This is a genomic window from Bacillus sp. FDAARGOS_1420, from assembly GCF_019344915.1.
GTDB classification, from domain to species: domain Bacteria; phylum Bacillota; class Bacilli; order Bacillales; family Bacillaceae_G; genus Bacillus_A; species Bacillus_A mycoides.
Map to the genome: position 1 here is coordinate 170,698 of NZ_JAHWJB010000001.1, position 115,343 is coordinate 286,040.

Here is a 115,343-nt window from a genome sequence, read left to right on the forward strand (position 1 = left end):
TGGATATAGACGCGGTGCTTGGGATAATCCAGCAAAAGGAATGTCAAACGAGGAAGCAAATTCACAAGCTATGCAAGGAGTCGAAAGCTCTGATTGGCTATCCAATAATTTCGGTATTCGCTTCCGCTATAACGCACTTGGTGATGTTTCAGCTAAAAATATTGTTTCACCTGAACAATCATTCGGAATTACAGAAGGTGTATCATCTGTAGCCATGCATGCCGGCTCTACTCTTGCGATTACAAATCCAAAACTAGCGAAAGGCCTTGTATATCTTCCAGAAAATCCATCAAAATGGAATAACGCTGTTGATAGCGGCGTTTATAACGGTGGTGGCGTTGCAGAGGGTCCTTATGCTGCTATCGCAAAAGTAGGACTTGGAAAAGCTGCCTTTATCGGTGACTCTTCTCCAGTTGAAGATGCGACGCCAAAATATGTTCGTGAAGATTCTGGCCAAACAAAGAAAACTTACGATGGTTATAAAGAAGAAAACGATGCTGTTCTATTAGAAAACATCGTGAATTGGCTAGCGAAGCAAGAAACATTTACAAGCTTAGATCAAGTAAGTGGTTTACAACTTGATGCACCTACAGCTCTACAAACATTTGAACAACCAAGTTTATCAACAGAACCACAACCAGAACCTTGGAGTGCACCAAGTCAAGGTTACCAGTGGTTCAATACAAATACTTTCAAACCAGGTTCATACGGCTATAACGGTGCAGTGACAACGAGTGATTACGTAATTACTCACCCTAGCATTCTACCAAACAATGAAGTGTTCCAAATGACGATTCAAGTAAATAACTTATTACCAAATACAACGTACAATAATTATTCTTTAGGTATTTTCACAACTGGCGGAACACAAGTAGCAAAAGTTCAAAATACAAATGGTACTTGGCCGTCTTCTTTCGGATATAGCAGTACATTCTCTTTCATAACAAATAACCAAGGATCTGCTGAAAAAATTGTGAACGTACAACTTGCCCCAAATACAACTGGACAAGCAACACTTCGCCTAAGACAAAACACAACAGCTAAATATAATGAGGCTGTAACGATTGGTAAGAAGTAAAGGAAAAGAAAAGGCAATCCGTAAAGGGATTGCCTTCTTCTCACTTCTCTTCTTTTGAGAAAAACATTCTTGAAATAACGATACCTATACTACCTACGATTAAGAATAACACCGCCCTAATCATCATCGACACCTCTGGTAGGTCGAGAAGGAATAACTTCCCTACTGTTACTACTAATACGACTAATCCAGCATATAATATTTCGTTCATCTGTCTATAACGGCCAAACCAAACTGCAAATAAAGCATATACCATCCATAATAATGATACAGATACGCTAATTATACTTCCATCTGTAGAAAGAACTTCACCGATCCTAGTAATTGTAATAAATACAATAACCATTAACGAGTAGAGCGCTATAGAATAAACATATTTACCTAAACTCGCTAACACTTCTTTTGCTTGTATCATGCAATAATAGAACGTTCCTATTAAAATAATATGAGCGACAAACCCTGCTGAAATGAACTCATCAAACGGGCTAAAAATCGTCTGTACCATTCCAATCGCATAAATCGTTGCACCTACATACAACTTAATATTTTGCTTTACTTTAATAGCAGTAACCATACCGAGGAAACCTTGTAACAATAATACGATCGCTGCATTCACCAAACTGTACTCGTATAAAATCGCTAAACTAAATGATCCCATTGCAAAGCCAAATATTAGATTTGAAAATACAGAATGTTTATTCTTCCTATATTCAAGTACAAACATAACAGCATGCACAAATGCACTTATAACTAATCCCCACGTTGTAAATTCAGGAATTTGAGAAATGGCTAAAATAAAGAAAACTGCATTCGCACTAAATATCGCCAATCGTGCTTCTTGTATAAAACTTCTCTCCGAAAACATATGCCAAAATAATAGTAAATGAATTGCACCGTATACAACTGTTAACTGTACTTGCACATTCTCTACTAATATTGACATAACAACAAAGAAGACAAATAGGACAATTGCCGCAACAACATAAGAAATCATATACAAGTACTTATAACGGTTTCTCAATGCATACCATAATAGGCTAATTGTTAATATCGTCTCATAACTAAAGAAAATATACGTATTAGGAGTCGTACTATTTAACAAGAAAGGAACAAAAAATGCTCCCACCGCCACGAAAATAGCGAGATATTCCGATCTATATCTTTTCGCTAAATAAATCCCTAAAATAACCCATACAATATTACAGATAAACGCAATACTTGCAGGAATAAACTCATATAAATAATGTGCCGCAAACGTTGTTAAAACAATTCCCGTAATACTTCCTCCAGCTAATACTAACCCTAACGCTTGCCGCTCTCTTTTAATTTGTATATCTCCTACGTAATACAAACCGGCAGATAGTACTATACCAAACAAAACTCGTATCGCTGGTGTCAATAATCCGGCATCTACCCCTGCTTTGAATAACCAAATAACGCCAAGTAGCATAATACCGACAAATATGCGTGGTAACCACGTTTGACAAAACTTTATAATATTAAATGGTTCTGGTTTAAATGCAGATATATCTACTTGTTTCACCTCTGGCTCTTGCATGGACTTCCTCGTCTTAACTACATCTTCTTGTAACTTTTCATTACTTACCGCTTCAATATATTCTTTCTTTTCCTTATTAACATTTTGTTGAACTTTATCTACTTCTATTTTTCTTTGTTTCGCTTTCAATTCATAAAGTGTCTCTTGCATCGTTTCAATTGCCGTTTCGAGTGCTTCTATTTTCTTGTTTAAATCCTTCTTCATATGCTCCCCCCTCATCACTCATGTAAAAGCTATATATTACCAATTACCTTTATCATACTATTAGTCTATTCATTTTCAATACTATTTTTCCAAAAAAAGAAAGGTGTTTTCCGAAATAGGAAAACACCTCTTACTTATTTCTTCTTATTTAAAACAATACTCACGATGACACCAATACAAGCACCTATAATAGCTGGAACAATCCATCCTACACCTTCTGTATAAAACGGAATGTATTTCAATACTAGTGTCCACTGATTCATCATCACATTTTTATTGAAAATATCGATTGCACTAAATACCGCTACAATCCCAACTGTTACTGCATATACGTATGCATACTTTCCAATATACTTATGAAATAACCCTAAAATAATAAGCGTTAGTGCAACTGGATAAATAAATCCAAGAATCGGTACCGATACTTTTAAAATTTGCGTTAATCCTAAATTAGCTAAAACCATACTAACAAAACTTAATATAAATGCCCAAACTTTATAAGATACTTTCGGAAATACACTTGTGAAAAATTGACTACAAGACGTAACAAGTCCGATTGAAACACATAGACAAGCGACAGTAAAAATAAGACCTAATAAAACTAACCCACCTTGTCCAAATAATGTCGTCATAACTTGTGCTAACACTTTCGCACCGTTATCAAATGTACCCAATGAACCACTAATTGAACCAACATATCCAAGAATGACATAAATAATAGTTAGTAATAGTCCTGCTCCAATACCAGCAATACTCATATATTTCGCTAAACCTTTATCATCCGCTACACCTTTTGCACGCAGAGCATTTGCAATAACAATCCCAAATATTAAAGCTGCTAACGCATCCATCGTTAAATATCCATCTAAAAATCCTTGGAACATAGGAGCTTGTCCATAATTTCCTGCAGGCTCTTTCACACTGCCTACTGATGTAAACATACTTTTTATAAATATAATAGCAATCATACATAATAATAAAGGCGTTAACACCTTTCCAAACAAGCCCATTAATTTAGACGGTGATAAACTTAACCAGTAAACAATACTAAAGAAAATAGCCGTGTACAATAACAAAACTACGCTACCCGCTTCTGGGAACAACTGGCCTGGCCCCATTTCAAAAGCTAAACTCCCTGCACGTGGTATACCAAGACCTGGTCCAATAAATAAGTACACAATACACGGAAAAATAATTGCAAATGAAGAATGAACCCTGCCTGCTAACGTTTGAAAACTCCCTGCTTTCGCAATAGCGATAACACCTAATATAGGAAGCCCTGTTGCTGATATAATAAAACCTAACAATGCAATCCATACATGTTCTCCTGCTTCATATCCAAGGAAAGGTGGAAATATAAGATTTCCGGCCCCAAAGAACATAGAGAATAACATAAGACTAATAAGCAAAATTTCTTTTTTCTGTAACAATTTCATTTCTTTCTCCTTCTTCAATTTCACCTTACATGAAATCAATTCCACAAATAAAAAAATGCGGTAATCCGCTTCCTTACAAAGAAAACATAGTCCATAGTCTATCACAAAAGAAACACCCATTCTATAGCTATTTCCCTTTTCAAATTTCTTCTGAAAAATCAACCTTTATTGACTTATAATAGTTAATAAGGTAAAATATTAACCATACAATACTATTAACTTTGTTTTTTGCTTGTGTCAGGAGGAAAATATTATGGAATCAGCGATACAACTAGAAAGAGAACAACAAAGAAAAAAGAAACATCCTCCAGGTTTATACTTACTCTTCTTTACAGAAATGTGGGAAAGGTTTAGTTACTATGGATTACGAGGATTATTAACATTATATTTAACAACAGCTTTAGTAAGTGGTGGTCTTGGGTTTAGTCCCGCTTGGGCACTCTCTATTTACGGATTTTATACTGGTGCTTGTTATTTCACACCATTGATCGGTGGATACTTAACGGACCGTTTTCTAGGCAAACGAAAAGCCATCACAATTGGTGGTATAACAATGGCAATCGGTAACCTTACACTATTTGCCTTGCAAAACCAAGTCGGTCTATACCTCGGATTAGCGCTTATTATTATCGGTAATGGATTCTTCAAACCGAATATCTCTACACTTGTTGGAGAATTATACGAAGAAAATGATCCAAAACGTGATAGTGCATTTACAATTTTCTATATGGGTATTAACGTCGGTTCATTTTTAGCTCCACTCGTTTGCGGGTTTTTATCAGAAAATTTATTCAAAACAACAATAGATGGCGTTGCTCATTTCGGATTCCGTTACGGTTTCTTAGCCGCTTCAATCGGAATGATCATTGGACAAATTTTATTTACAACACTATCAAATCGCTTCCTTGGTGATATCGGTAAAAAACCAACTCGCGATTTGCAAACGGCTGCTGGACAACAAACAATAGGAAATACACCGTTAACAAAAAAAGAAAAACAACGTACAACAGTTATCGTCATTTTAACATGCTTTGTTGTCTTCTTCTGGGCTGGATTTGAACAAGCTGGTAGTTCGTTAACATTATATACAAACAAATTTGTAGACCGCTCTGTGTTCGGATGGGAAGTTCCAACATCTTGGTTCCAATCGGTCAATCCGTTATTTATTATTTTACTTGCACCAGCTATTTCAGCATTATGGGCGAAACTGGCAACTAGAAAAAATGGTGACATGAAAATCCCAACAAAAATGGGACTTGGTATGATCTTACTCGGTATCGGTTATATTGTTCTTGTTATCGCTACGTTAAAAACAGGCAGTGACGAACATAACATTACAGAAAAAGCAAACTTACTATTTATCGTCTTTACGTATCTTTTCCATACGTTAGGTGAGCTATTCTTATCACCTGTCGGGCTATCAATGGTTAGTGCTCTCGCTCCAGTAAAACTTGCTTCTTTATTAATGGGAGTATGGTTAGCAAGCTCAGGTATTGCTAATATTTTAGGCGGACAGCTTGCAAGCTTCACAACTTCACTTGGATATGCTGAAGTATTCACAGTTATTGGCGCTGTGGCGATCGTTTTAGGTTGTGTTTTATTATCAATTTCTAAGAAATTAGTGAAATGGATGGATTAAAAAAGAAGGTTCACTCTTTAAAGAGTGAACCTTCTTTTTTCTTTATTTCTTAGCCTTTGTTCCTACTAAATCACCAGCAACAACGTAACGCTTAGAATTATCCTTAACGGATACACATGTAATAAGCGTTATTTCATCTTTCCCATGATCCTCGACAACTTCCCATTTATCAGGAGTTACTTCAGATACACCAGTAACCGCATATTCATATTCGTTTTCATTATCATACAAATACATTTTATCGCCTTTTTTTAAAGAGGCTACATCACTAAATAAAACACCTTTTTTAGACATGTTATGTCCTGCTAATGCATAATTCCCTTTTCCCATTACTTGATTTTCTTTTACTGTTGCTGCACCTGATAATAGGTTTTTCTCAGTAGAAGATTTTAAAACAGGAAGTTCTAATGAAACACTCGGAATCGAAATACGACCAATTACTTGTTTCTTATCTAATGATGCACTCGCTACTTCTGCCAAGTCTGGTTGATCAATTTTCGAAGCATCTACAAATTCCGTCTCATGTTTTTCATAATCCATTTTTTGAACAGCTTGCACATTCGCTGTCTGCTTCTTTTCAGCCTGATATCCATCATAAAATGGCTTTCCGATTAACACACCACCTACAACAAATAGAAGGATTGCTACTATACTATAAATTCTTTGCTTATTCATATACAATTCCTTTCCGTTACAAAATCTTACTCTATATAAAATGATAAGATAATATTGCTGTATGTACAAGTGTAAGCTGAAAAGAAACCTTCTTGCCGATGCAAGAAGGTTTCTTTTTAAGCGATTTTATTTCGATATAAGGATACGTGAAAAATCGTCATTTGAATAAAGAAAATACTAAATGCAATATATATTGGATATGCAGGAACATATAGATTAGCAATTGGAGAAAGAGTTAAAAAACCAACCGCACAAGGCAACACGTACCATAGTGACATAAATGTAGTACGACAAGCCTTTTCTGTAATTGCCTTTTCTCTCTCATCCTCTTGAGGAAATAATAGTGGAAACATCCAATACGAGAGCTCTTTATATTTTTTCTTTTGAATTTTATAAAGAACAGTCGATATAATACCAAATATTAAAAGTAATCCTAGCGGCATTAAACTCAGTGAAATTTCAGATGGTACTCTCTCCGTTTGAATAAAATTAGCGACTTCAATAGTAAAATAATACAACTCAATAAACGCCCAACCTGCTAATACCATTAAAAGTACATTTAGCATATAAGAAAATACGAGTCTATTCATCCTCTTCCCCCTCCTTATTTAAAACAAACACATCTTCCATCTTTAACTCGAATACATCACAAATCGTCAATGCTAGTAACAATGAAGGAACGTAATCCCCCTTTTCAATTGCTGCAATTGTTTGTCTCGTCACTCCGACTTTTTCTGCTAATACACTTTGTGTAAAATTAAAACGCGCTCTTAATTCCTTCACTCTATTTAAAATGGTCAAATTTACCACCTCTCACTATTATTGTATGATACTCTTAACAAAATGTAAACTCAACTTAACATTGTTTTTACAAAAAAATCCAACTTCACGTTTTGTAAAGTTGGATTTCGTTTTAGTTTAAAATTGTAACTTTAACATTTTTTCTGCCCCAATTACTAGACGAAGCTTTATCCGGCATTAAAACATCGATTTTGTGACCTTTAATCGCGCCACCAGTATCTGCTGCAATTGCAATTCCATAGCCTTCAACATTTACAGTAGATCCTAATGGAATAACAGATGGATCCACCGCAATTAATTTCATTCCTGGGTTTGCAGTTAAGTTATAAGGCTTACCACCCGGTCCCCATGCAGAATATACTTGCTGACCTGCTGCATAACCATTTTCAGATGGATCTGCTGTATAAGCTGTTGCGTGTACATACATTTCTTTTCCGCCTGCAGTTACTTTAGGCTGTTCAGGCTCTACTTTCGAACTATTATTAGCAACTGGTTCAGCTGGTTTATTAGCTTTTTCTTGCTTTTGCTTTTCAGCAACTTCCGCTTGCGCTTTCGCTAAAGCTTCTTGCTCAGCCTTTGCAGCTGCTTCCGCTTTTGCACGCTCTTCCGCTGCAATTCTTGCCGCTTCTTGTTCACGAGCGATTGTTTCTTGTACTGCCTTCATATTTGATTCAATTTTAGCCTTTTCTTCTGCTGCTAAATTAAGTTGGCTTGCAACCTGATTATATTTAGCTTGAACTGTTTGTAAGTTATCTTGACGTTTTTTCAAGTTATCTTGCAAATCAGCTTGTGCTTTTGCTAATTTTTGTTTATCTACTACTAAAGATGCTTCTTTTTCATCAATCTCTTTTTTATCTTCTTCAATTTGACGAAGATCTTGTTCTTGTAGACGTAAAATTTCTTTATCTGCTTCTAGAATAGTCGTAACTGCGTTCATACGTTGTATGAAATCTGCAAAGTTTTTTGATTCTACAACAACTTCTACTACTAAACTCGTATTTGAGCTATTTTGAACAGAAACCATACGTTTTTTCATAATATCCTTACGAGCAAGGACTTTATCTTCTAAAACGACAATTTCGTTCTTTTTTTGTTCAATCTGCTTATGTGTTTCATCGATTTTCCGTTGAATAGCAGCTTGATCCTCTTTATTTTTTGCAATTGTATTATTTAAATTATGTAGTTCATTTTCGATACCTTGAATTTCTTTACTAACAGCTTGCTTCTCTTGCTCTTTCTTCTGCATATCTGCATCGTTTTGCTGCAATTGCTGTTGCATGTTGTTAAGTTTCTCGTCGTTTGACTCTGCTTTTACAGCGACTGTACTAGAAAGAACGATAATTCCTGCTAATACTAGACTACTGATTCGCTTAAAATAGTTCATAATCCGACTCCCTTCTTATACAGTTATACATGATTTATTTTACAGTTTGTTTACAGGACCATTAAATACAGTTTATTTTTCATGACAAAAAAAGAGAATTGTGAACAAAATGTAATAGATTCTTAAATATTTAACAATTCCTATATTTAAAAATTATAAAAGATGCTAAAATCCAAATATAGAGAAATTAAAAATCCCAAAGGCGGTTGAATTAAATAAAATGTTTACTCAAAAGAAATCACTCCAACATAAAATTGATCAACTAGAAACTCATATACATGAACTAGAAGCAGAATTAAAACAAAAAGATGTGGAAAAACAAGAAATTATATCTTCTATCCATAATCGTGTAAAAAGCGTTATGCAAGAGCACGAACTTGTAAATAGCCAACATCATACACTCCAAAACTTAATTCAACAATTGAACGCATGCTTTGAAAATGTTTCTATGCGCACTACACATTCCAACGAATTAAATAACGAAATGCTACAAAAAGAGCAAAGCTTAATTCAATCTATTGAAGAAATTATCGATTGCTCTAATGAAGGAAAAGAATCCGTTCATCGCTTACTCATTGTAATTAATAGATTAGGTGAACAATCTCAACGTACTTCTAATAGTATGAATCATTTAAGCGAACGCTCTAAAGAAATTGAACAAATTGTAGAAGTGATTCAAAACATTGCAGCACAAACAAATTTACTAGCGTTGAATGCAAGTATTGAAGCTGCACGTGCTGGAGAACACGGTAAAGGATTTGCTGTTGTTGCTAATGAAGTAAGAAAACTAGCTGAAAGTACAGCTGAAAGTACAAAAAACATCGGTAACTTAACGAAAAAAATTCAAGAAGAAATTGAAAAAGCATATGAAAATACAAAAGATAATTTACATTTAGTTGATGAAGGTGTTGAAATGAGCGCTGATACTAACGCTAGAATTGAAAATATTTTAATGATGATTCAAACATTACAAAGTGGCGCTACAAATGTTATTAAAGCTATCGAAAACCAAAAATCTTGTAACGATGATATATTACGAGAATTTGCAAACACACAACAAATGTTCCAAAAATTAAACACTACTATTATGAATCATATTAATGATGCTGAAAAAGTCGATGTTCAATTATCAAAAAGTATTCAAAAAATAGTAGGTTTTCAGTAATGTAAAAAACCCCCTATGACGTCATAGGGGATTTTTATTATATTTCGAATATTATTTTCTTCTCAATATTCACTCTCTCTTTTGTTATAATAGAAAAGTTATTTCTTTCGACTAATACACAAGGAGGATGTTATGGAACAATTTTATTACATTTTAAAATATTTAATTCTTGGTCTATTCCAAGGACTAACAGAACCAATTCCGATTTCTTCAAGCGGTCACCTCGTTTTAGCACAGCATTTGCTAGGACTAAAAATAGAAGGGTTTAGCTTTGAGCTACTTGTTAATTCAGCTTCATTATTAGCTGTATTACTTATTTATAGAAATGACTTAATTCGTCTAACAAAGAATGGTCTATCTTATATATTCACAAGAGCAGAAGATGCAAAATCAGATTTCTTCTTTATTATTTACCTTGTTATTGCAACCATTCCAGCAGGTGTAATTGGAGTTTTATTTAAAGATTATATCGACCACTATTTAAAAGGTGTTAAAATGGTTGGGATTTCCCTTCTTATTACTGCTATCGGCCTTTGGATTATTCGAAACTTGCGTGGACGTAAAAATGATGGCGACCTTTCTATGAAAGATGCAATCATTATTGGTCTAGCACAAGCTTGCGCACTAATTCCTGGTATAAGCAGATCAGGTGCTACAATCGTGGCAGCAATGTTACTTGGTATGAAGCAAGAAACAGCTCTTCGCTTCTCATTCTTACTATACATTCCTGTTAGCTTAGGTGGTTTATTGTTAAGTATTACAGACATTGCAAACGATCCAAATTTAGATACATTATTTGTACCTTATATTGTTGCTTTCATCGCAACATTTGTCATGACATATATTTCATTAAAATGGTTTATGAACATTATGGCAAAAGGAAATTTAAAATACTTCTCTTTCTACTGTATTATCGTAGGTGTGCTAACTATCATTTTCTTATAAAATGAAACTTTAATCAGTGTGGGTTTTGTTCATCCCCCCTGCTGCCTAACTTCTTTGCTCCACCTGAATTTTGAGGTGGGAGTTTTACTGCCCACAAATAGCGCGATAAAAAACCACTTACTGCCCTCATACAGTAAGTGGTTTTTCCTTATGCATAAACTTTCTTTTCCTGACAATACAAGCGAATAACATGTGTATTTTTTTGAAATAAATCATGTGTTAAGCGAATAATAATAAAATTTCGTTTTGTATTATCATCATGAACAAAAATCTGTTCCCCCTCTTGAAAACGCCATGTGCTTTCAAAAGTTGTAATATGATCCCCGCTTACCGAAAAAAGCTCATATTGCATATCATGTACCCTCTTTCAACTTGTATAATCATAATATCTTTATATTAAACTTATTATAGCTTAATCTATTTTAAATTTGTAATTTTTTCTATTTCGAGCTATTTCCACTTTGTTTTACATTCTTTTAAGCGCTATAATGATAAACGAAATTTCATTGAAAGGAGCTTCATTTTGACTGCATATTTATTTCCAGTAAAAACAGCTTTTATTTTATTTCCTATTTTAGCAATGTTTCTATTAATTCCTTTTTTAATATTTAATTATCGAAAATACGGTTATTTAAATAAATGGCGCTCATTTATTTTATACTCATTATTACTTTACTTATTAAATGCCTATTTTCTTGTTATTTTGCCGTTACCACAAACGTATGATACTTGTAGCCTACAACCCGCTAATACACAGCATATGCAACTCTCACCATTTTATTTCATACAAGAGATTAGTAATCACACATCGGCAATTTTAACGAAACCTACTACTTATTTCTTGTTATTAAAAGAATCTGCATTTTTACAAGTTGCTTTTAACGTTCTATTAACCGTTCCATTCGGTATTTACTTACGTTATTATTTCCAACGTAGTTTCTTCCAAACAGTGTGCATTTCTTTTTGCCTTTCACTGTTCTTTGAATTAACACAAGTAACTGGATTATATGGTATTTATAATTGTGCATATCGCTTATTCGATATCGACGATCTGTTTTTAAACACACTAGGCGGCGTAATCGGTTTTATCATTGCGCCAATATTTACGTACTTCCTGCCAAAAACAAGCGAATTAGATAGTCATATTGATTTGGAAACGAAACCAGTCGGATTCGTTCGTCGTCTCATCGCTATGCAAATTGATTGGATCTTCTTATCTATCGTTGTACCTTTCATTAAAAACAAAGGAAACTCACTATTTATTTCTAACATCCAATCTTATACAAATGTATACGAACTCCTTTTCATCGCATGTTCAATCTTAATTTACTTTATTATCATCCCATACTTTACAAATGGAAGAACAATAGGGAAAGCGTTGCTTCGTATTTACATTAAAGGACAAGCAGAGCGTATTACACTAAAAGAATTATTCATTCGTTACGGTATATTCTATTTCATTTTAGGTGGAATCAATTACATTCTTTCTAGTAGCTCTATTTTAAATCATACAGAGTCTTTAGTATTACTAGTTATACTGTTATTCCAATTTGTAATTAACGGGCTATTTATTATTCATGTTTTATTACATGTATTTAGTAGTGATAAATTACTATTTTACGAGCGTATTAGTCATACAAGAAATGCAATTACACTTAAAAAAGCTGACAAATACTAATTTGTCAGCTTTTTTTCATAATCGTAAATAACTTTTCTGTATAAGGGCTTAAAAATATTCCTGTTTCATCTAGTGACTTCCTCACTTTTAGAAACGAATGCAATTCTGGATATATATTTTGCAATTTTTCGTACGTTAACGTATGCATTTTCCCCCAATGTGGGCGCCCTTCATACTTTAGAAAAATTTTCTCCACTTCACCAAAATAAGCGGCATACTTCATACCTTTATACATATGAACAGCTATATACGCTGAATCTCTTCCATATGCTGGACTGAGCCATATATCATCACCTCTCACGTAGCGGCATTCAATCGGGAAGTGCACCTTATACTTTTTCTTTTCAATAAGATTTGAAATTTCTTCTACAACAGCTCTCATATACTTTGAAGGGACACTGTACTCCATTTCATAAAATGGAACTGTACGTGATGTAGCGAACACTTCATAGCTTGGTCCAATTATTTTCGTGTTCGGTACAGCCTTAGCTGATAATCGGCTTACTCCTTTACTTATAGAAGGAAACCATTTACACCCTTTAGATAATAAAGAGAACATCCTATTTTCAAGTAACTCCACCTTTAGTTTATGCCATTTCAAATCACTTTCTTTACTCGTTGTTTCGTTTGTAAATTTCACTTGTACTTCATCTGAATAAGGAAAAACGAAAAATTCAAAATGACGATTCTTCTTATATTCTTCTAGTTTGTTCATTACAGTAGACAATGATTGTTTTTCACTTTCATAAACAAGCGAGTACGCTGGGATAACCTTCAATTTTATCTTTACAATGATACCTAGCATTCCAAGCGACAACTGAAATGCTTTCCAATATTCAGCGTTCTCGGCTTCTGAACAAACTATACTCTCACCTGTTGATAAAACTGCCGTGATCTCTATAACTTGTGTTGATAAACTCCCAAATGTAACACCCGTCCCATGAGTCCCCGTACTAATCGCTCCTGCAATAGATTGTGAATCAATATCCCCTAAATTTTCTTGCGCATAACCTTTTTCCTGAAGTAACTTCCCTAAATCATGTAGCTTTGTTCCCGCCCATACTTCGGCAACCTTCTTCTCTGCATCAATATTCACAATGCCCTTCAATTCATCTAAAGAAACTAAAATTTCTTCCGTTTGCACAAGAGGTGTAAACGAATGACCTGAACCGACAACACGAATTTTCTTTCCTTTTTTTCGTGCAAGCCCCACAACTTCTACTACATCTTGTATACTTTTTGGATACATCGTATAATGCGGCGTTCCTTCTACATTCCCTGTCCAATTTCTCCATTTTTGTCCCTTTATAGAAAGCATTGTCCATCCCCCCGATATGTTGAATACTTTCCAACAATTTCCCCTTGTTTAATGCGATACAAAATAGGAAAACGCTCACATAACTCCCCAGCTTTACTATGACGAAACAAGATAGAATCTCCTATATCCACTCGTTCCTCGCCGTTATAAAAAATTGGCGTTTGCACTTCACCAGCACCTTCTAAAGCTAATAGTTTTGCACCATGCGGCATCCAAACCTCAGGCTCTTTATCTTTACCAACTGCACCTGAGGCAATATATCCGCCACCTAGGCAAGTATAAATAAAAGGAGCCGGTTTGCGTACAACTGGTAAAGCAAATCCGGCAGCTGGCTGAAATTTTACTTCTTTATAATAGTCAAACAGTTTAGGAGAGTAAAAGGCGGATCCTACAGTAATCTCTGAAACTGAGTTATCTTGCTCAGTTGTTTTTATACTTCCTGTTCCTCCCCCATTTACAAATCTTAGTTCAATACCAAGGTTTTGTATTTCTTTTACGATACGTTCTCTTCTTTCTTTAACCTCTAACACTGATTTCTTCTTTAAATACGAAACAGCTTTACTTTTCATCCATTGATTCGGTATATGATCCCCCACCCCGGCAATTTGAGCTTCATATCCCATTACACCATCTAGTATTAAATATGATGAGCCCTTCACCTTTTCTACTATTTTCAAAGCGCTCTGCACATCTTTTACCGGGGATCTTTTTACACCAAAATGAAATTTCAAAAAACGACTACTCATATCAATATCCAAACAAACGCGAAAACACCCTTTAGACTTCTCAGCAATCTTTTCTAAATAAGTAATATGGTCTTCACAATCCACCATACAAGTTATAATGTGCCCTTGCTTTGTTAGCAAACTAATTTCATGTAAAGCTCTTTCATCATAAACAGGATATCCGAGCAATAAATCATTAAATCCTTGTTCAATTAAAAACAAAGCTTCTCTAGGAGAAAAACACATAATACCTTGAAACCGATTATTTGCAGCTAAAATCTTTTTCATAACTGGAACAGAGCGTAATGATTTACTCGCTATACGAATTTTCTTATCTCCACTTAACTCTATAATCGATTGAATATTCCTCTCTAAAGCCACTTCATCTAAAAATGCACACGGTAATGGAACTTCCTTAAAAATTCCTCTATCCACATTTTTCTCTCCTCTTCTATATATGTCTTATACATATTGGAAAGAAAAAATGATTTTCCTGTTTTCAAATAAAAAAAGTTTCTTCTTCACGAAGAAACTTTTTTAAGACTACTCTACTTCATAGAAATAGTCGCCTCTACTGGATAATGATCAGAATAACCATTAATATATAAAACTTTAATTTCCAAAAAGCGCACAAAACATCTATATTAAGCAGTTTTACACTATATCGAAAAATATAAATGGCAACACTTTTCTGGTTGTTTGTGACCATATTCGTTACCGGAAAAATCGAAATAAAACTAATAAAAAAAATAAAAGAGCACAGCGTGTTAATAAAGTGGTGGAACACTTTATTAACCGTCGCCTAATCACACTAGGCAAACACTTGCTGTAACTCTTTATGTACCTCATTTTATCGTACATAAGGGTCTCCTAGCAACAGTTTGCTTACATTTTGTGGAATTCTGTTGCTTTTTTATTTTCGGAGGAGACGAGCCCTTATGAAAAAATTGACTGCCTATAATGCAGATATTCAAAAATATATGCAACAAAACCAATTAAGTACTCAAAAGAAAAATGAGATTATTGATGATATTAGAAACCGTATCAACGATACGAATCAAAGTTTTGAAAGTTTATTTCCTTCTCGATCCAAACGAAAAGATGTAATGGATTATATAATTTATATGCTTTCAGGAAATGGTATATGTAAAATTGCTGCGGAAACATTAGCTGGTAAAGCTAATTGTTCTGTAAGAACTGTAACCGCTACTGTTCGTGCATTAAAACAAACAGGTAAAATTCTGATCGCTGGATTAGCTGATGGTAAAAATAAATATGTATTTGTATTAAAAACACACCCTAATTTCACAACAATCATGAAAGAGGTATTTTACATAGATGCCGAACTAAATGCCAATCAGGTTGCCGAACAGAAAAATGATGAGCCTCTTGAGACTGTAAGGCCAGAGAACGAAAAAACGAGTTCTAACTCTATTAACTCTTTAAATAATTTAAAACAAGAAAAAAATAATGATAAAGTATCCTTAATGGAATCCATTGAAAATGAATTAAAAGAAACGCAAAATGATGTCAAAAAAGAATTCGAAAGAGTTCATACTTATTTTGTGAATGAATATCAAGAAATGATGTACCACACAATCAAAGCTGGAACGTATCATCCTATTCTAAAAGCTAATGCCTCGATTATTGGTCTGCGTGTAGGTAGCAATTATGATAAAGGACTATTTCTTCTTGCATTCAATGCGCTAGGAAAAATTGATAGATTCTTGAAAAACAATGGAATTCTTACAGACAGTGTACAAGCTTTATTTACGAAAGTTTATAGTGATAATATTAGATTGTTTAAATCACCCGAAAAAAGTAGTACAAGTAATTCTGATGTATCCAAACCACACACTAAAGTACTTTGGTATAATTGGTTAGAAGAGGATAGGTCGAAAGAGCCATACACAAATACTTATATAACCACAACAAAATACTCTTTCATGCCTGAAAATGAACTTAAAATATCTAAAGGAGAAGCTGATGAAATGGGGTTGTATTAAATATCTACGTAAAGAGAGCGTTATTCAATCTTTTCAACACGATCCATGCGTATGTAATTAAACCATGCCCTTGATTCAAAAGTGATTAATGAGGCTTTTAAATATGCCAGAAACCTTGCTAAAAAGGCTGAAAAAAATGTAGTTTACTGGCGGATACAAATGTATTTAATAACATTCTTGCGAATGCTTCTTCTGTCTTGTTCTCTAAAACGCATGAGTATGAGCATAATGGCACTTTGATGAGAAATCCGATTGGTTATTTTACAAACACATTCAAAAATATGATGTATCATTATATTGACAGCTTTAAAGAAATTCATAATGTTGCAACGCGGAAAGAACATGCACATACTGGTAATTTAGCCGTGTTTAAACAAATAATAGCAGGGTAACATGGTAAACAGCTGCTTCCCGTATAAAACAACAAAGCATCAAGGATCCCTACTGTCATCATCTGAATCATCTCTGTATATTTTCGCAATGTTGTTCCTTTTTTCATCATAAAAATACCGCACAAGTATAATGTAACATTCAGCATTAAAAATGTAGTACACTGTCTACTTCGAAGGGATAATACCAAAAATCCATAGGTGTACTTCCGTAAAAAAATACACCACCACTTATGGATTTCCCTGTTATATTTGTTATATCAGGGAGCTGGAATTCTAATGATTTCAGAAAACATGTGTACCTTTTTAAGTACAAATATACGATTATCAAGTAAACATATTATCTGTGAAAAAAGGACATTCCATTCATTTTACATAAAAATTTTTCTATTCCCTTTAAGACAAATCCAATTTTAATATAAAAATACCACATTTCATTTTTTTTCATACTATAAACAAGAAGGTATAATTACCGAAGTTAATGGCCATTCAACAAAATATAAATACTACTTTAAAAAACATAGAACTTAAAGCCTTTTTCGAGATAGTGTCTACCCGCGTTTCAACCACTGAAAAATAGCAGCTGAGGTAACGACGCCTCTAAAAACAGATGTGGTTTTTGCATAGCGTGTGGCAATGCCACGAAACCTTTTCAATTTCAAAAAGGCATTTTCAACAAGATGTCGCAGTTTATAAAGATGTTTATCATACTTACGTTGTTTTTTTCTATTTTTTCTAGGTGGAATCACAGGATTCATTCCTTGTTTTTTGGTAAAGCGAACGATTTCATCAGAATCATAGCCTTTATCAGCTATCAGATGTTCTGCCTTTTACGCCCGTAATCAAATCGACAGCTTCTGTAAAATCGGACACTTCACCACCAGTAATCGTGAATTTCAGAGGGTTTCCATTGGCATCTACAACCAGATGGACTTTCGTGTTTAGCCCCCTCCCTTTTATGTGTCCCATGTCTTGATTTCCACCAACGGCTCCTGCCGCGTGTGGATGGACTTTACAATGAGACGCATCCATCATTACCCATTCATAATCTGATTCGTCTATTAGCTTTGTCAGGAGTTTATCCCAAATTCCTTTATCGCACCACCGCTTATAGCGGCGGTGTACAGCGTCAAATTTTCCATACGCACTCGGCAGATCATGCCATGGAGAACCAGTGCGAATTATCCATAAACAGACATTCTCAAAAGGAAGGGCTCTAACTTATTCCAATTTTCATCTGTTACATCATGTCTGTTATATGGATTACTCATAGCGATTCATCTCCAATATGTTTTTTGTTCTATTTTAACAGGTGTTACATTTTTGTGTGGACACTATCTAGATATTTTTTATTTATATATATCGGATAAAAATTCATCCAGTGTAAATATTCCAACATATGTACACGAATGCACCCCTACTAACTGAAAGTACTTTTTTAAACATACGGTACGAAAATGAAATTGCTAAAAATAAATTTTTATAGTTTTAAGAAAAGCGAAAACAGGATGCTGAAATTTTGTATGTAACAAATTTTTATGACTACAAAATATAAAATCCACTCAAAATTTTTCTATTACTGGCGATAAAAAATATACAAATTATCTATCTTCGCCGCCCTTCTCCATATATTTGTTATTTTCAACAAATACTAGAATTGAAATTTTTGAAAACACATAAATAAACTACAGAAAGCACCTTAATTTATACAATTTTTCACCCCATAACGCTCAAAAACGCTTGGATTTTGCTGTTTTTCCCCACTAATGGATGACAACACGTACTCATCTTCATTGTTCTTGAACACTAACAAATCAACTAGCACCACAAGTACAATATAAACATTCCAACCCCACAATCCACAAAAATATGAAAATTATTCTTTCGAAGGAGTTGCATATAATGCAAAATTATACACATGGGATACTATATGGAAAATTAATAACATGGACACAATATCAGGATATTATCGTATTAGAAATATCCTATAATAATACAACTACAGAGATTTGTATTTATAGGCATAGAATCTTTAATTTCGAACAAATACATGGAGGTAATTATATATTATTTGATATGTTAGCAAGAGAAATTTTTATTATATAAATACCTATATATTAAATATACCCATAACTCATACACACTTCCCTATAGATAAACATATATTAAAATATGGACAACCTTTATCTGGACATAATCATACCCTTCTCCAACAAAAACTACAAAAAGGTTCGAATTTTTCATTTTTTAGATGTAGCATCATCTTAAAATATTTTATAATCCAAAGTAATAATTTCAAGACGACAAATAAGCTTAAACATAGATTATTAATATAATAACCAGGAGGAATTCCTTTGAAAATATTATTAGCAACCTACTGGTCTATCCCACATTTGGGAGGCGTGTGGAATTATATGGATCAACTTAGAACAGCACTAGAGTCTCTGGGACATGAAGTCGACATACTAGGGTACGGAGATGAAAATACAACAATTCATATTATAAATCAGACCTTTAAAATTGCATATGCCACTCTTCTACCCTCTCTTCAAGTTAAATTAAACCCACAAGATTTCCCTCACATATACCAGCATCCTATTATCCAGTATACCGAATTTCGACGTGCTGCATATGAGTGGTTTCTAACACAATTAAATCTAGAACAATACGACATTATTCATGCGCAAGATGTTGTTTCAGCAGCTTCTTTTGCCAAAAATCTTTCCAATAGATCCACCCTTATTGCCACAATTCATGGAAGCGTCGCGCATGAAATAAAACGACAACTAAGGACTATTCACCTTTCTCCCACTGCTCCTATAGCTGACATTTATTTTGAGCAACTCGAACACACGGGGGCAACATCAACTGCTGTAACAATTACTGCAAATAATTGGTTGAAGAATATCTTATCCGGTGACTTTAATGTCCCATCAAATCATATTAAAATTCTTCAATATGGCTTTGATACGATAGGCTTTCTAAACAAATTAGAAACATCCACATATATACCGCGCCCAGAAAATAAAAAAGTTATCTTTTTTTCAGGTAGACTCGTGGAAATAAAAGGAATCCAATATCTACTCCCTGCATTAGCTCAATTAAAAACGATCAGAAATGATTTTGTCTGTTGGATAGCTGGTACGGGTGATGAAGAAGAAGCACTTAAAATGACGAGTCAACAGTTAGGTTTAACTAACGATGTTTTCTTTCTTGGTAGAAGAGATGATATTCCTTCTTTATTATCCAATGCTGACATTTTTGTGCAGCCAAGTCTACTAGATAATCAACCACTGTCCCTCATTGAAGCACAACTTGCCGGTGTTCCCTCCATTGTAAGTGATGCAGGAGGCTTACCTGAAATGGTTCAACATGGTATAAATGGGTTTATTATTCCCAAAGAAAATAGCGAAGAGATGTGTCGATATCTAAATATTCTTTTAACAAATGAGCAATATAGATTGCAATTAGGCGCCAATGCAAAAACGTTTGCTTTAGCCCATTGGGATATGAATACAGGAATCGAAAAATTATTGACTATTTACACTGAAGTTATCAAAAATAGAAGGTGATATAATGAGCTTAGAAAAAATTAAAGGTTCGTATGATGCTATATTTAGTCTCGGGCATCTCTGCTTAGCTAGCCAACAATTAGAAAAAAATCAATTAAGACCCTTTTCAGGCGTTCTTGATTGGATGAGTTCCCCATCCTTACCAGCGATTAGTCGTCTATTGACGAACCGATTTTCAAATTTTATGAACTTATCTCACTTAATTATTAGAGGTTATGCTACTGAACACAACCTTTTAGTGGAAGAAACAGTCTATCAAATATTTTCTAACCATGACTTTGCAACCGACAAAAATACTCTTACTCACTTAACTGCATATCATGACGTAAAAGCAAAATTCGATCGGCGTATTCAACGTTTTCTAGAAAAACTAGATTCAAGTCAACGTATTTTATTTGTAAGAACAGAAGGTACATGTACAGAAATATTAGAGTTAGAAGCCGTTCTATCTAATCTAGTAAAACATGATTTTAGAATTCTCGTAGTAAATCATTCTCCTGTACAGGATATGATTGAAATTGAATGGCCACTTGAAAAAGTTTCTGTAGTACAACTGCCAGATCATGAAATATGGCTGGCAAATGATCATTATTGGAGAACAATTTTTAAAGATATTCATCTTCAAAATTAAGAGTGATTATTCGATTATATTTTAATCCAAAACCTATAAATATATAGCGTTAACTACTTTAAGAATATATAGAGCGCTCCTCTTTCAAAAGGAATGCTCTTATTTTTATGTCTATTTATTTAGCATATACAAAGGTTTCACTTGCTGCGACATAGTATGTTTTGCCTTTACTATTGTGCACTTTAAATTGTGGAAAGCCATCCACAACAATCTTCTCATCAATTATAAATCCTTCCCCTACATCTACTGTACCAGCCACATCTTTATCTTCCCATGATGGAGAATGATAGAAACGTAGAGTGTCCACTTTAGAAACAACATATTTCCCTGCAATTGGACTTACCGACTCTTTTTTCTCAAATTTAATATAAGAAGGATTATGATATACCCACTGATCTCCACCAAGATTTAACCAACCATCCTTTTCAGCCCATACCATATAAGCTTCTGGTTTATTTAACTGACGGATCTTAGAATAACTTGTACCTGATCCTTTACGTAAATTCACGTTGTACCCTTCAATATAAGCAATTCCATCTGTTACAGCTGTTGGAACTTCTGCGGGTTTAGAAGACTTCTCAGGCGCAGAGGCTTCCACACTAGAGTTATTATATGCTCGTTGTACATCTGCTCTAAATTGAACTTCTGAAACGCCATGAGACTTTAAGTAGTCCAGTGGATCTTCATGATCTGTACCACCCAAATACTTTCTCACATCGTTATGTGTCCACAATCCTTTCTCTACAGGTAGTTTGTTATCTTTTAAGATTTTCGCAAGTAATCTCACGTACTTCTCATAACTACGTTTAAACTTGGCATAATCGGCTGTTTCACACAACTCCACATGTACAAATCGTTTATTCGCTGCAGGTCCAGCTCCATACGCAATATACTTTGTATCGGCGATTTGGATTGTTTCATTCCAATCAACCGCATAGTGAACAAATGCATTTCTCCAGGTACGAGTTTCATAACGTTGAATGTTAATGGCTGGCGCTTCCGGTGTTGCCGTACTGTGGGCAACCACTCCTTCATACGCCCCTACACCGCCCCTGTATGGCATTTTAGGTACATCAGGTATCAGAAGTATTCTATCGGCAAAAACGCTTGTAGACAGCGAAAATACCATACATAACGTTGCAATGATCCCCAATAATCGTTTCATTTTTGTTTCTCCTCCCATAGAAAAACGCACCACCAATTGGCGATGCGTTCTCTTTGTTTTTTATTTGTCTGTTTGTACTGTACCTTCATGGTCACTCCAGATTCCTAAGGCGACACCAAGTGTGAAAATATATGGTAACACTTCATCAATAAAACTCTTCGTCTCCAGTAACCCAGCCTTCGCACAAATGAATCCCAAAAGGGATGTGACTGCCACCCATGTTTTCCAGTTACGTAACCTTTTTTGAATATTCTCTTTGCTCATATGTTAGAGTCCCCCTTTTAATAAAAACGCGAGTAGGGCTGCAATCATCCCGCCTACAATGCTTTTCACTAACCAATTGGTATTACTTAAGATTTTCTCGATATTCTCTTCAATCTTCGCAACCTTGCTTTCCACGACTGCGAGACGTACTTGAATATCCTGTACGTCTTGTTTTGTTTCCTCACATTCTCTGCACGGTTCCATTGGTGTCCACTCCTCTTCTTTTTAGCAATAGAAAAAAGCCCTTGTTAAGAGCTCTTTGCTACTAGTCGTTTTTTGTTCAAATTCACATAAGTAATTGCGCCGCAAGTGGTAACTCCCCAACAAGGTATGTTGCGCTAAATGGATGAGTTTCTCCTGCTTTTACTACACAATTTTTATACACTTGTGGATATAGCTTCTGCAAAGTGGCATCTCGATGCTGTAACCAGACGAGCGGATTACGTATTCCGGTTTGCCCTTTACGTAAACTTGCATGAATATTATTTATTTTCATGGCTACTACATAATCTCTTTCTTTGCTTAGCATGGCATAGCTTGCCATTTTCTCGCCATTTACAATATCTTTACTACTGTTATCAGCTACAAGCGTTTCAAAGGATTTCCCTGTCGCATCTACCAATTTCTCTACAAATGGACGGCTCCCCGGAAGCATGGCTATATAACCATCTTCTATGAAAGTATCTTGTAACCATTTTATTTTTATATCAAACGTCACACCTTGATTTGTAACAGTATGAACAGAATAAATTTCACATAAAGCGTTTGTAAGATCAGAAGGATGGAATCCTTTCATAGATTGAACCGCTCTTACAATTTCCGCTTCTTTTATTGTCGTTTCTGGTCCCCATGATGTTATTTCTTTATCATCCACATACATCTTTTGGCTTGTTTTGAACACAGTTGCTGCACGATGTTCTGGTATCCATTCGGCTACTACAGATGAACCATTTGGTTTCATACAAAATGCGAATTCTTTATTAGAAAACGGGACCAGTAAGTCTACCTCTTTAACTGGATTTAGTAGGTCATCGTATACTAACGCAGTCTTATGTGCTTCTGCTGCTTGTACATAACCAGTATCATTTTTCACCCATCCACGGGATGTATTTGCTCCACCCACTGGTGGATTTGCTGGATCGTCACCTTTGAAAGTTGCTACGACCGTATGTGTTCCTTTACTTACTCCTCTAACTACTGGCCTCGTTCCATAATTTACCTTCAACTCATTTATAGGAACAGCACTTATATGTGTACTGATTGTTTTAACAACTGTACCGTCCACCTTGAACTCCCATAATCCTCCCCGATTATCGGCAAAGTGTTGGAAATCAAATCCCGTTCCTTCAAATGTGAATGTAAAAGAGTCTCCCACTGTACTTGTATAAAAGTTTGGTGGATTCGCCTTTTGTATCGCTCCAGCATCGTTTTTATAGTTGATCGCATTCACTTTCTGAGAAACAACAGAGAGATTAGAAATTGCACAGTCTTCTAATTTCACATAATCATCTTTCCTATCTTTTCTTAATGTGTAATGAGCTACTTTATTCCCTCTGAGTGGAACAAGTATATCTAGCGTACGATCACCTACAATACGTGTGTACATTTTTTGAGAAGTAGTATGATTACGAAGTAATTCAATAAAATCCCGTTGATTCGGAAGGAAGTCTGTAATGGTAGTTACATCCACTCCTTCTAATGTCTTCCCAGCTTGAATAATCTTTTCAAAAAGCTGAAATTCATTTTTAGATTCAATCGTTTCATCTGCCAATAACGAATCTCTCACCTTGAAATAGAAAGGGTAGGTACTGACTCGCTTTTTTATACCAGATTCTTCCCGTTCAATCGATATTTCCCCCTGTACCGTACCTACTTTGACAAGAGTTTGCGTGGTCAATACAACACTTATTTTTCCATTTGTTTTACCTAGCATCTTTACATTTTCGCTTTGAAACACCAATGTCTGATCTGGCTTCTTGAATGCTACGATAATTGTATCTGTATCTTGTAAAATAAAAGGTTCTTCATCTTCCTTAATGTTTATTATTAATTCTGAAGTGTTCAAGTTATTTTGAGAAAATTCTATATCATACATACAGTTTTCTTTTCGCATATCCACAGTAATTTCATAGGAACGATTCATCCTCTTTCCTCCTCATCTATATAAAAAAGGGGACAGTTATTCGTCCCTCTTTTGTTATACAACCCGTATTTTATACAAATTAAAAAAGACCAGCTTATGCTTATGGTTGCTCTGGTTTCTTATCAATTAATTTTTGAACTAACTCTTCTAATGTTGCTATTTTTCTGTTCATTGATGTAATTTCTGCCTTATGCTTCCTCTCGTTTTCTTGTATTTTCTCATTTTGAACTTCTTCAAGTTCTTGTAAAGCTTTTATAGTAAGTGATGCGTATGAATACAAGTGAATCCCTTTCCCACTTTCATCCACAAATGCTTCATCAGATTCATCTACAATTGCTCCATAATACTTTTTTATATCTTGCGTTGTTACTGGTGGATCATTGGGATCTTTCTCTTCTCTCATTTTGTAAAGCTCATTTACCGCGTTCTTATAGTTAAATTCTCTTACTCTAACATTTCTAATTTTTTCTAAAGCAGAAAAGGATACATCTCGGATGTTAGATTTGTACTCACGTAGCGAAGGACTCATAAAGTTACCTTGAACAGCTCCCCATCCATTTTGAGTAACAGGCGACTTAACTTGGAGAACTCCGGTATATCCTGCTACACGGCTATTACGTAATGTGATAGTAGGTAATCTTACATCTGCATCTGAGCTATTATCTTCGATTGCTAATGTAGATTGATATAGACCACTTTTTCCTCGTCTGAAATGCCAGTTTCCATTTCCGGCATAAAGAGCATGATAGTCGTTTGCGTGTAGAACACTAATTCCGTTTCTGTTAAGCTCCCAAAACACAGATTTTCTTATCTCACTATCAACTATGTCATCAGTAATACCAATGTTCGCACTAGCTTGAGGCCATCCGGTCCCCATTTGGGATATAAATAAAGCACCTTCAGGAGCGCTAGTTTTTTCATCTGTTCCTAAGATGAAAGTTGGTTGTACTGCACCGTCTCGTCTTCGATAATATCCAAGAAACGCTCTAGGGACACCACTTTCATATAGACGTAAAAACTGGTCATCTAAGCTTACATAGTTATTGGTATTTGATGTTCTAATTTTGCAACCACTTAACAAACCTGCCATTAACCACTCTGCTTTCACTTTTCCGACTAAATCTATTCTTGCCGCATTTAGCTTAATATTTTCTTTACTCATATTAAAGGCTGCAATTACATCATTTTCTTTTACAGATATGCTAACGCCTTTTTCTGTTAGCTGAAGTCGTGACTCCATATCTCTTACATAGGAATCTTTTGCAAATTGCCCATCTGCTTGCGTCTTCGTATATACTTCCGTTGTTTTTGCTGCGGCATCAATACCTTTTTCAGTAATCATAAAGCGATTATCAATGTGAGTCATTTGTTGATTAAATTGCGCGGTTGCAAGTTTATTAGCTAATTCGCCCAATAAATCTTGTTTATTTGTATCAACTGTTTGTTTCAATTCAGGTATCTGAAATCCAGCAACATAGTCTTCTACTTGTTTCAGCTCAACTTTTGCTCCGATTACGGTTGCCTGTTGTTCCACTTTAGAATTTGCTTCCGTAAGTTTTTTACCTTGCGCATCTACTATATTGTTTAAATTACCCACTGTGGTAGATAATCCGCTTGCTGTTTGTTCGATTGCTGTAACTTTTTTATCAATCGTACCCTGATCGTGTTTTAAATCAACCATATTACGCGAAAAGCCTTGCAGCGTTTCTTTCACTTCGTTATATTGACCAGCAACCTCTTTTTTTACTGATTCGATATCAGGTACAACAGGATCCCAAATACCATCTTTCCAAAGTTTTAACATACCAGGCTTACCGTTAGAAATATCTAACCATACTGTTTTTCTGTCTATAAGCCCTGTTTTCGGTGGATTCTTGGATTCTATAATTTCAACCGTATTGTTTTTTATATTCTCTTGTACTTTTTCAGCTAGTGTTTTTGCTGCTTCTGACTCCTTCTTTGCATGACTAGCGGTTGCATTCGCATCTTTCACTAATGTATCTAACTGATCGATCATTTCTTGTTTATTACCTAATGAACTAAGGATACGATGGTACATTTTCCGTAGTTCTTCATTTTGATTCACTATCTCTCGGTAATCCCCGAATTCATATTTATCCTGCGTTGGGTCTGTAAAAGATTCGTCTCCAGCTATTACTCGCGCTTCAAGATATAATTTTGGCGTGAATCCTGCATCTTTAATTTTTATCGTGTCGCCTTCATAAATGAATTCATGTTCTAAACCGAAAATTCGACCAATTGATTGTGCTTCCACTTCATAAGAGATGGAGGAATTGACACGCTTTTGTAATTCTATTTCCATAAGCGTCAGTAAACGTTTTGGAGTCATATCTAATTCTTCTGTTTCTGGTGTATAAAAACCGAATTTATGTTGTCCGTGTTCATTCCATCTTTGAAACGCATCTGCATCTACGATATAAGGTAGCCCCTTATTCATGCTTTCAATAGTGATTACTTTATCGCCTTCACCTTTTACAAATCCAACTAAAGCAGTACAAATATTACGGCTGTGCTCAACACGAGTTACACCGATTAAATCTTTTCCTAATTCTATTTCTTTGCCTGTATCATGCCCACGCTTTTTAACCATATCTACATACCAACCGGTAATTTGAGAGCCTATTACTTCTACACGATATTGAATTTCTAAATCAAATAAAGAAGCGATTTTCTTTAAAAACGTAAGCGGATCGATAAACTCATCAATGGTCATGGTATGGAATCCAGCGTATTCAGTATTTCCACGTTTCCACTTCATTCCCAAGAGTGCCATATCAATGAATTCATTAACCGTTTTGCTCTCTATCCGTTGTGGATTTATAATTCCGGACTTAGCGATTTGAACCCAAGCGCCTGAAGCATATGTGGTAATGAAGCGTTTATCAGAATCCTTCTCGGCCTCTGTAATAACATATGGAACGACACGTCCATCACGGACTTCTTTTAAAACTAAGTTTTGTTGCTGCAATGTAATTGCGTGTTTTGTTCCGTCAAAAGTTGTGAAATCTAGCATATCAATATTGTTTTTGATTTCCCAATGGCGCTTATCGTCCCAATAGTCCTGTGGTTGAATAGCCGAGACAATTTGATCCGTTTTGAAATCCACAACATGCAATATTCCGCTTGGTGTTCTCATCTGTATCTCTCCCTATAACTAACTGTTGCGTTTACATCTGGTGGCATGATATCTATACGATTATCGCCACTTATTACTTTAGGGAAATTACTGAATATATCTTTTATATTGATTGTATTCTTCCCATTGATTGTGACGAGACTTCGTTCTGTATCAATAACAATTTTGTCTCCGGTATCGAAAATATAAGGCTTTGTATTGGAAGGTACTTTGTTTACTTTCCAAATCTTTAAATCATCAATTTGCATGACATCAACGGGTTTATTTACATCCCAACTCATGATTGAAATCATTACTTGTGCAATTTTTCGTTCTGTCATTGGATTTCCGGTTTCATCAATCCAACGTTCAACAAGCGAAGCGTCATCTATTTCTGTACCATCTCTAAAACGTGCTACATAAACAGACCACTCTTTTCCACGCCTTGCAATACGTAACCTACCGTAAAATTGATTCCATGTATTAGGATGTGCCCCACTTGTATCTACTAATTTCCGTATACTGTTAGGCGTTCCTGCATGTCCAATACGCATGTATGCTTTCGGCATTTCAGCATCCCAATATAAATCATTCATGTTAATTCGTGTAACGATATTACTTGTGTCATCTAAAAGAAGTACCTCTACACGGCCCATTTCCCCAATACTTTTGGACTTCAAACGCACCCAAGTCTCCATTTCAAAATCTTGTAACGGTCCTCCTGGAATATTTTTCTTAGCAATTGCACCGTGGAATCCTTTCTCTTGTCCGTAATCTTGACAATACAATGCGTAGCCATCCCTTGATTTAAAACTACCTGTACCTTTCATGTCATCAAAAACTCCAGTAACAGGAGTCCATCCTACAGCTGTAGTCATTTCATCCCACATGACTCTTTCTCGTTCTTGTACTGTTGTTTCTTCCACAGTGAGAGGATAGCCAATTCTAAAATAATCACGATTATGTGGATATTCTCCAAACCATACATCTAAAAAAGTGCTTGGCTTTTTTGCAATCATTTCAATTAACGCTGGGGCTTCTACACTACCTTTATTCGTGAAATGAGACGTGATTTCTGTGGACCAATTTTGTGTGAATGTTTGAGTCTGTACTTTTCCTAATTTATAAGGCATAGGGCAAACGAAAGTAATAACACCTTTCCCCCTATTAACTAGTTCATCCAAATCTAGTGAACCATCAATAAAAGCAAGATATGTTCGATCTAACTCATCATCAAAAATAAGTTCAGCTGGTTGCTCTGTGTATAACCAATTCGCCATATCTTCCTTTATCTTTTGCAAGTCTGCCATATCTTTTCTAGCCTTAAGAACAAGAGGAACGTCAATACGACGCTCCTCCGTTTCTGTATGAATAAAAAAAGCCCCTGGACGATGAGGAACTCTGACAAGATTTCTTTTAATTGGAGCCCATGAAGGACGTTTCCTCCCTACAAGCATTTGAATATAATCTTTGCGAATAGTATTAAATGTAAAGCTTAATTTCCCCAAAAATATCACCGTCCTTAAAATTGCTCTATCCGTTTTCGTTCACGATCTTGAAGTTCTGTGGTATACCTATAAGTTCCACCTGCTAATTCTTTCCCATCTAACATATTCGTCATATTCACAGTAACATTGAGTTCTTTTTCTTTAGATTGGTTATTTGGGAATACCTTTTTACTAGTAGCCGAATTATTAGGAATATTAGGCTGCCTATAATTTGTCAAACCACTTACCGCATCATTTGGAACACTACGATGAGAAGTTTGGAATCCGAAATCAAAAACAGATGGCATGTTCCCCATTTGTTTCTTAACAGTTCCAACTACATTTTTGGCTGCATCGACAACAAGCCGTTTCCCTTTATCCATACCGACGCCAACACCTTCTGGAACCGCGCTACCAACTGGAATCATCACTTTAGATGGACTGTTAATCTCTAGCGCTCCGGAAATAGTCTTTTTAATCTCTCCTGCAATTTCTTTCGCTTTACTATACAAGCCTCCCGTTGCCCTATCTAATCCTGTTTCAAGCCCTTCTATAATTGATTTACCGATGGAACTTAAATTTATAGTACTGAAAAACTTTTCAACTGTATTCCATTTTTCTTCAATACCGTTCTTTATTTCTTGCATTTTATCTGTAACTGCTTTTTTCTTTTCTTCGAATTTCCTTGAAACCGTATTTTTTATGTCATCTACGGTATTACTTGCTGAAGTTTTTGTTTCTTCCCACCATTTTGTTATACCTGACCAGGTTTCTTTCATCTTCTGAACTACATTATCTTTCATTACTTGGTATTTTGACTTTATCTGACCTGTTTCCCAATCCACTTCATTTGCATGTTCAGCTGCTTGCGCTTTAGCTTCACTTATAATTTCAGTGTGCTTATCTTTTGCTGTGGAAACAGTGCTTTCATATTGACGTTTGGCCTCTGCAATAGCTGCATCTGCTTCTTCTTTATTAAGTGTTCCTGACTCATCTCGCAGACGTATCGCATATGCAATTTTATCATCACGAGTTTTCTTTGCATCTTCAATAACTTTGTCTCTTTGTTTGGCGCTATTCTCTACAACTTCCGCGGCCTGTCTAGCTGTAATTTCACTAGCCTGCACACGCATATTTTCAAGAATAACCTTTTGCTCCATTTGATTTTTAGACATATGCTCAACTGCAATCCTGTCCATTTCATCTTGTAAAGCTTGTAAAGAAATTCTTTCAGATGTAGTAAGATCGCGTTTTTCATTTGCTGCTGTTTGAATAATTTCTTTCATTTTATTTTCTTTCTCTTGCGTTTTTAGCTGTTCTTGTTCGTAATGTTGATTCATTTGTTCCATCCGCTTATTTTCTTCTTCCGCGGTTAATACATAAGAATCCGCAAAAAACTTTTTCAGTCCTTCCACTTCTTTTTGTTGTCTTGCGTTTGTTTTTTCTATAATCGTGTTAGCTAATTTGTCATACTGTCCAATGAGCTTTTGCGACTGTTCTTCTGTTATTACTTCATGGTTTAGTCTAATGTCAGTTAACTTTTGTCTAATACCATCAGATAACTTGAAATACTCACCAAGAACTTTCTTTGTAGATGAGCTTACTTTCCCTTCTGTATTCGTAACAAAACGATCTACCGAAGCAATACTGTCTTCAGTTGCTTTTTGATATGCTTTATATGCGACAACTCCAGTTCCGATAAGAGCTGCCGCTATTAATCCAACTGGACCGAGTAATAGCCCTATTGCACTTCCTAAAAATCCAACTGCTCCAGCTGCCGCTCCAGCAATTCCACCAATTGGCGCTAAGGCTAAAGATAAAGCTCCAATTCCTGAAACAACCATCCCCACTACTCCAAGAAATACTCCTATCGCTGTTACGATAGCGGTTATTGCAAGAACAATACCACCTGTAATTGCGATTGCCTTCTGTATAGGTCCTGGAAGTGCATTAAATCCATCCACAAGTTTTTGTAAGCCACCCACAAAAGCACTAATCACAGGGGCGAGTGCATCACCAATTGTCTTTTTCATTGTGTCAAATGCTCCACTTAATTGTTCGATGCGGCCTTTCAACGTGTTCATTTTCGTGTTCGCTGTCTCCAAAGCGGTTACTTTAGACATCTCGGTATACATTTTATTTACACCTTGTGAACCTTCGTTAAATAAAATCGTTGCGCCACGAACTGCGTCTGAACCAAATAACGTCTCTAAAGCCATACTTCGTTGTTGGTCTGTTAAACCTTTCATGGATTCATGAAGAATTCCAGATATATTTTCTAGACTTTGTATATGCCCTTGTTGATCGTAGAATTTTGATGATAAGAAAGCCGAACTTGTTGCTAACTCACGGAATGTCGTATCACATTTATCATTCCATTTCGTAACGCCTTCAGATTTCATTACATATTTCTCTAATGCAACTTCAATATCTCCTACACTTCTAGATGCTGGTGTGATCCCGTTTTTAACCAAGAAATCAAATCCCGCCTGCGCATTATAAGTGATAAGACCCAAATCTGCCATCTTGTTATACGCTTCTTTAGTTGAAGGATTCAAGCGCATAAGCATCGTCTTTAAAGACGTACCTGCATCAGAACCTTTTAAACCATTTTGAGCAAATACAGCTAAAGCTGTTGCTGTATCTCTAAATGTCATACCAGCTCCTGCTGCAACCGCCGCAGAAGCTGATAGACCATATTTTAATTCATGTACATCAGTAGCTGACGCGTTAGCTGCACCTGCAAGTAAGTTAGCTGCATCTGTCACACTTAAACCATCCCTTTTAAATGCATTTAAAGCGGTTGAAGCAATTTCGGCTGCTTCTCCTAGTTCTAATTCACCAGCGGCCGCTAAGCTTAGGGCTCCTTCTAATCCGCCATCAATGATATCCGTTAAGCCAACACCAGCTTTTATTAATTCTTCAATCCCTTTTCCGGCTTCTACAGAAGAATATTTCGTATCTTCCCCATATTTAACAGCTAATTCGGAGAGCTTACTCATTTCTTGTCCTGTCGCACCAGATACCGCTTTTATGTTAGCCATCTGTTGCTCAAAGTTCATAGATTCTTCCACAGCTGATTTTAAACCTCGACCAATTGCATACGTCATACCACCAAATACCATGCCGATCTGCATACCGGCATTTTGCAAATGATTACCTAATGTCTCCATGCGATTACCGAAGTTCAATAGACGATTGCCTTGTTGTTCTAGTTCACGATTTGACTGCTGTAATCCAGTTTCAAATCGATTCAGTTCAGCTGTTGCCCGATGAATTTGTTCAGCGTATCTTTGTGCTGATTGACTCGCTTCGCCTTCTTCTGTTTTAGCGCGATGATAGGCTTGTTGAAGTTCCCTCATTTTTTCTTTTTGTTTATCTACCGTACGAGATAAAACATCAACTTTAGCTCTTGTTTGTTCAGTCGCATGAAAAAAACCGCCCATGCCTGTTGTAATAGACTGAAATTCAGCCTGTAGGGATTGTAAAGAATGATTTAATGTATCCATCCCTTTTTGTTCAGCTTGCTTATTTACTTGCTTTAATTCATTTTCAAATCTATTTAAATCAGCAACTGCTTTATTCACTTGTGAAGCGTATCGCTGGGTTGCTGCATCATTCTCACCTAATTTAGCCTTATTTTGATCATAGGCTTGTCGTAATGCTTTCACTTTTTCTTTTTGTGCATCAATAAGTCTACTGAGTGTGTTCATTTTCGCTTGTGTTTGTTGACTAGCACTAGCGAAACCACCCATACCTGTACTTACAGACTTCAATTCATTCTGTAATATCTTTACCGCACGTCCTGAATTTGCAATGCCTTGTCGGAAATTTACGTTATCGAGGGAAAGCCTAACGACCAAATTATTCATTTCATTTGCCATCGTCTCACCCTCTCATTAAATAATATTTTCAGCTGGAACTTCTATTTCATTTGCATGCTGATTTTCACGATTTGAATTCTCTTGTTCACGATATTTCTGATTTAACCGTAAATAATGCCAAATATCCATTTCGTTATCAATATGATGATGTTTATATCCTTGACGTAATAAAGAGAGGTAGAGCTCATCCATAAATTCACGGAACGTTAGCTCTCCTCCCTCTACGCGTTTGGGCTTGCTTCTGCCCCTGTACCACCAGCCGCTTCCACAGTTTCATGAATAATCGCATTAATGACTTCTGTCGTTGTCGATAAAAACTTACGAACGTCAATACCATCCCAATATTGATCTAGTGTAAATTGTTCACCATACACCTTTACTACATATTGAACCATTTTATCCATATCTTCTGGACCTGGATTGTTTGGAATATCCGCAAGCTCAGGAGCTTGGCGTATAAGACGTGCCGGTATAAATTTCGGCATATTAAAAATTTGGTTTTCTCCATCGATTAGTAAAGATAATTTCATCGCTTCTTCCTCCTGTAAAAAAAAATAGAGAGAGCCTCCCTCTATTTCGTTTATTTTGGTGATGGTGTTACTGCCTTTTCATATACTTTCTTAAACCAGTTATCTCCGATAACTTTTGTGAATGTAGGTTCATCTGCATCCGCTGTGAATTTTGGTCTATCATCAAAGTCACGCTCAATAAATGACCCTTTTAGTTTCGTTGTTTGGAAGTTTGCTTTATCTTTCTTCGTTTCGCCTTCTTCTTCCTCTTGCGAAAGTTTCCCTTTTAATAGCCACACATATCGATATTTTCCGTTCACCTTTAAAAAACGCCATCCAATTGCTAGATACGGCTTTTCACCCTCACGCTTTTCGTCTAATACGCCATCTTTCACTTCTGGATATCCTTCAATATCTGCTTTTGTGGATAACGAAATGCTACGAAGTTCGATTTCTACTTCTATTTCCCCATCAGATTCCGCTATTTCAGACTTTTTATTATCACTCCACATAATTTCGGAAGATACCTTTTTTGACGTTTTAACCTTTACAGCGCCTTCCATTTCCTTTACTGCACTGTATTGAACACCTGTCGTATCATCTTTCAATATTTTTGCGTAAACAAGGTTATCTACCCCGACAGTCGAACTAATTTTAATCACTTCTCCAGCCATCTATAACTCCACTCCTTTTGCAAATCGCATCGCATAATGAAAAATTTGTGTATCCTCTTCATATAAATCAGCTACCGCATAACGTGAGAAACCAATCCTTTTCATGATTTCATTCACTTTTTGATGGATCGCTGTTGTACTACCCTTTGACCAAATATCGATTTGGAATGTGATTTCACTTTCACTTTCCTCATTATCTGCAAATCCATCTGGCCTATTGTCTAATTCAAAAAACGTTATACGTGGAAACTCTTCAGCGTTTTTGGCTTTACGATAATACACACGTTTTCCACCTAATAAAGAAACAAGCTCCTGATTCTTTTCAAGAGCTTGTACAATTTCAGGGCGTAAATTCATCATACATGTAGCCTCATTTCGTTCTTCAAGATGTCTGTCATAGCACGAATTGCTGCTTCTTTTGAAGAATTAAAACCTGGTTCTATAAATGGCTCTGCTGGCATTTTAGACGTTCCCCATTCTAAGAACTTTCCGTAGAAATAGGGGGAACGATCCGCTTTATCTATACCAATTTTAATCGTTTTTATGCCGCCCTCCATTTTTGCTTTTGTAACCCGTATATGATCAGCCAAATGTTGTCCTGTACGCCACGGTTCACTTTTCGTTGATTTTTTAGGGCTATCACTCCTTGGAGCTATTTTTGAAATAGCTTTTCGAATCGGTTCCCCACCCGCTGCAAGAGCTTTATCTTCAATCTTTTCTCCACGTAGACCCATTTGCTCTAATTCAGAAATGAGACGGTCAAATCCTAAAAAATCAACACCATCACCCATTCATACCACCACGCTTCCACATAATTGATAACATGTGTCTTTCAGTTGGAATCACTGAAACAATGTCATACGTCATATTCTTATACTTGATTTTCATGTCAGCATTCACATCAGCGCGAAATCGGATTTCTGTTTCACCCTGCACTTCACTGTTGGCTGCGGCTGCTTCCAAGTATTTTCTTCCCTTTAAAAAAATAAAAGAGCCCCATACCGTAAAAGAATCTTTATACCCATCTATTGGATCACCGTCTGGGCTCTTTGCATCCTCATCTTTTACTTGAAATGTAAGACGTTTATCTAATTTACCTGGGTTCATGTAGAATCACACTCGCAATATTGCAACTGAACGAGTATTGATTGCAAACTAAATGCCAATTGTTCAGCTTTTCCAACCGCTTCACGGTTTTCATGCCAATGAGCAATTAAAATACGAGCTGCTAATTTAGCTAGCTCGCTCTTCAAATCTACAGTTTTACTTGTGGCATTCTTGATATATATTTCAGCTGCTATTACGAAAGATGTAATAAGATCGTCCTCCTCATCACCATCCACACGAAGATACTTTTTCGCTTCCTCCACTGTTAGTATCAAGAAGGACACCTCCTACCTGATTAAGCACCTGTTTTAGGCGTAACCGTAATTTGCCCATACACAACTGCTTCTGCATCCCATAATGTAACGTCTTCACGCTCAATTGCTCGAAATTCAGACGTGTTTGTTCTCCAAGCATTTCCGCCTTCTTTCGTCATATCGATAGATAATTGTTTTCTATCCCAAAGAATAACTGCTTCTTTTAAGTCACCAACAATGAAAGGTGCTTTTCCATCTTTATCTGTAGCAATTGTTTTATTAGACAACACAATAACGGGCTTACCAGCGAACAGCTTACGAGTTGGGTTTGTTGGATCTGGTTGAAGTAGTGGGCGTCCATTTTTATCTTCCAACTGATCTAAGTAATTCAACCCATCTTGGTTTGTAAAGATATTTGCTGCTGATGCAAAAGCTTGATCTAACGTTACGTTTAATGTCGTTTTAAGGCCGTTATAATCTTTTAAATCGACCTTTGCCAGCTTATTCACTTCTTGTAAAATTAAATAATTTCGAGTCGCAATCGATTTCTTCGCAATCCACTGACGTAAGTAAGCTTCTAAAGCTTGATCTGTATCGCTTAATAAATCATTGGGAACAGGTAAGAACCCCGCATAATCTTCAATTGCATACGGTAAACGCTCAAATTGTGGAGAAGTAATTTCTTGCATTGCATTTGGTTTTCCGTATTCTGATAATGGCGCAAATGGTGTAGACATTGCACGTTTTTCTAATGTACACGCACCTTTATTTGTTGAAACCGCCTGTACATTTACATATTGTTCTAAGCTATCCACCGTTTGTTTGAGCTGATTAATTGTAGTCGTGATATCTTCCGGAACAATGTAACCGCCATCTTCTCCTTTATTTTCAGATAATGATGCTTTGTATTCCTGCATAACGCTTGCTTCTTCATGACTTAAATTTTGACCACGTATAGCTTTCATAAATACTTCTTTATACGATGTATCTTCATTTTGAACTGATGCTGGAGGTAATACTCCTGTTTGTGAATTGACAGGGTCTGAAACTTGGATTTGATTCATCGCAAGATAATTATCTAATTCATTTTTCGCGTTTTTCGCTTCCACAATTTTTACCTTTGCCTCTTCATATTTACCGCTGTTATTACATTCTTCCGCTTTCGCTTTTAAGTCAGCAACTTTTTGACGTAATTCTTGTTCACGTTTATCCATTCCGTATTTCCTCCTCATATTGGCACAAAAAAACAGACCTATAGTTCTAACAGGTCTAGTGCATTTTGAATTTTTAATTGTTCATTATTGTTCTTCTTTGGAATAGAAGGCGTTTTTGCTACAATCTTATTTGGTGTTTTTTGATATTTATCAAAGTAATTACTGGTACATGCTGCAACGTCTTTTGCTTCCACAACCTCAATATTGAAGTATTTTTCAGCTTCTTCCCCACTTAACCAAGTCTCCGCATCTACTAACTGCTGAATCTCTTCTATTCCAATACCATCTTTCAGATTTTCTTTGTAGACATTCAAAATGCCAGATTCAATGTGATCCAAATCCTCTGCCATCTTTCGAAAATCATTGGCATTCCCTGCCGTGTATGCCCACGGTTTATGAATCATTAGAAAAGCATTCGAAGGAATCACAACACGGTCACCCGCTAAAGCAATAACAGAAGCAATAGAAGCTGCGACTCCATCTACATAAACAGTTTTTTGTGCCTTATTTCGCTTTAGCATATTATAAATAGCTAAACCAGCAAATACAGAACCACCACCACTATTTACATAGATATTCAGGTTACTTTTATCATCCAGTTGTCCTAACATGTTTTTCACATCATCCGGCATCACATCCGAATCGTCCCATTTCCAAGCTGTATTATTGATAATATCACCGTAAATATACAAATCTGCCGAAGAATCTGTTTGATTTTTGACGGTAAACACATTATGCATCCTCTTCACCTCCCCCCATAGGCGCTCCCGCTTTCGCTAACTGATATTCATCTGCAATTTCAATGGATACATGGTTTAAATCCACGCGATTCTTATCTCCGTGTTCCCCAATCCCGTCCATATCCTCTAGTTCTAATACCTTATTAATCGAGAACACACCACGGTCTAACATAATGTTATAGAACTCCGCTCTAGATTTCTGGTCCGCTCGTAAAAGACTGGTTAAGTTAAACTTGAGATAATATCGTTTTTGTTCACCAAAAGAAAAGACTTTATAAGAAAATTCCTCTTCATACTGAATGAGAATCGGGCTGAGTGTATTTTGAATAAAATCCAGTGCTTGTTGTTCAATATTGGAGAATGTCGCACGATCTAATTCATTAATCATGTGCAAGGGAATGTTAAAAATATTTGCGATTTCACCTTTATCAAACTTCATTCCTTCAATAAACTGGGCATCTTTTAACGGCATACCCACTTTTTCAAATTCGAGACCTGCATCTAATATCGCAATACGCTGCGCATTACTCAGACCTGTATTGGCTTCTTCCCATGCCTCACGAAGCTTGTCTTTTGCCTCTTTATTCAGGGGTTGCGCTGTTTTTAGCAACCCACTATGGGTCGCACCTTTCCTATAGAATTTCCCCTTGAACTTTTGCGCTGCCTGTGAGCTTCCAATCGATTCTCTTGCGACTTGAATCGGTGGTTTCCCCTTCAGACCATCAGTCGATAATGTCGTGAGATGAATGACATCATCAGCTGCTAGTTTCACAGGTGTCCCATCTGGTAAACTCGTGAAATACCACAGTTGATTTGTTTTCACATCGATAACGGGGTTTGTGACAGCTGGATTCAACACCCACAATTCTTTTGGTCTTCCATCCACTCCCCAGTGGATGTTGATATACGCATTGCCCCACGTGTTCCGATGCGTTTCAATTAAATGTTTAAATTTAAACGGACTTTGGTACGGATTCGGACGCCTTTCCAGCACAAATGAGACTTGATGCGCCTTATCCCGTTCTCTTCCCTTCGCTGTCTTTTTAAACGTTTGAAACGGAAGCATCGCAACACTATTCGCTAAAATGTTCACGCACCGGTATACCGTTGGTACACCTAACGAAGATTCTACGGTAACCCGTTCTCCGCTCGTTGCTTCATAACTAAATAAACTCCGAAACCAAGGTGCTGGATTTCTTAGATCGGTCGTATCCTGATTGCGAAACAAATTCCGGAATATCATATTTTCACCTCCCCTCTATTTCCTCGCGATCACCACCCCGATCAGTATAAGAATGATTCCCAGCAGATACCATCCATACAAAGGAGCCATGCAAAAAGTCGTCCCAATGATCACGGACAACCCCGAAATGATAAAAATATCTTCTAAAATAGTAAGAAAAACGTATAAAAATCTCATAAAATGCCTCCTAAAATGAGAAATCTGAACTTAAAATATACGCATTTAAATCCATTTCTCCAGAATTCAGCATACAGCGAACGTGTGAGTTGATGACAGCCGCAATTGGATCAATCCTTTCGGTTGCCTTTGACTTGTCCAACATGATGTTTTCGTTCGCATCCTGTTTTGTTATAGCGTTACTAGTGGCCCAATTTAATACAGGATTGTTATTGTGGATGACTTTCTTTAGATACACTTGTTCTCTAAAATCTTTTGTAGGACCTGATAGAGTTGCCATCCCTTGGCGTATTTCTATCATCGTATACCCTTCCGCTTCCATGTCTTGCATGAATTGCGTTGCATTCCAAGGATCCGCACATATTTCTTTAATCTTAAACTTATGATTTTTTTCCATATTTCTAATATGTGTTTTGATAAATTCATAATCAACTACCGCACCAGGTGTTGTCGTAATCCATTTTTGTTGCACCCACAGATCATAAGGAACTTTATCCGTTTGTCTCTTTTCAGCTAACGTATCTTCCGGCATAAAGCTATGACTTAAAACAATATACTTATCATCCTTCTTGAACTCAAATGAAATGCTCGTTAAGTCAATTTTGGCTGATAAGTCGACTCCTACTGTACATTCCAAACCTTTTAATTCAGATAATTCAACAGTTCCATCACAATCTTTCCACTTTTTCATATCCATGTAGCCATTTTCCTTCATATCAACCCATCGATTCATATTTTTAGTAAGGAAATTCCGCATTTTCTCTGGCACATCTAATGCTGATTGTAACTCTCCTTTTAAAAAAGAGCACCCTTCTTCATAACTACATAAAATAGGATTTGCCTTCTCCCATACATTTGGGTTTGTAATTTCATCATCTTTATCTAATTCATTGACCATTACAAAGTATTCTTCATTTTCAATATCAATATTTGGATCTAGAATTTTAGAAACATATTGATATTCCACACGATAGCAAGGGTTACTCAAATTAAATCCTGCTGTCGTAATAATCATCATTAATGGATTAGGACGAGCTCCCGAACCAGATACAAGAACATCATATATTTCAGAAGTAGGATGTGCATGGTATTCATCGATAATACCGCACTGAACATTCAATCCATCACCAGATTTACCAGCATCTTTTGAAAGTGCGGAAATAAAAGAATTTGTCTTTAAGTGTTCAATTTTCCCATAAGCAATATTAAATTTATCTTTTAGATCGTCACACCCATTCATTTGGGCCTTAATCTCATTCCAAACAATTTTACTTTGCTCTGTTTTTGTGGCACCAACATATACTTCAGACATATTCTCACCAAGGGCCATTGCTTCATATGAGCCCACGCACGCTAAAGATTGTGACTTTGCATTTTTACGTCCTACTTGCCAATACGCTTTTTTGAATCTTCTTAAGCCTGTATTTCGGTGAACCCATCCATAAATATTACTAAAAACAAAGATTTGTATAGAATGCGGTTCAATTCTTTGTCCAGCCAGTTTCCCTTTTGTATGTTTAAATAAAGACATCCATTTTAAAAAACGAAGTGTCTTTTCTTCATTGAAAACATAAGGGAAGTCTTCAGAACCTTCACGCTCAATATCTCTTAAAAATCGTTTGCAAGCTTGTTTATGTTTCTGACAGGCAATGACCTCACCACTTCGTACATCATCACAATAGTCCAACATCCATTGTCTAATCATGTTATATGTCAAACTCCTTTTCTACGTTAGTTTTCGGACCTTGTTTTATATTTGGAATTACAATTTTTGCTCTTGCACTTGGTGTAAGACCAAACTCAACAGCCAAAGCCTTCATTTGCTCATGTAATTGCTTCTTCTTTGTAAGTAATGGATGTGGCACTTTATTGGTTTCAGCCGCTTTATTGGTATACTCAACAAGTAGTCCTTCTTCTCGAATAATCTTGGTGCATTCAACATAGTCAGAAAAAGCATCACAATAAGTTGCTAGTGCATTTACATCTATGTTTGTAATGACATCCAACTCTAATAATTCACCTGCAATCCGTTTGAACTCTCTCTTAGCAACTGAATCTAACCATGTGGGTGGTTTTACTTTATCCTTTTTTGCTTGTAACTTTTTTTCAGCCGCTAACCTTTGATTGATTTCTTCTTTTGTTAGTCGACTTGTATTTCCTTCTAATAAATGTAGATGAATCGGTTTCGCTTTTCTTCCAATGAGAACCACCTCCTTCAGCCGAACCCCCTTTTATGGAATAAAACGAAATTTTTGCACAGAAAGCTAAGCGGCGGTCTCCAGGAAGTCGCCTTTTGCTTTTTCAAGGTGGGGGGTGTTTATGAACCTTTTCTTTCGCATCATTTTCTGTTTTTCTTCTCGTCTTCTTTTGTTTTCTTATTGTGACAAGCATGGCAAAGTGTTTGTAAATTAGTTGGTTCTAATCGTTTTAACCAGTCCACACGAATAGGAATGATGTGATCGACTACATCACCTATCTTAATGATGCCCTTGCTTCTACATTGAACACATAGACCATGATCTCTACGATAAACAAGCCCACGCATATCCTTCCACAGTCGTGAGTTGTAGAAGGAACGTGAGCTTTTGTTTCGGATATGTTTGTCGTAATATCTTACGGTTTCTTTTTCATTTTCTAAATGTTTAGCGCAATACTTATCCCTTGTTAGTTCGTTGCAACCTAACGACTTACAAGGTTTGAATGGTTTACTTGGCATCGGAATCGCTATCCTTATTCAACTCTTCAATAACCCAAGTTCGTTTTGGATAAGTGACTGGTGGTAAAGGAACATGTTTAGTGGTTTTAATTATCGTATAATCCTTCCCAAGTTCATCTAACGCACCCATAACACGTAACAATTCTTCTTTATCTTCAATACGTTTCTTATACATTACCGTCGCACTCCTTTACTTAGTTACTCCCATCCTCTTCCTTACCCGTTTCATTTCATCCTCAATAGCAAGATTCTTTTTATTAATCCGTTCATGACACTTCGCTATATCAGTTTGATGCTTACGAATCTTATCATTCACATATGCAGCAACATGTTCATGGCCACAATGAGGGCATATAAAGTAACATTTCTCAATACGATTAGGAAGTTGTGCCACTTGTGGTTGCATGTCGTATTCTTTATTGCAGTTAGAACAGTAGACTTCCATCTATCCTCACTCCTTACCTGTTTTTTTAGAGAATAACTTTATAACTCTGAACGTCAGGAACACAGGCCATAATGGAGTAAACAAGCAAATTATAATAAGCGTGACTGCAATTGCTTCTCCTTCCTCATCGCCCTCCTCTTCTTTCAGCGTCTTATGCAAAATAGGTCGCATATGAACGGATACATACACCATACCTACAATAAGATAAGCTAATAACCATAGCATTCTACTTTCACTCCCTTCGAAAGAATATTCCGATTATCTATTTACAAATAAATACAAGTTGTTATAATGAAAGTACATTGCCATCGGATGAGACTTGAAAGCCAACAAGTTTCGTCCGTTTTTTATGTCTAAACCTTCAGAAATTCATCCATTGTTTTATCGAGCAGACTAACCATCGCTTCTCTTCTTTGCTTTGGTGTTGTGTTATCATGTAGCTCGTTATGGATTAAACTTGCTTGTTCTAACTTGTTAGGTTCGATATGTGCATTCACTACTTGCTCGCCCAATATAGAAATGAATGTGCCAATCAGAACTGATTGTTCTTGTTTATTTAGTTTCATTTATCTCACTCCCTTTAACTACGCGACCTTGGATTGAATCAGCTGTACGTTCGACAATAGTTTCCGCTACAACTCTTCCATCTAATGAAACCCCAACTTTACAATCCATCCCTACCGATTTACTATCGTTAATCTTCTTAATTATTTCAGATTGTTTATTTATTAGTTGAACATGAGTTATATCTGCTTTCGTTGCTAACGTTTCTTCTAACATATTGACCTTTCTATTTAATGCTTCTACATTCGTTGAAACATCAAGTAATGCTTGTTTCAGACCATCTTTATTTCTTTGTAAATCACTAACGTTTTTTTCCAATTCATTAATTTTAATTTCAAAATATTGATTATCCATCTTTTATCCTCCTCAAAATTAAAAAACAACATGTTTACGCTTATCTCCTCTTTGCGATAAATCAGATATATCAATGTTCGTTTTATATAATTCGTTCTAACCAAATCTTTCCTTCTAAATAATAGATTAAGTTCAATAACAATAACGCTTCTCCACTCTCCACACCTAGCTTGTACTCAACTTCTTTTATCGTATTGTTGCATCCATTCTTGATTGCCTCTTCTCTTTTTACCACGGCTTCATATAGTTCCTTATTGTTCTTCTTAAGAATCTCATGTAGTACTTCCACAGTTAACACTCGTTTTTTAGCCATTTCATTTATCCTCCTTAAAATACGAAAAGCATCCGTTATGGATGCTTTCTCTTTAATCTTTCATTACTTGTTTCCATTCTAAATACGGAAGGGACATTTGGTTGTATTTTTATATTAACTTCTTCAATTGTTACTATGTGCTGAGGATTTAAAGTAACATGCATCTTATTCCCCGTTTCTGCATCTATTTGCGGAACAAGAATAAACTTATTGTAAATTTCCCCATCCTTATTTATAAGTTCCTTCTCAATCAAAACACTCGGCTGAATTGGCACAATATATTCATTTCCATTGGATAAAATAATTTTAGAATAGCCACTCATCCTAATTACCACCCTTACCTCATAAAATGACTGACCTGATACTGTATACCTATTTTTACTATTTATATTAGATTACTTGCACTTTTAACACATACCATTTCTAAAGGGAGTGCTTTATGAAATTTGCACACTGTTTGTTATTTATTTTTGTTCTTCTCATACTTATGGTTGCTTGGTTTGCTTCTTAATACAAAAAAGAGCATCTCAATGGATGCTCTCCCTTTTATCAACGGTATCATTCAATCAGTACCATCTGCTGGTTTCGGATTTTATGTGCCGTCATTACGAACCGTTTAGGATTTTAGAAACAACATAGTGAGTTGTGTTTTCCGCCACTTCTCACAATACAAATATAACACGAAAATTCCAAAACAACCGGCATATTTCCTGCCAAAAAGCGGTCACAACTCTGCCACGTTTTTTATTCTCCTCATTTCAAACGTTTCCACTTCACTTGTCAGTTCCACCTGAACCCCGAGAAACGACTGATCCAAATTCTTTATTTTCTTTTCAATTAACCAATCAGGATAAGCTAATTGCTCTAATACTGTTTTATAGTAATCTTGGTTTAACCTTAATGTGTTTGGCTTTTCTCCTTGCTGCAATTGGTATTGAACCAATGCTTGTAACAACTTTTCACACATCATCTGTTCCACCTCTCATTCATTCTATATAACTTTTATACGTCATGTGAACATTTTATACCTTCCAATTACCCATATGTTTAATTGTGTGTCATTCACCAAAACGCTACATCCCGTGTTATCACTGTTTTTATAAGACTTTCTTTTCTCAATTACACAGTACGAAATTTATGGGTAATTAGTAGAAATATAAAAAGATAAAGCAATGATTAGATTTTAAATCTGCTCATTGCTTTATCCATTGCATCTTGGTTTACACCTATATAGCGTAACGTGACCTTCTCTGACGAATGATTGAATATCTCCATGAGTAATGCTATGTTTTTCGTTTGCATGTACATATGATACCCATAGGTCTTTCTCAGTGTATGTGTACCGATTTCATCCAATCCAAACTCTGCCGCTGTACTTTTTAATATTTTATATGCCATACTACGACCAATCGGACGATTTTTTCCTTTCCTACTCTTCAATACATATTCTTCAACTTCTCTTCCTTCACTGAACCATTTCAACTCTCTTTTTAAAGCTGATGTGATTTGAATACGTTTTTGCTTCCCTGTCTTCATTTCACGCATTGAGATGTGACTTCCTTGTACATCTCCTACCTTCAGTTTTAGAATGTCACTTATGCGTAACCCTGTATTGATTCCCATTACAAACAAAATATAATTACGTGCATTCTTTTCTTTTAAATATTCTTTGATTTGTTGTATTTGCTCTGGATCACGTATTGGCTGGACAAAATTCATGATTCACTGCCTCCAGTTTCTTCAGTCTCATAAACTTCTAATCTAAGAGCAAAAGCAAGCTTATAGAATGCTCTAGCTTTCACACGTCGATACGTACGTTCACTCATTCCCATCTCGTTATAAACCATATAGTCACATATATCTTCATCTTCTAAATAACGTTTAATAATAATATCCCTTTGACTATTACCTGCAATTCCATTACCAAATCGACCTAAAGCTTGATCAATGCGAAACGCCATCTTTTCAAGCCATTCCTCACGTTCACTTTGTTGAAGATTAGAGATTGCTATATCTTCTAAAGGTTTTCCCACTGCATATGTAGGTCCATGCTCTCTCATTTCATAATAAGGAGTGACTTTCATTTCCTTACGCATCATTCCAAATTGCTTATATATACGTACACTTTCTAGAATACCCTCTACTTTCTCTTGTGTTGTTGCTCGGTCTATTTTGGGTAAAAAAGATAATTGTTTCGTCATGTCAGGCCACTCCTTTTTATTTTCAAATTACTTTTGTCTCCATGCTCCACGTCTACGCTCATAACGTGGTCCACGAATTCCCATTAAATCTTCAATTTCACGAGTTGTTAGCTTTTCTTCTCGCTTTTTCTTATGTCTCTTTTTTGCTTGCTTAGATAGTTTTTTCCATTCACGTAGCTGATCTTTTAGCGCCTTTATTTTCCCCATCTCCCTTACAAAATAAGAAAGAGGACACCATTTATTAAAACAGCTTAATTGCTGCTCTAAAAATTGGTGTCCTCTAGTTTTCTAGCCGGACTTTATTCCATTCCTCTATTCAAACCATATCTTATGCTTTAACTTCCTCCATTTCTTCATTCATCTTTTCTTGTATTACTTTCAATGTACTTAACATCAATTTGTAAAATGTATAATTATTTGTATAGTCTATTTCTTTATAACTTTGCTTCATTTGAGTTACTACAAAAGTATCTTTATGATACTTTTCTATATACAAAATGCTTTTTGATACCCAAACTCCAAAATTAACTGAATCAAAATATAATCGACCTTTGGATTGCTTTACCTCAGATTCTAATGCTTCCCCTAATTTTATTAAATGATATAACATATACTGTACTCCCTCCTTTTAATTCATATACCAATTCGACAGTAATTTTGCGCATCCTACCAATTTTGATAAAATATTTTTCGCTATAAATTTACACAAAACATTTAAATACCACTCAACAAAATTATTTCATTACGTTTTAAATGCTTCATTAATCTTATTGATTACCTCATTTAATTCGCTCTCTGTTTCTAAACCCACGTATAAAATTCTCATTTTGATTTATACTATATTTGAACCTTAAATATAGTTATGCTTCTAAATTCTATGAATGAATTTCTCCTAATCCATTTGCACCACTGAGCAGTTAGCTTTCGCTAGCTGTTTTTTATTTTAAATTTCATTGTCACTCCTATTACGACATTTTCATATGTTATTGTATAGCCACTTCTTTTCAGATGTGAGCTCATTCCTTTTATTCCCAAAAAACCTTTATGAAGTTCCATGCATTTTACACTCCAAGAAAGAGCACTGTTCGAAGGTGCTCTTTTATATTTTTACACATCTGAATATCCCTTAATATATAACACATACTATACATGAGCGATAAACCAGAATTCATAAAACCTTCCTCCCTTGTATTTCTTCACTTCTTTTGAAGAGCAGTTAGCTTTCGCTAGCCGTTTTTTTGTAGTACAGGCACCTATTTATTAGCAGGTGAATAAACTATTTTGAACCTTACTTTTCGCATCATTCAATTGTTCATGACTCACAAACATAACAATAATGAATGCTTAAACACTTCATGAACGAGTACTTGTATACGGTGCTCGTTTTAATTTTCAAACTCCACAGTAACCCAGCGATTCCCCTTAAAAATCCACATACATTATAGTACGGTAAAGCTTCTCATAAAAGCATCTCTTTCGAAGAGCACTCATTCTTAGTGCTCTTTTTTTGTGAAGATTTTCTACAAAATGAAATATTTATTAAAACCTTTCTCAACACCAACACATAGAAAACAGACTCCATTTTTGGTAATATGTAGTTAGTCTCTATATGCTTAGCTTTATTAAAAGGACCCGCCCCCCCAAGTGCGGGTCCTTTTAAACTTTCCTACTAAAATAGCGTATTTATTAAAAAACTTTCACATTTAAACTAGACAAGCATATGTTATTGTATGGAGAGATTCTCCACTCATAAAACCCTACCGTTCAAAGAGCATGCATATATGTGTGCTCTTTTCCTTTGTTCTCAAATAACGATTTTGTTCAACATTTCTTTTTCACCCTTCACGGGAAAATGTATATATTAATGTAAGTACACATGTACTAAGCTTACAAATTGGGCATTGTGGGCTGTCATCTCATTAAAAGAGCATACATTTTGTATGTTCTTTATTCATTTCCAAATAAAGATTTTGTTCACTTTTATAGCTTACTATTCCTCATAGTTGTGTTTTTCTTCTAGGACTTTTATAAAGTTAAAGTGTCCATCGAGATAACACTCATTGATATAACCCACAAAATATATTTCATTAACTTCGCTTAAAGTAAAATTTTCATTTTTTCATTCAACCAAGTTCATAACATATTCTTTTCCTCCGATAAAATAATAATTAGGTGCCCCACGCGTATTTTATCCACTGGAAATAATACCTTTCACGCACTTACGTATTAGAAACTTCATTTCTGCTTCTTCTGCAATAGCAATTTTGTTCAATTTTCCGATACATTTATGAAACATTCGTATGTTATCTTCAGTATGTTCAATCCTTTTTATAAAACCGTGTGAAATATACCAAAACAAGAATCCCTAGAGCCCTAACTCTAGGGACTCTTGTTTTTAAATAAGGATTTTGTTTAATTTGTATAAGTTCCATCCTTCACCAATACATCATCACGCACACGATTCCAATCGAACATAACCTCTTGAAGTTTATCTCCGTTGAATTCCACCCATGTGCCAAAACCCTCGATTTCCCTAATACCTGTAATCATGGCTTCTCGCCCCTCGACATCCACTAACACCATTCCTTTTTGTATAAACTCAAGATCATTTAGCTTTTTCATCTCATATTCCCCTTTCTCCAAAATAACTATTTTGTTTAGTTTTCTTCTTTAATTTCCTTAGCTAATTCCACCGTTCCGATTTCTTTATAAGGCTGAGCACTATAACCTTTATCGTGCAGAATCTTAACCACTTCTTGCATATCCTTCCAAGCTGCTGTACCTTGTCCAAATTTAATAGTAATTGTATTCATTTTTCATTCCCCTTTACGAATAATCTTTTTTACATTACACATACTATCTGCAAGCCGACATCCAACGGCTGCACTCTTTCAAATCGGAGAATTCTCCTCCGTGTGCCGTGCAATAACGTAGCAGGTAACTTAATCGGTTGCCTGCCGTTTTTGCGTATAATCGTAAAATTTTTTGTGCAAAATAACGCTTTTGTTTAGTTTTACTCTTCAAAACTTCATCATACAAACTTATAAAAGTAGTTTATTTATTACTTGTCTGCAACTTAATATCTGGAATAATTTCTTCCGGTCTAAACAGTACTTTGTAATGGTATGCATCTTCGTACTTAGCATCTGTTTGTTCTATGAAGTAACTTACATTATCACTTAATCCAAGGTAATGTTTCTTATATTTACCATCACCAGCGTCTAAAGCACATAATCCCTCAATGCTTAAAAGATATTTATCAGTTATACCATTGAAGAACACTACTCTTCGTTGAACCTCAAACGAATCAGCTGATTTAGATAAATTTTGTGAAACTGTATCTGCTTCTGTACTACAACCTGCTAAACCCGTTATTGCCATAATAGACATTAAACCTGCAATTATTTTCTTTTTCATTTTCTGCTCCCCATTTCTTAATAAAATTCAAATTTAATTGTTTTCTTAATGCTCCACCTCCAATGTTGCTGTAAAATCTATTATTGGAAGGAGGTGGAATATATGATAATTATCAATATGCTTGATGGTGAAAAAATTGAAATCCATAAAGATACTATCTTAATTGGAATCAATAATGCTCCACGTACTGATAAACCCAATGAACGATTATTTTATCTTCAGCAAATGTACATAGGTAATTTGCAAGGTGATTTCGAAAAAGAAGGCTCTGCGATTTCTACCTCAGACGAAAGATTAGGAATTGGCGGATTCCTTCTTTCTCATGATATGTTTTCAATTGGTGATGACAGTGATGCAACTTTATACCTTACATCAGCTGTTAAATCTATCAGCGTAGTCTAATATTGTGCCAGCGTGCTAGCTTATGAGCTAGTACGCTATTTTCTTTTTCTAATCCTTTTAATAAATCAATGCATTTATTATTAAATTCATTTCTTGCCTGTACCTCATGTTCTGGTACAAGTACAGATACAGATCCTTCAAGCTCAGTTTTATATTGAACATTGGAATACACGTTTCTATAGTAATCGTTCATTTGTGGAACTTGGCCATCTAATGTTTTTGCTCGAAATACTTCAATCATTTTCGTTTTTTCCATTTCTCATCATCCTTTATTTAAAAATCTATATTTTATCGCTTAAACTTAACGGTAGATGTTGTTTGTGTATGAGACACTTTTCCATCTACCCAATGGACAACTTGTTGTCCATATCTGCTTTCTGGCGGTTTTAAAAAAATGATTTTCCCATCTTCCACAATGTAGATGCCATTTGTTTTCATGTCTATTTCACTTTTCATTTATGTCCTTTCTCCTTTGCATATGTTTGTCTATTACACGCAATACAAGAGCTCTCTTGATGAAAAATGCCCTTAATCCAGCTCCATAATTTCTTTCAACGTTCGATTGGACACATATACTTTAATAATTTGAATGCTCCCGTATGTTTCTACTGCTTTTTCTTTTGCTTCAGTCTCTGTATTTACTTCAAACCAACGTAACTTCTGCTTTTCATCTCGGTCAAAAAATTCTACTGCGTAAGTTGGTGTAATCAACTGATTGGAAAGGAATTGTTCAGAAGTACTGCATGCGGCATAATTCATGGTTCCTACAACGTCATCAAAAGTTAATTGTTTCATGCCCCTAGCCCCAACGTTCTTTTTCCAATCGTACCTTTTCTTGCTAAATCCATAATAAGTAGAGTAACTTCGTCCGGATCCCTTTGTAATTTCTCACCTATTGCAAATACACTCTCGTTGTTTTTCCAAGCATTCTTCACTCGTAATACGTCGTCTTCATCCCAAAACATGTCCAGTTCTTCTAAAGCGATGTACAAGTTACGTCGTTCGTTCTTCATGTATTTTCGTTGCTGAGCTGAAATTGTATAGTTTTCTAACTTTAAATCAGTCATAAGTCTACACTCCTCTTCTATTGGCACATATTAAGAACTCTCTCCAAAACGCTGTAATCTTTGTTTAGCAATCTCTCTTCGATAGCTTGTTGCTTTATTTTCAATTGTCAAACTCGTTTCCACCATACGATCATAAGATCGCTTCCCCACTTGTTGTAACATTTCTTTCGGCTTTAAATTACTTGTATACAAAGTAGGCATCTCTTTTCGATAACGTCCATCAATGATATTAAAAATCTTTTCTTCCACCCATTCCGTCGCTTTCTCAGCTCCGATATCATCTAGAATAAGTAAATCGCATTCTAATAGGGCTCTCATGATTTGCGCTTCATTCTCCTTGTTTTCACTGTTAAACGTGCTACGGATACGCTGGAGCAATTCTGGTACACTTTGAAATACAACGATGTATCCTTGCTCTGTTAATGTTTTTGTAATGGCAGCTGCCAAATGTGTTTTCCCGTTTCCAGGCTCTCCCCATACCCAAAGTGATTCTCCCTGCCATTCTGTAAAAGCTTGTACGTATTGTTTTGCTAACTGACACGCCGTCTCTGAACCATTCCGCTCTAGAAATGCTGAAAATGTACTTTTATCAAAACGATTTCCCACATTGTGAATGCTAAATAGTTTTTCAATTCCTCTTTTCTTAGCGAAGTTTTGATACTCTCTTACTTTCGCTTCTTCACGCTCTACCGCACATTCACATGTAGGAAATACTTTATTTTTTATCCGTAATGCTGGGACTTCTACTACGATTGCCTTAATAAAAGAGTTACAGTGTTCACAGGTATAACCTTCGTCTTCCTCTTTACAAGCCGATGTATTCAAAATCCTCGTCATCACTCTTTCCACCGCTTCCATGATTCTTCGCTCCTTTTCTAGCATTCATTTGGATTGTTAGTTGATCAAACTTTTCACGTAGCTTTTTAGGAGATAAGATGTTTCCTTGCCAAAATGGATCTGCTTGGCACCAATCAATCACATCTTTTATCTCTTGTAATTCACGTTGATCTTTTTCACGCATTAATCTAAAATCCTTAGACCAAGAAATAAAATTAGGCTCTTTTTGTTTCGGATTATTACTCTTAATTTTTTCAAACAAATATTTTGCCGCATTGACGTCGCAAGTTTCAAACTTGTGACAATCCTTCTTTTTATTTGTAGTAATCTCTGTAGTAGTCTTTGTAGTAATCTCTGTTAAAGAATTTACCCTTTCGGTAAGTTGAATTTCACCCAAAGGTGCATTTGGAACTTCCCCAAAGGTCAAAATGCATTTTACCCTTTCGGTAACTTCGGAAATGTTTAACTTTATATGATGAGTCGGAGCACCATTAAATTTAAATTTTTGAACTTCTACAAACTCTTTCTCAATTAAAATTTTAATTGCCCGATCGTATTGCTTAGGAGTAATTCTAATCTCCTCTCTCCAATCTTCACGACCTTTAGCAAGCCAAAATTCTCCGTTCTTCTTCACTTTCAGCTTGCTCTTCCCTTGTTCGTTAGGTATGTACCAGTAAACAATTTGTCCTAACAAGATTCCTGCGATTAAATCCTCTGTAATATCCACATAAGCAAGTCTTACCGTATAACCATTTCTCGCAAAGGTTTCTAATTGAAATATATTGCTACTCATCTAATTCACCTGAGCCCTTTCACAAATTGCCATACCATTTTCTATTTTCAAAATCCGATAACCTTGGTAACGATTTGGCACACTTGTTATATATATGAGCGTTGCTAGCTATCTCTTTTTCTCTTTTTCTCTTTTTCTCTTTTTCTCTTTTTCTCTTTTTCTCTTTTTCTCTTTTTCTGTTTTTGTGCCTTCATATACCCAAGATGGGAGGACGATGCTAGTCACGATATTCGATGCGAGCATAGGCCTTTTCTCCTTTACAAGGAAATCTCAACATGATACAATTTCCGTATCTTAATCTCGCGATTTTTTCCAAAACACCCTATATCCCAATAGGGTGTTATTTATTTCTCAACAATATAAATTGAATATTCTTTCTTTTCATCTATCATTTTTCATATTTTCCTGTTAAAGTATGATTAAATCGTATTCTTTCACGAAATACCCTAACTTTTGACCTGCTGAAACAGGTCTTTTTTTGTATGCATGACGCAACATATGTTATGATGGATGTAATGTGTGTGTTTATTAAATCACCAGCCCCAACTGGTGGTTTCTCTTTACCATCCTTTTCCCTAGGAAAAAAGATTTTTGTTTCATTGGCTTATAATTTGGATTCATCTTTAAAAATGCCCGTGTCTTTCTTGTATGAACAGTAGATTTTTTCATCTCTAATTTCACAGAAATTTCCTGTTCTGTAAAACCATACCCAACATGCATAATAATTGTTTTTTCCTCTTCTTCCAGTACACTTGTGACTTCTTGAAGTCCTACTGACACGATTACTTCTTCTTCCACATCAATTGGTGATACTGCATAATACTCGTTTACTGTTTCCTGACCTCGATGCAAATCAATCGAATGAATATTCATTTTATTCCTTTCCTCATGACTAACTCGTCTGCTGATTTTAAAAGGCGTTCCTTTCATGTGAATCTCATCACTTATTGCCCATTTCATACCTTTCATCACGTATGCATTGAATGTATCTACTCTCTCTGGATCATATTTCACACAATGCTCCCATAAATACATATGACCAACTTGAATTAAATCATCCAACTCCATATTATTCATTTCTGCAATTTGTCCGGCTCTTGCGATACTTCCAAACTGTTGCTTTATTGATGCAATTACTAAATGTTGTTTTTCTTCAAATAATTCTTGTGCTGTCATTTCCTTTTACCATCCTTTCTTATTTTTAGTTATAATAGTTTGCTATACAATGCACCCTCTCCACGGCTGAAGCATTAATCCCTCTACTTCTTAAATGTGCTACAATCCTTAAGATACTTTTACGATCCTGTTCAAGTTGGGTATCATGTTTTTCTTTCTCACGATATAGCGCTATAAGCTCTTTTCGGGCCAATCGTGCTTCTTTAATCCAAGTGCAAAGTAAAAATGGATCGTTCTTTTGAATCGCTTCTACTTGTTTCTTTTCACAATGTTGTAAGAATTCATCTAGTATTTGTTTTTTCTTTACATCTTTCTTTAAAACTGATAACGTCATAGCACTTTCTCCCCTCAAATTCATTCCACATCTTTTGTAAATTCTTCAATTGGTTTATCTAGTGCATAAACAGCAAGTACAAACCCACAGATGCTAAACCTAACGATACATAGTGATACAATACTTTCTTCCATCATGGTTATCTTCCCCTTTCGGCTTGCTCTACATCTCAGAGAACTTAATTTGAGCGTTTACTACATTGATTGTTTCGCTCAACACGATTGGCAACGTGTACTCTCCAACAATCTTTGTTGCTAATTCTAAATGACCACGTTTAATTGCTTTATGGCTTGTTACTCCAAATTCACGATACAACTGGTTATAGATATCACGGTAGACCTTACCTCTTATTCCTGCATGTTGATACGCATTAGATTGTTTACCACCTAGTAGCGCAACGCCATGACGCTTAACTGCATTGGATATTTCGTCACATTCTACTGCAAATAAGGGAGCGTTTTCTCGTAAGTCTTTGACATCTGATTTGATGTGCTGGAGTTCTTGCTTTTGCCCTTCTAGTGCTTCGAAAGTAAGCTTTAGAATACTCATAGGATCTGTAGGGACTTGTTGTTGGTTCTGGATGTATTCCTTCATACGTTTAAATTCTTGTATAAATCGAATTTTTGTTTGCACTGCTTCTTTCGTGTTGTACCCAAAAACAACCAATGTAAATGCTTCCTCTGTTAAGTTGTACTTAGGATACATTCGACCACGTTCATTTGTGTAAGTTGACTCTCCAAAATTGGTGAGTGAGAATTCTTGTCCTGCATAATCCATTTGAGTACGAATGTCGCGAAGAACTTTGTCATGTTCTTTCCCAAACATCTCAGCGATCGTCAAGCTATCTGTCACTACCTCACCATTATTTTCAAATACTAATTCGTTATGTAACGTTTTTTCGTTTTCTACTGTTAATCCATCCATGTGAAGCCCTCCTCAAATTTAATAATGCTTGTCCACTCTATTCACTTGGAATGACTCGTGTTGAATTTGTATAGCGATGAACTAAATCTAATTCACCATCTACTTTCTTAAAAATCAACCAGTCGTCTGCATTTAAGCTGTAAGAATTGATATGTATTCTCTCTCGTTTGGTTGGTCTTTTACCGTTTTTCATGGGTGCCCTCCTTTTTTGTTTATTTTGCAAACAGCTCGTCCACTGTTGTTTTGAAGTATTTTGCTAGTTTCTGAGCTTCTTTTAGGGTGAAATCACTTTTACCGTGTTCCTTAGCAAAATATGTTCTCGTTGAAATGTGAATTAAATCTGCCGCCTTCTCTTGTGTCATGCGTTGCTCTTTTCGAGCGATGAATAAGTTTTTGTGCATAGGGATCAGCTCCTTTTAAAAAAAATTATAGATTTCACACGTATAGTTACCTGCGTTAACATAATAATCAAAAAAAATCTATAAACAACTCATCTATAGAAACCTTAAAAATACTTGAAATACCTAATAATTTGGCAGTTGTGGGTTGAAGCTTTCCATTTTCCATCAAGTTAACTAAAGAGTGACTACAATTTAACAACTCTCCTAATTCCCTCTGCGAAAATCCTTTATTTTTCCTTAATAAATACAGTTTCTTACCATCAAATCTTTTCATCTTCACCCTCCTTAGTTACTTGTGTTAACATCATACACCGAAATAAAGTCTTCTGTAAACCTTTTTTATGTACTTTAATGGTTTTGTTAAAAAAGCATTGCTTCATTTACTTATTTTAGTTATTATAATCATAGAAATGTTTAATCCAGTTAACCGGAGGGTGTTAGTAATGGTAACATTAGGAGACCGCATAAAATTTATTCGTACAAAAAAAAATATCTCACAACAAGAATTAGCGGACATTTTAAATGTTAATCGCTCTGCAATATCCTTATACGAAACCAATAGAAAAAGCCCTTCGAGAGAAAATACCTATAAAATAGCTACCGTATTAGGTGTATCGATAGATTATTTATTAGGTTTACAAACTGAGACTTCTTTTCAAACTGAAAACATCCATTCTGAAACTGCCCAACTTATGAAACGTCTTGATAATATGCCGTCAGAAACAAAACAAACCATTCTTAATTTAATTGATGACTTACTTAAAATACACGAAAAAAGCCATGATTAATTATTATTAATCATGGCTTTAATTTTACTAACTGCAAGTATGTAATCTTCATCCTCACTAAAAATTCGTTCTAACATTAACATCTTTTTAATTTTGTCTTCAGTGTTTTCCTGTTTAATTTTTTTATCATTTATTTTGTTCATTTGTCTAATCTCTCCTATAAGTAATAGTCTCATCACCCATTGTAAATTAGCACCTTTTTTATAATTTTATTACTAATTCTTATAGATGTCTCAAGACTAGCCAAAAAACAAAATGCTTTTTTTCAGCAAAATATATTGACAAATAAAAAAGACCTACTTAATGAAGTTAATTAAGTGGGTCCAGCATATTCATCCCCCAGGTTTAATATCCATATAATAATTAATCTGTTTATCCAAAGCCTTTTCTTCTAATCCTTTATTAGCAACGAATGGCATTATCATTAAAGTCAACATCATTGAAAATATCAACATTATCTTCTTCAAATTCATTCACTCCCACCTCTGGTTTATAGTCCATCATCCATTCAAGTATAACAGAATCTTCCCCACGCTTATACAATTCTCTTGCACTCAAACTGGAAAAAAAATAATTTCCTTGAGTAAAGAATTGCTGAAGACATTTATGTAAACTCTTATTAGAAGTGTCTTGCATTGCCTTAAATAACACAATAAAGTCTTCATTTTCTTTCTGATAAAATACTGATGAGAATTTATCAATTTCTCTTAGTGCGATAACGGGTTCATTCTTTTCTGATTCGTAATACAATTCGGCCAATTTTAAGTTATACAATGCTTCAGTTTCTAAAATTTCCTCCCCAATCGCTTTAGATAACTCATAACTCTCTTTTAGTAGTGATAAGCATTTTTGCTTATCTTCAAGTAAATAAGACATACCCATTAAATACGTTGCATCTGAAACTGTCTTTGCGCTAATATTCGAATTTTTTAAGATAGTAGCGTATCTTCTTGTTAATTCTTTATTATTTAATCTTAAATGAACAGGTGCTAGAACCTCATATACCTTGTGGAAATAGCAATGTAGAATAAAATCTTTACGCCCACCACTTAACTGCTTAAGCCTCTGTTCTACTTCTTTACCCAATCCAATCATCATTGGAAAATCTTTAGAAAAGTAATAATTATAACATTTCATGATATCGATTAATATTCGTAAACAACAATCCGTTGGTTGCCTTAATTCACACAATTTATCAATTAGTGATCTACCGTCAATCTCATTCACTATATATTGATACAATATTTCATACACATCCACAAACTCCTGAATACTTCCTTTATCTTTTCGATATTTTCCTATCAAACGTTTTAACAATTCAGTATCCCTAGTAATTGAAGCGTACTCAAAGCTTTGTTTGATTAGTTCTGTTGTATCAACTTTCAAGCAAAAGTCACGCATTATAGTTTTGTAGTTTTCATCAGGCAGCGTTAATACTTGCGACAATTTCAAGAGACTACAAAAACTAACTGTCCCACTTTTTTTGAACTTAGACATATATTGGGGGCTTACTCCAATAGCCTCAGCAACACTCCCATATGTTAGATCTGGGCTATTGTCAATTAATTCACAAATTTCAACATGTAGCGGCTTCAAAGTATTCTTCCCTCCATCCGATAACATAAAAAGCCCCACCCTTAATTTTCTCAACTCAGGACACATTTTAAAATTACTAGGTGTGTGTTACACTGACGAGGAACTCGTATGATGCAAGTGTTTGTCCTAAGGTAGCTAGGATGAACGATTTAAGAGGTTTTGTCAGGATCACCTCTTACACACGCTCTGCGAGTTTTTATGTTTTTATTTATTTTATTTTATTTTATTTTTAAGATTATTCTGTCTATTATCACAACAGAAATCCATATACTGTATACAGAGCCAATTTTAGCACGGGCTCATATTCTATTCCACCCTAAAATTTATTTCTCAATATAACTTTAAAGAAAAATCTTGAAATTATTCGACTACAAGTTCACATATTCTACAATTCGTAATGAATATTGATTTATTATTCATTATATTCCACTCAAATCGACGTGAAAACCAGCCAATCCCCACGAATTACACCCAACCAATCCAAAAACATTACAATATCAAAATAAAAAAACATCCGACTTTTTCAATATGCGTCACGACATTATTATGGTAATATGATTTTATCTTTACTTTATGTATCATCCCGATTGCTTTCCCTAACCAATCTCCCCATTAACATTAGTGGGGATTTTTATTTTTTGAGTATTTTCAAATTTAAATATGCTATACTGTTTTAAACGGCAATTTTATTTTCATGTAGGTAATATGTTATTAAAATTAAAGTGGTTAAAGTCGAAGAAAGGCGCTCAACTTATATTGAGCGTCTTTTCTTTTGGTAACAAACCAGTTATAATCTACTCAATAAATTGAATTATCAATCTTTATATATACAGGAGGGATTCTTATGGTGATCTACAAAGATAAAGAACGAGGAACATATTTTTTTGTTGTCAGAGTCCGTCAATTTGATGGTACTCAAAAACAAGTAAAACGTCGTGGATTTAAAACGAAAAAAGAAGCACGTGAAGCGGAAGCTAAAATGTTAGTTGAAAAAGAAACAAATTCCAGTTTAACATTTGCTCAAGTGGCGAATAGTTATTTTGATTGGTATTGCCAGAGGAGAAAACAATCTTCAATTAACACCATTAAAGCAATCCTTGAAAATCATTTACTAGAAAAATTCGGGAAATCAAAAATTAATAATATAACTGCTAAGCATATCATGATCTACCAAAACGAAATTATTCATAAGTATTCAGCTGTTTATTTGAAAAAGATTCATACCGTACTGTCCTCAATTTTTAATTTCGCAATAAAATTTTATGGTCTCACAAGTAATCCTGCGAGAATTGCTGGCAACTTTGAAAAAGAATCGAATAAACGATTAAACTTTTGGGAATTTGATGAGTTTAAACAATTCATTCATGTAGTAGATGATTTACTATATCAAGCCTTTTTTACGACTCTTTATTATAGCGGTGCAAGAACTGGCGAATTGCTAGCATTAACATGGGCAGATATTAATTTTGAAGAAAAATCGATTGATATTAATAAAACCAACTATAACAGACAGATTACAAAACCCAAAACCAAAGCATCAAATCGTATTATTATGCTACCATCTCTTGTCATAGACTTATTGAAAACATTAAAAGGACATGCTACATTAGGAGCACCGATAAAAAATGATTATATTGTATTTGGTGAATTTTACACAAGTATAGCGACAGCTACTCTTCATAAACGTTTTGCCAAATATGTTGTCGCTTCTGGAATAACCAAAATTCTACTTCATGAATTTAGACATTCCCATGCATCTTATTTAATAAATAGAGGTGTTAGTCCACTTGTGGTAGCCCAGAGATTAGGACATTCGGATGTGTCAACAACGTTAAATACATATAGTCATTTATATCCGTCAAAACAAGCGGAAGTAGTAGCGTTTATGGAACAAGATTTATCATTTTCGTTACCAATCCGTGACCTACGCCCTTTAAAAAGCTGATATTATGCAATTCGTAATGATCAGAATAATCATCATACGTATATTTTTTGAACCATGATGTAACAGACCACTTTGGAGATTTCACTTGTAATACGTTATTCTCTACGAATGATGGATTCGCATGATCTTTACTCGCAATAATATAATCTAAATGTTCAGCAGGTGCATCTGGATAATTGTATTTCGCAATACTGTTTGTCGTCGCATCCCAAGTTGCTGTATGTCCTATATAAGATGGAACAGACGCATGTAATGTTTTAAACATCGATGCATACTCTGAATTGCTATTATTCTCAGCATTTATTTTATTTACATTCATATCACCACCAATTAACACATACTCGTTATTTGGTATATTTTTATTTTTAATAAACTCTTGAATTTCTCGTAGCTGTTTTGTACGTACAGATGCTGGCGAAGTATTTCCACACATACTATCTTCAGCTTGTAAATGAGTCCCAATCACATGTACAAAACGATCATTTTTCTTAACTTTTGTGTATACAAATCCTTTATTTGATAAGTTATCTGGTCCACAGCCTTTTTCAAATACATATTGAATCTTTTCAACAATTGGCCATTTACTCACAATCGCTACACCTCCATCTTCAGGAGTCGAAGATGAATAATTTCCTAACGTCTTATCCCACTCACTTCCACTACTACGACCTAATACTGCCGTTTGATTTGGATATTCTTTCTTCAAATTTCCTAATAAGCGATTTGAAGCACTATTATCAAACACTTCATTTAATATAACAACATCCTGATTCTTTATATAATCTGCCGCTCCAATTAAATCAGCACGCTCATTTTGTCCCCAGTTCGGATATAAGTTTGTTGATAGCATGTACACATTATGCGTCATCACTTTCAAAGTATTATTTTGATTTGTAGACGTTTCTGCTTGAGCTGAAGATCCTCCGTATAAAACTCCTAAACCAATCCCAAAGCTAAGTACACCTTTTAGCAATTTACTTTTCACAATTCATATCCTCCGTTTACTGTATAGTGATAAAAAGGCCAAATACTCTATTCTGAGATTTGACCTTTCTCCAATACTTAACGATTTCCGTACGTATCAAACCAAAGCTGAATGTATCCAGCAGTTACACGTTGCGCTTCCATTAATCGCTTACCAGTCATTGGTGTAACTTCAGCGCGCCATTTGTCGGCATAACTTTGTGATACAGCAGCTTGCACGAACCAACTTTTCGTATTACTATTTACGATACCAGGGAAATCTTGTTTCGCAGCTACCGCAGCACCATGAATCCAATCTTCAGGGTTTATACCTTTCCAATTCCAATATCCATTTCCGTCCGTTACTTTGTAATTATCTTTGATCGTATCTACAAAGTTTTCATATTTAGAATGGAATCCTTGTGGATAAGAAATATTCGTAAAGTTTGCTGCATGCATCGGTTGATTTACATCACCTAAATAATGAAGAGATAACCCTAAATAGAAGAATGCTTGTTTCATATCTTTATTTTTATAAGATTCACCAGCTAATTTAAAATACTTAGCTCCAGTTTCCTTCGCTTGCTTTGCAAGTGGAATGTATGTACTTCCATCGTCTGGATCATAGAAATGTGATGCAAATGTACTATTGTCATAATAAGGATTTTCATAATCAGCAGAATAAATGCCATTTTCTAAATCTGTGCGCCATTCATTTAATAGTGCAACTTGATCTTGTTTTACAATTGTCGTATTACGGGACATAATATCAATTGCACGATTCACGATCCATAAATGAGAATTTACACCTTCTGAATGCTTATCTTCAGCAGACCAATATTGAATAATCTGTACTCTATTCCCACCATCATTTTCATGAGCAAAAGCTACATTTTGTAACGGAGCTACTAACGTAATAGCTGCTGCTAAAGCGAGCACTTTCTTTTTCATCTGAAACCCTCCATTTTATAATTGAGTTATAGTAAATATTTTGTTAGGATCCTACTATGTCTTCTGGTTAACCTATGACTAGAATATCCCACCTTTCATCAAAATTCTATCAATAAATTAAAATATGCAAATGTTCATATCACTATAACTTTATACATAGCGAACGTAATGAATGAATGCACTTACATTGTAATACAGTATTGTTAAGCTACTGCAAATACTTGTCTAAACTAATGTAAAAAAAGAGTAAAGCGATTAACCGCTTTACTCTTTTTTTCTTTTCGATAATACACTTGGCAGTTGCACATTAACTGCCAATTTATGAATAAATCCAAACACTAATCCAATCCCGATAAATATGTATAAGATCGTAAATACCTTTCCGAAATCAGTTTGCGGACTAAAATTCCCATCACCGACAGTCGTCAACGTAACCACACTAAAATATAGGGCGTCAAGAGGGCGTAATCCTTCAACTGTACTATAAAAAATCGTACCAGATGTTAATGTTAAAAATGTTAATACGAATAATACTTGAAATTCTTTATCTTTCCACGCTCGTAAACAAGCTTTTAACATCCGTTTCAATGTCAACATAAATGAAAGCATTAGACTTCCCCTTCCAAACAAAATACCTGTAGTTAAAGGAAAGTCTATCACCTTTCTGTATAGAAAAAAAGTAGCCCTCTTCTATTTCTAGAAAAGGGCTACTTTTTACTATTCTCTATTATTTAGGTGAAACAAGAATTTTCACTTGTGTTTTATCTTTTACAAGTGCTTCAAATCCTTCTTCAACAACTTGATCCACTGTGATTTTTTTCGTAATTAATTTCTCTGCTTGAATTTGGCCAGAGCTAATTAATTTAATAACAGCTGGGAAGATATGACGGTATCCAAGAATACCGATAACTTCTTTTTCTTTTAGTACAAGGTTGTTTGGCGTAATTGTCGCATCTTTTTCCCACACACTAACAATTACAGTTTGTCCTTCAAAACTTGTACTTTCAATCGCTTGACGAAGTACTACTTCGACACCTGTTACTTCAAAGCTCACATTTACACCTAAACCATTTGTTAAGTTACGAATTTCTGCTAGTACATCTTGAGTTGCTGGATTTAATACGTAATCAGCACCTGCTAATTTAGCTAGCTCTTGACGTTCTTTAGAAAGTTCCACTGCGATAACAGGAGTTGCTCCTGCTGCTTTTGCTGCTTGGATTACAAGAAGCCCAATCGGACCACAACCAAATACCGCTACAGCTTCTCCCTCTTTTAATTTACTTTGACGTACTGCATGAACTGCTACTGCTGCTGGTTCTACAAGTGCACCTTGTTCATACGTCATTTCATCAGGAATATGGTGGACCATATCTTCTGGTACTACTGTATATTCAGAGAAACCGCCGCCTTCTCCGCCAAGACCGTGGAAAACAAGTTGTTCACAAACATTGTAATGTCCGTGTTTACAAGCTTCACATTTACCACAAGAATAAATTGGTTCTACAACGACGCGATCTCCCACTTTATGAGAAGTAACGCCTTCACCGATTTCAACTACCTCACCACTAAACTCATGACCTAAAATAACCGGTGCTTTTACGTGTGTTAATGGGTGCTCTTCTGTTGGAATAAAAATAGGTCCTGCTAAATATTCATGCAAGTCCGTTCCGCAGATACCACACCATTTAACTTTAATCTTAACTGCTCCTGGTCTTACAGTTGGTTCTGGTACTTCTTCTACTCGTACATCACGTTGATTATGCCAAAGTAGTGCTTTCATTTTATACATCCCTCTCTACGTATATACTTAACCTGGTGAAGTTTACAAATCTATTATAATACTTTCATCCATATATTTCAAAAAAACAATCTCATTTCCACTAAATTTTAACAAATAACGTTCAATATTTTGTCACTTTGTACTTTTTTCCACATCTGTTAATGCTAATTTCATTGCGGTTGAAATTAGCATTATGCCATAATAGCATAGGAGAGGTGAATATCGCTTGAAATATTTTATTTACTTTATTGTTATCGTAGCGTTTTTAGATACATTTTCACAATTACCTATTATGAGTACTTTCGCTCAAAGTCTTGGAGGAACCCCTCTTGTTATTGGGCTAGTTATCGGTATGTACTCATTCGCTAATATGATCGGTAATATTATCGCTGGAGCCGCTGTCGATAAATTTGGTGCAAAAAAAATCCTTTATATAAGCATGGGAATTACGAGTTTCATAGTCTTGTTATACACCGTTGTTCAAAGTGGTGAACAACTATTAGTTGTGCGCTTTATGCACGGTTTTAGTGACGGATTTTTAATTCCTGCTGCCTTTACGTTTTTATCAAAGCAAACGAATTCAGCAAGGCAAGGTAAAGCAATGGCTCTATCTGGTGCCGCTGTTGGAACAGCTGCAATCGTAGGACCTGCTTTCAGCGGCATTATGAAAGCAACAGCTGGTATAGAGTGGGTGTTCATTACTATTTCTATTTTAATGGTCCTTGGTACAATCGTATCTCTATTCTTCTTACCAAATAACGTATCAAGAAAAGATACATCAAGAACACAAATGATGAACAAAGAAGATATGATTGAACTATTGAAATCAGAACCGTTATTACAAGCATATATTGGTGCTTTCACACTAATGTTTTCACAAGGGATTGTCACTTATATGTTACCAGTAAAAGTTGAGGCATTAGCACTTAAAGCATCTACAACAGGCATGATGTTAAGTGTATTCGGAATTACCGCTATCCTCTTCTTCTTACTGCCAACAAATCGCATTTACGATCGATTTAATCGTTCCAAACTAATGCTAATCGGGATTGCAGTAATGGCACTAGCGTTATCTTTACTCGGATTATTTGCAACAAAAGGCATGCTCTTTATCGTTATGATGATTTATGGAATTGGGTTCGCTATCCTCTTCCCAGCAATTAATGCTTTACTTGTTGAAAATACGACAGATAATAATCGTGGGAAAGCATTCGGATTGTTTTATGCATTCTTCTCGTTAGGAGTTGTTGCTGGCTCCTTTACAGTCGGAGCAATCGGAGCATCACCTAGCGCTAGCTTCGTTATCGGAACTGCATTCTTGTTAACATTTGCTGGAATGATTTTTGTAAGAAGCAAAGTAAAAAAGACAATGATGGGTTAATTCCATCATTGTCTTTTTTTAAAATGCATATTGATATAATCCGTAATATAACGGAAAAGTTGGGATAATGCCAATTAATTTAAATACAAAAGGTAATGGCTCATCTTTCTCTTCATATAATCGTAAAACAAAAACTGCAGTTAACGTCCAAATGATGCTAAATACGAAGATGCATTGCCAAACGATCGGCGTCAATATTTGTACATCAAAAACAAATCCAAATAGTCCTATCCATGTAATAATAGACACTACAAAATCAAACTTTTGAATCGGTGTTTGAAACATCCCTCTCACTAGCGAAGTAATAGCTAATATCGCTACAATTACCAAATAAATTTTCCACAACATAATGATAATCTCCTATTCAATTCAACTTTTAACTTTCAATAAACCATATTTAATGAATAATATGGCATTATATTTTTCATAGAAATAATACAACGGATAACAAAATAAGAAGAAAATAAGTACGGTTGGTACATTGTCTATAATAGAAAAATGTTTTACTAGCAATTCTTTAATACTCTCTCCAATAATAATAAACAGTGGGATAACACAGATTGCCGCTAATATTAAACATGGTGTTATCCTCATTTCTTTCAGCTTCACCTTACAATGCGGACACCTTAATGAAAAAGGATGTGGGATGTCGATAATATGTTGTGCAGTAATATTCTCTTCACATTGTGGACATGCAATTGTTTCTTTCATTTGTCCCCCCTCCTTTCTACTCATCAAAAAAGAGTTCTATTAAATAGAACTCTTTTTATTGCCTAATATATATTACTTTTGTATATAACCAAATATCAATGTAAATAAACTTGCATATAAAAGCAATACTACTTCCTCCTTTTAAAAAAGAAAATGAATAAATATCGACGATACTTCGACAATTTCCTCGGAAATATTTCTTTTCCACACATAATTTGATACACTACATATGGATAAACACTTGTATTACATAAGCTAAAATAATAACTTAATGTACAAATAAAAGAGCACACTCTTCATATGAAGAATGTGCTTTTATTTTATCCCGCATTAACGTCTAATCCAAACAGCACCTGCAGACTTATCATCTGCTTGTCCAACAACTTGGAATTTAAGGCCAAGGTTTGGAACTTTGCGTCCTGCGTCAGCAATTTGCTTATTACTGTATACCTTTGAATCATCAAACGTTGTAACACCTTGTAATCCAGTATAATTAAACTGTCCTCGTGTAAATGAATTTACACTCCATGAAGGTGTTTGATCAAATGAAAATGCAGCATCTGCAATTTGAATTCCAGTATTACCGTATGCTGGTTTCCCACCTAAATTTCCAACAATCGCTTCTGGATGAGAATCTACAACACCAAGGAAGCCTTCACCTGGATGTAACCCAACCCAGTTATCTTTGAAACTATCATCTGCATACCAAACGACAAGACCTGTATTATATACCGGACCTTTTCCCGCTTTTAATCCATTATCTGATCCAGCATAGTTTCTCCACTCTAGATAATAATAATGAGGTTTCTGTTCTGTCCCATCAGAAACAACGAATCCATTTAACTTCATTTTAGACTGTCCTTCTGCGTCATCTGAAAATACTACTTGTCCATCAACTGTTACATTTACATTATCCATTGCGAAACCTTTATATGTTAAAGCTGGATCTGTAATATAGTCGAATTGTAGTTTAACTTTCTTCCCTTTAAATTGACTTAAATCATATGATTTATCAATCCATTTTCCATCTGTTGTATCTTTATTTTCTTGGACTATGTTTTCTCCCAATCTATCAATTAATGTTTTCGTTCCATCTTCAGTTACAGCATGTACTTCGATGAAATCACACTCTGCTTCTAGTTCATAATTCGCTTTATAATCAAATTTCGCATTTGTTCCTTTTGTTAAATCAAAGAATGGTGTTTCTAATGTCGTATGCATATCATCTCCTCTTGTACTATAATATGCATGCTTTCCAAACTCCGGTTTAATTGTTTCAACACTTTTACCTGGTAAGTTAACACGTACGACACCTGGACGATTGGATTTCGTAACACTTTGATCAATATATGTAGGAACGCCTACACCACTCTTAATTTTATCGTAATCTACTTCTAAAATTTTCGCCCAGTTTCCACCCATATTCTTTTGTAAGAAATCTTTATTTTGTGGTGAAAAACTAGTTGGCTCTGTTCCTGCGATTTTTCCTGTCCAGCTACCTCCACTCATTAATGACCAAGCTTCGACAGGTGATCCCATTCCAGTATAATTCGTATCATACTCATCTGGTAAACCAAGGTCATGTCCAAATTCATGTGCAAACACACCTACTGCACCGTCTTCTGGTTCAATTGTGTAATCATGAGCCGCTACTTTTCCACCAAAGTAATCTACCTTTGATTTTGTACCTTCAATCGCTACTGGATCTGTTGCTAATTTTGAACGATGTGACCAAATCGCATCATCACCTAATTTACCGCCACCAGCTTCTTGACCAACACCAGCATGGATTACCATTAAATGATCAATTACACCGTCAGATTCATTTTGATTACCATCACCATTTGTATCATATCTGTCAAATTGATCAAATTGAGATAAATCTAATCCTTTATCCGCTGCAGCTTTTAATGCTTCTTTCACTAAATCACGCGCACCTTTTGGTCCTTTATTATCGTGACCGCTACTACCATCAGCACCATAATCAGCGGCTTTACCTGGAACAGTTAACCACTCTGTTACATATCCGTCTGTCGTATAACTACCACCAGACTGTTCTTCATAATATTGCTTAAATGTTTTTACTTTCGAACCATCAAATAATGTGTAAGGCTCATTACCAAATAACATTTTTTGATAATGTTCTCTACTAAAGTCTTTCGAATACATATAACCTGGTGTTTGCTCAATATTATTATGTTTATAATCACTAAATTCAACGAGTAACACTAACACTTTATCATTGCGGACAGGTCCACTATATGGAGCTTGTTTCGCCTTAGAAGTTGGAACTTTCCCATCTAATTGCTTTTTATTTGGCTCTGGCTTTTGCTCAGGGCTAACATTTTTTTCAGCTTTCTTTACTTTTTCCTTTTCTTCCATCTTCTTCTCTTTTACCTTTTTCACGAAATCAGATGCTTCTTGATTCGCATCGGGAAGAATTTCTTTATTCGCCTGATCCCCTTGTTTCTTTTCAATATATTGCTCTACGGCCTTTTTTGTCTCTTCTTTAGACGATGCTGGATTAATTGTTCCTCTTTCTTTCAGCGCTTCCGCTAAACGATCTTCTTGAATTAAGTTATGATCAATTGGCGTTGTAGACACACTTTCTTTTGCTGGCGTTTCTGCATATGCTAACGGAGCACTCATTACAGCTGAGCATCCGATGAGTGTTGCGATCGTTAATGATGACAACACTTTAAATGGCGCTTTTTTTCTCATTTTAATCATCCCCTTGTATCAATCTTAAACTTCAGATAAAAATATGTAATCTATCCTCCCTTGTATAATAAAAGACATGATTCTATAAGAAATAAGCTTTCTGTTATAGAATCATGCCCTCCAGTTTTCTGGTCAGACCCTCTATCTTTTTATGTCGAAATGTGAAAAATAAAGAGTGATTTGTATATATTAAATAGCTTATATTAAAAATTTAAAAGACAATATGCACAATTGCATGAAAATTCTTTCAAACGAAAAAAGAACCCAAGTTAATTAAACTTGGGTTCTCCATTTCGTATTATTTCTCTTGTGTTTTTTCCCAATCAGCTAAGAATTTCTCAATTCCTTGATCTGTTAATGGGTGCTTCACTAATGAAGCGATTACGTTTGCTGGAATTGTTGCAATATGTGAACCGTTTAATGCTGCTTCTGTTACGTGAACACTATGACGTACAGATGCTGCAATGATTTCTGTTTCAATGCCGTGAATTGCAAAGATTTCTGCGATTTGGCGAATTAAGTCCATACCGTTATGACCGATATCATCTAGGCGACCTAAGAACGGTGAAACGTATGTCGCACCAGCGCGAGCTGCAAGTAATGCTTGCACTGCTGAGAATACTAATGTAACGTTTGTACGAATTCCTAAATCTGAGAATGCTTTTACTGCTTTTAAGCCTTCTGTTGTCATTGGAACTTTTACAACAACATTTGGAGCGATTTTTGCTAACTCTTTTCCTTCTTCAATCATTTTATCAGCTTCTAAGCTAATTACTTCTGCGCTTACAGGTCCTTCAATAAAACTGCAAATTTCACGAATACGCTCATGGAAATCTACGCCTTCTTTTGCTACAAGTGATGGGTTTGTCGTTACTCCAGCTACTACGCCTAATGCATTTGCCTCTTTAATTTCGTTAATGTTTGCTGTATCAATAAAAAATTTCATTTGTTATTCTTCCTTCCTAATTTTCATTTTATATTTATTTATTTTTTCTTAATAAGCTCTAATTCAATCGGAATAAATTTGTCCACTTTTTTACCTTGTGTTATCTCTTTTGCTGTTTCCATCGCCTTCTCTCCGATTAATTCCGGTTTTTGAGCGACTGTTGCTGCCATACGCCCATCTTTAACCGCTTTTACAGCATCATCCGTTGCATCAAATCCAACAACGACTACATCCGTTTTACCAGCAGATTTTAATGCCTCAATTGCGCCTAATGCCATTTCATCATTATGAGCAAATACCGCTTTAATATCGCTATTTGCTTGCAAAATATTTTCCATAACGGATAACCCTTTTGCACGATCGAAATCAGCTGCTTGTTTTGCTACTACTTTTAAAGACTTATCAGCTACGTTATGGAATCCTTTCCCACGCTCACGAGCAGCAGACGATCCAGGTATTCCTTCTAACTCAGCGACATTTGTTCCCTCACCAACTACTTCCCGAATGTAATCACTAGCCATTTGACCACCTTCTACATTGTTGGAAGCTATGTGAGAAACAACTTTACCTGAATTTGCAACTCTGTCTACTGTAATAACAGGAACATTGGCTGCATTGGCTGCACTTACCGCTGAAGCAACAGCATCTGAGTCGGTTGGATTAATAACAATTACATCGACACCTTTTTGAATTAAATCTTCAACATCGTTTGTTTGCTTCGCTGCATCATTTTGTGCATCAACAGCAATTAATTCAATGCCGCTATCTTTTGCTTTCTTTTCTGCACCTTTTTTCAACGTGACGAAAAATGGATTATTTAAAGTTGAAACAGAAAATCCAACTTTAATAGTTTTATTTCGACCTTTATCGCTAGAATCCTTTGCCCATTCTGGTGGCTCCATTGAACAACCAGCAGTAACTACCATGATGCATGCAACGAGTATCAGTAACCATTTTTTCATGAATTGCCCCTCCATTACGCTTCTTTTCGACGATCAATTAGTACAGCTAGTAAGATTACAAGTCCTTTTACAACTTGTTGGAAGAAAGAAGATACACCTAATAAATTTAAACCGTTATTTAGTACACCAATAATAAGCACACCGATGAATGTACCAACAATCCATCCTCTTCCACCTGAAAGGCTCGTTCCTCCTAACACAACTGCTGCAATTGCATCTAATTCGTAAGAAGTACCAGCAGTCGGCTGTGCAGAATCTAATCTTGATGTTAATACAATACCTGCAAGCGCTGCCAAAATTCCGGAAAGACCGTAAATCATTACTTTAATTCTCGTAACATTAATACCTGATAAAGCTGCCGCTTCTTCATTTCCACCAATCGCAAACGTACGGCGACCAAACGTTGTTTTCTTTAAAATAAAGTACAGTACTGCAAAAGCGATCATCATTGTAACGGCTGGCACAGGAATACCAAAGAAATAACCACGGCCAAACATTTGGAACATTAAATGATCACCAAGACCAGTGATCGGACGTCCGTCCATATAAACAAGCGTCAACCCGCGAAAAATAGTCATTGTTGCTAAAGTTGCAATAAACGGAGCTACTTTTCCCTTCGCAATAATGATACCGTTTACAATCCCCATTGCAAGACCTGCTAATAATCCAACTGCCATTGCAAGGAACGGATCCATGCCACTTGCCATCATTCCGGCAACAAGTGCACTTGATAATGCTAAAATAGAACCTACCGATAAGTCAATACCCCCTGTTAAAATAACGAAGGTCATTCCGAATGCAATGAGTGCATTAATCGATACTTGGCGCAGTATATTAAATAAATTTGGAATTTCAATAAATGCTGGATTTAAAGCTGTAATTACTACGATAATTAATACTAATCCGATTAAAGAACCAAGTTGTTGTAATACATTCCCCTTCTTAGCCATATCTTACTCTCCCCCTGTAGCTAGTGCCATAATAGACTCTTGCGATGCCTGATCTTTCTCTAAAATACCACCGATTTTCCCTTCATGAATGACGAGAACACGATCACTCATTCCTAAAACTTCTGGAAGCTCAGACGATACCATAATAACGGAATCTCCTTGCTCGGTAAGCTTATTCATAATAGAGTAAATTTCTTTTTTAGCCCCAACATCTACACCTCTCGTTGGTTCATCTAAAATGAGTAACTGCGGATGAATACCTAACCATTTTGCAATTACAATCTTTTGCTGATTTCCACCCGAAAGAGATTTTACAGCTTGCTCTCCGTTTGCTGCTTTCACATTAAGAAGCTTCATCATATCCTCTGTAAATTGCTGTTCTAAACCTTTATTAACAACGCTTCCCTTTGAAAGACTTTCTAAATTTGGTAAAGCTAAATTTTCACGAATCGAAAAATCTAACACAAGCCCTTCAGATTTTCTATCCTCTGTAATAAAGGCAATTCGTTGTCTGATCGCATCAATTGGACTATCAATTTTTACTTCTTGTCCATTCATAAAAATCTTTCCTGAATCGAGCGGTTCATATCCAAATATTGCTTTCATAATATCCGTGCGACCAGCTCCCATCAAGCCCGCAACACCAAGGATTTCACCTTTTCTAACTTGAAACGAAACATTTTCAAATTTCCCCTTTTTCGTTCCGTTACGCATTTCAAAAATCACTTCGCCAATTTGACTATTTCGCTCTGGATAACGTTGACCAATACTGCGCCCCACCATCATGCTAACTACTTCATCAAATGATGTTTCCGGAATTAATCTCTTCCCTACATATTCTCCATCACGCAAAATCGTAATGGCATCACATATTGAAAAAATTTCTTCCATCCGGTGTGAAATATAAACGAATGAAACGCCCTCTTTACGTAATTTATTAATAACAATAAACAGCGTTTCAATTTCGCGATCTGTTAATGCTGCTGTAGGTTCATCCATAATAATAACGCTCGCCTTTGTCATTAATGCTTTAGCAATTTCAATAATTTGCTGTTGTCCAACAGATAATTCACCTGCTAGCATAGCGCCTCTCACATGTAGACCAAGATCTGCTAATTGTTGCTGGGCAATCGCATTCATTTGACGCGTACGTAAAATGCCCGTTTTCCCATACATTAACTCTTTGCCAAGAAACATATTTTCAGCTACCGTTAAATTCGGTAATATGTTCAACTCTTGATGGATAAATGCAATACCATACTCTTCAGCTTCTTTCGCATTTTTAAAAGTTCGTTCTTTCCCATCAATCATGACTGTTCCACTGTCTTTTTTATATACACCTGTTAAAATCTTCATGAGCGTCGATTTCCCCGCTCCATTTTCCCCCATCAATGCATGGACTTCTCCTGTTTCAATCATAAACTGTGCGTTTTTTAGAACAGGATTACCACTGAACGCTTTTGAAATGTTCTTCATTTCAATATGCATTCTCATCACATCCCTCTATTAAAAAATCACGCCTGCATGTAAAATAACATTCGCATAAGGCGTTGCTTCTCCTGTACGAATAATCGCCTTCGCTCTCTTTGTATGCTCTTTAAATTCCTTATGAGACACATATTCAAATGCTGGCTCTATTAATCGCATCTCAATTTCTTTATTTACCTCTGCATTATTCATAATAACTTCTTCTGCTAACGTCACTTTTTCAATTGCCATATCATCAGCAACAACTTGTAATACGTCTAAAAAACTAGGTTTTCCGATTTCAACTGCTAAATCAATCCGTTTTACTCCATCAGGGATAGGTAACCCGCAGTCTGCAATTACAATCGTATCTGTATGTCCAAGTGAAGCAAGGACCGCCGCAATTTCACTATTTAATACACCGTGTTTTTTCATCCGACAATCACCTGCACTTCACGTACTCTATCTCTCGTTGGCATACCGCCCTGTGCCCCAAGTTTCGTTACAGAAAGACCACCAGCAATGTTCGCAAAACGAATTGCTTTTTGAAGTATTTCTCCTTCAGAAAGTGCAACTGCTAGCGCGCCGTTAAATGTATCACCAGCTCCAGTCGTATCTACTACGTCTACAGCAATACTTGGAACTTGAACAACTTCCGTTCCGTTATGGAAACGAACACCGTTAGACCCTTCCGTCATCAATAGCTTATTTGGATATTTCGCAAGTAACTCTTCAATTGGTGATGTGAAATCATTTAATACGATGCGACATTCATGTTCATTCGGCGTAATATAAGTCGCTTTTTCTAAAATATCTTCTGATAAGATTTGTGCTGGAGCCGGATTCAACATAACTGGAATTGTATGCTCCTCACAAATAGCTAGAACGTATTTTACTGTTTCAAGCGGAATCTCTAGTTGAAGAACAACCATATCTGCTTTTACAAGAAGGTCTTTTGAACGATCTACAATCGACTCATTTACAAGAGCATTTGCTCCTTGTACGACAACAATACTGTTATCCTCTTCTGCTAAAACGATATGAGCGATTCCTGTCGTCCTATCTGTAACCGGTACCACATAGTCGATAAAAATGCGTTCGTTCTCCAAATTTTTTCTAACTACTGTTCCGTAATCATCATTTCCTACTGCACCAACCATCGCTACATTTGCTCCTAATCTAGCTGCAGCAACTGCTTGGTTGGCCCCTTTTCCACCTGGGATCGTATGAAACGCTTCACCAATTACCGTTTCTCCTGCTTTCGGCCGTATTTTTGAAACAGCCACTAAGTCCATTGAAATGCTACCTACTACTGCAATATTTGGCATCTGTCTCATCTCCTTACTTCGTTGTATTTCTTTCTATAATTTCAATCGGTAAACGATAATGTTTCTCTTCTAATGGATTTCCTTCCATCTGCTCTAACAACAATTCTGTTGCAATTTTCCCCATTTCATAAATTGGCTGTGCAACAGTCGTAATAGATGGATACATCATTTCAGTTAAAGAAATTCCATCGAATCCAATAATTTGTAAATCGTTTGGAATAGAAATTCCCTTTTGAAGTGCAGCCTTTACAATACCAATTGCAATTAAATCATTCCCAGCAACAATTCCATCAATATGCGGATATTCTTCTAATAATTCCACCGCGACCTGTTCACTATTAGCTGGATCGAATGTACTCTCTGCAATCATATAAGAAAGATTATTTTGCGTAATAACGTCTACAAAACCTTCAAAACGTTCATTGGCTGTACTCACATCACGAGGTCCACGAATATGTGCAATATGCTTACACCCTTTGTCTATTAATAACTTTGTCGCCGCCTGACTCCCTGCATAGTTATCTGCATATACAGTAGGAATGCGCTCATTAAACATACGGTCAATCGCAACAACTGGAATAGACAAATTCATGTAATTAACACTATTTTGTGGATTCGTTGCTACAATAAATCCGTCCACATTATTTTGTCTAAGCACATCAATGTATTGCTTCTCTTTTTCTAAATTTTCATCAGAGTTACAAAGTACAACTGTGTAACCTTGCTTATGTGCTACATCTTCTACAGCACGTGCAACTTCGGGAAAGAATGGATTCACGATATTTGGAACAACTAAGCCAATTAAACGAGACTTTTTATTATATAAAGAACGCGCTACTGTACTAGGTTTATAATCTAGCATTTCAATTGCTCGCTCTACTTTTTTTAATGTATCCTCATGAACATATCCATTTTTATTTAACACTCTGGAAACGGTCGCAACAGATACCCCTGCCAATTTTGCAACGTCTTTAATCGTACTCATTCTCTTTTCTCCTCACTTCATGTAACCGTTTACAGAAAATAATATAACGCATTTATAAAAATACGTCAATCATTTCTAACTAAAAAGCTTTTAAGGTTATACTCAAAAAAAGCATCGCCTTATGGCGATGCTTTTTTATTACGAATATGATACAGTTTTTTCCTTTTCTTCTACAGCAGGCTCTTCAGCACCTTTTTTACGATCAGACAGTTTAATTTTCTGTAAGAAAATCGTAAAGATAGCACCTACTACGATAAATACCAATCCTGTTAAGAATACAGTATGAAGTGAGTCCACTAAAGAGCTTTTCAAAATTGGTACGATGCTATTAGAAAATGCTTCTGGCATTTGTTTTAATGCCTCTGGACTAAATAGCATAGAATATAAACTTTGTGGATCTGTATGAATCATATCTTTAAATTTTGTTACCATTTGTCCCGCTTCTTTTGGGAATGTGTCTAATACAGGTACTAATTTATTTGTTAACGTTGTGCCTGAAGTGTTATTCATAATTGATCCTAAAATTGTAATCCCAAACGTTCCACCGATTTGACGGAAGAATTGACTTGATGATGTTACAACGCCAAGATCTTTTTTCGGGAAGCTTTCTTGTAATGCTAATGTTAATATCGGCATAACAAGACCCATTCCTAAACCGATAACCATCATATAAGAAGTAGCGGTAAGCTTAGTTGTGTGCATATCCATCGTTGTTAATAACCAGAAACCACTAGCCATAATAAGCATCCCTGTAATAATTTGTGGTTTCACACCAATTTTTAATACAAGCTGACCACCAATAATACTCATAACGATCATTGTAATCATCATCGGTGTCATAATCGTTCCTGATTCAGCAGCACTTACGCCTACAATTCCTTGCATAAAGAACGGTACGAACATAATTGCTCCAAACATTCCGATACTCATAAAGAAACCGATCGCATTCAGTAGTGTAAATGTGCGGTTTTTAAAGAAGTGCATTGGTAAAATTGGTTCTTCAGCCTTCGTTTCAACGATAACAAAGCTAACAATACCAATGGCAGCTAGTGCAAATAACCCGATAATTTGCCAAGAACCCCATGCATAATCTTTCCCGCCAAATGTTAACGCAAGTAATAAACTTACAACACCGAGAATCATCGTGAAGATTCCAGCGATATCAATTTTAATTGGTCCTGTTTGTTTATGTGCTTTTAATCCCATTGCAATGAAGATTGTCGCTAAAATACCAACTGGTAAGTTAATATAGAATACCCATCTCCAGTTCACTGCGTCTACAATCCAACCACCAACTTGTGGTCCAATTACAGAGGCAAGACCGTATAGAGCTCCAAAAATACCTTGCCATTTAGCACGTTCTTTTCCCGTGAACATATCTCCGATAATAATCATAGCCATTGGCATCATAATACCGCCACCAAGACCTTGAATACCACGGAAAATAATTAATTCTGTCATACCGTTTGCCATACCACATAACGCTGAACCAACCATAAAGATAATTAATCCTGCTATATATACGTTACGACGCCCAAGTAAATCCGCTAATTTACCTGCAATCGGTACAACCGTTGTTGATGTTAACATGTAAGCTGTTGTTAACCATGTCATTAAACTTAATCCACCTAGTTCACCGACGATACGCGGCATTGCTGTACCAACGATTGTTCCGTCCAATGCAGCAAATAGCATTGCGATTACTAAACCGATTAACAACAACTTTCTATTCTGATTTTCTTGTTGCTCCATGTAATCTCCTCAATTCCTCTTAGTTTTTCTCTTTTTTCTCTTTTTTCTCTTTTTTCTCTTTTTTCTCTTTTTTCTCTGGTTTCCCACAAATAATTGTTTCTAGCTTTTCAAAGAGGCGCAACAAATCTTCCCTCTCTTGTAATTCTAAGTGTGAGAAGTATTTTGCAATATGCTCATTACGAGCCGCCATCGCTTCTTCTACTGTAGCTTTCCCCTTCTTCGTTAGCTCAATGACAACAACGCGGCGATCATTATCGTCGTGATAGCGCTCTACTAACCCATGATCAATTAAACGATCAGTCATTACTGTAATCGCACTCGGTTTCACGTACATTTTCTCCGCCAATTGTGTCGCTCTTGAAGCTCCGTAATGATCTAAAATCTTTAAAATATAAAACTGCGGTGGTGTAAGTCCTGATGCTTGCATTTGTTCTAATAGCTCTGTTTGCATTTTCTTTCCTATAGCGAATGTAAGAGCTTGAATCTTATCAATATGAGTCATATCATTTGGCATGTTATCCACCTCTTATTTAAGCAATAAAATATTTAACGTATTTAAATATTAATCCCACAAACAAAATACGTCAACAACTTTCTTTATAAAAACGTTTACATTATTGTCACAAAGTTGTATAATTTTCGTCGAAGTTAATATTGACAGTCACGGAGAATCGGAGTATATGGCTATGAATCATAAAAAAGGGAACTTTTTTATATTTCATAGCCTTTTTGTATTCTCTCTGTCTTAAAACGCTTCCAATTAATTAGGGGAGGATTTTCATTTTATGTTTTTCACACAATTATTTAAACCTGCGCCCCACGCAGAACGCTTACCAGCTGATCGCACTGATAGCGAATACCGCAAATTGCGTTTGCAAGTATTCTTAGGCATCTTCATCGGTTATGCGGGTTACTACTTTGTTCGAAAAAACTTTTCACTCGCAATGCCATACTTAATCGAACAAGGCTTTAGTAAAGGGGAACTTGGGGTTATCCTTTCAGCAGTATCTATCGCTTACGGATTAAGTAAATTTCTTATGGGTATCGTATCCGATCGTTGTAATCCTCGCTACTTTTTAGCAGCTGGGCTATTTTTATCCGGTATCATTAATATTATTTTCGGCTCATTTTCTTTCATTACAACGAGCATTATACTTATGTTTGTACTTCAGTTTTTAAATGGATGGGTACAAGGTATGGGGTGGCCTCCTTGTGGTCGTACGATGGTTCACTGGTTCTCCGTCAGTGAACGTGGTACAAAAATGTCTATTTGGAACGTCGCTCATAATGTCGGCGGCGCGCTTATGCCCTCTCTCGTTACATTAGGCTTATATTTCTTTGCAAATGACTGGAAAAGTATATTTTACTTCCCAGGTATTCTTTCAATTTTAGTGGGGATTTATGTATTAATTACGATGAGAGATACACCTCAATCTTGCGGATTACCTTCTATTGAAGAACATACTGGGGAATATCCATCAGATGAAAAAGTAGCGGACCGTGAACGCGAACTTTCGGTAAAGGAAATTTTATTTACATACATATTAAACAATAAATTTTTATGGTATATCGCTATCGCTAACGTTTTTGTTTATTTCGTTCGTTACGGCGTTGTAGACTGGGCTCCTACTTATTTAGTAGAAGAAAAAAGCTTTACTCATAGTAGCTCACGTACAGCTTATGCTCTATACGAATGGGCTGGTATTCCAGGTACACTTCTTTGCGGATGGATGAGTGATAAACTATTTAAAGGGCGCCGCGCACCTGCTGGTATTTTATTTATGGTCGGTGTATTCATTGCCGTTCTTGTTTACTGGCTAAATCCTGCTGGGCATCCAATCATTGATAGTATCGCACTTGTTTCCATTGGATTTTTAATTTACGGACCTGTTATGCTAATTGGTCTTCACGCGCTTGACTTAGCACCCAAAAAAGCTGCTGGAACTGCCGCTGGGTTAACTGGGTTCTTCGGTTACCTAGGAGGAGCTACTTTTGCTAGCGCAGCTATGGGCTTTATTGTAGATGGATTCGGATGGGACGGCGGATTCATTTTGCTCCTTGCTTCTTGTGTGCTTGCAATGTTCTTCCTTGCTCTTACTTTAAATACAGGATCTGCTAAATCAAAAGAAGTTTAAACAAAATATAATGTGTAGAAAAATAAACATAAAAATAGCTCTCAGCATTTACTTACATGCTAAGAGCTATTTTTTATTTATCGTTCTTCTCTTGCTATTTATATTAATCATTTCCCTTCTATTCATACGATTAAAACATTTGCTGAAACATCTTTATTAAAACAGCTAACATAACAGATCCAGCAAATCCACCTAAACAAATTAAGCTTACCCCTTGGCTATAAGACAAATTTTGAAATGATTTCATACCTTCCATCCTCCCTATATCCCCTTTGATATTCTTATTGTATCAATGGGAAAAATTTCATAACATCGATTTCGCTGACAGCTAACTTACAAATTTGTAAGTTAACATTTTTTAAACTTATATATATTCTGTCCACATTCTCCCTCTTAATACATCAAAAAAGACCTCGAATTATATCAAGGTCTTGTTTACATCACAGAATATCTCACTCAATTTATTTTATCCCGCTATTCGCCGGGCAGTAAGACCCCCACCTCAAAATTCAGTGAAAGCAAAGAAGTTAGGTCGGGGATGAACAAAACCCCCACTGATTAAAGCTTCACTTTATAATCATAACCGGGCATTTCACACGTTTTGCTATTTTATGACTTACACTACCAAGCACCATTTCTTGCAGTGTATTTAGCCCTCTACTCCCAGCAATAATAAGATCTATATCCCCTGTATTTACATATTGAACAATCGTATCTCCTGGATCGCCATGCAGAATCGTAATTTTGTAGGAAATGTTCTCTTTCTTTAATAAACCCTCAATCTCTTTTAATTTATCTTTTCGACTAGCTGATATTGTTTCTAAATCTGTTTGTCCTTGTATAATATCTGACTTTGCCGTTCTATTATCTACTACGTACACAACTTCAACATGTGTTTCTTCGTTAAATTTCGCAATATATGTTGCATGCTCGGCTGCTCGAAGTGCATGTTCAGAACCATCGCATGCTAATAAAATTTGTTTGTACATATGCTGAATCCCCTTTTCGTTATCCTACCCGTATTATATAATAAAGCCCCCTAAAAAGGAGGCTTCTAACTAGCAATTCTCTTATTATAAGTAGCTAAATTCGCAACGAGCTTCAAGCTACGTTCATTTAACCCTGTGATCCTTACTTTCACACCGCTTTGTTCATACTTCATGATAACTTTATCAATTGCCGCTACCGCTGAATCATCCCATACGTGTGCGTTAGTAAAGTTCATCTCAATTTCTTTCACATCTTCATTGTATGAAAAAGCATTTATATACTCTGCCGTAGATGCGAAGAATAGTTGGCCGTGAATTTCGTATATTTTCTTATTTTCAATATACAAATGTTTCACGTGAATCTTTGCCATATTGAATGCAAATAAAACTGCACTAATTATCGTTCCGATAATTACACCTAATCCTAAATTATGTGTAATTAGGACAATCACAACTGTTACGATCATAACAAATGCGTTTCCTTTTGGTACTTTATGAATCGTCGCTACAGAGTTCCAATCAAACGTCCCAATCGAAACCATAATCATAACTGCAACTAAAGCTGCCATCGGAATATGAACAACGTAATCACCTAAAACAAATAGCAATACGATTAAAAAACCACCGGCTACAAGCGTCGATAATCTCCCTCGACCACCTGATTTAATATTAATAACAGATTGTCCAATCATTGCACATCCTGCCATTCCTCCAAAAAAACCAGCAACAACGTTCGCAATCCCTTGTCCACGTGCCTCTTTATGCTTATTACTTTCCGTATGTGTCATATCGTCTAAAACCGACGCCGTTAATAATGACTCTAGTAAACCTATAACCGCTAGCATAACTGAATACGGTAAAATAATTGCTAATGTCTCAAGTGTAAATGGAACATCAGGAATACTAAAGAACGGTAATTCTTTCGGTAAGCTTCCCATATCCCCTACTGTTTTTAACTGTAATCCGCTCATAAGTGCAATGCTTGTCACAATAATAATTGAAATAAGTGTAGACGGAACAGCCGTCGTAATACGTGGAAATAAATATATAATTGCAAGTCCTAATGCGACAAGTGCATACATTTGCCAAGTTACATTTTTAAAATGTGGCAGTTGTGCTGTAAAAACTAAAATTCCAAGTGCGTTTAAAAAACCACTCATAACAGATTTAGGAACAAACTTCATAAATGAGCTAAGTTTGAACACTCCGAAAATAATTTGAACAATACCTGTTAATATTGTCGTAGCAAATAAATATTGCAAACCATGATCCTTTACAAGAGTGACCATTAATAACGCCATCGCACCCGTTGCCGCCGAGATCATCCCTGGTCTTCCGCCGACAAACGAAATTGTAACCGCAATACAAAAAGCGGCGTATAACCCAACGGTCGGATCTACACCTGCAATAACAGAAAAAGCTATCGCTTCAGGAATTAATGCTAAAGCAACAACAACCCCCGATAGCACGTCCCCTCTCATATTTGAGAACCATTCATTTTTTATAGTTTGAAACAAAGTAACACTCCTCTACTCTTTTATCATTTGATTTTCTCCATAAGAAAATCAGGGCCGACTGCACGAAGGCTATTATATAACGAGCAAAGGATGTTGTGCTATGTAAAATTTTCCTAAAGAAAAGACGCTACCTTAGCAGCGTCTTTTCTCATTTCATTAATGTCCACCGTGACCTTGACCACTTTCCTGAACAATTTCTAACCTCTCATCCAATATACCTTGTGTTTCAAATGAAATATCACTACTACTTCCTAATAGGAAACCATGGTTATATGGTCCAAGTGTTGGATCATCTTTAAACTTCGGCTGAATAGTAGCAAGGAAGTCATAAACTGGTTGTGAAGCTTTTCCTTCCTCAAGCAAAACAACAGGGGCATGCTTACCCATATGTGAAAACGGTGCTCCCGCAATTGCTAAGTCTGGTGTTTTGCTTGAAACAAATGACAAACCGTGACCTGGTTTTGTGAATCCCCAGCCAAATTTCGTTTTTTCATCTTTAAATTTCGCAAATGCAACCGAATTTTCTGTTGGAGTCTCCCCACTAATACGGGTCACTTTTCCGTATTTATTTAACTCTTTTTCTACTTCTTTCGAAACGATTTTTTCTGGTCCTAACACATATATATTTGCTTTATCTTTTCTCATTTTTAATGCCTCTATCGTCGCTTCTGGCACCTTATCTTTTCCTACATATAAAAGTGGTTCTGGCATATGAGAAATCCAATTTACAGCTGGTGTTGTATATAAACGTCCTTCTTCTTCAGACGAACCGATAATAACGCTATTTGGATAATTTCCTGTTATATCGGCATATTCTTTATCAACATCTTTAGCAAATTTAGCTGGGTCCGTTTCTTTTATTTGCTTTACTTTATATTCTTTTAATTGCTCTAGGCTAGCTGCCCCTACATTCCCCATCACCATAATTTGCGTTCCATCTTTCGTTCCGAGCGGATTTAATCGTTTTATTTCTTTTAACGTCATTTCGGGTACCTTTTCTTTTTCTATAAATAAAATCGGTCCGTTATTCGGATGATGAATAAGATCTGCACTTGCAATACCTAATTGCCACTCGTTCACTGGCACTAAAATAATAGCGCCTGGCTGATTCTCTTTATGCGTTGCTGGCCATATCGTTTGCGAAGTTAATACTGCCATTTGCAGAGGATCATTTGTATTTAATCTCGTTACATTTTTTAAACTTGTCGTTAATAAATCATTCGATGCACCTTGATTCATTTCTTTCGGCGCAGTTACCTCCTGATTCATTTCCACCTCCTTTTGCTCTGTTTTCTTCTCTTCTGTAGATTCATGATTTTTATGATCTGTGTTCGTTTGTCCGCATGCCGCAAGACCGACTGCTGCAATTATTGTTATCCCAAAAATTCGGGTCATCTTTTTCACTATATCGCCTCCGTATTATTCGTTTTCGAGCCAATATTATTACCTAAAATGGAATTTCAACTTTACAATAACAAGCAATTCTGAAGAAATTATGCAGATGCATTATAATCTGCACCATTTCTTCATGATTTTGACTTACAATTTAAGTAATAACTACAAATGCGGAGGTACTCTATGATCGATATACTACTCGTAGATGATGAACCGAGAATGCTTGAATTATTAACGCTTTATCTTACTCCAATCGGATATAACTGCGTATGTGCAGTATCCGGAGAAGAAGCTATTTCACATATAGAAAATCGAAACTTCAAATTTATTTTACTCGATATTATGATGCCAAAGATGGATGGGTGGGAAACGTGCAAAAGAATTCGATCATTTAGTAACGTTCCTATCATTATGGTAACTGCTCGTGATCAAACGGTAGATGTCATCCAAGGGTTAAAACTTGGAGCAGATGATTACGTGACGAAACCATTCCACGAAGAGGAGCTCTTCGCAAGAATTGAAGCTGTTTTACGCCGAACCAATCAGCATGCACAAATCCAATATCACGGCATTTTATGGGATGAGGCCAAGCATTTCATTTCTGTCCATAATGAAGAACTTCTTCTCACCCCAATCGAATTCTCTTTACTCGGATTATTTTTACGTCATGTGAACTACGTATTAAGCCGCGATCAGCTCATTGAACGAATTTGGGGGTTAAATACAAATACAGAAGATAGAACAGTCGACTCACATATTCGTAATTTACGTGATAAATTACGAAAAGTAAATTTCCCCATTGATCACCATTTAAAAACTGTTTACGGAGTAGGATATCGATGGATTGATATTGAAAACTAAGGAGCAAAACGATGAAGCGAATTTCTATTCAACTCGGATTTTATTTTCTAATTGTTACACTTTTAATCGAAAGTGTTCTATTTGTCTTGCTCTATTATAGCCTTGTAAACAATAGAGTAAATGAAGAAATGACTGCTTTATTAAAGCGCGGAAATAGTCACCGAGATGTCCTTGAAAAATATTTTGACAGGCAGACAATCTCCCATGTTGCTTTAATGGAATCCGAAGCTGAAACAACTGTTATTATTACAAATGCAAATAAGGAAATACTAGCTAAATCCAATGAAATAAATACTACTATAAAAAAACATATTGAAGGAATGCAAACACGAACAGATCATGATGGAGCAATTATAGAGAATCATTGGAAAACATCTAATTATATATGTACAGTTAGCCCAATTGTAGTGGCAGGAAAAACGGAAGGCTATGTATATATGTTTCTCGGGACGGAATCAATCGAAGAAATGGTTAACGGGCTCACACGGCAATTCATTATCGCTGGAGTCATTACTTTCCTATTAACAGCCATCACCATTTTTCTATTATCACGTTTGTTAACAAAGCCATTGTTACACATGAAACAAGCGACTGAAAAAATGAGTAAGGGCGATTTATCCGTTTCATTAACAACTACTCGAAATGACGAAATTGGTGAACTAGCACAATCTATCCAAACTCTCGCAAATGATTTACATTATATGAAAACAGAGCGAAGTGAATTTCTAGCAAGTGTTGCTCACGAATTACGAACACCTTTAACGTACGTAAGAGGTTATGCTGACATTGCATTAAAAGAAAACACACACCCAGAGCAACGTTTACGATACTTATCCATTATAAAAGACGAGTCTGATTATATTACAAACTTAGTTCAAGATTTATTTTCACTCGCTCAAATGGAAAAGCATAACTTTTTCATTCAAGTACAGGAAGTGAATTTACACACCTTCCTTACTCGCATCACTGAAAAAATAAATGTGATGTACGGAGCAAAACAAATTAAAGTTGTTTTCACATGTCCTTCCTCACTCTTAGTAAAGCTAGATGAGCAACGCTTTGAACAAGTTATGGCTAACATTTTAAATAACGCGTATAGACATTCAAAAGAACATTCTCATATTAATATTTCTGTTACAGAAGAACATAAACATATTTCCATCAAAATTAAGGACAAGGGAGAAGGTATTCCCCCTGAAGACCTCCCTCACATTTTCGATCGCTTTTACCGTGTTGATAAAGCGCGCTCTAGAGCTACAGGAGGCACTGGTTTAGGGCTCTCCATCGTAAAAGAAATCGTAGAACTACACGGCGGGAATATTACTGTCACAAGTGAAATTGCTCACGGATCTTGCTTTACAATTTCATTGCCATCTATATAGAAACACGACTATCATCAATAGTCGTGTTTTCTTATCCTTTAGGACTTTACTTTATAATATAAATTTACGAATTGGCCAAAACGTTTCGTATCCGTTAAAGTTAAATGAATTTCCGGGTTCTTTTCTTTAAATAACGGAACTCCAGAACCTAATATGTGAGGTGTAATCGTAACAACATATTCATCAATTAAATTATTCTTAAAAAATCCTCTCAGTAGACTCCCTCCACCGACCATCCATATTTTAGATCCTTCCTGCTCTTTCAACCTTTTTGTAAACTCTAATACATCTTCCTTTACAAACTCTACATGTTCGTTTGAACCTTTTTCTGAATTAGAAAAAACATAACATTTTTTATCTAGGTACGGGAATGTTTCCGTATGCTCTACCACATAATCGTACGTTCTCTTTCCCATAATTATCGTATCAATTGTTTCGTACATTTCTGTATAACCGTTGTCTCCCTCACCTTCTGTTTCCATTAACCACTCTAAATCATCATCTTCTTTCGCGATAAATCCATCTAAGCTCGCTGCAATAAATAAAACAATTTCACGTGACATATCTTTTCCTCCTTACAGCTTCTATTGATAAAATCATCTTATAAGCACTATACTAACCATAAAACATGACAACTTATGTCATGTTAAAAAAGAAAAAGGTGATATCCTTGTCAAAAACAAAACGTTTACTAGACATTCTTATATTTGCTTCTGCGAAAAGAAAATTTACAGCTCAAGAAATAGCTGATGAATTTAATATTTCCGTTCGTACGGTCCATAGATATGTTTTAGATTTAAGTGATATGGGATTACCCATTTACGCTGAACAAGGTCGTAATGGGGGATATAAAGTATTAACAAGCAGCATGCTTCCCCCCATTTTATTTACCGAAGAAGAAGCGGTCTCCATCTTTTTTGCTTTCCAATCTTTAAGCTACTATCGTAACTTGCCTTTTAATACAGAAATCAATTCTGTTACTCATAAACTGTATAGCTCTCTACAACATGATGCGAAAGCTAAAGTTGATAAAATACGTTCTTATATCGCTTTTTGGAATCCGAAGAGAACAATTGAGACAACTTTTTTAAACGAAGTATTAACAGCGGCTATTGAAAATAAAAACTTACACTTTCAATACGAGTCTAAATCGGGGATTAAAACAAAACATGTTCATCCTATCGGTGTATATGCTCACGACGGTTTATGGTATTTGCCATCCTATGACTATAGTCGAAACAAAGTATTACTGTATCGCGTGGATCGTATTCTTTCCATATTATCGACCGAAGAAAATAAAGATAAGTTTATGAATTTAGAAGAATGGTTCGCCTCTAACTCTAACGTAATAAACATTCCTACTCGGTTACATGTTTTACTAACGACAGAGGGTGTGCGCCAATGTAAAAGCGTTCCTTACCTTGAAGAATTCGTGGTAGTAAACGAAGACGGGACAGGTTATATACATTCAACAATTGATAAAGGTGAAATTAACTTTATTACCCCTTTATTTTATCGGCTTGGAAAAGATGCACGAGTTTTAGAACCGAGAGAATTAATAGATGGTTTACGTATACGTGCGAAAGAAATTTTACATATGTATGAAGACTGAAAAAAGCTGCTAAATATAAGCAGCTTTTTTCGTCGATTTGTTTCTATTATTTTGACTGTTGACGAATATCGAACCACCAACGATTTTTCTCATTCATATTCTCAGTGCCACTAGAACCACTGTAACGGAAAGCATCAAGGAAGATTGAATCTAACTTATCCTCATCTACAAAATAACCTAAGTTAACTTTTACCGTTTGTCCCGGTCGGATACTACCAATATTGTAAAAACTTTTCCCGTCTCCGTGAGGTTCTAAATAATCAACTTCGCCCGTCATAATATTTTTTTCCGCAATTCCAGCTCTTTCAGCGTAATTCCATACATTCCCCTTACTTTTAAGCACTTGTATGGATGGATGCATATAGATTTCTTTTGTCGCCTGTTTGCCTATATTCTTCACTGTTGTTGTCAAGTAGACAAATTTAGGCTGAATTAATTTTGACTCTACTAATTGATCAATTGAATCTTTACCATTTCCAAATTTATATTCATCCCGTCTGTATGGTATCAATTGTCCTACTTGATCCAAAGCTTGATTCTCGCTTAGTCTCTCTAATCCCGTTTCATTAAAGTTTTCTTGCTTAAAATCTTTGATTGAATCAAAAACTTCAACTTTTTCTATCACATATTCAATTTTGCTGTTATCCATAGATATCGTTACTGGGACCTTTTGCCCTATATGAAATAGTCGTTTACTATCTTTTTTCAAAGGAATCACTTTATTTTTTTTAGGCTTACTTTCTTCGCTAAAATACTTTTTATCATAATCTGTTATATGTGATGCCTTTTCTTTTGACGTAGGCTCAAGGGAAATGTTCCCTAACACATCCACCATTTGTTCTTCGTTTATATCGTTTCCAATATAACTTTGTAACATGATCCCCTCTTTCTCAAAAAAGAGAAAGACCTCTCTGTTAAATGCTAAATTGTTGTTTCCATTTTCTTTATTGACGATCACTGCTTTCTTGCCATTTATCTCTTTCTCTTCGTAGCTTTTTGAGTACAGTGTTTTAAAATTCGAATCTTTTCCTACTCTCCAAAGAATGAATGAAAATCCACCCTTTGCGTAGTTATCTTTAAATGAATATTTCATAGCAGAGTCATCAATTGCTTCCATATTTTCTGGCAATTTACCAACCTTCAACTTATACCACTGATCACTCTTTTTCGAATCCTTATTTGTTAAGGAAACATTTACTTCATAATTTTGTTTTTGGACAATCATATTATAGACTTTCACTGCACCAAAAACAGTTGTCGGCATGCCAATCAATAAGCAGGCAGCAGCGATTAACATGCGATGTCTTTTACGCTTTGTCTGTGGTTGCTCGCCTTTCAGCTTCATTTCCCCCATAAACAATTTCTTTTTGTGCGTATATGTATGTGAAAATTCATGTTGTTCATCCAGTTTATCAAAATCATCTAAAGCAATTTTTTCAGCAAGGTCATACATTTCTTTGGAGTTCTTTGAATTCGTCATTTTGTATACCTCCTATAATACTTTGTACTCGTTTTCGAGCGCGCTCAAATTGCTTGCGGGCATTAGCCTCGGTTATTCCCATAACACTTGAAATCTCTTGATACGTTAAGTTATAGAAGACTTTATACTTAAACACCTGTCTGTTAGATTCACTTAATTCTGTTAGCAATGTATCAATTTGAACCTCAGACATTTTACGTTTTTCCCACTCTTCAATATTTTCATCTACTGCTTCTATTGATTCTCTTTCATATTCTTCTAAAAATGTTTCATGTCGTTTATTTTTCCGGTAACTATCAATCGCCTTGTTTTTCGCGACCCTCAAAATGTATCGTTTAAGCTCTTCAGTGCTCAAGCTATGGAGCTTTTCCAAGTTCTTATAAAGAGTAATAAACGTCTCTTGAACCGCATCTTCAGCCTGCTGAATATTATTTAAAATAGAATAAGCTACATAATAAATTTTTTGTTCGTACAACTCATATAGCTCTTCCATCTTTTCATAATCGTTGTTTGTAACTTTCATATAATTCCTCCTCTCATTCTATATAACGAATGAGCGATATACTTTGTGACACTGCAGAATTCTTTAATAGATAAAATTAAATAATAGAATAAAGAAAAGCCCAATTTCTCTATTTTAACTGAGAAATTGGGCTTTTCTTTATTAATATTTCCCTAACTGTTCCCCTAAGAAAACTCCTCTTACACCTTTTCGCTATGTATTATTTTCTCTATTGCTTCTTTTAATAAATTCTTTGTCTCTTCAAAATTATAATTCTTCTTTTCTCCCGATTGCACCGTATAAAACTCAGCAAACGAACGCTCTTTATATCTCGGCACAACATGCATGTGATAATGAGTTAACTCGTTAAAGATTCCACCATTTTGATAAAGTGAAACTTTAATCAGTGGGGGTTTTGTTCATTCCCCACTGATTATCAGTTGAACCAATCGGGCTTTTACGGGCAGTTGGATCCCCAACTAACTTCTTTGTTTTCACTGAATTTTGAGGCAGGGGATCTTACTGCCCGTTAATGCGGGGCAAATTGTAATTCCGTCTGGTTTATATAATAACTTAATAGCCTTTGAAATAAGCTTAGAAGCGTCCATAATCGCTTGCGCTACACAATCATCTAATTCGTCCACTTCTACAACATGCAGCTTTGGAACGATTAAAGTATGCCCTGTATAGAAAGGCGCATGATCTAAAAAACAAGTTACATAATCATCTTCATACACTTTATATATAATTTCTTCTTCATTTACTAATTTACAACCTAAACATTCCATCATTCTTCCCCCTCTGCCAAAAACATAAAAACGTGAGCGCCCTATTCTCACGTTTTTATGTTTCACTTTACTAATTCAATTGTTTCTGTAACTTTTATACTATCCTTTACAGATTGAACAATTGTGCAATTTTTCACCGCAAGTTGCAGTGCCTTGTCTAATTGTTCTTCTGTAATGTTCTCTGCTTTAATTTTATAGTACAAATGAACACTTTCAACTGGTTTTGATAAAGCTTCACTTCTACCAATTTCAGTTTCAATTGTAAACGTATCGTATGTAATACGTTTCTTTTCTAAAATTGTTTGAAAGACAATTGCACTACATCCTGCGATAGAAGAAACGAGTAATTGTAACGGTGAATACCCATTTTCTTTTCCAATCGCTAATGGACCATACGATAAATCTGCCTCTATATCATCATGCTTAATTTTTATTTTCATACTTCGCTTCCATCTCCACTTTCATCGGCTTCTTCCGTTTCTTACTCATATAATAATATATATAGCAGAAAATGATAAATGGAATACCACAATATAACGCCATTCGTTGTTCTGGAATAAACGCTAAACTAATAACAACGATGCTATTTGTAATTAAAGCTAAAATTGGAACAAGCGGGTATAGTGGTGTTCTATACTTTAAGTCCTCTAATTTTCCTCCGCCTTTTAAATACTGACTTCTAAAACGAAGTTGCGATAAAGCAATAATGATCCAACTTGAAACAGCAGATAAACCAGCTATAGATAATAAGTACATATATACTGTATCTTCTGCAAGGAAGCTTGTTAATAAAGAAAGGCCCGCTACTGCAATTGTTACGACTAACGCTGTAATCGGAATACCACGTTTATTTACTTTCTTGAAAGAAGTTGGTGCCATTCCTTCATTTGCAAGTGACCATAGTATACGCGTTGCTGCATATAACCCTGAGTTCGCTACAGATAGAAGAGCTGTAATAATAACGAAGTTCATAATATCAGCTGCATATGGAATACCGATTTTATCAAATACAACTACGAATGGGCTTTCAATTATCCCTGCTTCTTTCCAAGAAATTAACCCTACTAAAATTGTCATTGTTAAAATGAAGAATAACATAATGCGCCATACTGTATTACGAATTGCGCGTGGAATTGTTTTTTCAGGATTCTGACTCTCTCCTGCTGCAATCCCGATTAACTCTGTTCCTTGGAAGGAAAAGTTAACTGTGATCATCGTAAGAAGCACTGCGGCTAGTCCATTCGGGAATAGCCCGCCATCACTTACAAAGTTAGAGAAAAGAGGCGCTGCTTCTTTTCCGTCATATGGTAAAAATCCTAGTAATGCGCTACCACCAAGTAGAATGAATGCAATAATTGTAACTACTTTAATACTAGAGAACCAAAACTCTAATTCAGCATAACTCTTCGCTGATATTGCATTTGAAGCATATAAAATAACTCCGAATACGAGACACCATACCCAAACATCAACATTCGGAAACCATCTTTTCATCATTAAACCGATCGATGTTAATTCTAATCCTACTGTTACTGCCCATCCAATCCAGTATAGCCAACCGATCATAAATCCAGTTCCTGGTCCAATAAACTTCGTCGCATACTTTTGGAAAGATCCTGAAACTGGCATTGCTACCGTTAGCTCTCCAAGACAAAGCATTGTTAAATACATAATAAATCCGCCCACTAAATATGAAAGGATGGCTCCCCCTGGTCCAGCCTGATTAATGGTGTAACCTGAACCTAGAAAAAAACCAGTTCCGATTACACCACCTAGTGCGATCATAAATAAATGTCTACTCTTCATCGTACGATGTAATTGCTCATTCGTTGTTTGCTGCATCTTAATCCTCCCCCTACAAGTACCCCTATCTCTTTTTAAAATTTTCTGATAATAAAAATATACACGAAAGCGATTACAATTTCTATATAAAATTAAAACTTTTCTGATAAAACAATATAAAAATTCAAATATTAAGAGCTCACAATACTAATTTGAGGAAAAAAAGGATTTATAAGGAAAAAACTCTTACATTTTTTTGTAAGAGTTAACGTATTTCTAATCTTCTAGATAAAATTGATAAACCGTAGTTTACAACAAAATACATACAGGCTGCTAGTATAAATGTCGGAATCATATAATTTACATTCTGCCCGCTAATAATTTGAGCATTATGCATAAGCTCTGGCAATGATATAACAACTGCTAATGACGTATCCTTTAACAATGAAATAAATTGACTAACAAGCGGGGGGACCATTCTTCTTAATGCTTGCGGCAAAATAATATGCCAAAGCGCTTGCACATACGTTAATCCAGAAGACCTTGCAGCCTCAATCTGCCCTTTTTCGATAGATAATAGACCGCTTCGAACAATTTCAGATATCATTGCCGCTTCAAATATTGTTAAAGCAACAATTGCAGCTGTTATAATTTCTAACTTCAATCCCGCTTCCGGAAGTGCAAAATACGTGAAAAATATAATTAAAAGTAGCGGTAAATTTCGAATGACTTCCACGATAAAGCCTAATATTTGTGAGACGACAGGTATTTTCGTATAGCGCAATATCCCTATTACACTACCAATAATAAAGCTAAGTACAATTGCTACGAGCGCTACCTCTAACGTTATGAGTAATCCTTTTAATAAAAAGAGGATATGATCACCTGTTATCGCTCCTTTAAAATCCATTTATACCGCCTCCTTTGCCAAGCGTTTTTCTAAATAACGCACTAGCATACTTAGCGGTATTGTTAATATTAAATAAAACATCCCGACAAATATATATACATCAAACGTAACGAACGTCTTCGTTGAAATTAAGTCCCCTTGATACATTAAATCCGTTCCAGCAATAATTCCGAGTATTGAAGAGTTTTTTACTAAATTGAGAAATTGATTTCCTAGAGGAGGAATGACGATTTTCATCGCTTGAGGTAAGACGACATGATACATCGCTTGCGTATAAGTTAATCCTGAAGAACGTGCTGCTTCCATTTGACCTTTCGCGACTGATAAAATACCAGCACGAATTACTTCCGCAATAAAAGCCGCTGTATAAACTGTAAGCGCAACTGTCCCTGCTACAAAACCGTTGAAAGTAATTCCTATTACAGGCAAAGCAAAATAGAAAATGAATGCAATTAATACGAGTGGAATATTTCTAACAAACTCTACATAGGCAGAGCCAATCCAATTCAAAATACGAATAGGTGAAATTCGCATCACTGCCATAACAATTCCTAAAACAAAACTTCCTATTAGCGCAACTACACTAGACATAACCGTATATTTAAATCCTTCTAAATACATATCAATGTTATTCGTTAATATAGAAAAATCAGGCACATATTCTCCCCTCTTTCTTTACAAGAAGAGGATGAGTACTCTCATCCTCTCACTCTTACTATTCATCACGAGAAATAAAGTTTCATTTTACTTCTCTTGTTTTTGACCAATCCATTTTTCATACAATTTATCGTATTCTCCATTCGCTTTCATATCTTTTAATAAACTATTAATCTCTTTCGTTAAATCGTCTGCACCTTTTTGTACTGCAATTCCATACGGTTCATCCGTGAAAATTTTCCCTACAACTTCATAATTAGAATCTTGTTTTGCCATTCCGTAAAGAATCGCATTATCTGTAGTTAAAACATCGCCTTTACCTGCTTTTAACGCTGTAAATGCCTCACTATAATTCTCAAACTCTAATACTGTTGCTTCTGGTGATTTTTGGCGAATGTTATTTGTAGATGTTGATCCTTTTACAGCTAATACTTTAACGCCTTGTTTTATATCATCAATGCTCTTAATATTGCTTCCTTTTTTCACAAGTAACGATTGTCCTGCTTTAAAATATACATCTGAGAAATCTACTTCTTTTTTGCGTTCTTCCGTAATTGTCATTGTCGCAATAATTGCATCAATATCACCATTTTTCAGCATCGGAATACGTGTTTTAGACGTTACTTCTTTCAGCTCTAGTTTCTTTTCATCACCAAGAATTTTTTTCTCAAGTGCCTTCGCGATATCAATATCGAATCCTTCTACTTGCCCTGTTGAAGGGTTTTTCAATCCAAATAAATTCGTGTCATTCTTCACTCCAACTACTAACTTCCCGCGCTTCTTAATTTGCTCAACAGTCCCGCCTTGTTTCGTATTCGTTTCTTTCGTCTCATCTTTTTTACTTCCGCATCCAGCAACGACAAGTACGAATAAACATGAAAATACGATTAACATAAACAACTTTTTCATTTTAAGCATAAAACTCCCCCTTTAATGATTTAACACTCTTCTTAAAAATAGACGTGCTCTTTCTTGTTCAGGATTTTCAAAAAATTGTGATGGTGTTGTATCTTCGATAATTTGACCGTCATCCATAAATAAAATTCTATCTGCTACCTCACGTGCAAATCCCATCTCATGTGTGACGACGACCATCGTCATTCCTTCTTTAGCCAGCGCTTTCATAACATCAAGCACCTCTCCGATCATCTCTGGATCAAGAGCGGACGTAGGCTCATCAAATAGCATAATTTTCGGTTGCATCGCGAGCCCTCTAGCAATAGCTACCCTTTGCTGTTGACCCCCGGATAATTGATGAGGATATACACCTGCCTTCTCCGGGATTCCTACTTTCTCTAAATAAACCATCGCTGTTTTTTCTGCTTCTTCTTTTGAAGTTTTATTTACTTTAATTGGTGCTAGTGTAATATTTTGCAGAACTGTTTTATGTGGGTATAAGTAAAAATGCTGGAAGACCATACCAATATTTCGGCGTAATTCATTCATATCTGTTTTTTTATTGTGTACGTCTGTATTTTGTACGATTAACTCTCCATCAGTAATCGCCTCTAACTGATTTATACACCGAAGCAATGTACTTTTTCCTGATCCTGAAGGACCAACAACTACTACCACTTCACCTTTTTTCACTTGCACATTAATATTTTTCAAAACTTGGAAGTTACCATAATATTTATTTACATTACGAAACTCTATCACCATACTCCCCCCTCTCCTAAACAAAGCATGTACATTCTTTTTATATTCAAAAATAGGCAAAAAAATAACTTTCATCTTCATTTTGTCCATAAAAAAGAGCAAAGGGATTTCCCTTTGCTCCTTCATTTCTATTCTCTTAAGATACTTCTTCTTTCTTGTCTTTCCCGTATTCATGCTCCCAGAAATCAGCATTTTTAATTCCTAATTTCTGCGGATCGAACACTGGATCTTTTCCTTCTTTTTTCTGCTTTTCATAATCCTTTAATGCGATCAATGCCGGTTTTTGTAATAATAGAATCGCAATAATGTTAACCCATGCCATAATTCCTACACCAATATCTCCTAAAGCCCATGCTGTTTCTGCTGTTTTTACACAACCGTAGAATACAACTCCTAAGAATACAAACTTTAGTACGATAGACATCCAAGGACGGTCTTTATCACGATTTAAGTAAGCTATATTCGTTTCTGCAATGTAGTAATAAGCCATAATTGTTGTAAATGCGAAGAATAGTAAAGAGATTGCTACGAAACCGTTTCCAAATCCAGGGAAAACAGATTCTACTGCTGCCTGTGTATAACCAGGACCTGGCTGTGCACCATTTAATTTATTGACGATAAAGTTTTTTCCGCTTGCATCAAATACGTTATACATACCTGTAATAATCATCATAAATGCTGTTGCTGAACAAACAAATAATGTATCAATGTAAACGGAAAATGCTTGTACTAACCCTTGTTTAGCTGGATGCGATACTTCAGCAGCTGCTGCTGCATGGGCCCCAGTTCCTTGCCCTGCTTCGTTTGAATAAATACCACGTTTTACACCCCAAGAAATTGCTAAACCAATAATCCCGCCAAAAGCTGCTTCTAATGCAAATGCACTTTTTAAAATTAACATGAAAGCGTCTGGTAGTTTTTCGATATTCATACCTACAATTACACAAGCTACTAAAATATAGCCAAGCGCCATAAACGGTACTACAACTTGCGCTACGTTAACAATTCGCTTAACTCCACCAAAAATAATAAGTGCTAATGCCGCTACTAATACCGCCCCGGATACAGAAGTATTAATACCAAAAGCTGTTTCTAGACTTACAGCAATACTATTCGCTTGAACACCTGGAAGCAGCATTCCTGTTGCAAGAATTGTCGCTGCGACGAACACTAATGCGTACCATTTAACACCTAGTCCTTTTTCAATGTAATAAGCAGGACCACCGCGGAATTGCCCTTGATGCTTCGTCTTATATATTTGTGCAAGCGTCGATTCTACATATGCAGAACCAGCTCCTAGAAAGGCTACCGCCCACATCCAAAATACAGCGCCTGGACCACCAAAGGCAACAGCCGTTGCAACACCGGCAATATTTCCGGTTCCAACGCGCCCTGATAACGAAAGTGCTAACGCTTGGAACGAAGAAACACCCGCATCAGACTTTTCTCCCTTAAATGTAAGCTTCACCATTTCTCCTACATGTCTTACTTGTAAAAACCTTGTTCGAATGGAAAAATATAGACCTACTCCTAAACATAAATAGACAAGTGCTGGACTCCAAACAATATTATTTATCCAACTTACGATAGCTTCCAACTTTCCCCCTCCTCCTTTATAAAGAATATTCAGAATGTATATAAAATTATAAGTGTATACCGAATCTATAACAATATTATTTTAATAAAGTAAACATATTTTTGTATAAAAAAACAAAGTATATATTTATTTTATATACTTTGTTCCCTTATATCTGTATTATATATTCACTATTGCCTCTTGCTTTATAATTCTTTCATACAACTCATCTGATAACTTTTGAAAATCCTCTGGCATATCTTTCCCCTTAAATTTCTTTTGAAGCGTACCGTATAGGCCTATATCACGTAACCGTAAAAATAACGGTAACGATTCATACCAACTATCCGCCAGCCTGTGCTCATATTCGTACCCCTTTCTTAACACTTGTAACTGTTTACGAGCAAATTCAGTCTTTTTCTCCAATGTCCACGGTGTAAAAAGAACAGAGTAATAAAGAACCATTGCTAAATCATGAATGAAGTAATTATAGGCAGCGTCATCAAAATCAAAGATTGTTAGCCCTTTTCCATCATAATGAAAATTACCTGGATGAATATCGCCATGCATAAGGCCAAACGTATCTCTTTCGATTGGAAGAGCCTTTATTTCATCCATTAATACAGTGGCAATCCCTTTCACCTTCGCATCTTCTAATCCGCTAACAATGCTACTTTCATCCTCTTCCCACGTATCACGGTAGTCAGTTTTAGGATAATCCATTGTAAGGCGATGCAGTTGTCCAATCGCTTTTCCCCAAGCTTCAAAGAAAGCATCTCCCCAATAAGCCGATTCTTCTCCTTTTACTTGCTCACCTTTTGCATATGTAAATAAAGACGCAAAAAAGAAAGTACCATCTTCCGCTCCAATTTCTTCTACAAGATTTTGAGATATTGAATTAAGAGGTCCCGCCACTTTCGCCCCATGCTCCGCAACATACCGTAAAAAATCTAGTTCGGCCTCTACCTCTTTTTTAGAACGATGAGAAGAATGAGTTAAGCGTAATACGTAATCTTCATTATTTTTACCCTTCGCCTTAAAAATATAATTTTCAAAATCACCAAGTGGCTTTTCTTCCACCGTTACATGATATGCCTTTGCTGCTCTTGCTAAAATTTCATTCGTAAAAACACGTTCTACCGCTATTTCCATTTGTATCCCTCCTATATATCTTCTTAATTCAACATAAATGTAAGAAGTACTGCTATGAAATTAAATAGTGCGTGTGCAATCATAGCCGATAAAATAGAATTTGTTTTTTCATATAACCACGCAAATACTACTCCGCTTAAAAAATTCACCGGTAATGTGTTATATGTTGGAATATGAACAACGGTAAATATTATTGAACTTATAATCACCCCGCCCCATATGCCATATCTATCACGAAAAAACGTATAAAAAACACCTCGATATAAAATTTCTTCATAGATTGGTGATATAACTGCTGCTCCAATTACCGCGATACAGAACGCATATATTGATTTATCATTTTGGATCGTCTCCGTTTTACTATTTTCAAAAGAAATCCCCAGTTTCTCCATTATCATTAATACACCAATACTAACGACAATCAAAGAAATAACCGCTACAAATGTCCACAAGAAATCTTTCCATGAAAGCTTCCGAATTCCAATATCTTTCCACGACAGTTTATATCTTTTTATGCAAAAAAGATAAACTACAAACGTAAATATCACTGCCATTATAAGTCCCATTAATACTCCAGCATATAATGAGTTCCCTAGTATTTTTAAAGCATAATCATAAAAAAGAGATTCAATCATTACTGGTACAATCAGAAATACGAAAACAAATAAATATAAAATTTCTTTCCATCCCCACATACATTTTAAAGTCATCTACACCATCCCCCTATATCCTATTTTCTTTAGTATAAAAGATGACGTAACGTAACTTTCAAGCTACTTTTTTTAAAAGAATATAAGCATAATTTTTTCATAAAAAGCAAAAATTAACAGTGATAATTCAATTCTAAAAGGGTGGGCCTTATGACAGAGCAAAGCAATAACCAACAAAAAAATAAAACGAAGCATATGTTTCCATCACTTTCGGAAAATGTTAATTACATTGAAAATAAGCTCTGCCATTCTGATGATATAAAAAAATTAGATGTTCCTTTTCAAAATGGAAAAGGAACAATCTTATATATCGAATCTTTAGCAGACCCAAATTTACTTCATCAATTAGCTCTTGAACCATTATTAACTCGATCTGATTTGTCTTTAGAAAAAGCTTTTTCTACATTGAATATGAAAAAAGAAACAAATTTAAATTATGGTGTGCAACTTTTATTACAGGGTAAATCATTGTATTTCCATGAACATGTCGAAAGCTTTTGTACTTTTGAAACAGCTTTATCTTTAAAAAGGGACATAAAAGAGCCTGACAATGAAGGTGTTGTACGCGGACCACATTCTGGTTTTGTAGAAGATTTAGCTACTAATTTAGCCTCCGTACGGAAACTAATTAAGAGTCCAAATTTAGTCGTTAAATATTTTATCCTTGGTGAAGAGATGCACACGAAAGTAGCAATTGTTTATATGCAAAATATAGCTAATGATGATCTCGTCACAGAAGTAAAAAGAAGATTAGAAACGATTAAGACAGACGCACTCATGCCACCAGGCTACATACAAGAATTTATAGAAGATACGTCTTTCTCACCATTCCCACAGCAATTAAATACAGAGCGTCCAGATAGAACTGTTGCTAATTTAATGGAGGGACGAGTTGCTATTTTATCAGATGGAGATCCGACAGCACTTATCGTTCCCGTTACATTATTTGCTTTTTATCAATCACCAGATGATTATAATAACCGCTGGATTGTCGGTTCCTTCGTACGAATGATCCGCTTAGTAAGTTTCTTAATCGCTTTTCTCTTACCAGCTATATATATCGCAACCGTGGCGTTTCATCCTGATGTGTTGCCACTCGAACTCGTTTATACAATTAAAGCTTCATTAGAGAAAGTACCGCTTCCTCCGATTTTTGAGGCACTCTTAATGGAATTGATCTTCGAATTATTACGAGAAGCTGGTATTCGTCTGCCGAGCCGCGTTGGACAAACAATCGGTATTGTAGGTGGTTTAGTAATTGGTGATGCAATCGTAAAAGCCGGCCTCGTTTCTTATACAATGATTATCGTTGTAGCTTTAACTGCAATTGCATCTTTTCTCGTTCCATCAAACGACATGAGCTCAGCGGTTCGAATTCTTCGTTTTCCGTTAATGATCCTTGCTGCTATATTCGGATATGTAGGGATTTCATTTGGCTTAATTATAACTTTCGTTCACTTATGTCAGCTTCATTCTTTTCATACACCATATCTTTCTCCTCTTGCACCGATGCGAATAAAAGATATGAAAGATTCTTTTGTAAGACTTCCAATTTGGTCATTTTGGGAACGACCACATGATCCAAAGCCGAAAAAAATGCAACGACAACATGTAACAAGAGAGGATGAGAACGGTGACAAACACGCAAAGTAAAATTTCACTTGTTCAATTTACCTTTTTCGTTATTCAATGCCAAATTGGAGTTGGTATACTTTCTTTACCAAACCGCCTTCACCCCATTGCGAAAGGCGGTGGGTGGATTTCTGCTCTCATCGCTGGTCTTACAATTCAACTTATTATTATACTTATGTGGCTTTTCTTAAAACGCTTTCCTGATGCAGATATGTATGAAAGTGTTTGTATGCTATTTGGTAATAAAATCGGAAAGTTATTAGGTTTTTTTTATGTTTTTTATTTTACTCTTATCGGTATGACCGTCATGTTAAACGCTTGTAACGTCATTAAAGTATGGGTCTTACAAGCCACCCCTTGGTCTGCAATTCTCATACTATTTACAATAGCTTGTTGCTACGTAGCCTATAATACATTTAAAGTGATTGTACGATTTTATGTCATGGCTTCTATTCTTATTATCCCAATGGCACTTTTAATTGCACTTGGGCTCACACGAGCTGATTTTTCTTATATTTTTCCACTTACAGAGGCTGGATGGTGGAATATTATTCAAGCATCTAAAGAAACAATTACAGCAATGTATGGCTTTGAAATTATTCTTATTGCTTTTCCAAAAGTAAATGGTAATCCTGTAGCAAGACTAAAAGCGATTTCTATTGCTAATGGATTTGTAACGCTTTTTTATGCTTTTACCGTCTGGATTTGCTTTATCGTATTTAGTCCAAAGCAAATTGAGCTTATTCCAGAGCCAGTTGCTTACTTGTTACGCTCCTTGCATATTGGGATTGTAGATCGGACTGATTTAATTTTCATACCAATTTGGATGATAACTGTTGTAGCTTCTATTGCTAGTTATTACTGCGCTGCTTCAATCGGAATTGGGCATATATTCAACCTTGCTAATCATAAAAAAGCTGTCCCTATTGTTGGACTTATTTCTTTTAGCGTCGCCTTATTTATAGACACACCTGAACAATTAAAAGTCATTGCAAATTTCACTGATAAATTCACCTATATTTTCATCGTTGTCCTCCCTCTTTTATTTCTACTTTATTCTGTAATAAGAAATAAGAAAGGAGAGCAGTATGTTCAAAAAAAGAGTTAAATTATTTTTTATATTATGTGCTAGTTCATTCCTTTCTGGCTGTTGGGATCAAGAACCATTAAGAGAAGCACGATTAGCTTATAGTCTAGGCTACGATATTACGGAAGAAAATAAGCTTCAGCAAACCATTGAACTTGTAAAGAGCTCAAGTGGTGAACAATCTGCATTCGAAAATGAAGTACATTCAGCAACTGGTCATAACGTACGAGATACTAGCGATGCACTAAAAAAAAACGTAACAGGTAACATTCGTTATTTTAAATATGGTGTACAACTGTTAGGAACAAAAATACAAAAAAAAGGTCTACTTCCATACTTAGATGTTGCTTTTCGCGACCCAACGAATCCAACCGCATTAGTAAAGCTTATTGCAGTTGATGGCGAAACTTCTAAAATACTCGAGAAAAAAAAGGTAGGAAACTTATTAATTGGAGATTTTTTAAAGAAAAAGATCAAAAGCTTAGAAGATATGAGTGTTTTTCCGAAAGAAACTTTAGAAACAACCGTAACAAAGATGCTAGACCCTGGTAAAGACTTCACCCTACCCTCGATAAAACTAAAAGGAAAAGAGATTATAACAAATGGAATAGCCTTATTTAATAAAGATAAATTAACAGGCCTTTTACCTTCTCGGCAATCCGTACTCTTCGTATTGTTAATGGGGAATATGGGGGACAGCGCACATATTACACAAAAGCTTACAGGAAGTGATTCTTCTAACACAGCAGATTATTTAGCATTTGAAATTAGAAATGGGAAACTAAAAAGAGAATTAAACATAACAACTGACAAAAAAGGAAATGTTTACGCCCATCTAAAACTGAAACTGCAAGTAATCGCCCTTGAAGCCCCAAGAGATAATCTTTACAAGATGGATGAAAGAAAAAAACTAAATAAAGAACTGTCTAAACAGCTTACGAAAGAAGCTCAAAAGATAACGAAAAAGTTACAAAAAGCAAATTGTGATGCTTTTGGGATTGGCAGACATCTTATCGCTTATCATCCTGATTTATGGAAGAAAAAAAATTGGAATAAAGATTATGCAAAAGTAAAATTCAAACCAGAAGTAGACGTGAACATTTTATATAGCGGTGTCTTAAAATAAAAAGGTTGTATGCCCCGCGGGCATACAACCTTTTTATTTTGTATATCGATATACTATTGATTCATAAGGTCTTAAGTTAAGATTTGTAATATCTCTGCTTGGATCTTTATAATTTGATACTACTACTTCTTGTTTCATACAATCCAATTGAACATGAACTGGTACAGAATACGTTATTTCTTCTCCGTAGAAGTTATTTATAACAAGTAATACTTCATTATTTACAGTACGTGTATACGCCCAAATGTTAGGATGATTTTCATCTAAAACATCATATTTTCCGTCTGTAATTATATCGTATTTTTTTCTAAGTTCAATTAACTTTTTATAATGATAAAATACAGATTCTTTATCTTCTAATGTCTTCTCTACGTTTATTTCTTTAAAGTTTTCAGCCACTGAAATCCAAGGTGTACTTGTTGTAAAACCACTATTCACCTCTCCATTCCACTGCATCGGAGTACGTGAATTATCACGAGATTTTTGTTTTAAAATCCCTATAATCTCTTCTTTTGATAATCCTTCTTCTAGCTTTATATCATATATATTTAACGATTCCACATCACGATATTGCTCGATGGACTCGAATTTAGGATTCGTCATACCGATTTCTTCACCTTGGTAAATGTAAGGCGTTCCTTGCAACATATGCATAGCTGTCGCTAACATTTTCGCAGATTCATTTCGGTACTTCTCATCATCACCAAACCGTGAAACGATACGAGGCTGGTCATGATTACACCAGAATAACGCATTCCATCCTCCGCCCTTTTGCATTTCAATTTGCCAATTAGACATAATTTCTTTTAATTTAATGAAATCAAAATCAGCTTTCGTCCACTTATCACCATTCGGATAATCTACTTTTAAATGATGGAAACTAAACGTCATGCTTAGTTCATTGCGCTCAGGATTCGAATATTTAATACAATTATCAATTGTCGTAGATGACATTTCTCCAACTGTAATTACATCTTTCCCTTCAAAAACATTTTGGCTCATCTCTTGTAAATATTCATGGACGCGCGGACCATCTGTGTAATATTTACGCCCATCACTTGTAGCCGTGGTGCCTTCATCACTTAAAAATCTTTGATCTTTTGAAATTAAGTTAATAACATCGAGGCGGAATCCTTTTACACCTTTCTCCAACCAAAAGCGCATCATATCGTACACTTCTTCACGAAGCTTTTCATTTTCCCAGTTTAAATCAGCTTGCGTCTCATCAAATAGATGTAAAAAATATTGCCCTGTTTTCTCATCATATTTCCAAGCTGATCCTCCAAATTTAGACTGCCAATTATTCTTTTCATCACGCCAAATATAATAATTTCGATACGGACTATTCTTATCTTCTTTTGCTTCTTTAAACCACTTATGCTCCGTTGAACTATGATTTACAACGATATCAAGCATGATTTCAATGTCACGTACTTTCGCTTCTTTTAAAAGCTCTTCAAACTCTTCCATCGTCCCGTAAGATGGATCAATGCTGTAATAATCACTTACATCGTATCCATTGTCATTTTGTGGTGATCGGTATATCGGTGTTAACCAAATATAATCTACTCCGAGTTCTTTTAAATAATCTAGTTTCTCTGTAACCCCTTTTATATCACCGGTTTCTTTATTGTAATAGCTATTAAAGCTCTTCGGATAAATTTGATAAACTACACTTTTATGCCAATCCTTCATGCTTAATTTCCTCCTACTTCTGTTTTACTCGTTTCGCAAATAACCATGTTAACGTAAATGGGATTACAACTGCGATGATCATCCCTACAATAAACATTGGAATCGATTTCGGAATGATAGAAATAAATGCTGGCAATCCGCCAATTCCGATTGCTGGTGCCAATACACCATTTAATGTAATAAATATCGCTGCTATAGCAGACCCAATAATCGCTGCATAGAACGGGAATTTATTTCTTAAATTCACACCGAACATCGCTGGCTCTGTAATACCGAAGTACGCTGAGATTGCTGATGTTGATGCCATACTTTTATCATTTTGATTTTTAGAAATCCAGAACATCGCTAGTGCCGCACTACCTTGTGCAATGTTAGAAAGAGCAATCATCGGCCAAATAAATGTACCGCCGTGCTGTGCAATTAGCTGTAAATCAATTGCAATAAACATATGATGCATTCCTGTAATTACGAGCGGTGCATATAATGCTCCAAATAATACTGCTCCAACTACTGGTACCGTTTCATATACGCCAACTAATCCAGCCGTTAATAAATCGCCAATATGACGTGTAACTGGACCGATAATTCCTAACGCTAACACACCCGTTACAACGATTGTTGTAATTGGTACAACTAATAATTGAATTGCGTTTGGCACATGTTTCTTTAAGAAGATTTCAACTTTACTTAATACGAATGCTGCTACTAAAATGGGTAAAATTTGACCTTGATACCCTACCTTTTCAATTTGGAATAGCCCTAAAATATCGAAGTACTCAATCTTTTGTCCCTCTAAGCCAGTCGCTGCTTTTCCATAATCCCACGCGTTTAATAAGGCCGGATGCACAAGCATTAATCCCATAACAATCCCTAGTATTGGACTACCACCAAAGCGCTTCGTTGCTGACCAACCAACAAGTGCCGGTAAGAATACGAATGCTGTATTGGCCATCATATTAATTAAATCCCAAAGCCCACCTAAGTTCGGATATACTTCTAATAAATTTTTCCCATCAAAAAATAAGTCCTTTGCCCCTAACAGGTTATTAATCCCCATTAGTAAACCGGCCGTAATAATTGCTGGCAAAATCGGCATAAATACATCTGAAAATACTTTTACAAACTTTTGAACTGGATTTAATTTTTTATCCCCTGAACCTTTTACGTCAGCTACTGTCGATTCTTCCATACCTGCAAGCGTTATCAATTCAGCGTATACTCGATCGACATCACCTGGACCAATTACAATTTGAAATACCCCAGCGTTATGAAACGCTCCCTTTACTAATGAAACAGACTGTAATTTATCATTATCTATTTTATTTTCATCTTTTAAAGCGATACGTAGCCTCGTTACACAGTGCGCAGCTTGTTCAATATTGTCTTTCCCACCAATATACTGCAACACTTCTTCTGCTGTTTTACGATAGTCTTTCCCCATATTCCCGTCCCTCTTTTCTTTTTTTGATACCGTTTACACTTACATATTAACTCGTATATATAAGTTAGTCAACACTCGTATATATAAGTTGATGATTTTTTTTATAAATAAAGAGATGGAACGATTATTTCGCTCCATCTCTTTATTTTCTTCGCGCCACATCCGAAAAGTGAAAAATATCTAAGCGGTGACGTGATTCCGTATATTCGAACTGACTCCCATCGTATAAATGAGTAAAGTTTTTTACAACGACAACATAGTCTGTTCCATTTAAATCTAAATACTTTCGGTCATCATCTGTACATGGTTGTACTTCAATTACCCGCTGTGAATAGCTGATATGTAGCCCTAATTCTTTCTCAATGTATTTATAAATCGATGTAGTTGCAATTTCTCTCGTTAATCCTGGAATATATTCCGATACAAAATGGTTTATATCTAAAATTACTTTTTCTCCATCAATATTTCGTACACGTTTAATATGATCTATTTCCGTTTTTTCTTTCACGTTTAATAGCTTTGCTATATCTTGTGTCGCTTTCATTTTCTCTATTTCCACGACTTCTGTAATACAATGACGTCCTAAACGTTCATTTTCTTCTTGAAAACTTACAATACCACCAAAGTTAAATTCAATGTTTTTGCGCTTTAATACAAAAACACCTTTTCCGTGTATTTTTTGAACATATCCACGCTCTTGCAATAAATCTACAGCTTTTCTTACAGTACCCCTACTTGCCTCATACTGCTTCATTAATTCCGTTTCTGATGGAATTTTACATCCTTCTTTTAATTGTTTATTATCAATAGACTTGCTGATTTCTGTATAAATTTGTTCATACTTACTCATCATCTACAATAGCCCCTTGTCACCTTCTAGTTCTATATGTATTATACCACGCTATACTCTTCTGCCAATCTCTCACTTATTTTCCAGTACAAGAAAACTATAGGTAAATATTTAGTCTCTAAAACGTATTTTTATAAATTTTTCTTTTCATTCAAAAAAACATGTAGTATACTAACTTCAAAATCAGAGGAGAAAGGGAGCAAAGAACTATGCTTACTTATACAACTGTAGTTACATTTGCACAAAAACATCATCATCATACTTAACCCTTGAAACCTAGCGGAAAAATTACGCGTAGGTACAAGGGTTATTCCCGTTGTACCTACGCTTTGGCAAAGAGCCATGTAGGTATTTTTTATCTACATGGCTCTTTTTTTATTGCCAAAAATGCTAGTAAAAAATGATGTTTAAGCAAAACTTACTACAAAGGAGTTAACAAAAATGGAAACGAAAAAATGGGGATTATGGATTTTAACAGCTTTTGTTATCGGGAATATGGTTGGCGGTGGCGTATTTATGCTCCCAGCAAATTTAGCACACGTATCAGGTCCAATGGGATCTACACTGGCATGGAGTATTACAGGACTTGGTGTATTTATGATTGCACTCGTATTTGGAAATTTAGCAATTCGTAAACCAGAATTAAAAGCAGGACCACAAAGTTACGCCCAAGCAATGTTTACTTCTCAAAAGACAGGTAAAGTTGCAGGATATAGTATGGCTTGGGGATACTGGGCTGCTAACTGGGCTGCTACAGCATCTGTAATTATTTCCTTTGCAGGCTATTTATCAACATTCTTCCCAGTTTTACAAAGTAAGCAAATTCTCTTTTCAACAAACGGATTTTCATTAGAACTTGGAAAAGCTTTAACCTTCATAGTATGTAGTATGATGCTATGGGGAATTCAATATATTCTTTCTCAAAATATTGATAGAGCAGGAAATATGAACCTTCTTGCAACAATCGCAAAAATCATCGGATTTACAATGTTTATTGTAATCACATTATTCATTTTCAATGCCTCTAATTTCGGGGACGGTCAAACATTTATGAATGAAGCTGGACAACCTATTTCGTTGGGTGGACAAATAAATTCCGCTGCTATTGCAACACTTTGGGCGTTTATCGGTATTGAGTCAGCAGTTATGCTCTCTAACCGTGCAAAATCTCAACACGATGTTAAGAAAGCTACGATTTTCGGATTAATCATCGCTCTTCTTATTTACATGGCAATTACTCTACTAACAATGGGCGCTCTTCCACAAGACGCTTTAAAAGAGTCTCAAAAACCATTAGTAGATGCATTAAATCTAGCAATTGGTACTAAAGGCGCTTATATAATGGCCTTACTCGCACTCGTATCTTTATTCGGCTCTACTGTAGGATGGATCGTTGTTAGCTCAGAAGTACCTTACCAGGCTGCTAAAAATGGACTTTTCCCTAAGTTTTTCAGTAAAACAAATAAAAAAGGTAGTCCTTCAAAATCATTATTTATTACAAATGTGATGACGCAAATTTTCTTATTCTCAACGATTTCTGGTACTGTTTCAGAAGCATATAATTTCGCTATTGTTGTAGCGACATTAGCATATTTAATCCCGTACCTCGTTTCTACCTTGTACCAGTTAAAATTAGTTATTACGGGGGAAACGTATGATATAATGCCTGGATCTCGAGTAAAAGATGGGATCATTACTGCATTAGCATTTTTATATTCCTTATGGGTTATTAAAACGGGAACTGCTGATTTAAAAACATTCTTCTTAGGCATTGGTTTGTTTGTATTAGGTCTTATTCTTTATCCAGTTTTAATGAAAGATTCACAAAAAAAACAATAAAAAAGAGAAGCTTTTCGCTTCTCTTTTTTTATTAAAAATCAGTTAATAACTTTTCTTTTAGTTCCCCTATATCTAACGGTTTCGCATAATAAAAACCTTGTACAAAGTCGCAACTCATTGATTTTAATAAACTTTCTTGTTCTACCGTTTCTACCCCTTCAGCAACCACTAATAAATTTAAACTATGGGCGATTTCAATAACCGATTTTACAATCGTTCGCTCTGGTTGTGCATGATCATAATGAAACTCACGAATAAAATTACGATCAATTTTCACAATATCAAGTGGTAGTTGTTTTAAATAATATAATGAGGAATACCCTGTTCCGAAATCGTCTAAAGCAATTAAAATTCCCATACTTCTTAATTCTTGTAATGTAGCAATAATATAATCAAAATGACGTACAGCTATACTTTCTGTTATTTCTAATATTAAACGATTTGGCGGAAACCCTGTTCGCTTCAATATACTACGAACAGATAAAATAAATCGCTTTTGCATCAATTGTTGTATTGATAAATTAACAGATAACTTCAGTCCCTCTTGATAATCTGGTAAAGTTTTAAACAGTCGACATGACTTTTCTAGTACCCAGTCTCCTAGTTTTATAATAAGTCCACACTCTTCAGCTACAGGGATAAATTCACTTGGCGAAATAGGACCTTCTTCTGTCTTACAGCGTACTAAAGCCTCAATACCAGTACATTTCTTTGTTTTCAAATCAATAATGGGTTGTAATGCCACTTTTAATTCTTCGTCACGAATCGCTTTTTGCAAAGCAAATTCTATTTTCATTCTACGGTTTATTTTCGCACGTAATTCATCTGTAAAGAAGCACGCCACATTTCTTCCTTGCTCTTTCGCACTATACATGGCTAAATCCGAATTTTTTAATAACGTTTCAACGTCTTTTCCATCTTGCGGATAGGAACAAAGTCCTAGACTAGCTGAAATATATACTTCATGACCTTCAAGCATAAATGGCGCTTGAAAGCATGACAACACGGATGTCGCTAACTGCCTCATCTCATCATGTGTATGAGTTTTTGTTAACAGTACAAATTCGTCGCCACCAAGCCTAGCTAGAACATCTTTCTCTCCTAGCACATAATGCAACCGTGAAGCAACTTCGCTTAAAAGTAAATCTCCTATCATATGACCTAACGTATCATTCACTAATTTAAAACGATCTAAATCAAAGTAAATCATGCCAAACTCTATTTTCTCTGCAATCATCTTATTTACAGTCGTAATTAACTGTAAACGGTTCGGTAAACTTGTTAACGCATCATGATAAGCAAGTTCCCTATAACGACTTTCGCTTAATCGTAATCTTTGTTCTGCTTCTTTCCTACTACTTATATCATTTCGAATTGCAATAAATTGATAAGGTTCTCCCTTTTCATTTAAAAATGGAACAATTGTTGTTTTAACCCAATAATACGTACCATCTTTTGCTTGATTTCGAATTTCCCCCGTCCAAACTTTCCCACTCAAAATACGCTTCCATAGGATTTGAAAAAATGCTTTCGGATGATATCCGGAATTTAAAATACGGTGATCTTTTCCTATTAACTCTTCTCTTTTATATTTTGAGATTTTACAAAATTTATCATTCACATATGTAATAAGACCATTTCGGTCTGTAATAGCAACAATTGAAGACTCATCTAATGCTAATTTTAAATCTTGCAATGAAGAGTCATATAATGCATGACCTCTTTGTTCTAGCATGCGCACCTCTCCTTGCTTCCTATCTGACTAAAACACAACTCGTTTCTCTTCATAGAAATAGAGATATTTCATTTTCTAACAATACGCCTTTACATAAAATGAAACTTTAATCAGTGGGGGGTGTCCATCCCCCACTGATTATTAGCCTTCACCAATCGGGCTTTTATCTCCCACCTAACTTCCTCACATTCACCGAATTTTGAGGTGGGAGTCTTACTGCCCGTTAATGCGGGATAAATCACAATTTTTTTCTAAATAGGCCGATTAAAATAACATAATATTATTTATAAAAAAAAGCAATATGGTGCTGTTTTAATTATAGTAGAAGCTTCTCATCTCTCTACTTATCTAAGCTTATTATACAGTATTCTCTTACATTCTTTGAATTTGTAAAGTGACAATTTCATCACTATTAGCCTCTGCTCCCTACTAATACGACCTCACACCTAACCTCTTTTATTTCATTAAATGTTAAGATGTAAATCTAACTGCCGATACATAATGAAATAGAGATTAATATACAAAATGCAACGATTCACGAATACTAATATAAAGTGAAACTTTAATCAGTGGGGGGTTTACTACCCACAAATAGCGGGATAAAGCCAAAATTTTCATTTAACATATTGAATTATAATAACAACATATTAACATATTTTCACCTTGTTTTTGGAAATATTTTATAAATAAAGTATTAAACTAAAAAAGAGGATATCCTCTTTTTTAGTTTAATACTGATATGGTATTTGCTGATAACCCGGGTATGGCATTGGATATGGTGCTGGATACGTTACTGGGTACGGTGCTGGATAGTAGCCTCCACCTGCTGCACCCGTTAATGCGCCAGCTGTAAGCCCACCTAACATGCCTCCAGCAAAACTTCCTGGGAAAAATCCTCCGCCCCACGAGCCTCCACCCCAGCCCCATCCACCACCGTGATGATGATGATGATCATAATGATTGTGCCCACCATGGTGATTATGTCCGCCATTATGATGGTGCCCTCCATGATTATGACGATAATACAATCCATTATTTTCTATATAATTCATTATTCCCCTCTCCTTTCCATTTCCTCACCTTAATAAGAAGAATTCGCGTAATATGGATAACCCTATCCTGGGCTTCATAATGCACCTGCTACAAATCCAGGAAAGAAACCTCATTCCCTTTCCTATATAAGAGGCAAGGTTTTTGTCCCTCCTACACTGATCATTAACCAGCAAATAGTGGGATAACAACGTAACAATATACTGTATGTAGGACAAATGCGGAAAGTATATGACAAATGTCTATATTTTGTAAAAAAAACAAAACACTTTATAATAAGGATGTCAGATTATATCTTCTATTTAAGAAGTCTATATTTAAGAAAGATTAGAGGAATTATATAGAAATGAAGAAACCTATCGTTCAATTATTATTAATATTTACAATCGTATCTATCGTTCTTTTCCTATTAAATACATCGGTTATTTCTTTATATACGTTTGTTGGTGCTCTATGGTCCATCACAATCGTAGGAATTTCATTCGTTATTTTTATCGAAAATAGATCACCCCAAAGCACCTTAGCGTGGTTTTTAGTATTAGCACTTCTTCCTGTTGTAGGTGTACTTTTATACTCTATTTTCGGGCGTAGCCGTTGGAGAAGAAAAAAACATCTTCATCGTTCAGAAGAACAAAGAAAATTATTCCGCGAAATATTAGAAGGAAGACGACTAGAATTATCACTCACAGTCCCATTACATGAACGTTCTATACATTTAACAGAAGTCGTACAAAAATTCGGAGGCGGGCCTGCCGCGGATAGAACGACAACAAAACTTTTAACAAACGGTGATCAAACCTTTTCAGAAATTTTGAACGCAATCGAGAATGCAAAACATCACATACATATTCAATACTATATTTATAAATCTGATGAGATTGGTAAAAAAGTACGCGATGCTTTAATACAAAAAGCAAAAGATGGTGTTATTGTACGCTTCCTTTATGATGGACTCGGAAGTAATACGTTAAGACGACGATTTTTACAACCTATGAAAAAAGTTGGAATTGAAATTGTCGAATTTGACCCTATTTTTTCAGCTTGGTTACTCGAGACAGTTAATTATCGTAATCACCGTAAAATCGTCATTGTAGATGGAGAAATTGGTTTTACCGGAGGGCTCAACGTCGGTGATGAATATCTTGGTCGCTCAAAAAAATTCCCTGTTTGGCGTGATAGTCATTTAAAAATAGAAGGAAAAGCATTGTATAAATTACAAGCCATCTTTCTAGAAGATTGGCTTTATGCGTCTAGTGGATTGAATACTTATTCTTGGGATCAATTTATGAATAGACAATACTTCCCAGGAAAAGAAATTCCGGATGCAGAAGGTGCGGTGCAAATTGTAGCAAGTGGACCAAGCTCAGATGATAAAAGTATTCGTAATACATTACTAGCTATTATGGGCTCAGCCAAAAAATCTATTTGGATCGCTACACCATACTTTATTCCGGATCAAGAAACTTTAACATTATTACGCCTAAGTGCAATATCTGGCATAGATGTACGTATTTTATATCCTGGTAAGAGTGATAGTATTATTAGCGATCAAGCATCTCAATCCTATTTCACTCCACTTTTAAAAGCTGGTGCTTCTATTTACAGTTATAAAGATGGATTTATGCATGCAAAAATTGTACTCGTTGATGATACAATCGCAACAATTGGAACAGCAAATATGGATGTACGTAGCTTTGAATTGAATTATGAAATTATTAGCGTACTATATGAATCCGAAACCGTTCATGATATTAAACATGATTTTGAAGAAGACTTTAAACACTCCAATGAAATTAAATGGAACTCGTTCCAAAAAAGAAGTATCAAAAAAAGAATATTAGAGTCCTTTATGCGACTCATTTCTCCTTTACTATAAGCAATCAATGTGATATTGATTGCTTTTTCTTTTATATTTCCCCCTTCTCCTTTTCTTTGCATACCATATTAAAACAAGTTATCATAAGATGTATTACTTTATGAAAATAATGTTAGGTGGGAAATACATGTTAGAACAATTTCATATACATTCTGATTTAAAACAGCAGCTTTCTACAATTCATGAAAAGAATAAACAAGAAGCTGGTGAAAATGCACATTTAATTGGCAAGAAAATATATAAAGCATCTGATAACAGCATTATTGAAGATGCCATTACAGCACTTTTACTTGGTAAAAACATTCTATTAAAAGGGCCAACTGGTAGTGGTAAAACCGTACTAGCAGAAACTCTTTCTTCTTTATTCCAAAAACCAATGCATAGCATTAACTGTTCTGTCGATTTAGATGTGGAAGGTATTTTAGGATACAACACATTACAAACGAAAGACGGCGCATCTGAAGTTACGTTCGTTAACGGTCCTCTTATGAAAGCAATGAAGAACGGTCATTTCTTATATATTGATGAAATCAATATGGCAAAACCTGAAACGTTACCACTTCTTCACGGCGCATTAGATTACCGTAAAATGATTACAAACCCATTTACACAAGAAGTTGTATACGGTGATGACGAATATCGCGTAATTGCTGCGATTAACGAAGGTTATGTTGGGACAAGTGAACTAAACGAAGCTTTAAAAAACCGTTTCGTTATTATTGAAGTTCCTTACATTCAAGGTGATACATTAAAAGAGCTATTACTATCTGAATCAAAATTAAATGATGTTGCAACAATTGAAAAGTTCGTTGCATTCGCAAGCGATCTTATGCCTTTAGCTCGTGATGGGCGCGTAAGTGAAGAAGCCGCTAGTATTCGTGGCATTATCGATGCATGTGATTTAGGTGTATATATTCCTGTTATGCGTGCAATTGAACGTAGTATTATCGCAAAATTAAACGATGAAACAGAACAAATGACTGTCCGTGAATTAGCAGAAAGTTATTTCTTTGAGGGATAATTCATGAGACAAATTTTTAGTGACAAAAAAATTGATGCGTCGCTGTTTCTACAAATGGAAAACTTAATGTATGCTCTTCTAAAAGAAGACGATGCCTATCTTGAGTATGGCTATAAAGCATACTACGACGAAATTGAAAAAAAGGTTGTCATTAGTCACTTTTGGGATGATCGAAAAGAAGAGGATACAGTAATCGGATTAAAAAGCGAAGTGTTCTTAAAGGCACTTGGTAATAAACATTACTCGGACATGACTTTAATTCGTTCTTATGCGATTGAGTTACAAGAATCGCCTCTAAAAAAGTTTTTAACACAATTATTTGTTCTATTAGAAGATTTACGTGTTGAGGAAATCGTCAAAAATTTACGTCCTGGCACAAAGCATATTTTTAAACGCCGAAAAGAAATGTATCGCAATTACTTTGGCTCACAAAATGAAATAAATCGTGTTCGTAACTATCACGGTGATCGTCTATTTTGTCTATGCTATCTTTCATTAACGAGTGATAAATATGAAATGTTTAATAATGAATATTTCGAGCAAATTGAATCAATTTTGCATGAAACATTCCAAGCTCGTAATACGGAAGATATTATGTATATTGTTGAGAAAATTCGCTATCGTTTAGAAGGACTTCTTGAAAGTGATATGCTTAATAATTATTTCGGACATGCACCGCTTTATTTATCTGTTATTACAGATGAGAAAGACAGTCGCGCTGAAAAATTAGCAAATGATGATACGCAGCTCCTAGATGACGATGATAACAAAAACAAAATGGATGAAAGCTTCTCGACATGGCACCGTGAAAATAAAAACAATGAAAACGAGAACTTTTTACGCTTTGATTTAGAAAGCGGAACAAAAACAAATATGATGGGTGATACTGCTCGTGAATCAGAAGATGGTGACCAAGCACTTGGTTCTGTACAAGGTACTTCCCAAAAAAGTACACAATCTAACTTTGATGGTGCTGATACAGAGGAAGCAAGAGCGTCTCATGCTTCTAGCCAAAACGACGGTGCATACGGCAAGTATAATGTGGGAGCTTCTCATACATTTAAAGAAGCTCGCAAATCGAATACTGATGAGAAAAAAGATTACCAAGCTATCAAATCAGTCGTTAATAAAGATGTAAAAGAATTAAAGAAAATTATCGAAAAAACAATTGAAAACAAAACGAATGCAAACAGTGATAAATATTACGGAAGGCTTCGTAAGAAATTCCTTCGTATTTATACTGAAAAGCAGCCGCGTATGTTTTATAAAAAAGGACAAGAATCACAAGAGCTCGACGTTGCATTCCAACTATTAGTGGACTGCTCTGGTTCTATGTATAACAAAATGGAAGAAACGAAGAAGAGTGTGGTCCTATTCCATGAAGCTTTAAAATCTTTAAAAATCCCGCACGCTATTAGTGGATTTTGGGAAGATGCTTCTAGTGCTAAACCTGAAGATAAACCGAACGTTATCCATGAAGTTGTTACGTATAAAAACTCAACCTTACCAAACGTCGGTCCAGAAATTATGCAACTTCGCGAAGAAGAAGATAACCGCGACGGGTATATTATTCGTATCGTTTCCGAAAAGCTTGCGAAAAGACCAGAAAAACATAAATTCTTACTTGTCTTTACAGACGGTGAGCCTTCTGCGCTAGACTATCAACAAGACGGTATTTTAGATACGCATGAAGCTGTCAAACTTGCTCGTAAAAGTGGTATGGAAGTAATCGGAATCTTCATCGAAGAAGGCGAAGCGAAAGAAGCAACTTATCAATTAATGAAGAACATTTATAACCATCACTTCTTAGTTGCAAATCATGCTGAAGATTTACGCCTGAAGATTAAACCATTGTTGAAGAAACTATTACTGAAGACGATTGAATAGAAAACAGGAGCCTTGTGGCTCCTGTTTTTTCGTTCACTCACTGTGTTTCTGGTTGAAATTTATATGGAATGGCTACTTCTAACAATGCTTCAAATCCCCCATCGTAGAATGGGAATCGTTCATTTGCGATTGTCCGATCCACCCACTCGATTGCGGAAATTTCTTCTTCATCTTCTGCACCAAGTTCACCTGTTACAATATTTGCTCGGAATGTAAAAAACAACGCATGATTCCCTGGTTCTTCAAAGAATTTTTCATTGATCGCAACAAGTCCACCTGCCGCAGCAGTTAAACCTGTCTCTTCTTTCACTTCTCTTACTAGTGCTTGCTCTAACGTTTCTCCTTTTTCAACAGCCCCGCCTGGCAATGACCAAACGTTTTGTTCTATATTATGTACCATTAATATTTTATCTTTTTCGCTATCGTGTATTAATGCATATACAACATCAACTCTTTGCATGTTGCTTTTCTCCCTTCCTAAAATAATTAAGAGCCAATTCCTAAGAATCGGCTCTTCCTATTAATTCATTACTAACTCAGATGCGAGCTTTTTTTTTAACTTAGCCAGCATATCAGTTGTCATTCTGTCTAAATCATATTCTGCTTTAAAGCCCCACTCTTTCATT

The 115,343-nt window shown here is 35.5% G+C and carries 119 protein-coding genes and 6 pseudogenes (2 of these 125 only partly in view); 24 read left to right on the plus strand and 101 right to left on the minus strand.

Annotation, left to right across the window (positions count from 1 at the left end; all coding sequences use genetic code 11):
- Nucleotides 1-1,078, plus strand: partial view of a DNA-binding protein gene (locus I6L50_RS01055; RefSeq protein ID WP_219300048.1) — the 3' portion only. 470 nt of this gene lie to the left of the window's left edge; the window shows 1,078 of its 1,548 coding nt (coding positions 471-1,548); its start codon lies beyond the left edge, outside the window; the stop codon is at nt 1,076-1,078.
- A gap of 40 nt (nt 1,079-1,118) precedes the next feature.
- On the opposite strand, the gene I6L50_RS01060 is transcribed toward I6L50_RS01055, so the two are convergent.
- Together I6L50_RS01060 and brnQ1 are read right to left on the minus strand one after the other, a co-directional pair.
- On the minus strand, nt 1,119-2,840 hold the full coding sequence (locus I6L50_RS01060) for a DUF2339 domain-containing protein (protein ID WP_219300050.1): 1,722 nt from the start codon (nt 2,838-2,840) through the stop codon (nt 1,119-1,121).
- Between the two features lie 134 nt (nt 2,841-2,974).
- Nucleotides 2,975-4,276 (minus strand): branched-chain amino acid transport system II carrier protein BrnQ1, encoded by a 1,302-nt coding sequence (gene brnQ1, locus I6L50_RS01065; RefSeq protein ID WP_444992561.1) that lies wholly within the window; start codon nt 4,274-4,276, stop codon nt 2,975-2,977.
- A gap of 253 nt (nt 4,277-4,529) precedes the next feature.
- Between brnQ1 and I6L50_RS01070 the strand changes: the two genes are divergently transcribed.
- Nucleotides 4,530-5,915, plus strand: coding sequence for a peptide MFS transporter (locus I6L50_RS01070; protein ID WP_061689184.1), 1,386 nt, complete (start codon nt 4,530-4,532; stop codon nt 5,913-5,915).
- Nucleotides 5,916-5,957: 42 nt separating this feature from the next.
- On the opposite strand, the gene I6L50_RS01075 is transcribed toward I6L50_RS01070, so the two are convergent.
- From I6L50_RS01075 to I6L50_RS01090, 4 genes are all read right to left on the minus strand, one after another.
- Nucleotides 5,958-6,590, minus strand: a complete 633-nt coding sequence (locus I6L50_RS01075) for a class A sortase (protein ID WP_219300054.1) — start codon at nt 6,588-6,590, stop codon at nt 5,958-5,960.
- Between the two features lie 116 nt (nt 6,591-6,706).
- Nucleotides 6,707-7,180, minus strand: coding sequence for a DUF2178 domain-containing protein (locus I6L50_RS01080; RefSeq protein ID WP_219300056.1), 474 nt, complete (start codon nt 7,178-7,180; stop codon nt 6,707-6,709).
- Nucleotides 7,173-7,391, minus strand: a complete 219-nt coding sequence (locus tag I6L50_RS01085; protein WP_002167109.1) for a helix-turn-helix transcriptional regulator — start codon at nt 7,389-7,391, stop codon at nt 7,173-7,175. The genes I6L50_RS01080 and I6L50_RS01085 overlap by 8 nt, the downstream gene beginning before the upstream one ends.
- A 112-nt stretch (nt 7,392-7,503) precedes the next feature.
- The gene (locus I6L50_RS01090; protein WP_002010551.1) at nt 7,504-8,775 is read right to left on the minus strand and encodes a 3D domain-containing protein; all 1,272 of its coding nucleotides are present in this window, start codon (nt 8,773-8,775) and stop codon (nt 7,504-7,506) included.
- Nucleotides 8,776-9,436: 661 nt separating this feature from the next.
- On the opposite strand from I6L50_RS01090, the pseudogene I6L50_RS35780 reads away from it, so the two are divergent.
- Together I6L50_RS35780 and I6L50_RS01100 are read left to right on the plus strand one after the other, a co-directional pair.
- A pseudogene (locus I6L50_RS35780) lies at nt 9,437-9,940 on the plus strand (methyl-accepting chemotaxis protein); the annotation flags it as partial.
- A 132-nt stretch (nt 9,941-10,072) separates the two neighbouring features.
- Nucleotides 10,073-10,885 (plus strand): undecaprenyl-diphosphate phosphatase, encoded by an 813-nt coding sequence (locus tag I6L50_RS01100; RefSeq protein ID WP_002010553.1) that lies wholly within the window; start codon nt 10,073-10,075, stop codon nt 10,883-10,885.
- 148 nt (nt 10,886-11,033) lie between these two features.
- On the opposite strand, the gene I6L50_RS01105 is transcribed toward I6L50_RS01100, so the two are convergent.
- Nucleotides 11,034-11,237, minus strand: coding sequence for a hypothetical protein (locus I6L50_RS01105; protein ID WP_002010557.1), 204 nt, complete (start codon nt 11,235-11,237; stop codon nt 11,034-11,036).
- 171 nt (nt 11,238-11,408) lie between these two features.
- Between I6L50_RS01105 and I6L50_RS01110 the strand changes: the two genes are divergently transcribed.
- On the plus strand, nt 11,409-12,563 hold the full coding sequence (locus I6L50_RS01110; RefSeq protein ID WP_219300060.1) for a VanZ family protein: 1,155 nt from the start codon (nt 11,409-11,411) through the stop codon (nt 12,561-12,563).
- A gap of 4 nt (nt 12,564-12,567) precedes the next feature.
- Here the strand turns inward: I6L50_RS01110 and I6L50_RS01115 are convergent, their stop codons facing one another.
- Both I6L50_RS01115 and I6L50_RS01120 read right to left on the minus strand, forming a co-directional pair.
- Nucleotides 12,568-13,881 (minus strand): D-arabinono-1,4-lactone oxidase, encoded by a 1,314-nt coding sequence (locus I6L50_RS01115; RefSeq protein ID WP_219300062.1) that lies wholly within the window; start codon nt 13,879-13,881, stop codon nt 12,568-12,570.
- Nucleotides 13,869-15,041: an amino acid deaminase/aldolase gene (locus I6L50_RS01120; RefSeq protein ID WP_219300064.1), complete on the minus strand. Its 1,173-nt coding sequence runs from the start codon at nt 15,039-15,041 to the stop codon at nt 13,869-13,871. Before I6L50_RS01120 ends, I6L50_RS01115 begins: the two co-directional genes overlap by 13 nt.
- Before the next feature lie 503 nt (nt 15,042-15,544).
- Between I6L50_RS01120 and I6L50_RS01125 the strand changes: the two genes are divergently transcribed.
- Nucleotides 15,545-16,612, plus strand: coding sequence for a cytosolic protein (locus I6L50_RS01125; RefSeq protein WP_219300066.1), 1,068 nt, complete (start codon nt 15,545-15,547; stop codon nt 16,610-16,612).
- A gap of 66 nt (nt 16,613-16,678) precedes the next feature.
- Nucleotides 16,679-17,004 (plus strand): annotated as a pseudogene (locus I6L50_RS34675) (cytosolic protein); the annotation flags it as partial.
- 548 nt (nt 17,005-17,552) lie between these two features.
- Here the strand turns inward: I6L50_RS34675 and I6L50_RS01130 are convergent.
- Nucleotides 17,553-18,272 (minus strand): annotated as a pseudogene (locus I6L50_RS01130) (IS5 family transposase).
- A 1,083-nt stretch (nt 18,273-19,355) separates the two neighbouring features.
- Here I6L50_RS01130 and I6L50_RS01135 point away from each other — a divergent pair.
- Together I6L50_RS01135 and I6L50_RS01140 are read left to right on the plus strand one after the other, a co-directional pair.
- Nucleotides 19,356-20,573 carry a glycosyltransferase family 4 protein gene (locus I6L50_RS01135; RefSeq protein WP_219300068.1) on the plus strand — a complete coding sequence of 406 codons (1,218 nt, stop codon included), beginning with the start codon at nt 19,356-19,358 and terminating at the stop codon, nt 20,571-20,573.
- Nucleotides 20,574-20,577: 4 nt separating this feature from the next.
- Nucleotides 20,578-21,204, plus strand: coding sequence for a DUF1796 family putative cysteine peptidase (locus tag I6L50_RS01140; protein WP_219300070.1), 627 nt, complete (start codon nt 20,578-20,580; stop codon nt 21,202-21,204).
- 115 nt (nt 21,205-21,319) lie between these two features.
- Here I6L50_RS01140 and I6L50_RS01145 read toward each other — a convergent pair whose 3' ends face one another.
- From I6L50_RS01145 to I6L50_RS01315, 35 genes and pseudogenes are all read right to left on the minus strand, one after another.
- On the minus strand, nt 21,320-22,369 hold the full coding sequence (locus tag I6L50_RS01145) for an N-acetylmuramoyl-L-alanine amidase (protein ID WP_219300072.1): 1,050 nt from the start codon (nt 22,367-22,369) through the stop codon (nt 21,320-21,322).
- 60 nt (nt 22,370-22,429) lie between these two features.
- Nucleotides 22,430-22,633: a hypothetical protein gene (locus I6L50_RS01150; protein WP_219300074.1), complete on the minus strand. Its 204-nt coding sequence runs from the start codon at nt 22,631-22,633 to the stop codon at nt 22,430-22,432.
- A gap of 3 nt (nt 22,634-22,636) precedes the next feature.
- A complete protein-coding gene (locus tag I6L50_RS01155) occupies nt 22,637-22,837 on the minus strand; it encodes a hemolysin XhlA family protein (RefSeq protein WP_219300076.1) in 201 nt (66 codons plus the stop codon).
- Nucleotides 22,838-22,919: 82 nt separating this feature from the next.
- Nucleotides 22,920-24,776 carry a BppU family phage baseplate upper protein gene (locus I6L50_RS01160; protein WP_219300078.1) on the minus strand — a complete coding sequence of 619 codons (1,857 nt, stop codon included), beginning with the start codon at nt 24,774-24,776 and terminating at the stop codon, nt 22,920-22,922.
- Nucleotides 24,777-24,876: 100 nt separating this feature from the next.
- Complete coding sequence (locus I6L50_RS01165) at nt 24,877-27,933, minus strand: phage tail spike protein (RefSeq protein WP_219300080.1); 3,057 nt, start codon at nt 27,931-27,933, stop codon at nt 24,877-24,879.
- Nucleotides 27,930-29,420 (minus strand): distal tail protein Dit, encoded by a 1,491-nt coding sequence (locus I6L50_RS01170; RefSeq protein WP_219300082.1) that lies wholly within the window; start codon nt 29,418-29,420, stop codon nt 27,930-27,932. The genes I6L50_RS01165 and I6L50_RS01170 overlap by 4 nt, the downstream gene beginning before the upstream one ends.
- A 14-nt stretch (nt 29,421-29,434) precedes the next feature.
- A complete protein-coding gene (locus I6L50_RS01175) occupies nt 29,435-33,283 on the minus strand; it encodes a phage tail tape measure protein (RefSeq protein WP_219300084.1) in 3,849 nt (1,282 codons plus the stop codon).
- A 15-nt stretch (nt 33,284-33,298) separates the two neighbouring features.
- The gene (locus tag I6L50_RS01180; RefSeq protein WP_219300086.1) at nt 33,299-33,475 is read right to left on the minus strand and encodes a hypothetical protein; all 177 of its coding nucleotides are present in this window, start codon (nt 33,473-33,475) and stop codon (nt 33,299-33,301) included.
- 29 nt (nt 33,476-33,504) lie between these two features.
- Nucleotides 33,505-33,813 (minus strand): phage tail assembly chaperone G, encoded by a 309-nt coding sequence (gene gpG / locus I6L50_RS01185; RefSeq protein WP_219300088.1) that lies wholly within the window; start codon nt 33,811-33,813, stop codon nt 33,505-33,507.
- A 50-nt stretch (nt 33,814-33,863) separates the two neighbouring features.
- Nucleotides 33,864-34,466 carry a major tail protein gene (locus I6L50_RS01190; RefSeq protein ID WP_219300090.1) on the minus strand — a complete coding sequence of 201 codons (603 nt, stop codon included), beginning with the start codon at nt 34,464-34,466 and terminating at the stop codon, nt 33,864-33,866.
- Nucleotides 34,467-34,826 (minus strand): tail completion protein gp17, encoded by a 360-nt coding sequence (gene gp17, locus I6L50_RS01195; RefSeq protein ID WP_219300092.1) that lies wholly within the window; start codon nt 34,824-34,826, stop codon nt 34,467-34,469.
- Nucleotides 34,823-35,257 (minus strand): HK97-gp10 family putative phage morphogenesis protein, encoded by a 435-nt coding sequence (locus I6L50_RS01200; protein ID WP_219300094.1) that lies wholly within the window; start codon nt 35,255-35,257, stop codon nt 34,823-34,825. The genes gp17 and I6L50_RS01200 overlap by 4 nt, the downstream gene beginning before the upstream one ends.
- Nucleotides 35,250-35,573, minus strand: a complete 324-nt coding sequence (locus I6L50_RS01205; protein ID WP_219300096.1) for a phage head closure protein — start codon at nt 35,571-35,573, stop codon at nt 35,250-35,252. Before I6L50_RS01205 ends, I6L50_RS01200 begins: the two co-directional genes overlap by 8 nt.
- Nucleotides 35,570-35,848: a head-tail connector protein gene (locus tag I6L50_RS01210; RefSeq protein WP_219300098.1), complete on the minus strand. Its 279-nt coding sequence runs from the start codon at nt 35,846-35,848 to the stop codon at nt 35,570-35,572. The genes I6L50_RS01205 and I6L50_RS01210 overlap by 4 nt, the downstream gene beginning before the upstream one ends.
- 20 nt (nt 35,849-35,868) lie before the next feature.
- On the minus strand, nt 35,869-37,041 hold the full coding sequence (locus I6L50_RS01215) for a phage major capsid protein (RefSeq protein ID WP_219300101.1): 1,173 nt from the start codon (nt 37,039-37,041) through the stop codon (nt 35,869-35,871).
- 38 nt (nt 37,042-37,079) lie between these two features.
- Nucleotides 37,080-37,781, minus strand: coding sequence for a head maturation protease, ClpP-related (locus I6L50_RS01220; protein ID WP_374108346.1), 702 nt, complete (start codon nt 37,779-37,781; stop codon nt 37,080-37,082).
- On the minus strand, nt 37,774-39,024 hold the full coding sequence (locus I6L50_RS01225) for a phage portal protein (protein ID WP_219300105.1): 1,251 nt from the start codon (nt 39,022-39,024) through the stop codon (nt 37,774-37,776). The genes I6L50_RS01220 and I6L50_RS01225 overlap by 8 nt, the downstream gene beginning before the upstream one ends.
- A 187-nt stretch (nt 39,025-39,211) precedes the next feature.
- Complete coding sequence (locus I6L50_RS01230) at nt 39,212-40,906, minus strand: terminase large subunit (protein WP_219300107.1); 1,695 nt, start codon at nt 40,904-40,906, stop codon at nt 39,212-39,214.
- Nucleotide 40,907: 1 nt separating this feature from the next.
- A complete protein-coding gene (locus I6L50_RS01235) occupies nt 40,908-41,411 on the minus strand; it encodes a phage terminase small subunit P27 family (protein WP_219300109.1) in 504 nt (167 codons plus the stop codon).
- Between the two features lie 128 nt (nt 41,412-41,539).
- Nucleotides 41,540-41,917 (minus strand): HNH endonuclease, encoded by a 378-nt coding sequence (locus I6L50_RS01240; protein ID WP_219300111.1) that lies wholly within the window; start codon nt 41,915-41,917, stop codon nt 41,540-41,542.
- On the minus strand, nt 41,907-42,092 hold the full coding sequence (locus I6L50_RS01245) for a hypothetical protein (protein ID WP_219300113.1): 186 nt from the start codon (nt 42,090-42,092) through the stop codon (nt 41,907-41,909). The genes I6L50_RS01240 and I6L50_RS01245 overlap by 11 nt, the downstream gene beginning before the upstream one ends.
- Nucleotides 42,093-42,107: 15 nt before the next feature.
- Complete coding sequence (locus I6L50_RS01250; protein ID WP_219300115.1) at nt 42,108-42,362, minus strand: Mrp/NBP35 family ATP-binding protein; 255 nt, start codon at nt 42,360-42,362, stop codon at nt 42,108-42,110.
- 6 nt (nt 42,363-42,368) lie between these two features.
- A complete protein-coding gene (locus tag I6L50_RS01255) occupies nt 42,369-42,587 on the minus strand; it encodes a hypothetical protein (RefSeq protein ID WP_219300117.1) in 219 nt (72 codons plus the stop codon).
- A gap of 128 nt (nt 42,588-42,715) precedes the next feature.
- Nucleotides 42,716-42,928, minus strand: a complete 213-nt coding sequence (locus tag I6L50_RS01260) for a hypothetical protein (RefSeq protein WP_219300119.1) — start codon at nt 42,926-42,928, stop codon at nt 42,716-42,718.
- Nucleotides 42,915-43,280, minus strand: a complete 366-nt coding sequence (locus tag I6L50_RS01265) for a hypothetical protein (protein ID WP_219300121.1) — start codon at nt 43,278-43,280, stop codon at nt 42,915-42,917. The genes I6L50_RS01260 and I6L50_RS01265 overlap by 14 nt, the downstream gene beginning before the upstream one ends.
- A gap of 82 nt (nt 43,281-43,362) precedes the next feature.
- On the minus strand, nt 43,363-43,593 hold the full coding sequence (locus tag I6L50_RS01270) for a hypothetical protein (RefSeq protein ID WP_219300123.1): 231 nt from the start codon (nt 43,591-43,593) through the stop codon (nt 43,363-43,365).
- 35 nt (nt 43,594-43,628) lie between these two features.
- Nucleotides 43,629-43,916, minus strand: coding sequence for a hypothetical protein (locus tag I6L50_RS01275; RefSeq protein ID WP_219300125.1), 288 nt, complete (start codon nt 43,914-43,916; stop codon nt 43,629-43,631).
- 401 nt (nt 43,917-44,317) lie between these two features.
- Nucleotides 44,318-44,560: a hypothetical protein gene (locus tag I6L50_RS01280; protein WP_257475346.1), complete on the minus strand. Its 243-nt coding sequence runs from the start codon at nt 44,558-44,560 to the stop codon at nt 44,318-44,320.
- Between the two features lie 209 nt (nt 44,561-44,769).
- Nucleotides 44,770-45,312 (minus strand): site-specific integrase, encoded by a 543-nt coding sequence (locus I6L50_RS01285; protein ID WP_219300130.1) that lies wholly within the window; start codon nt 45,310-45,312, stop codon nt 44,770-44,772.
- A complete protein-coding gene (locus I6L50_RS01290; RefSeq protein WP_219300132.1) occupies nt 45,309-45,794 on the minus strand; it encodes an ArpU family phage packaging/lysis transcriptional regulator in 486 nt (161 codons plus the stop codon). Before I6L50_RS01290 ends, I6L50_RS01285 begins: the two co-directional genes overlap by 4 nt.
- A gap of 27 nt (nt 45,795-45,821) precedes the next feature.
- Nucleotides 45,822-46,001, minus strand: a complete 180-nt coding sequence (locus tag I6L50_RS01295) for a hypothetical protein (protein WP_219301312.1) — start codon at nt 45,999-46,001, stop codon at nt 45,822-45,824.
- Nucleotides 46,002-46,122: 121 nt separating this feature from the next.
- The gene (locus tag I6L50_RS01300) at nt 46,123-46,404 is read right to left on the minus strand and encodes a hypothetical protein (RefSeq protein ID WP_215591031.1); all 282 of its coding nucleotides are present in this window, start codon (nt 46,402-46,404) and stop codon (nt 46,123-46,125) included.
- A gap of 1,802 nt (nt 46,405-48,206) precedes the next feature.
- On the minus strand, nt 48,207-48,416 hold the full coding sequence (locus I6L50_RS01305) for a hypothetical protein (RefSeq protein ID WP_219300134.1): 210 nt from the start codon (nt 48,414-48,416) through the stop codon (nt 48,207-48,209).
- Between the two features lie 41 nt (nt 48,417-48,457).
- Nucleotides 48,458-48,607, minus strand: a pseudogene (locus tag I6L50_RS01310) (DUF8088 domain-containing protein); the annotation flags it as partial.
- A gap of 241 nt (nt 48,608-48,848) precedes the next feature.
- Nucleotides 48,849-49,211 (minus strand): beta-sandwich lipoprotein, encoded by a 363-nt coding sequence (locus I6L50_RS01315; RefSeq protein WP_098938800.1) that lies wholly within the window; start codon nt 49,209-49,211, stop codon nt 48,849-48,851.
- A 102-nt stretch (nt 49,212-49,313) separates the two neighbouring features.
- Between I6L50_RS01315 and I6L50_RS01320 the strand changes: the two genes are divergently transcribed.
- Complete coding sequence (locus I6L50_RS01320) at nt 49,314-49,613, plus strand: hypothetical protein (protein ID WP_219300138.1); 300 nt, start codon at nt 49,314-49,316, stop codon at nt 49,611-49,613.
- Here the strand turns inward: I6L50_RS01320 and I6L50_RS01325 are convergent.
- The 13 genes from I6L50_RS01325 to I6L50_RS01385 all read right to left on the minus strand — a co-directional run bounded on the left by I6L50_RS01325 (nt 49,600) and on the right by I6L50_RS01385 (nt 55,419).
- On the minus strand, nt 49,600-49,869 hold the full coding sequence (locus tag I6L50_RS01325) for a hypothetical protein (RefSeq protein ID WP_219300141.1): 270 nt from the start codon (nt 49,867-49,869) through the stop codon (nt 49,600-49,602). The two genes, I6L50_RS01320 and I6L50_RS01325, sit on opposite strands and share 14 nt — an antisense overlap.
- Nucleotides 49,870-49,901: 32 nt before the next feature.
- Entirely contained in the window at nt 49,902-50,069 is a 168-nt protein-coding gene (locus tag I6L50_RS01330; RefSeq protein ID WP_098424766.1) for a DUF3954 domain-containing protein, read from the minus strand.
- A gap of 72 nt (nt 50,070-50,141) precedes the next feature.
- Nucleotides 50,142-50,408: a hypothetical protein gene (locus tag I6L50_RS01335; RefSeq protein ID WP_219300143.1), complete on the minus strand. Its 267-nt coding sequence runs from the start codon at nt 50,406-50,408 to the stop codon at nt 50,142-50,144.
- The gene (locus I6L50_RS01340) at nt 50,405-50,680 is read right to left on the minus strand and encodes a helix-turn-helix domain-containing protein (protein WP_219300145.1); all 276 of its coding nucleotides are present in this window, start codon (nt 50,678-50,680) and stop codon (nt 50,405-50,407) included. The genes I6L50_RS01335 and I6L50_RS01340 overlap by 4 nt, the downstream gene beginning before the upstream one ends.
- A gap of 30 nt (nt 50,681-50,710) precedes the next feature.
- A complete protein-coding gene (locus tag I6L50_RS01345) occupies nt 50,711-51,538 on the minus strand; it encodes an ATP-binding protein (RefSeq protein ID WP_257475347.1) in 828 nt (275 codons plus the stop codon).
- Complete coding sequence (locus I6L50_RS01350) at nt 51,486-52,310, minus strand: replication protein (RefSeq protein ID WP_085312622.1); 825 nt, start codon at nt 52,308-52,310, stop codon at nt 51,486-51,488. The genes I6L50_RS01345 and I6L50_RS01350 overlap by 53 nt, the downstream gene beginning before the upstream one ends.
- Before the next feature lie 108 nt (nt 52,311-52,418).
- Nucleotides 52,419-52,553, minus strand: coding sequence for a hypothetical protein (locus tag I6L50_RS34680; RefSeq protein WP_257475348.1), 135 nt, complete (start codon nt 52,551-52,553; stop codon nt 52,419-52,421).
- A gap of 285 nt (nt 52,554-52,838) precedes the next feature.
- A complete protein-coding gene (locus I6L50_RS01360; protein ID WP_219300147.1) occupies nt 52,839-53,486 on the minus strand; it encodes a sigma-70 family RNA polymerase sigma factor in 648 nt (215 codons plus the stop codon).
- A gap of 25 nt (nt 53,487-53,511) precedes the next feature.
- The gene (locus I6L50_RS01365; RefSeq protein WP_219300149.1) at nt 53,512-53,820 is read right to left on the minus strand and encodes a hypothetical protein; all 309 of its coding nucleotides are present in this window, start codon (nt 53,818-53,820) and stop codon (nt 53,512-53,514) included.
- A gap of 162 nt (nt 53,821-53,982) precedes the next feature.
- The gene (locus I6L50_RS01370) at nt 53,983-54,744 is read right to left on the minus strand and encodes a Rha family transcriptional regulator (protein ID WP_219300151.1); all 762 of its coding nucleotides are present in this window, start codon (nt 54,742-54,744) and stop codon (nt 53,983-53,985) included.
- Between the two features lie 37 nt (nt 54,745-54,781).
- A complete protein-coding gene (locus I6L50_RS01375) occupies nt 54,782-54,937 on the minus strand; it encodes a DUF6906 family protein (protein ID WP_219300153.1) in 156 nt (51 codons plus the stop codon).
- A gap of 19 nt (nt 54,938-54,956) precedes the next feature.
- On the minus strand, nt 54,957-55,145 hold the full coding sequence (locus tag I6L50_RS01380; protein WP_219300155.1) for a helix-turn-helix transcriptional regulator: 189 nt from the start codon (nt 55,143-55,145) through the stop codon (nt 54,957-54,959).
- Nucleotides 55,146-55,212: 67 nt separating this feature from the next.
- Nucleotides 55,213-55,419: a helix-turn-helix domain-containing protein gene (locus tag I6L50_RS01385; RefSeq protein WP_097906844.1), complete on the minus strand. Its 207-nt coding sequence runs from the start codon at nt 55,417-55,419 to the stop codon at nt 55,213-55,215.
- A 169-nt stretch (nt 55,420-55,588) separates the two neighbouring features.
- On the opposite strand from I6L50_RS01385, the gene I6L50_RS01390 reads away from it, so the two are divergent.
- On the plus strand, nt 55,589-55,933 hold the full coding sequence (locus tag I6L50_RS01390; protein ID WP_029439677.1) for a helix-turn-helix domain-containing protein: 345 nt from the start codon (nt 55,589-55,591) through the stop codon (nt 55,931-55,933).
- Here the strand turns inward: I6L50_RS01390 and I6L50_RS01395 are convergent.
- Nucleotides 55,930-56,076: a hypothetical protein gene (locus I6L50_RS01395; RefSeq protein WP_219300157.1), complete on the minus strand. Its 147-nt coding sequence runs from the start codon at nt 56,074-56,076 to the stop codon at nt 55,930-55,932. The genes I6L50_RS01390 and I6L50_RS01395 overlap by 4 nt on opposite strands.
- A gap of 259 nt (nt 56,077-56,335) precedes the next feature.
- Nucleotides 56,336-57,556 carry an AimR family lysis-lysogeny pheromone receptor gene (locus I6L50_RS01400; protein WP_219300159.1) on the minus strand — a complete coding sequence of 407 codons (1,221 nt, stop codon included), beginning with the start codon at nt 57,554-57,556 and terminating at the stop codon, nt 56,336-56,338.
- Nucleotides 57,557-58,373: 817 nt separating this feature from the next.
- Here I6L50_RS01400 and I6L50_RS01405 point away from each other — a divergent pair.
- On the plus strand, nt 58,374-59,474 hold the full coding sequence (locus I6L50_RS01405; protein ID WP_219300161.1) for a tyrosine-type recombinase/integrase: 1,101 nt from the start codon (nt 58,374-58,376) through the stop codon (nt 59,472-59,474).
- On the opposite strand, the gene sph is transcribed toward I6L50_RS01405, so the two are convergent.
- From sph to bdhA, 4 genes are all read right to left on the minus strand, one after another.
- The gene (gene sph, locus I6L50_RS01410) at nt 59,413-60,459 is read right to left on the minus strand and encodes a sphingomyelin phosphodiesterase (RefSeq protein WP_219300163.1); all 1,047 of its coding nucleotides are present in this window, start codon (nt 60,457-60,459) and stop codon (nt 59,413-59,415) included. The two genes, I6L50_RS01405 and sph, sit on opposite strands and share 62 nt — an antisense overlap.
- 77 nt (nt 60,460-60,536) lie before the next feature.
- The gene (cerA, locus tag I6L50_RS01415; protein WP_219300165.1) at nt 60,537-61,388 is read right to left on the minus strand and encodes a phospholipase C; all 852 of its coding nucleotides are present in this window, start codon (nt 61,386-61,388) and stop codon (nt 60,537-60,539) included.
- 264 nt (nt 61,389-61,652) lie between these two features.
- Nucleotides 61,653-61,997, minus strand: coding sequence for a potassium channel family protein (locus tag I6L50_RS01420; protein ID WP_002090921.1), 345 nt, complete (start codon nt 61,995-61,997; stop codon nt 61,653-61,655).
- A gap of 118 nt (nt 61,998-62,115) precedes the next feature.
- Entirely contained in the window at nt 62,116-63,168 is a 1,053-nt protein-coding gene (gene bdhA, locus I6L50_RS01425; RefSeq protein ID WP_000645834.1) for a (R,R)-butanediol dehydrogenase, read from the minus strand.
- Nucleotides 63,169-63,394: 226 nt separating this feature from the next.
- Here bdhA and I6L50_RS01430 point away from each other — a divergent pair, with 226 nt between their 5' ends.
- A complete protein-coding gene (locus I6L50_RS01430; RefSeq protein WP_044444498.1) occupies nt 63,395-64,549 on the plus strand; it encodes an MFS transporter in 1,155 nt (384 codons plus the stop codon).
- 18 nt (nt 64,550-64,567) lie between these two features.
- Here the strand turns inward: I6L50_RS01430 and I6L50_RS01435 are convergent, their stop codons facing one another.
- The 12 genes from I6L50_RS01435 to I6L50_RS01490 form a co-directional block, all read right to left on the minus strand.
- Nucleotides 64,568-64,897 carry a hypothetical protein gene (locus tag I6L50_RS01435; RefSeq protein ID WP_063225703.1) on the minus strand — a complete coding sequence of 110 codons (330 nt, stop codon included), beginning with the start codon at nt 64,895-64,897 and terminating at the stop codon, nt 64,568-64,570.
- 21 nt (nt 64,898-64,918) lie between these two features.
- Nucleotides 64,919-65,260 carry a hypothetical protein gene (locus I6L50_RS01440; protein ID WP_002029794.1) on the minus strand — a complete coding sequence of 114 codons (342 nt, stop codon included), beginning with the start codon at nt 65,258-65,260 and terminating at the stop codon, nt 64,919-64,921.
- Nucleotides 65,261-65,590: 330 nt separating this feature from the next.
- Nucleotides 65,591-67,981: a M6 family metalloprotease immune inhibitor InhA2 gene (gene inhA2 / locus I6L50_RS01445; RefSeq protein ID WP_219300167.1), complete on the minus strand. Its 2,391-nt coding sequence runs from the start codon at nt 67,979-67,981 to the stop codon at nt 65,591-65,593.
- Nucleotides 67,982-68,279: 298 nt separating this feature from the next.
- Nucleotides 68,280-68,927 (minus strand): fructose-6-phosphate aldolase, encoded by a 648-nt coding sequence (fsa, locus tag I6L50_RS01450; RefSeq protein WP_000667669.1) that lies wholly within the window; start codon nt 68,925-68,927, stop codon nt 68,280-68,282.
- Nucleotides 68,928-68,965: 38 nt separating this feature from the next.
- A complete protein-coding gene (rbsB, locus tag I6L50_RS01455) occupies nt 68,966-69,889 on the minus strand; it encodes a ribose ABC transporter substrate-binding protein RbsB (protein WP_002090926.1) in 924 nt (307 codons plus the stop codon).
- A gap of 14 nt (nt 69,890-69,903) precedes the next feature.
- Nucleotides 69,904-70,839 (minus strand): ABC transporter permease subunit, encoded by a 936-nt coding sequence (locus I6L50_RS01460; protein WP_219300169.1) that lies wholly within the window; start codon nt 70,837-70,839, stop codon nt 69,904-69,906.
- A 3-nt stretch (nt 70,840-70,842) separates the two neighbouring features.
- On the minus strand, nt 70,843-72,327 hold the full coding sequence (gene rbsA / locus I6L50_RS01465; RefSeq protein ID WP_219300171.1) for a ribose ABC transporter ATP-binding protein RbsA: 1,485 nt from the start codon (nt 72,325-72,327) through the stop codon (nt 70,843-70,845).
- Between the two features lie 18 nt (nt 72,328-72,345).
- Complete coding sequence (gene rbsD / locus I6L50_RS01470) at nt 72,346-72,741, minus strand: D-ribose pyranase (protein ID WP_002090928.1); 396 nt, start codon at nt 72,739-72,741, stop codon at nt 72,346-72,348.
- Nucleotides 72,738-73,634: a ribokinase gene (gene rbsK, locus I6L50_RS01475; RefSeq protein ID WP_219300173.1), complete on the minus strand. Its 897-nt coding sequence runs from the start codon at nt 73,632-73,634 to the stop codon at nt 72,738-72,740. The genes rbsD and rbsK overlap by 4 nt, the downstream gene beginning before the upstream one ends.
- Nucleotides 73,635-73,647: 13 nt before the next feature.
- On the minus strand, nt 73,648-74,619 hold the full coding sequence (rbsR, locus tag I6L50_RS01480) for a ribose operon transcriptional repressor RbsR (RefSeq protein ID WP_002029805.1): 972 nt from the start codon (nt 74,617-74,619) through the stop codon (nt 73,648-73,650).
- A 138-nt stretch (nt 74,620-74,757) separates the two neighbouring features.
- The gene (locus I6L50_RS01485) at nt 74,758-76,371 is read right to left on the minus strand and encodes an MDR family MFS transporter (protein WP_002090931.1); all 1,614 of its coding nucleotides are present in this window, start codon (nt 76,369-76,371) and stop codon (nt 74,758-74,760) included.
- A gap of 19 nt (nt 76,372-76,390) precedes the next feature.
- Nucleotides 76,391-76,885, minus strand: coding sequence for a MarR family winged helix-turn-helix transcriptional regulator (locus tag I6L50_RS01490; protein WP_219300175.1), 495 nt, complete (start codon nt 76,883-76,885; stop codon nt 76,391-76,393).
- Nucleotides 76,886-77,156: 271 nt separating this feature from the next.
- On the opposite strand from I6L50_RS01490, the gene glpT reads away from it, so the two are divergent.
- Nucleotides 77,157-78,506, plus strand: coding sequence for a glycerol-3-phosphate transporter (gene glpT, locus I6L50_RS01495; protein ID WP_002063790.1), 1,350 nt, complete (start codon nt 77,157-77,159; stop codon nt 78,504-78,506).
- A gap of 130 nt (nt 78,507-78,636) precedes the next feature.
- On the opposite strand, the gene I6L50_RS01500 is transcribed toward glpT, so the two are convergent.
- From I6L50_RS01500 to I6L50_RS01515, 4 genes are all read right to left on the minus strand, one after another.
- Complete coding sequence (locus tag I6L50_RS01500) at nt 78,637-78,753, minus strand: DUF4027 family protein (protein WP_002125236.1); 117 nt, start codon at nt 78,751-78,753, stop codon at nt 78,637-78,639.
- A 319-nt stretch (nt 78,754-79,072) separates the two neighbouring features.
- On the minus strand, nt 79,073-79,495 hold the full coding sequence (locus I6L50_RS01505; RefSeq protein ID WP_002010593.1) for a universal stress protein: 423 nt from the start codon (nt 79,493-79,495) through the stop codon (nt 79,073-79,075).
- Between the two features lie 65 nt (nt 79,496-79,560).
- Nucleotides 79,561-81,012, minus strand: a complete 1,452-nt coding sequence (locus I6L50_RS01510; protein WP_219300177.1) for a SulP family inorganic anion transporter — start codon at nt 81,010-81,012, stop codon at nt 79,561-79,563.
- A gap of 156 nt (nt 81,013-81,168) precedes the next feature.
- Nucleotides 81,169-82,416, minus strand: a complete 1,248-nt coding sequence (locus I6L50_RS01515; protein ID WP_219300179.1) for a cell wall-binding repeat-containing protein — start codon at nt 82,414-82,416, stop codon at nt 81,169-81,171.
- Nucleotides 82,417-82,590: 174 nt separating this feature from the next.
- Between I6L50_RS01515 and I6L50_RS01520 the strand changes: the two genes are divergently transcribed.
- Nucleotides 82,591-83,268, plus strand: coding sequence for a response regulator transcription factor (locus tag I6L50_RS01520; RefSeq protein WP_219300181.1), 678 nt, complete (start codon nt 82,591-82,593; stop codon nt 83,266-83,268).
- Between the two features lie 11 nt (nt 83,269-83,279).
- Nucleotides 83,280-84,650, plus strand: a complete 1,371-nt coding sequence (locus I6L50_RS01525) for a sensor histidine kinase (protein ID WP_219300184.1) — start codon at nt 83,280-83,282, stop codon at nt 84,648-84,650.
- A 38-nt stretch (nt 84,651-84,688) separates the two neighbouring features.
- On the opposite strand, the gene I6L50_RS01530 is transcribed toward I6L50_RS01525, so the two are convergent.
- Entirely contained in the window at nt 84,689-85,213 is a 525-nt protein-coding gene (locus I6L50_RS01530) for a dihydrofolate reductase family protein (protein ID WP_219300186.1), read from the minus strand.
- 107 nt (nt 85,214-85,320) lie between these two features.
- On the opposite strand from I6L50_RS01530, the gene I6L50_RS01535 reads away from it, so the two are divergent.
- Entirely contained in the window at nt 85,321-86,262 is a 942-nt protein-coding gene (locus tag I6L50_RS01535) for a helix-turn-helix transcriptional regulator (RefSeq protein ID WP_374108347.1), read from the plus strand.
- Nucleotides 86,263-86,308: 46 nt separating this feature from the next.
- On the opposite strand, the gene I6L50_RS01540 is transcribed toward I6L50_RS01535, so the two are convergent.
- The 13 genes and pseudogenes from I6L50_RS01540 to I6L50_RS01600 all read right to left on the minus strand — a co-directional run bounded on the left by I6L50_RS01540 (nt 86,309) and on the right by I6L50_RS01600 (nt 97,478).
- Nucleotides 86,309-87,742, minus strand: a complete 1,434-nt coding sequence (locus I6L50_RS01540) for a DUF4367 domain-containing protein (protein WP_219300190.1) — start codon at nt 87,740-87,742, stop codon at nt 86,309-86,311.
- Nucleotides 87,708-88,265 (minus strand): RNA polymerase sigma factor, encoded by a 558-nt coding sequence (locus tag I6L50_RS01545; protein WP_219300192.1) that lies wholly within the window; start codon nt 88,263-88,265, stop codon nt 87,708-87,710. Before I6L50_RS01545 ends, I6L50_RS01540 begins: the two co-directional genes overlap by 35 nt.
- Before the next feature lie 179 nt (nt 88,266-88,444).
- Nucleotides 88,445-88,630 (minus strand): annotated as a pseudogene (locus I6L50_RS01550) (HIT family protein); the annotation flags it as partial.
- 153 nt (nt 88,631-88,783) lie between these two features.
- A pseudogene (locus I6L50_RS01555) lies at nt 88,784-89,032 on the minus strand (HIT family protein); the annotation flags it as partial.
- Between the two features lie 62 nt (nt 89,033-89,094).
- Nucleotides 89,095-89,472 carry an OsmC family protein gene (locus I6L50_RS01560; RefSeq protein WP_219300197.1) on the minus strand — a complete coding sequence of 126 codons (378 nt, stop codon included), beginning with the start codon at nt 89,470-89,472 and terminating at the stop codon, nt 89,095-89,097.
- Entirely contained in the window at nt 89,456-90,874 is a 1,419-nt protein-coding gene (locus tag I6L50_RS01565; RefSeq protein ID WP_002114084.1) for an amino acid permease, read from the minus strand. The genes I6L50_RS01560 and I6L50_RS01565 overlap by 17 nt, the downstream gene beginning before the upstream one ends.
- 205 nt (nt 90,875-91,079) lie before the next feature.
- On the minus strand, nt 91,080-91,724 hold the full coding sequence (locus tag I6L50_RS01570; RefSeq protein WP_201034707.1) for an amino acid ABC transporter permease: 645 nt from the start codon (nt 91,722-91,724) through the stop codon (nt 91,080-91,082).
- Nucleotides 91,725-92,381 carry an amino acid ABC transporter permease gene (locus I6L50_RS01575; protein WP_061673994.1) on the minus strand — a complete coding sequence of 219 codons (657 nt, stop codon included), beginning with the start codon at nt 92,379-92,381 and terminating at the stop codon, nt 91,725-91,727.
- Nucleotides 92,382-92,468: 87 nt separating this feature from the next.
- Entirely contained in the window at nt 92,469-93,299 is an 831-nt protein-coding gene (glnH, locus tag I6L50_RS01580) for a glutamine ABC transporter substrate-binding protein GlnH (RefSeq protein ID WP_219300199.1), read from the minus strand.
- Between the two features lie 12 nt (nt 93,300-93,311).
- Complete coding sequence (locus I6L50_RS01585) at nt 93,312-94,166, minus strand: amino acid ABC transporter ATP-binding protein (protein WP_307896958.1); 855 nt, start codon at nt 94,164-94,166, stop codon at nt 93,312-93,314.
- Between the two features lie 10 nt (nt 94,167-94,176).
- The gene (locus I6L50_RS01590) at nt 94,177-95,637 is read right to left on the minus strand and encodes an alanine/glycine:cation symporter family protein (protein WP_002029764.1); all 1,461 of its coding nucleotides are present in this window, start codon (nt 95,635-95,637) and stop codon (nt 94,177-94,179) included.
- Between the two features lie 159 nt (nt 95,638-95,796).
- Nucleotides 95,797-96,768 carry a phosphotransferase enzyme family protein gene (locus I6L50_RS01595; RefSeq protein ID WP_219300203.1) on the minus strand — a complete coding sequence of 324 codons (972 nt, stop codon included), beginning with the start codon at nt 96,766-96,768 and terminating at the stop codon, nt 95,797-95,799.
- A gap of 23 nt (nt 96,769-96,791) precedes the next feature.
- Complete coding sequence (locus tag I6L50_RS01600; RefSeq protein WP_219300205.1) at nt 96,792-97,478, minus strand: CPBP family intramembrane glutamic endopeptidase; 687 nt, start codon at nt 97,476-97,478, stop codon at nt 96,792-96,794.
- 150 nt (nt 97,479-97,628) lie between these two features.
- On the opposite strand from I6L50_RS01600, the gene gerKA reads away from it, so the two are divergent.
- The 3 genes from gerKA to I6L50_RS01615 are packed head-to-tail and all read left to right on the plus strand — an operon-like array spanning nt 97,629 to nt 101,323.
- Entirely contained in the window at nt 97,629-99,131 is a 1,503-nt protein-coding gene (gene gerKA / locus I6L50_RS01605) for a spore germination protein GerKA (protein ID WP_219300207.1), read from the plus strand.
- The gene (locus I6L50_RS01610; protein WP_219300209.1) at nt 99,112-100,218 is read left to right on the plus strand and encodes a GerAB/ArcD/ProY family transporter; all 1,107 of its coding nucleotides are present in this window, start codon (nt 99,112-99,114) and stop codon (nt 100,216-100,218) included. The genes gerKA and I6L50_RS01610 overlap by 20 nt, the downstream gene beginning before the upstream one ends.
- Nucleotides 100,199-101,323 (plus strand): Ger(x)C family spore germination protein, encoded by a 1,125-nt coding sequence (locus tag I6L50_RS01615; RefSeq protein WP_219300211.1) that lies wholly within the window; start codon nt 100,199-100,201, stop codon nt 101,321-101,323. Before I6L50_RS01610 ends, I6L50_RS01615 begins: the two co-directional genes overlap by 20 nt.
- A gap of 33 nt (nt 101,324-101,356) precedes the next feature.
- Here I6L50_RS01615 and treC read toward each other — a convergent pair whose 3' ends face one another.
- From treC to treR, 3 genes are all read right to left on the minus strand, one after another.
- A complete protein-coding gene (treC, locus tag I6L50_RS01620; RefSeq protein WP_219300213.1) occupies nt 101,357-103,018 on the minus strand; it encodes an alpha,alpha-phosphotrehalase in 1,662 nt (553 codons plus the stop codon).
- A gap of 13 nt (nt 103,019-103,031) precedes the next feature.
- Nucleotides 103,032-104,459, minus strand: coding sequence for a PTS system trehalose-specific EIIBC component (gene treP / locus I6L50_RS01625; RefSeq protein WP_219300215.1), 1,428 nt, complete (start codon nt 104,457-104,459; stop codon nt 103,032-103,034).
- A gap of 142 nt (nt 104,460-104,601) precedes the next feature.
- Complete coding sequence (gene treR / locus I6L50_RS01630) at nt 104,602-105,312, minus strand: trehalose operon repressor (RefSeq protein ID WP_219300220.1); 711 nt, start codon at nt 105,310-105,312, stop codon at nt 104,602-104,604.
- Nucleotides 105,313-105,750: 438 nt separating this feature from the next.
- Here treR and I6L50_RS01635 point away from each other — a divergent pair, with 438 nt between their 5' ends.
- Nucleotides 105,751-107,148 (plus strand): amino acid permease, encoded by a 1,398-nt coding sequence (locus I6L50_RS01635; RefSeq protein WP_219300222.1) that lies wholly within the window; start codon nt 105,751-105,753, stop codon nt 107,146-107,148.
- A 31-nt stretch (nt 107,149-107,179) separates the two neighbouring features.
- On the opposite strand, the gene I6L50_RS01640 is transcribed toward I6L50_RS01635, so the two are convergent.
- The gene (locus I6L50_RS01640; protein ID WP_219300224.1) at nt 107,180-108,883 is read right to left on the minus strand and encodes a putative bifunctional diguanylate cyclase/phosphodiesterase; all 1,704 of its coding nucleotides are present in this window, start codon (nt 108,881-108,883) and stop codon (nt 107,180-107,182) included.
- 728 nt (nt 108,884-109,611) lie between these two features.
- A complete protein-coding gene (locus I6L50_RS01645) occupies nt 109,612-109,935 on the minus strand; it encodes a hypothetical protein (RefSeq protein ID WP_016097214.1) in 324 nt (107 codons plus the stop codon).
- A gap of 344 nt (nt 109,936-110,279) precedes the next feature.
- Here I6L50_RS01645 and I6L50_RS01650 point away from each other — a divergent pair, with 344 nt between their 5' ends.
- The 3 genes from I6L50_RS01650 (at nt 110,280) to I6L50_RS01660 (ending at nt 114,717) form a co-directional block, all read left to right on the plus strand.
- Complete coding sequence (locus I6L50_RS01650; RefSeq protein WP_113937895.1) at nt 110,280-111,809, plus strand: cardiolipin synthase; 1,530 nt, start codon at nt 110,280-110,282, stop codon at nt 111,807-111,809.
- Between the two features lie 127 nt (nt 111,810-111,936).
- Nucleotides 111,937-112,830: an ATP-binding protein gene (locus tag I6L50_RS01655; protein ID WP_000892986.1), complete on the plus strand. Its 894-nt coding sequence runs from the start codon at nt 111,937-111,939 to the stop codon at nt 112,828-112,830.
- Nucleotides 112,831-112,833: 3 nt separating this feature from the next.
- Nucleotides 112,834-114,717, plus strand: coding sequence for a vWA domain-containing protein (locus I6L50_RS01660; protein WP_219300226.1), 1,884 nt, complete (start codon nt 112,834-112,836; stop codon nt 114,715-114,717).
- A gap of 37 nt (nt 114,718-114,754) precedes the next feature.
- Here the strand turns inward: I6L50_RS01660 and I6L50_RS01665 are convergent, their stop codons facing one another.
- Nucleotides 114,755-115,177 (minus strand): NUDIX hydrolase, encoded by a 423-nt coding sequence (locus I6L50_RS01665; RefSeq protein WP_219300228.1) that lies wholly within the window; start codon nt 115,175-115,177, stop codon nt 114,755-114,757.
- Nucleotides 115,178-115,237: 60 nt separating this feature from the next.
- Nucleotides 115,238-115,343, minus strand: the 3' portion of a protein-coding gene (locus I6L50_RS01670; RefSeq protein ID WP_002125175.1) for an L-threonine 3-dehydrogenase. 860 nt of this gene lie beyond the right edge of the window; only the last 106 of its 966 coding nucleotides appear in the window; its start codon lies off the right edge, out of view — the gene reads right to left on this strand; its stop codon occupies nt 115,238-115,240.

Bases quoted from the DNA above. Each gene is read 5' to 3' on its own strand.
- I6L50_RS01660 (WP_219300226.1), top strand. From the start codon at position 112,834: ATGAGACAAATTTTTAGTGACAAAAAAATTGATGCGTCGCTGTTTCTA.
- I6L50_RS01330 (WP_098424766.1), bottom strand. From the start codon at position 50,069: ATGAAAAGTGAAATAGACATGAAAACAAATGGCATCTACATTGTGGAA.
- gerKA (WP_219300207.1), top strand. From the start codon at position 97,629: ATGACAGAGCAAAGCAATAACCAACAAAAAAATAAAACGAAGCATATG.
- I6L50_RS01380 (WP_219300155.1), bottom strand. From the start codon at position 55,145: ATGCACAAAAACTTATTCATCGCTCGAAAAGAGCAACGCATGACACAA.
- treC (WP_219300213.1), bottom strand. From the start codon at position 103,018: ATGAAGGATTGGCATAAAAGTGTAGTTTATCAAATTTATCCGAAGAGC.
- I6L50_RS01315 (WP_098938800.1), bottom strand. From the start codon at position 49,211: ATGAAAAAGAAAATAATTGCAGGTTTAATGTCTATTATGGCAATAACG.
- I6L50_RS01255 (WP_219300117.1), bottom strand. From the start codon at position 42,587: ATGCTATGGTTATTAGCTTATCTTATTGTAGGTATGGTGTATGTATCC.
- gp17 (WP_219300092.1), bottom strand. From the start codon at position 34,826: ATGATGAATTTACGCCCTGAAATTGTACAAGCTCTTGAAAAGAATCAG.
- I6L50_RS01275 (WP_219300125.1), bottom strand. From the start codon at position 43,916: ATGAGTGGCTATTCTAAAATTATTTTATCCAATGGAAATGAATATATT.
- I6L50_RS01520 (WP_219300181.1), top strand. From the start codon at position 82,591: ATGATCGATATACTACTCGTAGATGATGAACCGAGAATGCTTGAATTA.
- I6L50_RS01655 (WP_000892986.1), top strand. From the start codon at position 111,937: ATGTTAGAACAATTTCATATACATTCTGATTTAAAACAGCAGCTTTCT.
- treP (WP_219300215.1), bottom strand. From the start codon at position 104,459: ATGGGGAAAGACTATCGTAAAACAGCAGAAGAAGTGTTGCAGTATATT.
- I6L50_RS01325 (WP_219300141.1), bottom strand. From the start codon at position 49,869: ATGGAAAAAACGAAAATGATTGAAGTATTTCGAGCAAAAACATTAGAT.
- I6L50_RS01360 (WP_219300147.1), bottom strand. From the start codon at position 53,486: ATGACAGCACAAGAATTATTTGAAGAAAAACAACATTTAGTAATTGCA.
- I6L50_RS01385 (WP_097906844.1), bottom strand. From the start codon at position 55,419: ATGAAAAGATTTGATGGTAAGAAACTGTATTTATTAAGGAAAAATAAA.
- I6L50_RS01240 (WP_219300111.1), bottom strand. From the start codon at position 41,917: ATGCCAAGTAAACCATTCAAACCTTGTAAGTCGTTAGGTTGCAACGAA.
- gpG (WP_219300088.1), bottom strand. From the start codon at position 33,813: ATGAAATTATCTTTACTAATCGATGGAGAAAACCAAATTTTTAATATG.
- I6L50_RS01200 (WP_219300094.1), bottom strand. From the start codon at position 35,257: ATGGGTGATGGTGTTGATTTTTTAGGATTTGACCGTCTCATTTCTGAA.
- cerA (WP_219300165.1), bottom strand. From the start codon at position 61,388: ATGAAAAAGAAAGTGCTCGCTTTAGCAGCAGCTATTACGTTAGTAGCT.
- I6L50_RS01090 (WP_002010551.1), bottom strand. From the start codon at position 8,775: ATGAACTATTTTAAGCGAATCAGTAGTCTAGTATTAGCAGGAATTATC.
- I6L50_RS01405 (WP_219300161.1), top strand. From the start codon at position 58,374: ATGGTGATCTACAAAGATAAAGAACGAGGAACATATTTTTTTGTTGTC.
- I6L50_RS01220 (WP_374108346.1), bottom strand. From the start codon at position 37,781: ATGCATAATGTGTTTACCGTCAAAAATCAAACAGATTCTTCGGCAGAT.
- I6L50_RS01370 (WP_219300151.1), bottom strand. From the start codon at position 54,744: ATGGATGGATTAACAGTAGAAAACGAAAAAACGTTACATAACGAATTA.
- I6L50_RS01645 (WP_016097214.1), bottom strand. From the start codon at position 109,935: ATGAATTATATAGAAAATAATGGATTGTATTATCGTCATAATCATGGA.
- I6L50_RS01305 (WP_219300134.1), bottom strand. From the start codon at position 48,416: ATGAAAAAGCTAAATGATCTTGAGTTTATACAAAAAGGAATGGTGTTA.
- I6L50_RS01265 (WP_219300121.1), bottom strand. From the start codon at position 43,280: ATGGATAATCAATATTTTGAAATTAAAATTAATGAATTGGAAAAAAAC.
- I6L50_RS01615 (WP_219300211.1), top strand. From the start codon at position 100,199: ATGTTCAAAAAAAGAGTTAAATTATTTTTTATATTATGTGCTAGTTCA.
- I6L50_RS01570 (WP_201034707.1), bottom strand. From the start codon at position 91,724: ATGGATTTTAAAGGAGCGATAACAGGTGATCATATCCTCTTTTTATTA.
- I6L50_RS01395 (WP_219300157.1), bottom strand. From the start codon at position 56,076: ATGAACAAAATAAATGATAAAAAAATTAAACAGGAAAACACTGAAGAC.
- rbsR (WP_002029805.1), bottom strand. From the start codon at position 74,619: ATGAGTACGATTAAAGACGTTGCAAAATTGGCAGGGGTATCTGTTGCG.
- rbsB (WP_002090926.1), bottom strand. From the start codon at position 69,889: ATGAAAAAATGGTTACTGATACTCGTTGCATGCATCATGGTAGTTACT.
- I6L50_RS01140 (WP_219300070.1), top strand. From the start codon at position 20,578: ATGAGCTTAGAAAAAATTAAAGGTTCGTATGATGCTATATTTAGTCTC.
- I6L50_RS01285 (WP_219300130.1), bottom strand. From the start codon at position 45,312: ATGAATTTTGTCCAGCCAATACGTGATCCAGAGCAAATACAACAAATC.
- I6L50_RS01160 (WP_219300078.1), bottom strand. From the start codon at position 24,776: ATGAATCGTTCCTATGAAATTACTGTGGATATGCGAAAAGAAAACTGT.
- I6L50_RS01400 (WP_219300159.1), bottom strand. From the start codon at position 57,556: ATGTTATCGGATGGAGGGAAGAATACTTTGAAGCCGCTACATGTTGAA.
- I6L50_RS01365 (WP_219300149.1), bottom strand. From the start codon at position 53,820: ATGACGTTATCAGTTTTAAAGAAAGATGTAAAGAAAAAACAAATACTA.
- I6L50_RS01420 (WP_002090921.1), bottom strand. From the start codon at position 61,997: ATGCTTTCATTTATGTTGACATTGAAACGGATGTTAAAAGCTTGTTTA.
- I6L50_RS01640 (WP_219300224.1), bottom strand. From the start codon at position 108,883: ATGCTAGAACAAAGAGGTCATGCATTATATGACTCTTCATTGCAAGAT.
- I6L50_RS01070 (WP_061689184.1), top strand. From the start codon at position 4,530: ATGGAATCAGCGATACAACTAGAAAGAGAACAACAAAGAAAAAAGAAA.
- rbsD (WP_002090928.1), bottom strand. From the start codon at position 72,741: ATGAAAAAACACGGTGTATTAAATAGTGAAATTGCGGCGGTCCTTGCT.
- I6L50_RS01635 (WP_219300222.1), top strand. From the start codon at position 105,751: ATGGAAACGAAAAAATGGGGATTATGGATTTTAACAGCTTTTGTTATC.
- I6L50_RS01460 (WP_219300169.1), bottom strand. From the start codon at position 70,839: ATGGCTAAGAAGGGGAATGTATTACAACAACTTGGTTCTTTAATCGGA.
- bdhA (WP_000645834.1), bottom strand. From the start codon at position 63,168: ATGAAAGCACTACTTTGGCATAATCAACGTGATGTACGAGTAGAAGAA.
- I6L50_RS01155 (WP_219300076.1), bottom strand. From the start codon at position 22,837: ATGGAACCGTGCAGAGAATGTGAGGAAACAAAACAAGACGTACAGGAT.
- I6L50_RS01585 (WP_307896958.1), bottom strand. From the start codon at position 94,166: ATGAAGGAGCAAAGGGAAATCCCTTTGCTCTTTTTTATGGACAAAATG.
- I6L50_RS01650 (WP_113937895.1), top strand. From the start codon at position 110,280: ATGAAGAAACCTATCGTTCAATTATTATTAATATTTACAATCGTATCT.
- I6L50_RS01270 (WP_219300123.1), bottom strand. From the start codon at position 43,593: ATGGCTAAAAAACGAGTGTTAACTGTGGAAGTACTACATGAGATTCTT.
- I6L50_RS01530 (WP_219300186.1), bottom strand. From the start codon at position 85,213: ATGTCACGTGAAATTGTTTTATTTATTGCAGCGAGCTTAGATGGATTT.
- I6L50_RS01260 (WP_219300119.1), bottom strand. From the start codon at position 42,928: ATGAAACTAAATAAACAAGAACAATCAGTTCTGATTGGCACATTCATT.
- I6L50_RS01595 (WP_219300203.1), bottom strand. From the start codon at position 96,768: ATGGAAATAGCGGTAGAACGTGTTTTTACGAATGAAATTTTAGCAAGA.
- rbsK (WP_219300173.1), bottom strand. From the start codon at position 73,634: ATGCCAAATATTGCAGTAGTAGGTAGCATTTCAATGGACTTAGTGGCT.
- I6L50_RS01560 (WP_219300197.1), bottom strand. From the start codon at position 89,472: ATGAAAATAAAAATTAAGCATGATGATATAGAGGCAGATTTATCGTAT.
- I6L50_RS01300 (WP_215591031.1), bottom strand. From the start codon at position 46,404: ATGTTATATCATTTAATAAAATTAGGGGAAGCATTAGAATCTGAGGTA.
- fsa (WP_000667669.1), bottom strand. From the start codon at position 68,927: ATGAAATTTTTTATTGATACAGCAAACATTAACGAAATTAAAGAGGCA.
- I6L50_RS01075 (WP_219300054.1), bottom strand. From the start codon at position 6,590: ATGAATAAGCAAAGAATTTATAGTATAGTAGCAATCCTTCTATTTGTT.
- I6L50_RS01150 (WP_219300074.1), bottom strand. From the start codon at position 22,633: ATGAGCAAAGAGAATATTCAAAAAAGGTTACGTAACTGGAAAACATGG.
- I6L50_RS01250 (WP_219300115.1), bottom strand. From the start codon at position 42,362: ATGGAAGTCTACTGTTCTAACTGCAATAAAGAATACGACATGCAACCA.
- I6L50_RS01215 (WP_219300101.1), bottom strand. From the start codon at position 37,041: ATGGATAAACGTGAACAAGAATTACGTCAAAAAGTTGCTGACTTAAAA.
- brnQ1 (WP_444992561.1), bottom strand. From the start codon at position 4,276: ATGAAATTGTTACAGAAAAAAGAAATTTTGCTTATTAGTCTTATGTTA.
- I6L50_RS01500 (WP_002125236.1), bottom strand. From the start codon at position 78,753: ATGAAATCATTTCAAAATTTGTCTTATAGCCAAGGGGTAAGCTTAATT.
- I6L50_RS01280 (WP_257475346.1), bottom strand. From the start codon at position 44,560: ATGTGTGAAAAGTTGTTACAAGCATTGGTTCAATACCAATTGCAGCAA.
- I6L50_RS01165 (WP_219300080.1), bottom strand. From the start codon at position 27,933: ATGAGAACACCAAGCGGAATATTGCATGTTGTGGATTTCAAAACGGAT.
- I6L50_RS01180 (WP_219300086.1), bottom strand. From the start codon at position 33,475: ATGGATGAGCTCTACCTCTCTTTATTACGTCAAGGATATAAACATCAT.
- I6L50_RS01440 (WP_002029794.1), bottom strand. From the start codon at position 65,260: ATGAAAGAAACAATTGCATGTCCACAATGTGAAGAGAATATTACTGCA.
- inhA2 (WP_219300167.1), bottom strand. From the start codon at position 67,981: ATGAGAAAAAAAGCGCCATTTAAAGTGTTGTCATCATTAACGATCGCA.
- I6L50_RS01320 (WP_219300138.1), top strand. From the start codon at position 49,314: ATGATAATTATCAATATGCTTGATGGTGAAAAAATTGAAATCCATAAA.
- I6L50_RS01115 (WP_219300062.1), bottom strand. From the start codon at position 13,881: ATGCTTTCTATAAAGGGACAAAAATGGAGAAATTGGACAGGGAATGTA.
- I6L50_RS01060 (WP_219300050.1), bottom strand. From the start codon at position 2,840: ATGAAGAAGGATTTAAACAAGAAAATAGAAGCACTCGAAACGGCAATT.
- rbsA (WP_219300171.1), bottom strand. From the start codon at position 72,327: ATGCATATTGAAATGAAGAACATTTCAAAAGCGTTCAGTGGTAATCCT.
- I6L50_RS01225 (WP_219300105.1), bottom strand. From the start codon at position 39,024: ATGATATTCCGGAATTTGTTTCGCAATCAGGATACGACCGATCTAAGA.
- I6L50_RS01350 (WP_085312622.1), bottom strand. From the start codon at position 52,310: ATGAGTAGCAATATATTTCAATTAGAAACCTTTGCGAGAAATGGTTAT.
- I6L50_RS01390 (WP_029439677.1), top strand. From the start codon at position 55,589: ATGGTAACATTAGGAGACCGCATAAAATTTATTCGTACAAAAAAAAAT.
- I6L50_RS01540 (WP_219300190.1), bottom strand. From the start codon at position 87,742: ATGACGAATTCAAAGAACTCCAAAGAAATGTATGACCTTGCTGAAAAA.
- I6L50_RS01345 (WP_257475347.1), bottom strand. From the start codon at position 51,538: ATGGAAGCGGTGGAAAGAGTGATGACGAGGATTTTGAATACATCGGCT.
- I6L50_RS01545 (WP_219300192.1), bottom strand. From the start codon at position 88,265: ATGAAAGTTACAAACAACGATTATGAAAAGATGGAAGAGCTATATGAG.
- I6L50_RS01190 (WP_219300090.1), bottom strand. From the start codon at position 34,466: ATGGCTGGAGAAGTGATTAAAATTAGTTCGACTGTCGGGGTAGATAAC.
- I6L50_RS01340 (WP_219300145.1), bottom strand. From the start codon at position 50,680: ATGACTGATTTAAAGTTAGAAAACTATACAATTTCAGCTCAGCAACGA.
- I6L50_RS01245 (WP_219300113.1), bottom strand. From the start codon at position 42,092: ATGTATAAGAAACGTATTGAAGATAAAGAAGAATTGTTACGTGTTATG.
- glpT (WP_002063790.1), top strand. From the start codon at position 77,157: ATGTTTTTCACACAATTATTTAAACCTGCGCCCCACGCAGAACGCTTA.
- glnH (WP_219300199.1), bottom strand. From the start codon at position 93,299: ATGCTTAAAATGAAAAAGTTGTTTATGTTAATCGTATTTTCATGTTTA.
- I6L50_RS01490 (WP_219300175.1), bottom strand. From the start codon at position 76,885: ATGCCAAATGATATGACTCATATTGATAAGATTCAAGCTCTTACATTC.
- I6L50_RS01505 (WP_002010593.1), bottom strand. From the start codon at position 79,495: ATGTACAAACAAATTTTATTAGCATGCGATGGTTCTGAACATGCACTT.
- I6L50_RS01125 (WP_219300066.1), top strand. From the start codon at position 15,545: ATGAAAAAATTGACTGCCTATAATGCAGATATTCAAAAATATATGCAA.
- I6L50_RS01295 (WP_219301312.1), bottom strand. From the start codon at position 46,001: ATGGGGAAAATAAAGGCGCTAAAAGATCAGCTACGTGAATGGAAAAAA.
- I6L50_RS01100 (WP_002010553.1), top strand. From the start codon at position 10,073: ATGGAACAATTTTATTACATTTTAAAATATTTAATTCTTGGTCTATTC.
- treR (WP_219300220.1), bottom strand. From the start codon at position 105,312: ATGATGAGTAAGTATGAACAAATTTATACAGAAATCAGCAAGTCTATT.
- I6L50_RS01080 (WP_219300056.1), bottom strand. From the start codon at position 7,180: ATGAATAGACTCGTATTTTCTTATATGCTAAATGTACTTTTAATGGTA.
- I6L50_RS01600 (WP_219300205.1), bottom strand. From the start codon at position 97,478: ATGACTTTAAAATGTATGTGGGGATGGAAAGAAATTTTATATTTATTT.
- I6L50_RS01230 (WP_219300107.1), bottom strand. From the start codon at position 40,906: ATGATTAGACAATGGATGTTGGACTATTGTGATGATGTACGAAGTGGT.
- I6L50_RS01375 (WP_219300153.1), bottom strand. From the start codon at position 54,937: ATGAAAAACGGTAAAAGACCAACCAAACGAGAGAGAATACATATCAAT.
- I6L50_RS01435 (WP_063225703.1), bottom strand. From the start codon at position 64,897: ATGTTGTGGAAAATTTATTTGGTAATTGTAGCGATATTAGCTATTACT.
- I6L50_RS01145 (WP_219300072.1), bottom strand. From the start codon at position 22,369: ATGAAACGATTATTGGGGATCATTGCAACGTTATGTATGGTATTTTCG.
- I6L50_RS01335 (WP_219300143.1), bottom strand. From the start codon at position 50,408: ATGAAACAATTAACTTTTGATGACGTTGTAGGAACCATGAATTATGCC.
- I6L50_RS34680 (WP_257475348.1), bottom strand. From the start codon at position 52,553: ATGCTCGCATCGAATATCGTGACTAGCATCGTCCTCCCATCTTGGGTA.
- I6L50_RS01665 (WP_219300228.1), bottom strand. From the start codon at position 115,177: ATGCAAAGAGTTGATGTTGTATATGCATTAATACACGATAGCGAAAAA.
- I6L50_RS01105 (WP_002010557.1), bottom strand. From the start codon at position 11,237: ATGCAATATGAGCTTTTTTCGGTAAGCGGGGATCATATTACAACTTTT.
- I6L50_RS01175 (WP_219300084.1), bottom strand. From the start codon at position 33,283: ATGGCAAATGAAATGAATAATTTGGTCGTTAGGCTTTCCCTCGATAAC.
- I6L50_RS01205 (WP_219300096.1), bottom strand. From the start codon at position 35,573: ATGAACCCAGGTAAATTAGATAAACGTCTTACATTTCAAGTAAAAGAT.
- I6L50_RS01485 (WP_002090931.1), bottom strand. From the start codon at position 76,371: ATGGAGCAACAAGAAAATCAGAATAGAAAGTTGTTGTTAATCGGTTTA.
- I6L50_RS01565 (WP_002114084.1), bottom strand. From the start codon at position 90,874: ATGCAGCAAACAACGAATGAGCAATTACATCGTACGATGAAGAGTAGA.
- I6L50_RS01525 (WP_219300184.1), top strand. From the start codon at position 83,280: ATGAAGCGAATTTCTATTCAACTCGGATTTTATTTTCTAATTGTTACA.
- I6L50_RS01290 (WP_219300132.1), bottom strand. From the start codon at position 45,794: ATGACGAAACAATTATCTTTTTTACCCAAAATAGACCGAGCAACAACA.